Annotated in this window: 94 protein-coding genes and 5 pseudogenes (1 of these 99 only partly in view); 62 read left to right on the top strand and 37 right to left on the bottom strand. The window is 59.3% G+C overall.

The features are described from left to right. The first annotated feature begins 350 nt into the window (after positions 1-350). On the top strand, positions 351-620 hold the full coding sequence (locus ACYQ14_RS01555; RefSeq protein ID WP_459883525.1) for a hypothetical protein: 270 nt from the start codon (positions 351-353) through the stop codon (positions 618-620). A gap of 156 nt (positions 621-776) precedes the next feature. On the opposite strand, the gene ACYQ14_RS01550 is transcribed toward ACYQ14_RS01555, so the two are convergent. From ACYQ14_RS01550 to ACYQ14_RS01520, 7 genes and pseudogenes are all read right to left on the bottom strand, one after another. Further along, positions 777-968: a 30S ribosomal protein S17e gene (locus tag ACYQ14_RS01550; RefSeq protein WP_283838739.1), complete on the bottom strand. Its 192-nt coding sequence runs from the start codon at positions 966-968 to the stop codon at positions 777-779. 24 nt (positions 969-992) lie between these two features. After that, positions 993-1,400 carry a hypothetical protein gene (locus tag ACYQ14_RS01545; RefSeq protein WP_459884164.1) on the bottom strand — a complete coding sequence of 136 codons (408 nt, stop codon included), beginning with the start codon at positions 1,398-1,400 and terminating at the stop codon, positions 993-995. Between the two features lie 746 nt (positions 1,401-2,146). Next, positions 2,147-2,822: pseudogene (locus tag ACYQ14_RS01540) on the bottom strand (DUF447 domain-containing protein). Further along, positions 2,819-3,671, bottom strand: a pseudogene (locus ACYQ14_RS01535) (triphosphoribosyl-dephospho-CoA synthase). Before ACYQ14_RS01535 ends, ACYQ14_RS01540 begins: the two co-directional pseudogenes overlap by 4 nt. Positions 3,672-3,971: 300 nt before the next feature. Then, a complete protein-coding gene (locus ACYQ14_RS01530) occupies positions 3,972-4,727 on the bottom strand; it encodes a tRNA-dihydrouridine synthase (RefSeq protein WP_459884162.1) in 756 nt (251 codons plus the stop codon). Positions 4,728-4,735: 8 nt separating this feature from the next. Beyond that, on the bottom strand, positions 4,736-5,728 hold the full coding sequence (gene cofD / locus ACYQ14_RS01525; RefSeq protein WP_459884159.1) for a 2-phospho-L-lactate transferase: 993 nt from the start codon (positions 5,726-5,728) through the stop codon (positions 4,736-4,738). 161 nt (positions 5,729-5,889) lie between these two features. Beyond that, entirely contained in the window at positions 5,890-7,473 is a 1,584-nt protein-coding gene (locus ACYQ14_RS01520; RefSeq protein ID WP_459884156.1) for a glutamate-cysteine ligase family protein, read from the bottom strand. Between the two features lie 187 nt (positions 7,474-7,660). On the opposite strand from ACYQ14_RS01520, the gene ligA reads away from it, so the two are divergent. The 10 genes from ligA to ACYQ14_RS01470 all read left to right on the top strand — a co-directional run bounded on the left by ligA (position 7,661) and on the right by ACYQ14_RS01470 (position 15,918). After that, a complete protein-coding gene (gene ligA / locus ACYQ14_RS01515) occupies positions 7,661-9,424 on the top strand; it encodes an ATP-dependent DNA ligase LigA (RefSeq protein WP_459884154.1) in 1,764 nt (587 codons plus the stop codon). Between the two features lie 50 nt (positions 9,425-9,474). After that, complete coding sequence (hisC, locus tag ACYQ14_RS01510) at positions 9,475-10,635, top strand: histidinol-phosphate transaminase (protein WP_459884152.1); 1,161 nt, start codon at positions 9,475-9,477, stop codon at positions 10,633-10,635. Next, on the top strand, positions 10,632-11,198 hold the full coding sequence (locus ACYQ14_RS01505) for an adenylate kinase family protein (RefSeq protein ID WP_283838730.1): 567 nt from the start codon (positions 10,632-10,634) through the stop codon (positions 11,196-11,198). The genes hisC and ACYQ14_RS01505 overlap by 4 nt, the downstream gene beginning before the upstream one ends. After that, on the top strand, positions 11,195-11,809 hold the full coding sequence (locus tag ACYQ14_RS01500; protein ID WP_459884148.1) for a CDP-alcohol phosphatidyltransferase family protein: 615 nt from the start codon (positions 11,195-11,197) through the stop codon (positions 11,807-11,809). Before ACYQ14_RS01505 ends, ACYQ14_RS01500 begins: the two co-directional genes overlap by 4 nt. Before the next feature lie 85 nt (positions 11,810-11,894). Continuing rightward, entirely contained in the window at positions 11,895-12,452 is a 558-nt protein-coding gene (locus ACYQ14_RS01495; protein ID WP_345782556.1) for a multiprotein bridging factor aMBF1, read from the top strand. 120 nt (positions 12,453-12,572) lie between these two features. After that, a complete protein-coding gene (gene tpiA / locus ACYQ14_RS01490) occupies positions 12,573-13,217 on the top strand; it encodes a triose-phosphate isomerase (RefSeq protein ID WP_459884146.1) in 645 nt (214 codons plus the stop codon). Positions 13,218-13,307: 90 nt separating this feature from the next. Next, positions 13,308-13,670 carry a DUF8159 domain-containing protein gene (locus ACYQ14_RS01485; protein ID WP_283838727.1) on the top strand — a complete coding sequence of 121 codons (363 nt, stop codon included), beginning with the start codon at positions 13,308-13,310 and terminating at the stop codon, positions 13,668-13,670. Positions 13,671-13,853: 183 nt separating this feature from the next. Continuing rightward, entirely contained in the window at positions 13,854-14,270 is a 417-nt protein-coding gene (locus ACYQ14_RS01480) for a DUF3054 domain-containing protein (RefSeq protein WP_459884144.1), read from the top strand. 370 nt (positions 14,271-14,640) lie between these two features. Continuing rightward, the gene (locus tag ACYQ14_RS01475; protein ID WP_459884142.1) at positions 14,641-14,856 is read left to right on the top strand and encodes a DUF8015 family protein; all 216 of its coding nucleotides are present in this window, start codon (positions 14,641-14,643) and stop codon (positions 14,854-14,856) included. Positions 14,857-14,907: 51 nt separating this feature from the next. Further along, a complete protein-coding gene (locus tag ACYQ14_RS01470; protein ID WP_459884140.1) occupies positions 14,908-15,918 on the top strand; it encodes an ornithine cyclodeaminase family protein in 1,011 nt (336 codons plus the stop codon). 192 nt (positions 15,919-16,110) lie between these two features. On the opposite strand, the gene ACYQ14_RS01465 is transcribed toward ACYQ14_RS01470, so the two are convergent. Then, entirely contained in the window at positions 16,111-17,535 is a 1,425-nt protein-coding gene (locus ACYQ14_RS01465; protein ID WP_459884137.1) for an ACP synthase, read from the bottom strand. Then, the gene (locus tag ACYQ14_RS01460) at positions 17,532-18,728 is read right to left on the bottom strand and encodes a thiolase domain-containing protein (protein WP_459884135.1); all 1,197 of its coding nucleotides are present in this window, start codon (positions 18,726-18,728) and stop codon (positions 17,532-17,534) included. Before ACYQ14_RS01460 ends, ACYQ14_RS01465 begins: the two co-directional genes overlap by 4 nt. A 271-nt stretch (positions 18,729-18,999) precedes the next feature. On the opposite strand from ACYQ14_RS01460, the gene ACYQ14_RS01455 reads away from it, so the two are divergent. Further along, on the top strand, positions 19,000-20,007 hold the full coding sequence (locus ACYQ14_RS01455; RefSeq protein WP_459884133.1) for a DHH family phosphoesterase: 1,008 nt from the start codon (positions 19,000-19,002) through the stop codon (positions 20,005-20,007). Between the two features lie 101 nt (positions 20,008-20,108). Here the strand turns inward: ACYQ14_RS01455 and ACYQ14_RS01450 are convergent, their stop codons facing one another. Next, positions 20,109-20,561: an Hsp20/alpha crystallin family protein gene (locus ACYQ14_RS01450; protein ID WP_459884130.1), complete on the bottom strand. Its 453-nt coding sequence runs from the start codon at positions 20,559-20,561 to the stop codon at positions 20,109-20,111. 143 nt (positions 20,562-20,704) lie between these two features. On the opposite strand from ACYQ14_RS01450, the gene ACYQ14_RS01445 reads away from it, so the two are divergent. From ACYQ14_RS01445 to ACYQ14_RS01435, 3 genes are all read left to right on the top strand, one after another. Next, complete coding sequence (locus ACYQ14_RS01445; RefSeq protein ID WP_459884127.1) at positions 20,705-21,388, top strand: type 1 glutamine amidotransferase domain-containing protein; 684 nt, start codon at positions 20,705-20,707, stop codon at positions 21,386-21,388. 87 nt (positions 21,389-21,475) lie between these two features. Beyond that, positions 21,476-21,715, top strand: coding sequence for a DUF1918 domain-containing protein (locus ACYQ14_RS01440; protein ID WP_459884124.1), 240 nt, complete (start codon positions 21,476-21,478; stop codon positions 21,713-21,715). Positions 21,716-21,752: 37 nt separating this feature from the next. Next, on the top strand, positions 21,753-22,196 hold the full coding sequence (locus ACYQ14_RS01435) for an RNA-binding protein (RefSeq protein ID WP_459884186.1): 444 nt from the start codon (positions 21,753-21,755) through the stop codon (positions 22,194-22,196). Between the two features lie 22 nt (positions 22,197-22,218). Here ACYQ14_RS01435 and ACYQ14_RS01430 read toward each other — a convergent pair. The 3 genes and pseudogenes from ACYQ14_RS01430 to ACYQ14_RS01420 all read right to left on the bottom strand — a co-directional run. Continuing rightward, positions 22,219-22,452: pseudogene (locus ACYQ14_RS01430) on the bottom strand (aminotransferase class I/II-fold pyridoxal phosphate-dependent enzyme); the annotation flags it as partial. Between the two features lie 819 nt (positions 22,453-23,271). Next, positions 23,272-23,745 carry a helix-turn-helix transcriptional regulator gene (locus ACYQ14_RS01425; protein ID WP_459884121.1) on the bottom strand — a complete coding sequence of 158 codons (474 nt, stop codon included), beginning with the start codon at positions 23,743-23,745 and terminating at the stop codon, positions 23,272-23,274. Between the two features lie 436 nt (positions 23,746-24,181). Beyond that, complete coding sequence (locus ACYQ14_RS01420; protein ID WP_283838885.1) at positions 24,182-24,535, bottom strand: hypothetical protein; 354 nt, start codon at positions 24,533-24,535, stop codon at positions 24,182-24,184. 297 nt (positions 24,536-24,832) lie between these two features. Between ACYQ14_RS01420 and ACYQ14_RS01415 the strand changes: the two genes are divergently transcribed. Beyond that, complete coding sequence (locus tag ACYQ14_RS01415) at positions 24,833-25,627, top strand: enoyl-CoA hydratase/isomerase family protein (protein ID WP_459884117.1); 795 nt, start codon at positions 24,833-24,835, stop codon at positions 25,625-25,627. A 48-nt stretch (positions 25,628-25,675) separates the two neighbouring features. On the opposite strand, the gene ACYQ14_RS01410 is transcribed toward ACYQ14_RS01415, so the two are convergent. Further along, entirely contained in the window at positions 25,676-26,653 is a 978-nt protein-coding gene (locus ACYQ14_RS01410; protein WP_459884114.1) for an NAD-dependent epimerase/dehydratase family protein, read from the bottom strand. Between the two features lie 187 nt (positions 26,654-26,840). Between ACYQ14_RS01410 and allB the strand changes: the two genes are divergently transcribed. The 6 genes from allB to ACYQ14_RS01380 all read left to right on the top strand — a co-directional run bounded on the left by allB (position 26,841) and on the right by ACYQ14_RS01380 (position 33,617). Then, positions 26,841-28,211, top strand: coding sequence for an allantoinase AllB (gene allB / locus ACYQ14_RS01405; protein WP_459884112.1), 1,371 nt, complete (start codon positions 26,841-26,843; stop codon positions 28,209-28,211). A 1,017-nt stretch (positions 28,212-29,228) separates the two neighbouring features. Next, on the top strand, positions 29,229-29,966 hold the full coding sequence (locus ACYQ14_RS01400) for a sugar phosphate isomerase/epimerase family protein (RefSeq protein ID WP_459884109.1): 738 nt from the start codon (positions 29,229-29,231) through the stop codon (positions 29,964-29,966). Between the two features lie 68 nt (positions 29,967-30,034). Next, on the top strand, positions 30,035-31,138 hold the full coding sequence (locus tag ACYQ14_RS01395) for a Gfo/Idh/MocA family protein (protein ID WP_459884106.1): 1,104 nt from the start codon (positions 30,035-30,037) through the stop codon (positions 31,136-31,138). 89 nt (positions 31,139-31,227) lie between these two features. Further along, positions 31,228-32,310, top strand: a complete 1,083-nt coding sequence (locus tag ACYQ14_RS01390; protein ID WP_459884103.1) for a Gfo/Idh/MocA family protein — start codon at positions 31,228-31,230, stop codon at positions 32,308-32,310. Between the two features lie 71 nt (positions 32,311-32,381). After that, the gene (locus ACYQ14_RS01385) at positions 32,382-33,173 is read left to right on the top strand and encodes an IclR family transcriptional regulator (RefSeq protein ID WP_459884100.1); all 792 of its coding nucleotides are present in this window, start codon (positions 32,382-32,384) and stop codon (positions 33,171-33,173) included. A gap of 309 nt (positions 33,174-33,482) precedes the next feature. Beyond that, entirely contained in the window at positions 33,483-33,617 is a 135-nt protein-coding gene (locus ACYQ14_RS01380; protein ID WP_459884098.1) for a glycoside hydrolase family 2 protein, read from the top strand. Between the two features lie 75 nt (positions 33,618-33,692). On the opposite strand, the gene ACYQ14_RS01375 is transcribed toward ACYQ14_RS01380, so the two are convergent. Further along, positions 33,693-34,658: a mannonate dehydratase gene (locus ACYQ14_RS01375; RefSeq protein ID WP_459884095.1), complete on the bottom strand. Its 966-nt coding sequence runs from the start codon at positions 34,656-34,658 to the stop codon at positions 33,693-33,695. Between the two features lie 258 nt (positions 34,659-34,916). Here ACYQ14_RS01375 and ACYQ14_RS01370 point away from each other — a divergent pair, with 258 nt between their 5' ends. The 10 genes from ACYQ14_RS01370 to ACYQ14_RS01325 all read left to right on the top strand — a co-directional run bounded on the left by ACYQ14_RS01370 (position 34,917) and on the right by ACYQ14_RS01325 (position 47,236). Beyond that, positions 34,917-35,798 carry an NAD-dependent epimerase/dehydratase family protein gene (locus ACYQ14_RS01370; RefSeq protein WP_459884092.1) on the top strand — a complete coding sequence of 294 codons (882 nt, stop codon included), beginning with the start codon at positions 34,917-34,919 and terminating at the stop codon, positions 35,796-35,798. Between the two features lie 390 nt (positions 35,799-36,188). Continuing rightward, complete coding sequence (locus tag ACYQ14_RS01365; protein WP_459884089.1) at positions 36,189-36,485, top strand: hypothetical protein; 297 nt, start codon at positions 36,189-36,191, stop codon at positions 36,483-36,485. Positions 36,486-36,582: 97 nt separating this feature from the next. Further along, positions 36,583-37,518 carry a HEAT repeat domain-containing protein gene (locus ACYQ14_RS01360; RefSeq protein ID WP_459884086.1) on the top strand — a complete coding sequence of 312 codons (936 nt, stop codon included), beginning with the start codon at positions 36,583-36,585 and terminating at the stop codon, positions 37,516-37,518. Between the two features lie 93 nt (positions 37,519-37,611). Beyond that, positions 37,612-39,336, top strand: coding sequence for an ABC transporter substrate-binding protein (locus ACYQ14_RS01355; protein WP_459884083.1), 1,725 nt, complete (start codon positions 37,612-37,614; stop codon positions 39,334-39,336). 28 nt (positions 39,337-39,364) lie between these two features. Then, positions 39,365-40,375, top strand: a complete 1,011-nt coding sequence (locus tag ACYQ14_RS01350; protein WP_459884080.1) for an ABC transporter permease — start codon at positions 39,365-39,367, stop codon at positions 40,373-40,375. Next, a complete protein-coding gene (locus ACYQ14_RS01345) occupies positions 40,356-41,426 on the top strand; it encodes an ABC transporter permease (protein WP_459884077.1) in 1,071 nt (356 codons plus the stop codon). The genes ACYQ14_RS01350 and ACYQ14_RS01345 overlap by 20 nt, the downstream gene beginning before the upstream one ends. Continuing rightward, positions 41,423-42,604 (top strand): ABC transporter ATP-binding protein, encoded by a 1,182-nt coding sequence (locus ACYQ14_RS01340; protein WP_459884074.1) that lies wholly within the window; start codon positions 41,423-41,425, stop codon positions 42,602-42,604. The genes ACYQ14_RS01345 and ACYQ14_RS01340 overlap by 4 nt, the downstream gene beginning before the upstream one ends. Continuing rightward, the gene (locus tag ACYQ14_RS01335; protein ID WP_459884071.1) at positions 42,601-43,692 is read left to right on the top strand and encodes an ABC transporter ATP-binding protein; all 1,092 of its coding nucleotides are present in this window, start codon (positions 42,601-42,603) and stop codon (positions 43,690-43,692) included. Before ACYQ14_RS01340 ends, ACYQ14_RS01335 begins: the two co-directional genes overlap by 4 nt. Positions 43,693-43,797: 105 nt before the next feature. Then, complete coding sequence (locus ACYQ14_RS01330) at positions 43,798-45,999, top strand: glycoside hydrolase family 3 N-terminal domain-containing protein (protein WP_459884068.1); 2,202 nt, start codon at positions 43,798-43,800, stop codon at positions 45,997-45,999. 172 nt (positions 46,000-46,171) lie between these two features. Continuing rightward, complete coding sequence (locus ACYQ14_RS01325) at positions 46,172-47,236, top strand: TrmB family transcriptional regulator (RefSeq protein ID WP_459884066.1); 1,065 nt, start codon at positions 46,172-46,174, stop codon at positions 47,234-47,236. Positions 47,237-47,312: 76 nt separating this feature from the next. Here ACYQ14_RS01325 and ACYQ14_RS01320 read toward each other — a convergent pair whose 3' ends face one another. From ACYQ14_RS01320 to ACYQ14_RS01310, 3 genes are all read right to left on the bottom strand, one after another. After that, entirely contained in the window at positions 47,313-48,191 is an 879-nt protein-coding gene (locus ACYQ14_RS01320) for an SMP-30/gluconolactonase/LRE family protein (protein ID WP_459884063.1), read from the bottom strand. A 76-nt stretch (positions 48,192-48,267) separates the two neighbouring features. After that, positions 48,268-48,618, bottom strand: coding sequence for a DUF8109 family protein (locus ACYQ14_RS01315; RefSeq protein WP_283838903.1), 351 nt, complete (start codon positions 48,616-48,618; stop codon positions 48,268-48,270). Between the two features lie 142 nt (positions 48,619-48,760). Further along, the gene (locus ACYQ14_RS01310; protein WP_459884060.1) at positions 48,761-49,120 is read right to left on the bottom strand and encodes a hypothetical protein; all 360 of its coding nucleotides are present in this window, start codon (positions 49,118-49,120) and stop codon (positions 48,761-48,763) included. Between the two features lie 195 nt (positions 49,121-49,315). Between ACYQ14_RS01310 and ACYQ14_RS01305 the strand changes: the two genes are divergently transcribed. The 4 genes from ACYQ14_RS01305 (at position 49,316) to ACYQ14_RS01290 (ending at position 53,710) form a co-directional block, all read left to right on the top strand. Continuing rightward, positions 49,316-50,587, top strand: coding sequence for a Single-stranded DNA binding protein (locus ACYQ14_RS01305; protein WP_283838905.1), 1,272 nt, complete (start codon positions 49,316-49,318; stop codon positions 50,585-50,587). Continuing rightward, complete coding sequence (locus ACYQ14_RS01300; protein ID WP_459884058.1) at positions 50,584-52,362, top strand: RPA family protein; 1,779 nt, start codon at positions 50,584-50,586, stop codon at positions 52,360-52,362. Before ACYQ14_RS01305 ends, ACYQ14_RS01300 begins: the two co-directional genes overlap by 4 nt. Positions 52,363-52,389: 27 nt before the next feature. Beyond that, entirely contained in the window at positions 52,390-53,256 is an 867-nt protein-coding gene (locus ACYQ14_RS01295; protein ID WP_459884056.1) for a metallophosphoesterase, read from the top strand. Positions 53,257-53,365: 109 nt separating this feature from the next. Then, positions 53,366-53,710 carry a winged helix-turn-helix transcriptional regulator gene (locus tag ACYQ14_RS01290; protein ID WP_459884054.1) on the top strand — a complete coding sequence of 115 codons (345 nt, stop codon included), beginning with the start codon at positions 53,366-53,368 and terminating at the stop codon, positions 53,708-53,710. 30 nt (positions 53,711-53,740) lie between these two features. Here ACYQ14_RS01290 and ACYQ14_RS01285 read toward each other — a convergent pair whose 3' ends face one another. After that, complete coding sequence (locus tag ACYQ14_RS01285) at positions 53,741-55,438, bottom strand: IucA/IucC family protein (protein ID WP_459884051.1); 1,698 nt, start codon at positions 55,436-55,438, stop codon at positions 53,741-53,743. A 645-nt stretch (positions 55,439-56,083) separates the two neighbouring features. Between ACYQ14_RS01285 and ACYQ14_RS01280 the strand changes: the two are divergent. From ACYQ14_RS01280 to ACYQ14_RS01260, 5 genes and pseudogenes are all read left to right on the top strand, one after another. Further along, a pseudogene (locus tag ACYQ14_RS01280) lies at positions 56,084-56,636 on the top strand (ABC transporter ATP-binding protein). Next, complete coding sequence (locus tag ACYQ14_RS01275; RefSeq protein WP_459884048.1) at positions 56,633-56,839, top strand: hypothetical protein; 207 nt, start codon at positions 56,633-56,635, stop codon at positions 56,837-56,839. The pseudogene ACYQ14_RS01280 and the gene ACYQ14_RS01275 overlap by 4 nt, the downstream one beginning before the upstream one ends. Positions 56,840-57,242: 403 nt before the next feature. Beyond that, positions 57,243-57,674, top strand: coding sequence for a DUF2178 domain-containing protein (locus ACYQ14_RS01270; RefSeq protein WP_459884046.1), 432 nt, complete (start codon positions 57,243-57,245; stop codon positions 57,672-57,674). Between the two features lie 6 nt (positions 57,675-57,680). Further along, positions 57,681-57,893 carry a helix-turn-helix transcriptional regulator gene (locus ACYQ14_RS01265; protein WP_459884044.1) on the top strand — a complete coding sequence of 71 codons (213 nt, stop codon included), beginning with the start codon at positions 57,681-57,683 and terminating at the stop codon, positions 57,891-57,893. 93 nt (positions 57,894-57,986) lie between these two features. Continuing rightward, complete coding sequence (locus ACYQ14_RS01260; protein WP_459884041.1) at positions 57,987-60,815, top strand: DEAD/DEAH box helicase; 2,829 nt, start codon at positions 57,987-57,989, stop codon at positions 60,813-60,815. A 96-nt stretch (positions 60,816-60,911) separates the two neighbouring features. Here the strand turns inward: ACYQ14_RS01260 and ACYQ14_RS01255 are convergent, their stop codons facing one another. Both ACYQ14_RS01255 and ACYQ14_RS01250 read right to left on the bottom strand, forming a co-directional pair. Further along, the gene (locus tag ACYQ14_RS01255) at positions 60,912-61,298 is read right to left on the bottom strand and encodes an outer membrane protein assembly factor BamB family protein (RefSeq protein WP_459884039.1); all 387 of its coding nucleotides are present in this window, start codon (positions 61,296-61,298) and stop codon (positions 60,912-60,914) included. A gap of 59 nt (positions 61,299-61,357) precedes the next feature. After that, a pseudogene (locus ACYQ14_RS01250) lies at positions 61,358-62,128 on the bottom strand (outer membrane protein assembly factor BamB family protein); the annotation flags it as partial. Positions 62,129-62,239: 111 nt separating this feature from the next. On the opposite strand from ACYQ14_RS01250, the gene ACYQ14_RS01245 reads away from it, so the two are divergent. Then, complete coding sequence (locus ACYQ14_RS01245) at positions 62,240-63,778, top strand: stage II sporulation protein M (RefSeq protein WP_459884036.1); 1,539 nt, start codon at positions 62,240-62,242, stop codon at positions 63,776-63,778. Positions 63,779-64,156: 378 nt separating this feature from the next. On the opposite strand, the gene ACYQ14_RS01240 is transcribed toward ACYQ14_RS01245, so the two are convergent. Next, on the bottom strand, positions 64,157-64,288 hold the full coding sequence (locus ACYQ14_RS01240; protein ID WP_459884034.1) for a DUF7503 family protein: 132 nt from the start codon (positions 64,286-64,288) through the stop codon (positions 64,157-64,159). A gap of 385 nt (positions 64,289-64,673) precedes the next feature. On the opposite strand from ACYQ14_RS01240, the gene ACYQ14_RS01235 reads away from it, so the two are divergent. Together ACYQ14_RS01235 and hflX are read left to right on the top strand one after the other, a co-directional pair. Further along, the gene (locus ACYQ14_RS01235; protein ID WP_283838916.1) at positions 64,674-64,820 is read left to right on the top strand and encodes a hypothetical protein; all 147 of its coding nucleotides are present in this window, start codon (positions 64,674-64,676) and stop codon (positions 64,818-64,820) included. Between the two features lie 499 nt (positions 64,821-65,319). Then, positions 65,320-66,648, top strand: coding sequence for a GTPase HflX (gene hflX / locus ACYQ14_RS01230; RefSeq protein WP_459884030.1), 1,329 nt, complete (start codon positions 65,320-65,322; stop codon positions 66,646-66,648). A gap of 38 nt (positions 66,649-66,686) precedes the next feature. On the opposite strand, the gene ACYQ14_RS01225 is transcribed toward hflX, so the two are convergent. Continuing rightward, the gene (locus ACYQ14_RS01225) at positions 66,687-67,286 is read right to left on the bottom strand and encodes a metal-dependent hydrolase (RefSeq protein ID WP_459884028.1); all 600 of its coding nucleotides are present in this window, start codon (positions 67,284-67,286) and stop codon (positions 66,687-66,689) included. Positions 67,287-67,541: 255 nt separating this feature from the next. Between ACYQ14_RS01225 and ACYQ14_RS01220 the strand changes: the two genes are divergently transcribed. Further along, the gene (locus tag ACYQ14_RS01220) at positions 67,542-68,312 is read left to right on the top strand and encodes a protein sorting system archaetidylserine decarboxylase (RefSeq protein ID WP_459884025.1); all 771 of its coding nucleotides are present in this window, start codon (positions 67,542-67,544) and stop codon (positions 68,310-68,312) included. Positions 68,313-68,372: 60 nt separating this feature from the next. On the opposite strand, the gene ACYQ14_RS01215 is transcribed toward ACYQ14_RS01220, so the two are convergent. Next, the gene (locus tag ACYQ14_RS01215; RefSeq protein WP_459884022.1) at positions 68,373-70,550 is read right to left on the bottom strand and encodes a CDC48 family AAA ATPase; all 2,178 of its coding nucleotides are present in this window, start codon (positions 70,548-70,550) and stop codon (positions 68,373-68,375) included. Positions 70,551-70,689: 139 nt separating this feature from the next. Here ACYQ14_RS01215 and ACYQ14_RS01210 point away from each other — a divergent pair, with 139 nt between their 5' ends. Beyond that, on the top strand, positions 70,690-70,824 hold the full coding sequence (locus tag ACYQ14_RS01210; RefSeq protein WP_459884019.1) for a DUF7128 family protein: 135 nt from the start codon (positions 70,690-70,692) through the stop codon (positions 70,822-70,824). A gap of 18 nt (positions 70,825-70,842) precedes the next feature. On the opposite strand, the gene ACYQ14_RS01205 is transcribed toward ACYQ14_RS01210, so the two are convergent. Together ACYQ14_RS01205 and ACYQ14_RS01200 are read right to left on the bottom strand one after the other, a co-directional pair. Next, positions 70,843-71,094 carry a DUF7508 domain-containing protein gene (locus tag ACYQ14_RS01205; RefSeq protein WP_459884016.1) on the bottom strand — a complete coding sequence of 84 codons (252 nt, stop codon included), beginning with the start codon at positions 71,092-71,094 and terminating at the stop codon, positions 70,843-70,845. Continuing rightward, the gene (locus ACYQ14_RS01200; protein WP_459884013.1) at positions 71,094-71,525 is read right to left on the bottom strand and encodes a DUF5796 family protein; all 432 of its coding nucleotides are present in this window, start codon (positions 71,523-71,525) and stop codon (positions 71,094-71,096) included. The genes ACYQ14_RS01205 and ACYQ14_RS01200 overlap by 1 nt, the downstream gene beginning before the upstream one ends. 115 nt (positions 71,526-71,640) lie before the next feature. On the opposite strand from ACYQ14_RS01200, the gene ACYQ14_RS01195 reads away from it, so the two are divergent. Together ACYQ14_RS01195 and ACYQ14_RS01190 are read left to right on the top strand one after the other, a co-directional pair. After that, positions 71,641-72,513 carry a shikimate kinase gene (locus ACYQ14_RS01195; RefSeq protein ID WP_459884010.1) on the top strand — a complete coding sequence of 291 codons (873 nt, stop codon included), beginning with the start codon at positions 71,641-71,643 and terminating at the stop codon, positions 72,511-72,513. Next, on the top strand, positions 72,510-72,824 hold the full coding sequence (locus ACYQ14_RS01190) for a chorismate mutase (RefSeq protein WP_283838925.1): 315 nt from the start codon (positions 72,510-72,512) through the stop codon (positions 72,822-72,824). Before ACYQ14_RS01195 ends, ACYQ14_RS01190 begins: the two co-directional genes overlap by 4 nt. A gap of 20 nt (positions 72,825-72,844) precedes the next feature. Here the strand turns inward: ACYQ14_RS01190 and ACYQ14_RS01185 are convergent, their stop codons facing one another. From ACYQ14_RS01185 to ACYQ14_RS01175, 3 genes are all read right to left on the bottom strand, one after another. Then, positions 72,845-73,237: a type II toxin-antitoxin system VapC family toxin gene (locus ACYQ14_RS01185; RefSeq protein WP_459884006.1), complete on the bottom strand. Its 393-nt coding sequence runs from the start codon at positions 73,235-73,237 to the stop codon at positions 72,845-72,847. Next, positions 73,234-73,494: an antitoxin VapB family protein gene (locus ACYQ14_RS01180; protein WP_459884003.1), complete on the bottom strand. Its 261-nt coding sequence runs from the start codon at positions 73,492-73,494 to the stop codon at positions 73,234-73,236. Before ACYQ14_RS01180 ends, ACYQ14_RS01185 begins: the two co-directional genes overlap by 4 nt. A 120-nt stretch (positions 73,495-73,614) precedes the next feature. Beyond that, a complete protein-coding gene (locus tag ACYQ14_RS01175) occupies positions 73,615-74,118 on the bottom strand; it encodes a DUF8009 family protein (RefSeq protein ID WP_459884000.1) in 504 nt (167 codons plus the stop codon). Between the two features lie 145 nt (positions 74,119-74,263). Here ACYQ14_RS01175 and ACYQ14_RS01170 point away from each other — a divergent pair, with 145 nt between their 5' ends. Together ACYQ14_RS01170 and ACYQ14_RS01165 are read left to right on the top strand one after the other, a co-directional pair. Next, positions 74,264-75,067, top strand: a complete 804-nt coding sequence (locus ACYQ14_RS01170) for a ZIP family metal transporter (RefSeq protein WP_459883998.1) — start codon at positions 74,264-74,266, stop codon at positions 75,065-75,067. A gap of 1,167 nt (positions 75,068-76,234) precedes the next feature. Next, on the top strand, positions 76,235-76,711 hold the full coding sequence (locus tag ACYQ14_RS01165) for a universal stress protein (RefSeq protein WP_459883995.1): 477 nt from the start codon (positions 76,235-76,237) through the stop codon (positions 76,709-76,711). Positions 76,712-76,909: 198 nt separating this feature from the next. Here ACYQ14_RS01165 and ACYQ14_RS01160 read toward each other — a convergent pair whose 3' ends face one another. After that, complete coding sequence (locus ACYQ14_RS01160; protein ID WP_459883993.1) at positions 76,910-77,902, bottom strand: sugar phosphate isomerase/epimerase family protein; 993 nt, start codon at positions 77,900-77,902, stop codon at positions 76,910-76,912. Between the two features lie 389 nt (positions 77,903-78,291). Then, positions 78,292-78,501 (bottom strand): hydrogenase expression protein HypA/HybF, encoded by a 210-nt coding sequence (locus ACYQ14_RS01155; RefSeq protein ID WP_459883991.1) that lies wholly within the window; start codon positions 78,499-78,501, stop codon positions 78,292-78,294. Between the two features lie 182 nt (positions 78,502-78,683). Here ACYQ14_RS01155 and ACYQ14_RS01150 point away from each other — a divergent pair, with 182 nt between their 5' ends. The 3 genes from ACYQ14_RS01150 to ACYQ14_RS01140 are packed head-to-tail and all read left to right on the top strand — an operon-like array spanning position 78,684 to position 81,292. Further along, positions 78,684-79,463: a TatD family hydrolase gene (locus tag ACYQ14_RS01150; RefSeq protein WP_459884184.1), complete on the top strand. Its 780-nt coding sequence runs from the start codon at positions 78,684-78,686 to the stop codon at positions 79,461-79,463. 3 nt (positions 79,464-79,466) lie between these two features. Further along, complete coding sequence (locus tag ACYQ14_RS01145; RefSeq protein ID WP_459883989.1) at positions 79,467-80,342, top strand: sugar phosphate isomerase/epimerase family protein; 876 nt, start codon at positions 79,467-79,469, stop codon at positions 80,340-80,342. A 32-nt stretch (positions 80,343-80,374) separates the two neighbouring features. Continuing rightward, positions 80,375-81,292: a UbiA family prenyltransferase gene (locus tag ACYQ14_RS01140; RefSeq protein WP_459883987.1), complete on the top strand. Its 918-nt coding sequence runs from the start codon at positions 80,375-80,377 to the stop codon at positions 81,290-81,292. Positions 81,293-81,425: 133 nt separating this feature from the next. Here ACYQ14_RS01140 and ACYQ14_RS01135 read toward each other — a convergent pair whose 3' ends face one another. Further along, on the bottom strand, positions 81,426-82,397 hold the full coding sequence (locus ACYQ14_RS01135) for a DUF8054 domain-containing protein (protein WP_459883985.1): 972 nt from the start codon (positions 82,395-82,397) through the stop codon (positions 81,426-81,428). 286 nt (positions 82,398-82,683) lie between these two features. Between ACYQ14_RS01135 and ACYQ14_RS01130 the strand changes: the two genes are divergently transcribed. The 4 genes from ACYQ14_RS01130 to ACYQ14_RS01115 all read left to right on the top strand — a co-directional run bounded on the left by ACYQ14_RS01130 (position 82,684) and on the right by ACYQ14_RS01115 (position 88,764). Next, complete coding sequence (locus tag ACYQ14_RS01130; protein ID WP_283838276.1) at positions 82,684-83,535, top strand: sugar phosphate isomerase/epimerase family protein; 852 nt, start codon at positions 82,684-82,686, stop codon at positions 83,533-83,535. Between the two features lie 669 nt (positions 83,536-84,204). Further along, positions 84,205-85,401, top strand: coding sequence for an inositol-3-phosphate synthase (locus ACYQ14_RS01125; protein WP_459883982.1), 1,197 nt, complete (start codon positions 84,205-84,207; stop codon positions 85,399-85,401). A gap of 12 nt (positions 85,402-85,413) precedes the next feature. Continuing rightward, on the top strand, positions 85,414-86,856 hold the full coding sequence (locus ACYQ14_RS01120) for an alkaline phosphatase family protein (protein ID WP_459883980.1): 1,443 nt from the start codon (positions 85,414-85,416) through the stop codon (positions 86,854-86,856). A 267-nt stretch (positions 86,857-87,123) separates the two neighbouring features. Further along, positions 87,124-88,764 (top strand): PQQ-dependent sugar dehydrogenase, encoded by a 1,641-nt coding sequence (locus tag ACYQ14_RS01115; protein ID WP_459883977.1) that lies wholly within the window; start codon positions 87,124-87,126, stop codon positions 88,762-88,764. Between the two features lie 190 nt (positions 88,765-88,954). Here ACYQ14_RS01115 and ACYQ14_RS01110 read toward each other — a convergent pair whose 3' ends face one another. Together ACYQ14_RS01110 and ACYQ14_RS01105 are read right to left on the bottom strand one after the other, a co-directional pair. After that, complete coding sequence (locus tag ACYQ14_RS01110) at positions 88,955-90,073, bottom strand: Gfo/Idh/MocA family protein (RefSeq protein ID WP_459883975.1); 1,119 nt, start codon at positions 90,071-90,073, stop codon at positions 88,955-88,957. A gap of 7 nt (positions 90,074-90,080) precedes the next feature. Continuing rightward, positions 90,081-91,049, bottom strand: a complete 969-nt coding sequence (locus ACYQ14_RS01105) for a sugar phosphate isomerase/epimerase family protein (protein ID WP_459883973.1) — start codon at positions 91,047-91,049, stop codon at positions 90,081-90,083. 236 nt (positions 91,050-91,285) lie between these two features. Between ACYQ14_RS01105 and ACYQ14_RS01100 the strand changes: the two genes are divergently transcribed. Genes ACYQ14_RS01100 through ACYQ14_RS01085 form a run of 4 tightly spaced genes read left to right on the top strand, consistent with a single transcriptional unit; the run spans position 91,286 to position 96,185 of the window. Further along, a complete protein-coding gene (locus tag ACYQ14_RS01100) occupies positions 91,286-92,389 on the top strand; it encodes a BMP family lipoprotein (RefSeq protein WP_459883970.1) in 1,104 nt (367 codons plus the stop codon). A 51-nt stretch (positions 92,390-92,440) separates the two neighbouring features. Next, entirely contained in the window at positions 92,441-94,021 is a 1,581-nt protein-coding gene (locus ACYQ14_RS01095) for an ABC transporter ATP-binding protein (RefSeq protein WP_459883968.1), read from the top strand. A gap of 53 nt (positions 94,022-94,074) precedes the next feature. Next, a complete protein-coding gene (locus ACYQ14_RS01090; RefSeq protein ID WP_459884182.1) occupies positions 94,075-95,151 on the top strand; it encodes an ABC transporter permease in 1,077 nt (358 codons plus the stop codon). Continuing rightward, positions 95,148-96,185 (top strand): ABC transporter permease, encoded by a 1,038-nt coding sequence (locus tag ACYQ14_RS01085; RefSeq protein ID WP_459883965.1) that lies wholly within the window; start codon positions 95,148-95,150, stop codon positions 96,183-96,185. The genes ACYQ14_RS01090 and ACYQ14_RS01085 overlap by 4 nt, the downstream gene beginning before the upstream one ends. A gap of 120 nt (positions 96,186-96,305) precedes the next feature. On the opposite strand, the gene ACYQ14_RS01080 is transcribed toward ACYQ14_RS01085, so the two are convergent. The 3 genes from ACYQ14_RS01080 to ACYQ14_RS01070 form a co-directional block, all read right to left on the bottom strand. Beyond that, a complete protein-coding gene (locus tag ACYQ14_RS01080; RefSeq protein ID WP_459883962.1) occupies positions 96,306-96,842 on the bottom strand; it encodes a cupredoxin domain-containing protein in 537 nt (178 codons plus the stop codon). A gap of 463 nt (positions 96,843-97,305) precedes the next feature. After that, entirely contained in the window at positions 97,306-101,337 is a 4,032-nt protein-coding gene (locus ACYQ14_RS01075; protein WP_459883959.1) for a 3-keto-alpha-glucoside-1,2-lyase-like domain-containing protein, read from the bottom strand. A 414-nt stretch (positions 101,338-101,751) separates the two neighbouring features. Continuing rightward, positions 101,752-102,768 carry a sugar phosphate isomerase/epimerase family protein gene (locus tag ACYQ14_RS01070; RefSeq protein ID WP_459883957.1) on the bottom strand — a complete coding sequence of 339 codons (1,017 nt, stop codon included), beginning with the start codon at positions 102,766-102,768 and terminating at the stop codon, positions 101,752-101,754. A 258-nt stretch (positions 102,769-103,026) separates the two neighbouring features. Between ACYQ14_RS01070 and ACYQ14_RS01065 the strand changes: the two genes are divergently transcribed. Beyond that, positions 103,027-103,203: the 5' portion of a Sec-independent protein translocase subunit TatA/TatB gene (locus ACYQ14_RS01065; RefSeq protein WP_459883954.1), read on the top strand. 33 nt of this gene lie beyond the right edge of the window; only the first 177 of its 210 coding nucleotides appear in the window; it begins with the start codon at positions 103,027-103,029; its stop codon lies beyond the right edge, outside the window.

Genomic DNA, 103,203 nt, shown 5'->3' with positions numbered 1-103,203 from the left:
AAGGATGGGTGTGGGTCAAGGAGCTGAATCAACCGCTGTCCGACGGCGCCGGTTGCACCGAGAATTCCTACACGTACAGTCATTTTCCGCACCTCGGGTTTGTGCGCGCAAAACCGTTTGGATTTCCCTCGCACGCTACTGTCAGCGAAAATTGATTTGGTCGACTTTTGGGGAGTTCGACCCGGGACCACGAGACGAGCATAGAAGATATTAAGAAAACGTAGCCAAACAGTACGACCAATGGAACACAATCTGCGCCCGAATCGTTCAGTTATGACGATGTCGCCCGCCGATGACACGGATTCGATCGACACTCGAGTTGCCACCCATCGCTCGACCGGGTGGTCCAAATGAGCGGTTCGACCTCTGACTCGGCCGGTGTCGGACCGTTTAGCGGCGGATTCGGTATCGGAGCGGCTGCCGTCGGTGTCGTGAGTATCTTGATCGGTCTCCTGGCCGCTGTCGACGGCTACACGGAGATGGGAATGCTCGTCACCGGTGATGACCCGATACTCGAGGGGGTCATCATCCTGACGTTCGGTGTCGGGATCGGCGTCGTCGCGCTGTTTGCTGGCGCGTATATGGAGCCCGGATTCGGCGGCGACGATCACGAGCACTGATCGGCCGGCTCCGTGATCGAACGGGGCCCTCGAGTCGGTTCGGGTGAATAACAGACGACCGCTGTGACGTTTCTCACCGGGTAGGACGACATTCGGATGGATAGTGAAACCACTCTCCGGTACTAGAGTAGTCGTCGCGATAACACCTCGAAAAATTCAGGCAGCGACCTTTCCGCTCTTCTTTCGCGTGACGTAGCCCGCAATCCGGTTCCGAACGCCCTTCGATTCGATGTTCGTGAGCTTATCGACGCTATCTTTGTTCTGTTCGAAGTCAGTCGTGAACGCGTCCGGGTACTGCTCTAACAGGAGCGCTCCCGTCTTTTTGACGTAGGCCGGTTTGATTGCCATAGAGGGGTTTCCGTCTAGAGGGCCTTAATTGACTCCCTTTTCGTTCGACCGAAGGACGCGACTATCGGACCCGTCTCCGCTGGCGATACTCTCGCTCGGTGGCTGAGAACCCTCCTCAGCCGATCGCCCGTCCGCCTTTCCGGCGAGTTCCTGAAACTTTTCCGATCGTTCCGCAACTCTGTCCATCATTTCGCTGTCGGGCTGCGTTTCTCGGGACTCGAGGAGGAAGGTGGTGATGACGACGGTCTTGACCCACGGTTTGAGAAATCCGGTGTAGATAGTCACAATCGTCCCGACGACGACCGCCCATCCTAGTAGCTGGTACTGGCCGGAAACACTTCCGAGAGTGGTTGCAACCGGTATCAGCGCCAAAGCCAGTACGAAAGCCACGGCGTACATTCCAACGACGATCAACAGCGTCGACCCGAGCACCGGCCCTCCAGTTCTTGCCGTAGAGGACCACCCCGTCTCTGGCCGAGCGCCACCGATTTTGGTCGCTATTCGTGAACATGTATGCGATGATTGCTTCGTCGATATACGACGCCGCGATCGCAATCGCCTTTCCGAGAAGCTGAACGAGTTTCTGCAGATTTGGAACGACAGAAACCAGACTCGAGAACGAGACGACCGCCCCGTTGAACTGGGTAATGACCGCTTTGATCAGCTGGTCGACGGCAAAAAGTGCGCTCGCTTCGGTAAAGTGCTCGCTCACCTGCGACTTTCCATACTGGATCTGATTCGAGGGAACCTCGCCGGTTTCGATAACGTGAGCGATGACTGCGATATGAGCTACTTTGACGAGATACAGTACATACCTGCTGACCAGTCGCCACCCCGCTACGAACAGTCCGATAGAGAGGACCAGGCCGACGACCGCGACGAATTCGGAAATCGACCCCGACTCGAGCAGTCTGCGCCCGAACCAGGCGATGGCCCCGAAGTAGACGACGGCGAGAAGCCCACAAAGCAGTCCGATACCAAGCCGAAGCATCACGAACGGGAGCGTTTTCCGAAACACACTCGTCGCGGTTCTGAAATGAAACCTCATCTACGGGAGGGGTCCCGCCTAATCGCATTTAAATTCGAGTGTGCGGGGGCGACGAGAATTCGCTGGAACCGCTGGTCGAACGGTTGGGGATCGGGCCGCTGGTGTCCTGTTACTCTCGGGCAGGACGGTCCTACCACTCCGCGAGTTCGCGTACCCGAGACAGCGCTTCCCGTTCCCGGTCGCTTCCGGCTCGTTCGACGACGATGCGTAGTGATCGAGTCGGTCGTGAAGGACGGACTCGTCGTACCCGTCGACGTCGAGTCTGGACGCGGCGACGGTCGCTTCGATGACGGCACCGAATCTCGATTTATCGTCGGTACCGTCTCGGTTTCGACCGTCGACTCGAGGGGCCGAACCTGCCATTCTTCCCAGCGGGTGCCGTCCTCGCTTCCGGTATCGGTTTGCTCGACCGAAACTCGACCCACGCGTCGGTCGACTCGAGGACGGGCTCTTCGAGTTCGGAAATCGAGAGAGCGGCATCGACGAAGTCGACGGGATCGCGCGTAACTGCACGTATCCCGTCCCTGCCTGTGGAAGTTCCGCCGGGTCCGCGTGTTCCCCCACGTGCGCGCAGACACGGTAATCGCATTTTCGGGGCACTCGATGTCATCCGACCTGTCGTCCTCTCCTGCGCTCTCGTCCGCTTCGGCGAACAGTCCGAGCGCAGCCGCGTTCCAGCGGCCGTTCGGCCCGAGCGTGGTGACGACCGTCTCCGTGACTCCCTCGAGCGTGACCGGCCAGTCCGCTCTCTCTTCTGACCCGCTCGTCCGGTCGACCTGGTCGCCGTCTCCGTCAGCACCGCTCATAGTTCGATCAGTTCGTTCTCGAGCGCGATGAACAGTCCGGCGGCGGTCAAATCCGCCGTCGTCCCCGGATTCACACCCCGGGAGACGAGTTCGTCGGAGAACGATTCGACCGCGTCCCGATTCGCCTCGATTGGGCCTGATTCGACCAGTACGGCGGCTCGTTCCGTCACTTCGGCCGCGACGGAATCGCCGTGGCGACCCGCAACGAGCGTGTCTGGACGATCCGCGAGGACGGAAAGAAACACCGTCGCAGCCCGATCCGCAACCGGCCCGGTTGCTTCGGCGAGTCGGTTGGCCGCGTCGAACGATCGCTCGAATCCGGTAACCCACTCGCGAGCCACGTCGTCGCCGGGAACGCTTCGATCCATCACGTCGAGCAGCGTCAGTCCGCGCGCCTCGAGCGCCGGAATCGCGTCGTCGCCCCGACGAACGTCGAGGGCCTCGAGTTCGGCGGGCGGTTCGGAAACGAAGACATCGACGTGTTCAAACGCCCGGTAAAACCCTTTTGCATCCGCGACGGTGGTGTCCTCGACGACCGATTCGACCGCGGATCGCGAGACGCCGTCGTCCGAAGCTTTGACGAGCGCGACGAGCAACAACAGCGCGCCGAACTGGGTATTCCCGCCGCCCTGTTCGGCCATCCCCCTCGACGCTCCGCTCGAACGACCGGCCGATCGGCTCTCCCGATTCGGCCATCCGAAGTCCGCGCTGAGAGCCGACGGCACCCGCCAAAAAGTGTTCGAAGAGCAGGTCATCGAGGTCCCGCGACCGGTCGACGTTCCCCGGTTTCGGCGTTCCACAGACCTCGAGCAACAGCGCGAGTTCCGCGTTCTGGGAAGCACTTCGCATATGCACTACGTTCGAATCTGTCGGCTGTCGGCTTAGGACTTGCTGGACGATCGGAACGGGTTCGAGACGCGGTTCGTTCGATCGTCATCGGTTCTCGCAAGCGTCTCCGTTTTTTCGTCGGTGTCGAGCGTTCGGTATGAGCGATAGCCGCGGAGAAACGAGCGCGTTCCAGCGGGGGCGGTCGTTCCGCCGAAACGGTGGTCAGGGGAATCAGCCAGGAAAACGTGACGTTCATGGCTGGAAGTATCGCCTATCAGGCGTTTATCTCCCAGATTCCGCTTCTGGTGCTGGTGTTCGTTCTCAGGACTCGATCGAATTCGACTCGAGACCGAGGTGGGTATCGACGGCGCTTCGGACCCGCTCGAGTACGACGGGATTGTCGCTGGGACGGCCGACGCTGACCGCGTCCGCGCCGTATTCGACGTACTCGCGGACCGTTTCGTCGTCTCGGACGCCGTTGTTCGCGATGACGAACAGGTCCGTCCGTTCGGCCACGTCGGCGATCACGTGCTCCGAGTCCATCGCATCGACGTGAACGAACGTCGCGCCGGCGGTCTCGAATTCGTTCGCGAGCGCCGGCAGATCGACGCCCGGTACTTCCGTCCGGACCTTGACGCCGACCGCGGCTCCCGTCTCGACCGCGGTCTCGACGTACGATCGAAGGCGTTCGGTATCCGCCAGTAGCCGTTCGCCACAGCCGACGGCGCACATCTCGTCCTGTCTGCAGTGGGCGTTGATTTCGAGCAGTGCGTCCCGGTCTCGACAGACGCGGGCGACACGCGCTATCGGTTCTCTCGTTGCGGACCTGACGTTTACTGCGGGCCGTATCGGGACCGTCTCGAGAGCCTCGAGTTGACTATCGATAAACGCGAACGGGTCTTCGGGGAGGAACTCTTCGCGGTCTCGATCGACCAGCTTGCCGGCCCCCGTCCGCGAGCGTTCGTCGATGGCGATGCCGCCGAGGAACGCACACCCGGCGAATTCTGAGCCGGCTCGAGCCCAGTCGGCGTCCGCCTCCCCGCTGAGACTTGCCAATGCGAGTGGTGGGTCGAACATAATCGCGCTCACTCGACCGTCTCGATGGCCTCGGCGATCGTTCGGATGATGCGCTCGGCGTCCTCGCTCGAGCCGATCTCGATGTCGGTCCGGATCGTCGGGCGATCGAATTCGGTCCCGTCGTTCTCGTCGACGACGAACGCATCGGCGAACGGATAGGTCGTCGCGAGTCCCGCCGTCGAGGGCTCCGCGCCGACGGCTTCCATCAGCTCTTCGGCGGGTCCGGAGAACGCCTCGTCATCGAGGAACGGCGAGACGATGACGACGGTCGTCTGGCTGAGCGCGTCGACGAAACCGGGGATAGCGAGCATCGGCCCGATGCTCGTCACCGGATTCGACGGGCCGACGACGACTGGTTCCTCGAGCGCCTCGAGGACGCCGGGAGCTGGTTTTGCCTCCTCGGAGCCGCGGAATTCGACGTCTTCGACGGTCGGGTCGGCGCGCTGATCGACCCAGTATTCCTGAAAGTGCATCGTCCCGTCTTCGGTGTGGACGAGGCTGGCGACCGGGTCGTCGCTCATCGGAAGGAGATCGAACGGGAGGTCGAACGCAGAAGAGAGTCGGGCCAGGGCCTCGCTCAACGAGTGGCCCTGATCGAGGAGACTCGTTCGCGTGATGTGGACGGCGCGATCACGGTCACCGATCGTCATGAACTCGGCGACCCCCGAGAAGCGCCGCCAGTTTGCGATTTCCCGACCCGCAGTCTGGCGATCCGCCGAGAGGTACTGCGGTCCGTCCGGGAGGTCAGCCGCATCGGCGATCTCCATGAGTTCGGCGTTCGTTCGGTGCGTGTCGCCCTCGATCCCCCACCAGGTCTCGCGGTCGAGCACGTCGCCGCCCTGAAAGAGAAGCGTATCGACGTCCGGGCAGACCAGCAAGCCGCCGAGTTCGATATCGTCGCCCGTGTTGGCGACGATCGTTATCTCGTCGGGCGAATATACAGCTTCCACTCCGTCGACCAGCTTCGGTGTCCCGGTGCCACCGGAGAGGAACGTAACCATACGCACACACGCGTCCGGTAGTACTTAGACCCTTTCAGCCTGAGCCCTGGAATGCGATATCGGGGCACCTTCGGTCGGCCGAGGATTAAAAATTCACGCGCTCAACGGTACTCGACGCCTTATTCGCGGGAGAACGAAATATATCGGACAACCGAGTCGCCTCACTCGCTGACCCAGTCGGCAAAGCTCCCCTCGAGGAGCGTCTCCGATTGGCGCTCGACGTATCGCCGTTGCATCGATTCGATCGCCGTCTCGAGATCCTCGCCGGACTCGAGGTGGCGGCTCACTTCGTCGTGTTTCCACTGGGCCGGCGTGAGCCCCTGCCGAACGCGTCGCCTGAGTGGGTAGAGGTACTTCGCGGCTTCCTCCTCCGAAAGGTCACGGTTCGTCAGGCCGTCCTCCGCGTGCGCCAGCAGGTCGTCGTAGAGGTCGACCAAATCGGACGTCTCCTTGCCGTCGTTCGTGATCCACGTCATGTCCGCGTCGAGGCCGTCGCGCATCGCGGCGTAGAAGTTTTCGTGGGCGTGCTCCCAGTCGAGTTCGTAGACGGGGTGCTCGAGACGAACCAGACTCTCCATCAGCCCGGCGAAGGCGGCCTGGAAGGCGATGGAGTCCCGAACCGTCGGCTGGGCGGAGATTGGCCGAAACTCGATTCGCGCGTTGGCGGCCGACCGCGTCGCGCCGTCGAAGACGGGCCGAACCCAGCGCCAGTAGGTGCCGTGTTTGCGCCGGAAGTGAGGGAACTGATCGTCGAATCGGTCGCCGGTTTCGACGGGCATCGGAACGAGGGTGTCGTCGTCGACGATCCGCTCGATCGCTTCTTCGACCTTTCCGAGGTCGCGCGGGAAACGAACCTTCCCTTCGGAGGTGTGGCGTTCGTTGAGCACCGATTCGAAGATGGCGATTCGGTGCTCCATCCACGCGTCCTCGAGGATCTCGTCGGGGCTTGCGTTCTCGTCGTAACAATCCGGGGGGAAAAACGGGGAGTTGACGCCGAGTGCCAGGAGGGGGCCGGCGATGCGAAGCGCGTAGTTGAAGTACAGCGGAAGGTCGATCGCGTGGGGAACTTGGTAATGCGGTTGGATCGACGTGATCAGGCTTTCGGGCATGACCGTGTCGGCCTCGAGCGTCACGTTCGGGGCGTCGATTTCCATCGCCGCGGATTGGGCGCGGTCAGTGTTGGCCATCGCGTGATACCGCCCCGAATCGCTCATGTTCGTCGCGATTCGGATCTGCTGATCGTCACCCTCGGCGGATCCGGACGCCTCGTCGTTCTCGCCAGCACCGGTAACCGTCCGCTCGACGCTGTCCGTGAGATAGGTCGTCGCATCCTCGCCTTCGGGCGGAATCGTCCACATCGCGTCGCTAACGAGGCGCATCCCTTCCGAGTGCGTCACGTCGAGTGCCGTCCGGAGGCGGGCCTTGACCTCCGACTCCTGTGCGCGAAGCCCGTGAGCGTTCAGCGGTTGGGGACTCGTCGTCATCTCCGCGTTGTGGAGGCCGAGTTCCTTCTCGAACCCGATCAACTCGAGGAGGCGGCGCGGGACCCGACGGAGCGAACACGCGTCGGATTCGACCGCGTAGAACTCGTACTCGAGGCCGACGATGGCCTGCGGGTTATCGAAGACGCCCTCGTCGATCGCCTGAATGATCGTTTCGGCGTCGGCCTCCGCCTGGGAGCGAAACTCCTCGGCATCGACCGTCAGTACGTCTGCGACCCGCTCAGCGAGTTCCTCCTCTGGCATACATCCGAGTGTGAGCCCGATTGCCTTGAAGGCACGCCCATCGAACCACGGGTGGGATCTGTTCACACGACCGCGCTCGTTGACCCGATTATCGCTCGCCGACGGGCGACGTTGCGAAGAATTCGTTCGTCGGTCGACCGACGGCCAGTCAATCCGTTTAACACCGTCAGTTACGTAGCCATCGTCGATGGAGTTCGCCACGTTCGCGGATCGCGCCGCCGAGATCGAAGCCGAGCCAGCGGACCTCGAGACCGTCGATCACGTCAGGGCGCTTTTCGAGGAGAGCACGGGGGAAATCTCCGAGGAAGACGGGGCGGATCTCGAGTGCGGGGACGACGAACTCGAGATCGTCGCTCGGTACGTCCAGGGTCGGGTCTTTCCTGCGTGGGAGTCGACGACGCTCGATATCGGTCCCAGTTCGTGTTACGAGGCGATCGCTCGCGCGGCGGGAACGAACGTGGGTCCGGCTGATGTCGAGGATCGATTGGCAGAACTGGGCGAGATCGGCGACGTCGCGGCGAGTTACGAGTACGGCGGTCAGCGGGGTCTTGGGGCGTTCACCGGGGACGCCGGTGGGAACGCGCTCACCGTCCGCGAGGTCGACGAGACGCTCCGCGATCTCGCAGCGGCGGACGGCTCCGGGAGCGCCGACAGGAAGATCGACCTGCTCTTTGGATTGTTCAACCAGTGCTCGAGCGAGGAAGCCAGATACCTCGCCAGGTTGGTCCTCTCGGAGATGCGAATCGGCGTCGGCGAGGGAACCGTTCGGGATGCGATCGCGGCGGCGTTCGACGTCCCGACGGAGCGCGTCGAACGAGCGCTACAGGTCTCGAACGATTACGGACGAGTCGCTCGCGTCGCACGAGACGAGGGGCTCGAGGGACTAGACGCGATGGACCTCGAGGTCGGGCGACCCGTCCAGGCGATGCTCGCCCAGACGGGAACGGTAACCGGCGTGCTTGAGGAGTGGGAGGAAGCCGCCGTCGAGTGGAAGTACGACGGCGCGCGCGTACAACTGCACTACGATCCCGACGGAATCGAGGCGTCGAACGCCGAAACCCGCGTCTTTTCACGAAATATGGAGGACGTGACGACCGCGCTTCCCGAGGTCGTCGAGTTCGCCGAGGAGGAACTCGAGGTACCGGTTATTCTCGACGGAGAGGTCGTCGCCGTGGATGGAGACGGTTCGCCGCTTCCGTTCCAGGAGGTGCTTAAACGCTTCCGGCGGAAACACGACATTGCGAAAGCGCGCGAAGACGTGACGGTCAGGCCCGTCTTCTTCGACTGTTTGCACGCGGAGGGGACGGACTATCTCGAGTCTCCGCTGACGGAGAGACACGGTCGGCTCGTCGAACTGCTCGGGGAAGCGGACGAGCCAGACAGCGACTCGCTCGATGAAATTCAGGGGCTCTCTCTCCTGTGGCGGACCGACGACCCGGACGAAATCGAATCGATCGATGCCGAGGCCCTCGAGTCCGGTCACGAGGGAATCATGCTCAAGGATCCGAACTCGGCGTACTCGCCGGGGCGACGCGGGAAACACTGGCGAAAGCGCAAACCTGACGTCGAGACACTCGATTGCGTTGTGACGGGGGCGGAGTGGGGCGAAGGGCGACGAGCGACGTTTCTGGGAACGTTCGAGCTCTCCGTTCGCAACGGCGATAGCGGGGACTCCCTCGAGACCGTCGGGAAGGTTGCGACGGGGATCACCGACGAAAAGCTGGCCGACCTCACGGAACTCCTCGAGCCCCACGTTCAGACCGAAGAGGGCCAGCGCGTCGAACTCGAGTCCGCGGTCGTTTTCGAGGTCGGGTACGAAGAGATCCAGTCGTCGCCGACGTATTCGTCGGGATACGCGCTTCGCTTCCCGAGATTCCGGAGCGTTCGCCACGATAAGGACCCGGCCGACGCCGATTCGCTCGAGCGCATCGAACGGATCCGGGACGAATAGGATCGAGGCCAGGTAAGCACCCTTAAGAGCCGCCGCGAGAAGGCTGTCGTATGCAACCGCGCGATCTATCCGACCACGTCGCGTATCAGGCCGGTCGGGGGATCGAGGAGGTCGCCCGCGAACTCGGGCGTGATCCCGCCGAATTCATCAAACTGGCCTCCAACGAGAACCCCCACGGGCCCTCGCCCGCAGCCGTCGAGGCGATCCGCGAGACCGCCTCGAGCGTCAATAGCTACCCGAAAGCCGCACACGCGGATCTGACGGAAGTTATCGCCGAGGACTGGGGAGTCGACGACTCGCAGGTGTGGCTCGCCAACGGCGGCGACGGGGCGATCGATTATCTCCACCGAGCGACCCTCAAGCCTGACGACGAGATTCTGGTTCCGGAGCCGGGATTTGCCTACTACGGGATGAGCGCCCGATTCCACCACGGCGACATCAGTACGTACGCGCTCGAGCGAACAGACGACTTTGAACAGACTGCTGAGCCGGTTCTCGAGGCCTACGACGGCGAGCGGGTCGTCTACCTGACCAGCCCGCACAATCCGACGGGTTCGACGATTGATCTCGAGGAAATCGAGCGGGTAGCCGAGGAAACGGGTGACGACACGCTCGTCGTCGTAGACGAGGCCTACGGCGAGTTCGCCGACGTGGAGAGCGCACTCGCGCTGATCGAGGGGAACGACGGATACGACGCTCGAGACGACGTCGCGACCCTGCGGACGTTCTCGAAAGCCTACGGCCTCGCCGGCGTCAGACTCGGGTATGCCATCGTTCCCGAAGAGTGGGGCGACGCGTACGCACGCGTAAACACCCCGTTTGCGGCGAGCGAACTGGCCTGTCGCGCGGGTCTGGCGGCTTTTGACGACGGCGAGCACGTCGATCGAACCGTCGAAACGACGCTCGAGTCGCGCGAGTCCATGCGTGAGAACGTCGAGGCGCACGTCTGGCCGAGCGAGGGTAATTTCGTCCTCATCGCCGTCGGCGACGCCTCGGCGGTGGCCGAAGAAATGCAAGAGCGGGGCGTGATCGTTCGGGACTGCACGAGCTTCGGATTACCGGGCTGTATTCGCATCACCTGCGGTACCGAATCCGAGACCGAACGCGCGGTCGAGACGCTCAATCGGGTGATCGAGGAGTTCGGCCTCCCCGATGGAGCACAAACAGGTGACACCTCCGACACGAACGCCTCGGAGGTGTCGGACACGTGAGGGTCGCCATCACCGGAACGCCCGGAACCGGAAAGACCACCGCGACTGCCGCACTCGAGTCCCGATTCGCCGAATCCGATTCGGACTCGAAGACGGGCGCGGTCTCCGTCGACGGCTCGACGCTCGAGGTCGTCCATCTCAACGAGTTACTCGAGGACGAGGAGTTGTACACGGAGGTTGACGAAGACCGCCAGAGCAAGGTCGCGGATATGGACGCCCTCGAGGCTCGGCTCGAAGGACAGGACGACGTGCTAATCGAATCTCACCTCGCACACCACTTCGAGGCCGATCGTGTCGCCGTGTTGCGCTGTGAACCCGATCTCCTCGAGAAACGTCTCGAAGAGCGCGGCGAGTCACCGGAGAAAGCGAGCGAAAACGCCGAGAGCGAAGCGCTCGATGTCATCCTCGGCGAAGCCGTCGACCGGCACGGTCTCGAGTCGGTGTACGAAATTGATACGACAGACAGCCGGCCTGACGATGTCGCAGACGCGCTCGAGGCGGTCGTTTCTGGTGAGCGAGAACCGGGTGCAGGCGAGGTCGACTTTATGGGGTATCTCACATGACGCTCGATCAATTCAGACCGTACATTTCGCGCTTTCTCGACCCGTTCGTTAAGGGCTTCGATCGAATCGGCATGACGCCGAACAGCGTCAGCGTGCTCGCGTTCGGGATGGCGGCCGCCGCGGCCGCCGCGTTCATGCTCGGCGGACGGGCGGACCCGATCTGGTTCGTCGTTGCGGCGGTACTCGTGTTCGTCAACGGCTGGTTGGATATCGTCGACGGCGCGCTCGCGCGTGAGCAGGGCGTCGCCTCTGCCGGCGGGGACCTGCTCGATCACGTCCTCGATCGGTACGCGGATATCGTCATCATCGCCGGACTGGCAGCCGGCATCGAGCGTTACTTCCTCGGTTTCCTCGCGGTGACGGGCGTCGTGATGACGTCGTATCTCGGAACGCAGGCCCAGGCCGTCGGTCTGGATCGGGTCTACGGCGGACTCGTCGGTCGGGCGGACCGGCTCGCGATCATCGGCATCGTTGGCTTTCTGGCCTACCCGCTGTGGGATATCGCTCCGGCCGACCTCACTGTGATCGGCTGGCTGTTGGTCTTCCTCGCCGTCGTCGGGCACTTCACCGCCCTCCAGCGGTTTTTCTACTCCTGGTCGGCGCTCGATTGAACGTCGATCGACGCCAGGTACCTGTTTCTCTACCAACTCGAGGCTCGCCGCATGGTTTATCACGCACCGGAATATAGAGTCTGCCATGGTTCAGTGCGAAATGTGTGGCGCCGAGACGTCGTCCCCGAAAACGATCAAAGTTGAGGGTGCCAAACTGGACGTGTGTTCGGATTGCACAGATTTCGGCACCGAAGTGAAAACCGGGTCCTCGAGTTCGAGTACGTCGACGAAGTATTCGACGGGGTCGAACGCCGGTAGTTCTTCGAGTTCGAGCGGGCAGTCTTCCGGGTCGGCCTCGAGTTCGAGCACCGCCAGCAGTTCGGGCGGCTCGACCCGAAGGTCGGACATGTTCGACGACATGGACGAAATCGCGACCGACTACGACGACCGGATTCGTCTGGCCCGCGAAAAGGAGGGACTCAGCCAGTCGGAGCTCGCAAACGAACTCAACGAAAAGGCGAGTCTTATCACGAAACTCGAGCGCGGCGACACGCTTCCGACCGACAGCGTCCAGTCGAAACTCGAGAAGTTCCTCAACATTAGCCTCACCGGAGAGGGCGGCTCGAGCGAGGATGCCGACTGGGACGGAGGCTCCTCGAGCGGGAGCTACACGCTCGGTGACGTGGTCAAGCGAAAGGACTGATCGCGCGGGTATCGACGTGGACCCGTCCGATTCCTCGGCAGGTAGCGGTTGACGGCCCACTCGGACCGCCCTCGCACAGTTGTCGAAACCTCTTTCTGTTCTGGCATGCCTGTCTCCGGTATGTTGATCCTCGTCAATCTGAAGACGTATCCGTGTGATCCAGTCGCCGTCGCCGAAGCGGTTCGCGACGTCGACGAGGAAACCGACGCTCGACTCGCTGTCGCTCCCCAGGACGCTCACATAGAGCGGGTTGCGGCAACCGGCGTCGAGACGTGGGCCCAACACGTTGACTCGATCGACTACGGAAGTAATACGGGTCACACGCTGGCGGAATCGGTCGCCGAAGCGGGAGCCGAGGGAGCGCTGATCAATCACTCCGAGAACCGACTGAAGCTCGCGGATATCGACGGCTCGGTTCGGGCCGCCGAACGTGCGGGCCTCGAGACGATCGTTTGTGCGAACAATCCGGCACAGATCGGTGCGAGCGCGGCGCTCGGCCCGGACGCCGTCGCGGTCGAGCCGCCGGAACTCATCGGAACCGGGACGCCGGTCAGTCAAGCGGATCCCGATATCGTCGAGGATGCCGTCGAGGCCGCCAGCGGCGTCGATGACGACGTTTCGGTCCTCTGCGGTGCGGGAATCAGCACCGGCGACGACGTCGTTTCTGCGGGCGAACTCGGCGCGGAAGGCGTCTTGCTCGCCAGCGGCGTCGCGAAGGCGGACGACCCCGAGGCGGCGCTCGAGGACCTCGTCGATCCGCTGTAACGCCGAACCGGGTGAGGACTTGGTCCCCACCCGTCTCGCACCCGCAGTTTCGTGCTTACCCTTTTCGTGCTCGCTCGCAAACGCCCGGTAATGAGCGAGGACCGTCCCGTTTCCGTGAGTCTCGAGAACCGATTGATGAGCAACGGCTACTACGTCACGGCGTACGAAGAGACTGCAGATCGAATCACGCTGACATACGAGGCGGTTAGCGAATCGGAGACGGTAACTAGTCACGAAGTCGGCGTGGTCGTCCGGACGCTACTCGCTATCGAAGACGAACGCGACGACTGGGAGCCGGGACGGCTCGAGGTGACCTCGACGACGACCGACGGTGCCGTTCGCGGCCACTGGCACGTCGAAGAGGCGTGGTTTCGGGGGCTCTCGGAGGGGTTGTCGGCACCCGAATTTTCCGAGCGCGTGCTCGAAACGATACGGGCTCCGTCTCAGGAGTAGGTCACGGCTCGAGAGAGGGTGGCGTCACTGCTGAGATGTTTGTTGTCTCGCGTAGTCCGTCCGTTAGCACGGAATACGCAAGGCGAAGTGTGCGATAGCCTCGGATCGGATTCGCCGCCGCAAGCTGTTTGTGTAGTGGTGGAAATCGGGTAACACAATAAGGGCGGGAATTGTAGCATATTCATGAGCACGAGAACTCGATTTGGAGACGTTGCCGGCGGTTTCACGCGCGAAGGGGTCGGTCTCGGCGTCGTCGATATCGCGCTCCTGTCCGGGCTCGTCACGTACGGACACCTTCACCACGGCGGCAACCCGCTGGCGAACCCGCTCGGAGCGGTCGAGGCTATCGTTCCGTTTCTTATCGGGTGGGTCCTCGTCTCGATGTTGGCGGGACTATACACAAGAGGTGTGTACGCCGATCCGGCTCGAGTTGCCCGGTACGCGACCCTCTGTTGGATCGCTGCGGCAAACCTCGGGTTGATTATCCGGTCTTCGCCCCTGTTCGACGGCGGCGCAGCGTACCCGTTCAACCTGGTGATCACCGGTACGGGCCTCGTGGTCTTCGTACTCTGGCGGACCGCGTTCGCCGTGAGCAGGTGAATGCCGCGACCGGGGGACGAGTCGGGGCCGATCCTTCTCATATTTGAATAAAGACACATCAAATTATAATTAATTGGATGGCTCGAGAGACGAGCGGAGCGTCTGGTTCGACAGCTATTGAGGATCCCTTTCGCTACTAGTACCGAAGCCGGCTTCGTACGGCGATTAGATGCAAATTAAACAGCGATATAATGTGTGGGTAGTTGTCTAATAGCATACTTATATCGAGAATGTACTATCTTGTGTCGGAGTATGTTATCTCCATAAGTTATGAGAACGTGCTGAAACAGATCCGTGTCTGAAACAAGTCCAGTATCAAGCGATTATGAGAAACACTTATATTACTATTCCACATACGTTAGAATACATTATGACTGGATACTACGACATTGTTCTCGGCCTCATCCCAGTCGCACTGCTCGGGATCACCGCAGCCCTCACCGTCGTTGGGATCTCCCCGAGCGCAGCGATACCGATCGGTTCGCTCGTCGCGATGGCGCTTATCGGTCACGCGATGTTCGTCAACGCCCCGGTCGACTCCACGGACGAAACCGGAACGACGCGACCGCCGATCAACGCTGACTGAACGCGACGCTGTCTCCCTGTCTTTTTCTCTCCTGGTCGCTATGGGTCATGTATGACCGATACACTGTTTCTCTCGAGCGATGATGTCTCCGGGCTCGCAACACCGGAAGCGTACGTCCAAGCCGTCAGAGAAGGGTACCGTCAGGTCGGGAACGGCGCGTCCGCCGATCCCCGTTCGGCGTACTTCCGCACCGATCCCGACGGTATGTTCACCGAGTATGGCGCCCTGCTGCCCGAAACTGGAGCGATGGGCGGGTATATGTACAGTGCGGGTTTCTCGACTGAAGACGCGTGGTTTATGACGCCGCTGTTCGACGCCGAATCGGGCGAACCGCTTGCAGTGCTCGACGGGGCGAGCATGAACCCGTTCAAAACCGGTGCCGCCGGAGCCGTCGCGGTCGATTATCTCGCACGAGAGGACGCCACGACGCTTGCAGTCATCGGAACCGGCTCGCAGGCCCGCGGACAGCTCCACGCCACGGCGACCGTTCGCGAGTTCACCGACGTTCGCGTCTACTCGCCGACTCGAGAAAACCGGGAGTCGTTCGCCGAGGAGTTCGACGATTCCCTCGAGGCGTCGGTCACGGCCGTCTCCTCGAGCGAGGACGCCGTCTCCGGTGCGGACGTCGTGATCACGGCGACGACGGCGACGGATCCGGTGTTCGACGGCGAGCACCTCGATCCCGGGACGCATGTGACCGCGATGGGCCAGTACGATCCGAACAAACGGGAACTGGACGCGACGACCATCGAACGCGCGACCTACGTTCCCGACCTTCGCGAGCGAGTAACCCAGGATGCGGGATCGTTCATCGCCGCGCTCGAGGCGGACCGCGTTTCGGCGGATCACGTTCACGCCGAACTCGGCGACGTGGTCGCGGGCGCCGAACCCGGGCGGACGTCCGACGACGAGATAACCGTCTTCGACAGCGGGGGAACGGGGATCGAAACGGTCGCTGCGGCGTCGTTGCTGTACGAACGAGCGCTCGAAAACGACCTCGGCACGAAAATTTCGTTCGCACCGGCGAGCGAAGCGCTGACGGGTCGACTCGACTCCCAGTAGCTCGACATCCTCCGCAGACGACTACAAAAAGGCCAATACGGCCTACGTTGGGTGCCCCCGCTGGTGACAGCGGCGTGGCAGTCGTCCTGGAACGCCCAGTGGTGACGACATCCACCCCGCAGAGGGTACTCTGGTGCAATCCCATTTCAACCTTATCGCCAGTTCGGAACGCTAATGAGGGGCGGAAATCACTCAAGCGGTCTCGAGCGGCCGAATCTTGAATCCATATCGAGTCACGCCCTCCTGCGTGTAGATTCGGCGAATCGTCGTCTCGACTCGGTCTCCGACCTCGAGCGTTGATGGATCGGCGTCGGTTCCCATCGCGGGGAGACATACCCTTTCGCCGCCAACCTCGAAGGCGACGATCGCCGCGGCGTAATCGCCCGACTGGGCCTGCTGTTCAGCGAACTCGGGCGGCGCTCCGCCCTGTGAAATCGTCGTTACTGCCTCGATCGTCCCCTCTCTCGGGAGCTGTACCGGGTCGTACTCGCCGAGGAAATTACAGGATCGACAGGCACCTTCGGGTGGGAACTCGAGCGACCCACACTCCGGACACCGTCCCGCTTCGCGTCGATACCGCTGTGGGATCGACCGCTGCCAGGCAGGGACGCTGACGTAGGCACCGCCGCCTGAGGGCGGCCCCGAGGTGACGACACCGCGTTGGCGCAGATATGCCGCGTAGGAAAGCGGCGTTTCGCCGCCGAGATCGAGCGTCGTCGGAACCTCGCTCGGGTTCTCGATCACGAACGCGTCGGCCCCTGCGCCGCTTCCGTGGGAAACGGCGAGGATCGTTTCGTAGCCGTTATCGAGGGCTTTAGCGACCGAAATTGGGACGCTCGCCGCCCCGAGATCGCCGAGGTCGTGAACCGTCGCGGCGGCTCGAATGTCGTCCGTCTCCACGCCCGCTGGCCCACTCGAGCGGTAGGGGAGTTTCCCGTCGGGTGCCTGAATCGCGGCGGCCGACGGCGACCACGTTTCTTCGAGTCCGTCGACAGCGCCGCCGATCGTCTCGGTAAACGCGTGTCGGTCGTATTGGGTCACGCCGAGCTCGTCGATAGTCTCCGAGCCGGATTCGCGAAAGCGGGTCCCGGGAAACGCACGGGCGTACTCTGCCCGGTCGACGATCCGTGCGGGACCGTCGTGCTCGAGGACGAACGCCGCTGCGCCGGCACCAGCAGCGTGGTCGATAGCGTCGTCCGGTTCGCCGCGGGGCGCGTCGGCGGCGACGATCAGCGCGCGCTCCGCGCCGGCTTGCACGGCGTCCATGCCCGCCCACAGCGCGCGTGTTCCCGCTCGCGTGCTCGACGTGAACACGTGTCTCGTCGTCCCGGACTCGAGCGCGATCATCGCGCCGAGGCGTGCAGTTAGATCCTCCTCGGCGACCGGCGGCCGGGAGGTCCCGAAGCCGAGCCAGTCGATCGACTCGGGGTCGACGTCGCCGACCTCGAGCGCCCTCGTCGCGGCTTCGTAGGCCATGGTCAGTGCGTCCTCGTCCGCTGCAGCGACCGCCTTCTGGTTCACGCCCGAGGCCTGGAACTGGCCCCACGCGTCGGAAAACTCCTCGGCGGTGATTCGAAACCGCGGGGTGTAGGTACCAATCGCGGAAATGCCGGTCATGCTTGCACCCCCGATTCGCCTCCCGATTCGCCTTCCTTCTCGAAGATGTGAACCACCGCAGCACCACCGCTCCCGCCCACGTTGTGGGTGAGTCCGCGAGTCGCGCCCTCGACCTGTCGCTCGCCGGCGGTTCCGGTCAGTTGTTTGTACGCCTCGACGACCTGCCCGGCACCCGTCGCGCCGATGGGGTGGCCCTTGGATTTGAGGCCTCCCGAGGTGTTCACCGGAAGCTCGCCGCCGAGTTCGGTCGTTCCGGACTCAACCAGGGAGCCGGCTTCACCGCGTTCGCAAAAGCCGAGGTCTTCGTAGGCCAGCAGTTCCGCGATGGCAAAGCAGTCGTGAACCTCCGCGAAGTCGAGGTCGTCGGGACCGACGCCCGCCGTCTGGTAGGCGGCGTCGGCGGCTCGTTCGCTAGCCGGAACGCGGGTATATTCTTCGCGCTCGAAGAGTCCGACCGAATCGCTTCCGGCTCCGACGCCGGCAACCCGAATCGGCTCGTCGGTGTACTCGGAAACGACGTCTTCGCTGACGATCAGCGCGCAGGCGGCCCCGTCGGAGGTCGGACAGCAGTGATAGAGGTTCAACGGATCGGCGACGACCGGGGCTTCCATCGCATCCTCGAGCGAACACTCGAACCCGAGCTGGGCGTGGGGGTTTCTGGCTCCGTTCGCGTGATTCTTGACGGCGACTCGAGAGAGCTGTTCGCGCGTCGTTCCGTAGCGGTCCATGTGGACGCTGGCCATCTGCGCGTAGACGCCGGAGAACGTCGTGCCCGAGAGGCGCTCCCATTCGGTCTCACCCGAGACGCCGAGCCAGTACTTCGTCGCGTCGGAGCTCATGTCGGACATCACCTCGAAGCCGCTCGCGAGGACGACGTCCGCCATCCCGGACTTGACAGCCTGGACGGCGCTGCGAACGGAAAAGCCGCTCGCGGCGCAGGCGTTTTCGACGCGCGTACAGGGAACGCCCTCGAGCCCGACGTGTTCGGTCACGGCGGGCCCCGAGAGCCCGAGTTGGCGCCCGCCGACGCCGAGGGTCCCGACGAACGCCTCGTCGATGGCCGACTTCTCGAGTCCTTTCGGAACGCTCTCGAGGGCCGACTCGAACGCCGTTCGGAACAGCGACCTGTAACTCTCTTCGGGGAACGCCCCGTAGTCCGATTGTCCGGCACCGACGAGGTACGCGTCTGACATAGAAGTGGCTGGGAGACCCGACGTAAAATAATTATATAATCTCAGTAGACAATGATAGGGGGACGCTGAATCAGTCCTTCGGGTGAATTGTTCCCGTCGTGGGAGAGAAATATATTCTGTCTGGTATGTTCCCGTAGTCGAGAGATACGCGTCGGGTGGAAAGGACAGGACAATCATACCATCTTATTCCAGCTTTCAATCGCGGATTTCTCGAGAATACGCGTTCCCTCCCGACACGACTTACAAGCCCCTCGTGTCCGTAGGATTAGGTATGTCTCGAGCGGAGGAGTTAGGGAACACTCTCGAGGAGATGGATTCGCTCACCATCGTCTGTCACGACAATCCGGATCCGGACTGTCTCGCGAGCGCCCTCGCACTGAAACGGATCGCACGGGCGCAGGAACTTTCCGAGATCGATATCGTATACGGTGGCGAGATCTCCCACCAGCAGAATCGAGCGTTCGTAAACATGCTCAACGTCGGGATCGAACCGTTGAGAGAGGTGTCGATGGCCGAGGACGATTGCCTGGCGTTCGTCGACCACTCGGTACCGGGCAGGAACACGCAGCTCCCGAAGGCGATCGAACCGGACATCGTCGTCGATCACCACCCGGACGGCGACGTCGACGCGAGGTTCGTGGATATTCGGACGAATTACGGAGCGACGGCGACGATATTCGTCGAGTACTGTTTCGACCTCGAACTGTCGATTTCGACCCGGCTGGCCTCGGCCCTGTTGTTCGCACTGCATCGAGAGCGCCTCGACTTCGTACGTGAGCCGACCGAACGAGAGTACGAGGCGGCACTGGCCGTGTATCCGGAGGCCGATCTCGAGATGTTAGAACAACTGTATGGAAGCGCCTTCTCTCCAGCGACGATCGACGCAATTGGGCACGCGATTTCGACGCGCACGCGGCGCGGATCGTCGCTGGCCGCGGGCGTCGGGCGAACCTCTGAGACCGATGCCCTCCCCCAGGCGGCCGACTACCTGCTCAACCTCGAGGGTGTCGATACCGTGCTGGTTTACGGAATCGTCGACGGCACGATACGAATGAGTGCGAGATCTATCGATCCGCGCATACAGGCCGGTAAAACGTTGATGAAGGCGTTCGGAGAGCTCGGAACGGTCGGGGGCCACCACGACATGGCCGGCGGTCACATCGACCTCGGTCTGTTCGCCGATGTCGCGGGAGACGAAAACGAACTGCTCGAGTTCGCCAGCACTCGCCTCGAGAAGCGGTTTTTCGATGCGCTCAACCTCAACGGGAGCGGTGAGTAACGCTATTCGAGCGAACGAAGCGGTTCACATATCCGAACGTTTCAGCGGATGTCGACCCAGAATACTGACCCGGACCTCCGTCGAATGCCGGCTTGTCTACTTCACTCGATGTCGATCGAGTGAGCCGCTTCGTCCGGCTCGAGCTTCGGCAGGTGGATCGTCAGAACGCCGTTGTTAAGCTGTGCGTCGACAGCCTCGGCGTCGACGGGATCAGGAAGGGTGAGCTGTCGACTGAACGATCGAGTCTGGCGCTCGCGCCGAAGGTAGGTCTCCTCCGACTCGTCGATTTCGTGTTCGCGTTCGCCGTCAATAGACAGCTTCCGCTTGGTCAATCGGACGTCGATATCGTCCTGTTCGAATCCGGGAACGTCGACGACAACGACGAATTCGTCGCCGCTATCGGTCATATCGATTCCCGTCTCCGGCGACCCGACGCTCATACCGAAGCGTTCCGGATTCATCTCGGTCGCGCGCTCGCTGGAGCGCTTTGCCGACTGTAACTGACGGGTCAATCGCTCGAGCAGTTCTTCGAACGGATTCGTTCGCTTTGACATATGACACTCTAGGACGCCGACGGCGAAAAAGCCCACTCTCGGCAGTCGTGACCGTTCGCTATCGAAATAGGTCGGAAAGGGCGATTGCGGCAGAACCGAGGGGTTGGACGGCCGTTAATGTGCTGGGGCCCGTACTCAAGCGTATGACTCGAGCACTGTTTGTCGTCAGCGAGGAAGGCTACTGGGGAGAAGAATGCATCGAGCCGCTCGAGACGCTCTCCGAGGCCGGGGTCGAGATCACGGTCGCGACCCCGACGGGCGGACCGCCACGGATCGACGAGCGCTCGGCGGACCCAGAACAGGTCGGCGAGGAGACCGCCGAGCACGTGATGGAGGTCCACGAGAGCGACGAGCGACTGAACGATCCCATTCCGCTCGCGAAGGCGCGAGCGGGCGAGTACGACGCCGTTGTCTTCCCCGGCGGCCACGGAGCCGAGTGGGATATCAACCAGGATAAACACGCTCGCGCGCTCTTGCGGGAGACGATCGAGGGCGACGGAAAGGCGCTTGTCGTCTGTCACGCCGTCGCGATCCTCGCGTTCGCTCGAGACAGCCACGGGGCGTTTATCGTTCACGATCGCGACGTGACCGGGTTCCCGAACGAGTGGGAGGAAGGAATCGTCGACGACGCAGATCTACTGGCCGACGGTCGAAAGCTTCCCTACTGGGTCGAAGACGAGGTGGTCGCCGCGGGCGGTAACTGGGACGCCGAACTCGAGTCGGACACGAGCGTCACCGTCGACGGCGACCTGATCACCGCTCGAGGTCCCGGCTCCTCGAGTGCGGCCGGAGATACGCTGGTCGAAGAACTCGGGATCGAAGCCTAACCGACGCCACGAGGGGTTTCGAAGTTCCACGTCAACCACCCGAATCGAATCAGTCCCTTTTTACGCAATGGCGGGGAAGAGCGAGCTATGAGCTTCGAGGAAGACGACCACGTCGTGCTACACGACAAACACAGCGAATTCGACGGCGAAGTTGGCACGATCACTCAGACGATGGAATCCATGTTCGGCGACGTTACCTACACGATCAGCTTCGAAGACGGCCAGGAGTCCGGCGTTCCCGAAGACGCCCTCGAGGCCGCTCCCGAGGACGCCGACGCGGACGATGACGCCGACGCAGACGACGACGCCGACGCGGACGACGAGTAATCGAACCACTAACTACGCCCGTTCTCTCACCGGACTGATGCCAAAAATCCCGCTTCACTACGTTGATCTGCGAACGTTCTGTTACGCCACCGAAGACGAAAAACGCGTCGAGGAGGCCTTGCGAACGTTCCTCCCCGAAGAGTTCGAACTCGAGCGCGTCGAGAGCGAAGGCCACTACGGCGATCGCATCCTCGTCCTTTCGGCGCGGGCCGAAAACGCCGACGACGTTCGGCACGTCCTCTCGAGACTCACCGATCTCGAGGATTTCGACGGACTGATCGACGAACTCGACCAGCGGGTCACTGAAAACACCGAACTCTATCTCACGCTCGACAAGCAGGCCGCGTTCAGCGGCGAGAGCCGACTCGGCGACGGAATAACGTTCCGCGCGAAAGTCGAAGCATATCCCGCGAAAAAGGAGGCCGCCGTCGAGAACGCCCAGGAGGTCCTCGAACGACTCGAGGACGAAGACGTTCAGTAACAACTCCGGATACGGGACCCGATTATTGGACCGCTCGAGTCGCTGCGTCGATACTCTCCAGCGCTTCTTTCAGTTCCTCCATGCCGGTCGCGTAGGAGAGCCGCGCGTAGCCGTCGCCGTTCGCGCCGAAGGCGTCGCCGGGGACGACGATCACGTCCCGGTCGAGCACCTCCTCGCACCAGCCTTCGGGGACCTTTGGCATGACGTAGAACGCGCCCGAGGGTTTCGGAACCTCGAGTCCGGCGTCCTCGAGGTCGGTATCGTCAACGTCCCCGTTATCGTCGACCGGGGCATCGTCGTTGTCGTAGTCGTCGGCGTCGTCGTTATCGTAGTCGTCAGCGTTGTCGTTATCGTAGTCGTCAACGTCCCCGTTATCGTCGACCGGGGCATCGTCGTTGTCGTAGTCGTCGGCGTCGTCGTTATCGTAGTCGTTATCGTCGACACCGTTGAAATCGTCGTCCATCTCGTCGGCGTGGTCACCGACTGAGTGGATCGAACTCTCTTCGATCGTTATCGTGAGGTCCTCGACGGTGTGCGTTACATCGACGTCGTCGTACTCGGCATCATCGTCAGCCATTCCGACACCGTCGTCGTCAACGGGTGCGTCCATCATGTCGTCGTCATCGAAGACGACGTAGACGGTCGCCTCTTCGATCGTGACCGTCATCGAGTCATCCGTTACCGGATCGTCCTCGATCGGATCGTCTTCAGGTCCGTCATCGACGGGATCATCCTCCGTGTCGTCTGCTACGCCGTTGTCTGTCGGCTCATCAGCTGTTTCGTCTTCCGGTTGGTCCGCCTCGATTTCATCGTCGGGTGCGTCCTCTTGCGTGACGGTCTCGGATGGTGACGCTCCTGCCACCATCGCCCCGCTCGAGACCACGAGCATCAGCGCTGTTACCACGACGAGTAGTTGATTGCGTACGTTCATGTCTGTGCCTGGAAGGCATTGAGAAATCGGTAGTTCGAGGCATAAACCGAAGCAACCTTTCCGGTGAGAAATTCGTCAATACGGGCAAACAAACCACTCAGCGGTCGACTCGGAACGAGAAAACGGGTAATTATTGTTGAAACATCACGAATTGTTCGAGCTGTCGGTCGACTTCGACGCCGTTGGCTCGTGACCGGGGAGACAAACTAGATTCTCTCTACCGAGTCGGAGTTTGGTAATCTCTTCGTCATCCTCGAGTTCAGCCAGAAGCCGGCTTACTTTTGCTTTCGACCATTCGACCGAGTTGACGATTTCCGACTGTTTCATGCGGCCACCGTTTTCGTCGACAAGCTCGCAGACCTTCTCTCGGTCCGTTTTGAACTCCTGTCGTTCAGTGGGCGGCTTTCCCGATCCCGTACTGTCGTTGTGCAACCGGTTTTTAATGAGGAGGGTTCCCCCGAGAGCGACGAGTACCACCATTGCGGCGGCCGCGACGAGTTGCGTACTCCACTCGAGTTGGAGGATCTGGACCGTGCCGCTGTCGACCTCGAGTTCGGGAATTTGCCATCCCAGCGCGATGAGAGAGGCTGCTGTGGAAACTGGGGCATCAGTGGTCATTGCTGTGGCCAGGGTCGATAATCGTTCACCGTCGATACCTCCCACGTCATGGTGCTACAAAGTAATTTTTATAAATCATATTCTGTTATTGGGTTAGTTATATGTGATTGTGTAATTCTACGCGACTTCGGTAACCGACTTCTCGAGATAGGCTGTTGTGTAGTCGAGATGCACTGTTGTGTAGCTGTCTACGCTCGAGTAGTCGCGCCATCCGGTTCGAGTGACGATATCGGTCCGAATAAACTGGGCTGGACGTTTGAGACTATTAGCGCAGGTTCACTTCGAATTTGAGTCGGTAATATCACACTCTGTTGGGTAGTCCAACTGCGTTACTGGTAGCGGCTGATCGATACTGCTTCTCCGGATTTACGCGGTCGAAATCGATTGTTGAATCGGCGTAGGGAGTGCGAACGGCCCCAGCCAGTGCCCGGTCCGGTTAGACGCCGGGGACACCGACGGCATCGAATCCGGTCACGCCCAGAATGGCGAGGACGTACAGGACGATTAGGACGGACGCCCACGCGATTATCGTGATCGCTGCTGCCTGAACCCATCCGCCGGGGTATCGTGCGTTGACCACGGCAAGGTATGCAACGAGCACGAGCAACGGGCCGAGCAGGGGAATCCACCCAAAGAAGAACCCGACGACTCCCCAGACGATTGCTCCGAGCAACGCGGTGACGATCGCGTAGGTGTAGTCTTCCGTATCGACGATGACCCGTGCGCCGACGTATATTCCGACCGCCCCGATCAGGAGACTCACGATGAACACGATCAAGCTGTCGATCATAGGAGACTGGAAGGCATCCGACACCGTTAGTTATCACTCACTTACAACGACTGGTATCGGGTTTAACACCGGAGTGGAGTTTTCTCCGTCGACTGTGGCGATCTTCCTTGAATCGAAATATCATTGTTCTTGCGGAACGAACGTCGTTCTTTATTGGGGGTACACCCGGAAGGTATTCCCCTGCTAGCAATCCGTATTCTGTCACTATTTGACTCCGTGCACTAACGCGTTCGTTGTCATGCTCTTCTCACTGTCTCGAACAGTAACGATATACGTATACACGGCGATGCGAACGATATGCAACCGGATTTCGAGACGACCGAAGTGACGTTCGAGACGGACACAGGGATCGGTCACGTTCTGCTGGATCGGCCGGACTCGCTCAATGCACTGAGCGATCAATTACGCGAAGATCTCATCGGCGGACTGGAATATCTCGAGTCGTTCAACGACGGTGCCGACGAAATCGTCCTTCGCGCCGTCGTCCTCGAAGGGGCGGGCGAAAATTTCTGCGCCGGTGCCGATATCAACGAGTTCAGCGAATCGACTCCCGGCCGAAGTTCCGAGCGAACACACTACGATGTCATCACGGATTTTCCGGTTCCGGTGATCGCGAAGATTCAGGGGTACTGTCTCGGGGGCGGACTCGAGACCGCCCTGGCCTGTGACGTTCGCATCGCTCACGAGGAGAGTCGATTCGCGTTCCCGGAAGTTGACCTCGGAATTATCCCCGGTGCGGGTGGTGTTCAGTACACGAGTCGGCTCGCAAATCCGGCGGCGGCGATGGAGCTGGCGATGACCGGTGAGCACGTTTCGGCCTCGAAAGCGGCCGACCTCGGTATCGTCAATCGGACGTACGGCGACGACTTCGAGGACGAAACGCGAGCGTTTGCCGAAACCATCGCGTCGAAACCGCCGCTTGCGGTCCAGGCGATCAAAGAGTCGGCGACGCTAGCTACCCAGACCGGTCTGCAGGAGGGCCGACGGTACGATCGCCAGCGGTTCGACTCACTCCTCGAGACCGAGGATCACGAAAAGGGAGCACGCGCCTTTGCGGACGACGAGTACGAACCGGAATTTACCGGCCGCTGAGGCGGGAATCAACCGCACTAGTTGAGAGGGAGTTCGAGTTAGCGGGCTTTATCCCCTCGAGTCGATCGACGGGAGCTTGACTTCGTCGTCCACCGCGGATTCGATCGGTTCGGCAGTGCCGAGTGACTGAATCCCCGCCTCGAGAGAGATGCGCGGTTCGAACCCGAGTTGTTTGGACGCTTTCGAGATATCGGCCTGACTGTGGCGGACGTCTCCCGCGCGCGGCGGTTCGTGGACGATCGTCGAGTTGCTGTCGGTGACTTCGCGAATAATCTCTGCGAGTTCGAGGATCGTCGCCGATTTCCCGGTACCGATATTGTACGCCTCCCCGGTTCGATCCGTCGTCGCGGCGAGGAGATTAGCGTGGACTACGTCGCTGACGTGGACGAAGTCTCGAGTCTGCTCACCGTCACCGTCGATCGTCAGCGGGTCGCCTTCTTGTGCTTGCTCGAGGAACGTCGAGATGACGCCGCTATAGGGTCCCTGTTGACGCGGTCCGTAAACGTTGAAGTACCGTAGCGCGACCGCGGGAAGGTCGTAGAGTTCGTCGTACAACCGCGCGTACTGGTCGATTGCGAGTTTCTGGATGCCGTAGGGAGATGTCGGATCCGGTGGCGTTCGTTCCGAAACGGGGAGTTCGTTCGGATGGCCGTATATCGCCGCGCTCGAGGCCAGAACCACCCGCGCGTCTTCCTGTCGGGCTTGCTCTAGAATAAGGACGGTCGAATCGAGGTTCGTCTGGTTGCTCGTTCTGGGGTCGTCGACGCTCTGAGTAACGCTCACAAGGGCGGCCTGGTGAAAGATGATGTCGACGCCGCGAGCGGCCTCCTGTAGCGCGATCGGATCACCGATATCGCCCTCGATAGTCTGCACCTCGTCCGGGAGATTCCGTCGGTGCCCGGTCGAGAAGTCGTCGAGCACGCGAACGTCGTTGTGGGGGACCAGTGCGTCGGCGATGTGACTACCGATGAAACCCGCGCCACCGGTGACGAGGATCGTCTGATCGCGAATCGTTGGCGAGTTCATTGGCCCAACGGTGTATGTACTGTCCGTTTAGTATGCCAAACATACCGCGCGGTAACCCCGTCCTACCCGCAATCTCTGGAATATGTGCCCATTTTCGACCGACCTTCGCGGCGGATTTGGACGCGGTTCATCGAATTTTCGCCCCTCAACAGAAGCTATATCCGCACCTGACCGAAACATGTACGCAATGACCGTCGATCTCGTGGTGGAAAACAGCACCGTCGTGACATCGACAGGCCGTGTCGCGGACGCCGGCGTCGCCGTGGATAACGGCACGATCGTCGCCGTCGGTCACAGTCGGTCGCTCCCCGAAGGCGATAACGTCCTCGACGCAGATGGCAACGTGTTAGTTCCGGGAATCGTCGATTGTCACATTCACAACCGCGAACCGGGACTCGAGTACAAAGAAGACTGGGAGTCTGCGACCCGTTCCGCGGCGGCGGGCGGGGTGACGACGGTCGTCGGGATGCCCAATACGGATCCGATTATCGATCGACCGGAGCGACTCGAGCTAAAGTACGACCGCGGAGAGGCATCCGCCTACGTTGATTTCCAAAGCTACGCCGTGATCACATCCGAAAACCTCGACCGCATCCCCGAACTCGACGACGCTGGGGTACTCGGATACAAGATTTTCCTCGGATCGACAGTCGGCGACGTTCCGCCGCCGTCGGACGGTGAAGTACTCGAGGCGATGAAACGGATCGCGGAGACGGGCAAACGACTCGGTTTCCACGAGGAAAACGACGAGATCATCGAGTACTACGAGCGGGAGTTCAAAGCGGCCGGAAAGAACGACCCGATCCATCACTCTCACTCCCGGCCGGTCGTCGCCGAACGCGAGGCGATCGAGCGAACGATTACTTTCGCCGAGGAGACCGGTGCGAAGATTCACATGTATCACGTTTCGTCTGGCACCGGTGTGCAAGCCGTGGCACGAGGGAAGGCCCGCGGCGTGGACGTAACCGCGGAGACGACGCCGCACTATCTCTGGTTTACCGAGGACGTCATGCACGAGAAGGGCAACGTCGCCAGAATCCAGCCGCCGATCCGAGAAGAGGGCGAACGACAGAAACTCTGGGATATCGGTATGGACGGCGGAGCGATCGATTTCGTCGCGACCGACCACGCCCCCCACACCGACGAAGAGAAGATGGTCGACGATCCGTTCGGAAACACGTGGGACTCGATTTCCGGATTCGTCGGTCTCGAGACCGAAGTGCCGGCGATGCTCACCTTCGTCGACGAGGGGCGGCTGACCCTCGAGGAGTGGGTTCACCGCCATTCGACGCGCCCGGCTCAGGTCTGGGGGATGTACCCACAGAAAGGGTCGCTTCAGGTCGGTACCGACGCCGACTTTACGGTCGTCGATCCGGGACACGAGTGGACACTCGATGACCGGAACGCGCTACACTCGAAATCACGCGTAACACCGTTTGAGGGCGAAACGTTCACCGGAAAGCCGGTGTCGACGGTTGTCCGCGGAGCGGTGGTCTACGATGACGGCATCGTCGGAGAACCTGGGTACGGAACTCGAGTCGACGTTGACGGGACATAGCTTCCCAGTCGGTGATTCTTGGACCAACCACGTTCGGACTGCACAGAGAGTGATTATTGGGTCGCTCGACTGTTTCTGGCTGCCTCAACAGAGATATCTTTGACACAATGCTCCTATTGGCTCTTATTTGATGTTTACTTCTCTCTTGAACCAGTACGTTATTTGGCAATTGAGCGACTCGTATACAGTGTCCTAATCTCCTTGTGTCACACGCTCCATCCCTTGCCGAAGTAATAGATGTAATTCACCTCGAGCATAACACGAGTCACCATCAGACTGTTCTATATCTGTGTGAGTTGATAGATAGAACGTAATTTATTTGTCTGTAAAGTATTTCGAACCCATATAGATCAAATAGATTATATCAAACCGGTGATTGGTTCACGAGGTGGTACAACTGGACTCACCTTTTACAATTACCTGTCAACAGGGTATTGTTATCTATTACGACCATATGAGTGTAATAATTCCCGTTCGGCTCATCACGATTTTGTGCGGGAAGATAAATCGAATTCGCCTCTTCGATCAGCGCTCGCAGAATCTGGACTGACGAGTCTAGTTGCTCGGTTCATGTGGCCATCCCAGTTGCCGTCGCCTGGTGCTCAACCGATCGGGACCGTCTGCAATCGTTTACTATTAGGAAACATCTGAAATCGTACTCGGATCCGTTGGTACGCGAATTCTTTTCGCTGGTTTACGGGCGAGTGCGCGATTATCTCTCGAAAGCCCCGCGGTTTTGATTACAGGCATAGGCTTGTAATCGTAACGTTTCGACCTCACTTTCCTCCCGCACAGCGAGACACCACTCACAAAAAATCGTATGTTTCCCAATAGTAAACGACTGACGAACGTCGTCCCATCCGTGCAGTGATGAATCGAGAACAGAGGCTGGTGAAGCCGAATCACCTGAATTGGGTGGCTTCTCTCGAGACGGTATCCCCGTTTCCGTCCTTCCGGTACCATCGTCCTATCACTCTCATCACAAGAACTATCACTGACGTTGCCGATGCGTGTCACATGGCACAGACTGCGATTCAACTGTATTCGCTTCGCGAACTCGAGGAACCGCTTCCCGACGTACTGAACGAAATCGACGAGACGTCGTTCGACGGCGTCGAATTTGCACATCGGATCCGTGACGCGGACGGAACGGAAGTTGCTCGAGCCCTCGAACGGACAGGACTCACTCCGGCTTCGGCCCACGTCGACCTCGAGTCCCTGGAGGACGATGTCTCGTCGACGGTCAAGTTCTACGACCGCCTCGGATGTGACACGTTCGTCGTCCCGTATCTCGACGAGTCCCACTTCGAGTCGCTCGAGGCAGTCGAATCGACGGCGAACCGGCTGTCCGCCGTCGCGAGCGACCTCTCGGAGCGCGGAGTCGACCTCCACTATCATAACCACGAACACGAGTTCGTCACCTGTGGCGAACGGACTGCGATGGCCGAACTGCTCAAGCAAACAGGCGATGTCGTCGGGTTCGAACTCGATCTGGGCTGGGCGAACGTGGGCGGCGTCGATCCGGTTGCGTTCCTCGAGCGATACGAGGAACGGATCTCGCTCGTTCACCTCGCGGACGCCGAGACGGATTCGGGTTCGCCGACGGAACTCGGCGAAGGCGACCTCGATCTCGAGGGGTGTCTCGAGGCCGTTGAGCGCGCGAACGTTGAGTGGGGCATTTACGAACACGATCGGCCGACTGATCCGCGTCGATCGCTCTCCCACGGCGCTGAGACGCTCGATCGGCTTCGGTGACCGAACGGAACACCGTATGGGAAAACACTAAGCGGCTGTATTGTGATTGTTCGAGCCGTGATCGTCCTATGAGAGAGTATACTGTCGCAATCGTCGGGACGGGACCCGATCCGGCGACGCCAACGGTCGACGGATTCGCAATGGGGTATCGTCACGCGGAAGCGTATCAAAACAGCGATCGGTGCGAGATCGTCGCCTGTGCGGACATCGTTCCGGAAAACGCCGATGCGTTCGCGACGGAGTTCGACGTTCCGACCGCTCGAGTCTACGAGGACTATCGAGAGCTACTCCGAGAGGTCGAACCCGATATCGTGAGCGTAACGGTTCCTCCGCAGATTCACGAGGACATCGTCGTGGACTGTGCGCGGAGCGACGTCGTCGAAGCGATTCACTGCGAGAAACCGATGGCCCACACGTGGGCGAGCGCCTGCCGAATGGTACGGGAGTGTTCGCGTCGCGAGGTGCAACTGACGTTCAATAGACAGCGGCGATTCGGTCGCGTCTTCACGGAAGCAGACCGACTCGTCGAGGAGGGAACGATCGGAGAACTCCGACGAATCGAAATCGGGTGGGGTGACTTTTACGATACGGGGGCACACACGATCGATCTGGCCGGGATGTTCACCGACGATTGCTCTCCGGAATGGGTCATCGCTCAACTGGATTACCGCGACGAAGACGTCCGCTTTGGAGCGCATCAGGAGAATCAGATGTGGGCCCAGTGGCGCTATTCAAACGGCGTCCACGGCAGTCTCTCGACCGGGGCCGGCAATGGGATGCTCGAGTCGGCGTTCGTCCTCCGCGGAACCGACGGAGCCGTCCGTATCGACGTCGAGGACGGGCCGATGGTCGCACTCGACCGAAACGGAACGAGGGAATCGATCGACGTCGGCGAGGAAACCATACACGCCTCCGGTCTCGAGGAGGATCGGTTCGGCTCACTCTTTCACGACCGAGCCGTCGATCACCTGCTCGAGTGTCTCGACACCGGCGAGGAACCCGCGATTAGCGGACGAGTCGGTCTCAACACGGCGGAGATTCTGTTCGCCGGATACGAATCGGTTCGCAAGCGCGGGCGCGTCGACCTTCCGCTGTTGATCGACGACAACCCGCTCGAGTCCATGGTTTCATCGGGCGAACTGACGCCCGAACCGCAGTCCGAGGACGACTGAGGAGGGTCAAAGGTTCCACCGAAGAGCCGATTAGTGACCGCCGACGGCCGAGACGCAACTTTATTTCCCTCGATGCGAACAGGGTAGTTATGACCGCAAACCGGGACCAACTGACGATCGGGATCGTGGGGGTGGGAACCCACGGGATGAATCACGCGCGGGTCCTTCGTGATCTCGGCCACGAGGTGATCGCCGCCGACGCGGATCCGATGACTCGAGCGACGTTCGAATCCGAGTTTGAGACGGATCCGTACGAGAACCCCTCGGAGTTGTTTGAGAGCGATGTCGAGGCGGTGATCATTTCGACGCCGACGAAGTTTCACGAACCGGTCGCCACCTCGGCGTTCGAGGCCGGACTCGACGTACTCGTCGAAAAGCCGCTGGCGCACACCCTCACCAGTGCAGAGCGCATCGCGGATGCAGCAAAGCGGACGGACCAAATCTGTATGGTCGGATTTCACCACCGGTTTCGAAACGCTTGCACCGTTCTCGAGGAGTACATCGAGGAAGGGTATCTCGGGGACGTCACCCACATCGACGCCAAGTTCATTCGACGGCGAGGCGTTCCCGGTCGCGGGACGTGGTACACCTCTGATGAAATCGCCGGCGGCGGTGCGCTCATGGATGTCGGGAGTCACGCACTCGATCTGCTCTTTAGCTTCTACGACTGGCCGACGATCGAAAACGTCCTCGCCACGGCGAACGCGGAGTTCGGCGGGCAGGAATCGTACGCCTACCTGCACATGTGGGGCGAGGATAGCGAGGCTCGGATGTACGACGTCGAGGACTCGGTGAACGCCTTCCTCGAGTTCGATGACGGGCGAACGGCCGACATTGAGATCGCCTGGGCGGCGAACACGCAATCGGTTCACAGCTACGACGTCCGCGGAACGGAGGCCGGCGCATCGCTCGATATTACGAATACACTCGAGGAAATCGATCCGACCGGCAGCCGTCAGAACACCCTTGAGCTCTACGAAGTTCGGAACGGTGTCGTCGATCACTTCGTCGATTCCGAGGTCGTCTGCCCGAGGAACGATCCCTACCGCGATGAGCTCTCGACGTTCCTCGACGCCGTCGTTTCCGGGTCGCGTCCTGAACGGAACAACGTCCACCAGGCGCTTTCCGTTCAACGGGCGATCGATCGTCTCTACGACGAAGTCGACTACTAATTCGAACGGCAGTCCGAGACGGTATCGAATTCCCGCCACGCTTATTCGCTCCCCTTCCGTCGGCTATCGACATGAACGAACGCCAGGCGGATACCGGGAAGACGATCCAGTCGATCGAAACCATGATTCGTCTGCTCGATGTTATTCGTCGCCGCGAATCGGTCGGCGTCACCGAGCTTGCGAACGAAGTCGGCCGCTCGAAGAGTACCGTCCATCACTACCTCAGAACCCTCGAGTTGTACGATTGCCTCGAAAAATCGGACGGAACCTATCAGCTCGGGCTGCGTTTCCTGACCTACGGGGGCCAGGCTCGCTTTCGACAGCGAATCTACCAGTTGGCTAAGAGCGATGTGGATCAGCTCGCCGCCGAAACGGGTGAGCAGGTTCGGCTTGTGGTCGAGCGCGGCGGTCACGGGATCACGATCTATCAGGCCGAAGGCGAGCACCTCGACTACCCGCGTTCGTACGTCGGCTCCGTCGACGAACTCCACTGTACCGCCGCCGGAAAGGCGTTTCTCGCCGCGCTTTCGCCGGATAGAGTCGCCGAGCTGTTGGCCGAAACCGAACTGGTCGGATACACCGAGAATACGATCACCGATAAAGACGTTCTCCTCGAGGAACTGGAACAGATTCGATCACGCGAAGTCGCGTACGACGACGAGGAGCGAACCGAGGGGATTCGGTGTGTCGCGGTGGCGATTACGAGCCGATCCGGCGAACTGCTCGGCGCGATTAGCGTCTCCGGACCAACGGACCGGCTGACGGACGAACGGTTCCGGTCTAAAATTCCGAGTCAGCTTCAGAATATCGTCGGCGTGGTCGAAATAAATACCACCTATTCTGACTGGGCGGACGGTGTTTGATAGGAGGGCGGACGCCGTTTGATGGGGGTGGACAGCGTTTGATGAGCACTCGATGGCTAATAGTAACCTCGCTCCCGTTCGGGCTATTTTGGCCAAATCCCATTTCTGGAGACCGCGACCGGTTCCCTTCAGAGCGATACTGCCTTTTCGAGACCGTCAGAACGTTGGAATCGGTCGTTGTTCGGACCTAATTTGATGCAACGAGTATCGACACGGTCTCGTTCTCGAAGAATTCAAACACTTGTCACTAACCCGTATTGAGTTGACACGATCGTTCAATGGCCGGGCGATATCAATCGAACCGAAGAGTTGGCACTGTTCGTAACTCTCGAGACACCGACTCTCCCCGGCCAGTTTTCGGATATCCGCTTCTATCTGGTACCCGGTAAGGGGTCAGTAGTGAGTTCGAAATCGCGTCAAGACCGCCGGAACCCGGAGCGATAGTCGGAGAGGGCTCTTACTCGATTCGCTGTAATACATAATACCAAGAGCGGAACGACCGGTTGCCGTTCTCGATTGCTACCGGTTGTCGTCCCCGACCTGCTCGAGCAACCCCTTCATGTACCCAATCGCGAACAATCGTCCCATCGTTTCGTAGCCGGGGTTCTCGTTCGTCTCGCCGGTCATCGTGGGAACGTGATCCGGCCGTGCGGGGCCGTCAAATCCGATGTCTTCGTACGCCTCCATTGCGGCGAGCATGTCCGTCGGGCCGTCGTCGTGCCACGTTTCGACGAAGCCGTCGGCATCGCCCTCGACGTCCCTGAAGTGGACGAAATTGATTCGGTCGCCCAGCCGCCGAATCGCCGACGGCACATCGACGCCCATCGCGGCAAAGTTACCCTGACAGAACGTGACGCCGTTGTGTTCACTGTCGACGATATCGAGCGCGCGTTCGTACGCCTCGACGCTGTTGATGATCCGCGGAACGCCCCGAACCTCCTCTCGCGGCGGGTCGTCGGGGTGGAGTCCCAGTTTCACGCCCGCTTTCTCTGCGACGGGGACGACTCGCTCGAGGAAGTACTCGAGGTTCGCCCAGAGTTCTTCGGCGGTAATCGGCGGGATATCCGGCTTCGGTCCGCGACTCATCTGTTCGTTATCGTAGGCGGTCGTGAGCGATCCCCCTCGAGACGGAACCGAGGTCGCGGTCCGAGCCCAGCGGATGCCGGCCATCCAGTCGTAGCAGACGACGGGAACGTCGAGTCGGCCCAGATTTCGAAGGAATCTACAGAAGTCGTCGATCTCCTCGTCTCGACCGGGTTTTCCGAGCCGGGTGGTGTCGGTCAGCGGAACGCTCCCCTCGATCACGCTGAGGTCTATTTCGGCGTGTTCGAAGCGGTTCTTCCACCGCAAGAGCGTATCGTAGTCGGTCGGTCGACGTCCGTCACCGATCTCGAGGGTGTGAACGACAGCGTTCGTGACGCCCATCTGTGCGGCGATCTCCCAGCGATCGTCTGTCGTCGGCGGAAGTGTGAGAGCGAGATCCATGTGGCATTCACGCGATGTAGCCGGGCATTTTATTCGATTCGCCTTATATCTTCCTTTGCTGGAGATCGAATTTAGACCGGTCATCGGCTCCCGCCTTCGCAACTATGGCGCCCACACACCTCGATATCTGCACATCCCACCGTTCGCACATCCCGATGGCCGCACACCACGTTTCCCGTGAACCGTCCAACGTTGGATCCCCCCGCGACGAGGTGGAGAGACGATACCTATAATTGCGTGTCTCGAAAAAGGAAGGGTATGACTATCGAGCAAGTTGCAGTTACCGGCGGCAACGGAAAGATCGGCGAGGCGATTCTCGCCGAGTTCGCGGACAACGGGTACGGTACCATCAACATTTCCCGAGGGAAACGCCGTGAAGAGAGCTCGGACACCTTCCAGTCGGTAGATCTGTTAGATGCTGGTGCGGTGTACGGCTCGCTCGCGCGGACGGACGCCGACGCCGTCGTCCACATGGGAACGATTCCGGGTCCGACGGATCATCCGGGGTTCGAGACCTACGAGAGCAACGTCCAGTCGGCCTACCACGTCCTCGAGGCCGCGACGAACCTCGGCCTCGAGTCGGTCGTGCTCCCCTCGAGTATCAACGCGATGGGTGCCGCCTATCAGGACGCGCCGACCGACGTTCGATACCTTCCGGTCGACGAGGAACATCCCCTGACGCCCCGAGATCCGTACGCCGTCAGCAAGCACGCGATGGAGGTCACCGCGGACGGGTTCGCTCGAAACTCCGACGCGCCGACGATTTCGTCGCTTCGGTATCCGTGGGTCGGAACCGACGAGGAGCTCCGAGAGACGTTCGTCGACGCGGATCGGTCGCTCGAGGGGCTCGAGGACGCGTGGCACCACACGACGCGGGACGTTCTGTTCTCGTATCTTCACATCGAGGACGCCGCGTCGATCGCGCGGCTGGCCGCCGAGGCGTCGTTCGACGGGCACGAGCGGTTCTGGGCGGTTGCGGGGGACACGTCGGCGGCGGTAGATTCGGCAGAGTTGGTGGACCTGTACTATCCGGATGCGACGGTGCGAGCGGGGCTCGAAGGGCACCAATCGCTGATTTCGACCGAGAAAGCTCGCCGGATCCTCGGCTGGGAGCCGGAGCGAAGTTGGCGTACCGTCTAGTCGCACATTCGTGTTTGATCGTCTCCGATAGCAGACCTCTCTGATTTCAATCAACTATGGTGGAAATAACGGGGGATCAGCATCGGTTCGTTGTTCAGTTCGTTCTGAATCCTGAAAACGGTATTAAGGGGGCTTCAACGCCCATCTCTCAAAAAATTACGACAACGCTACAATTTGTGAGTACTGTTTCGAGATTACACGAATACACGTACAAACAATCGTCTTCGGAAGAGAACCGTAAGCGGGTGGGGGGTACCTAACGGTGATCCCATATTTGAGTTCATGGCACTCCATCAACAATAACGACAGCATTCGGGATATTGATATGTTTTCCCACGGTATCCGATCGCGCCTCGAGCACCGGCGGGCGCACAACATTTATGAAACGAAGTGATAACAGAGTACTATGAACCGGACAACCGCACACTCGGAACGGATCCCGTTTCGATGAGTTCCCAACAGTCCACTCGTGAGTTGTTCTGGGATATCGTCAGCGACTACCACCGGCTGTTCATGGCGCTTTTGTACATCAATATCACGCTTCTCGTTCTGATGGCCGTCGCCATCATCCTCGGTGCATTGGGAACCGAGGCGTACGTTATCTCCGTGATCAACGTCGTGCTCCTCAGCGGAACATCGATATTGATCGGATTCGTTACGTGGCGTTCGAAAAATCGCGGAGATTGAGTCCGCGTGAGACCTCGAGCGGCCATCGCCCGAAAATCACGACTAAACCGCACAATTGTTCGGGAATTATTTACGATTGTAGCTGGTTGCTATTCCTATGGAAGAAGAGCACGCCGTAGGGTCAGCCGAAGGGAAACCCGTCTCCTGCGACCCGGACCGTACGGATATCGAGACCCTCGAGTCCATGCTCAGGGACGAACGCGGACAGACGCGAAAGAACGCCCTCGATGCTGTACTCCGAATCGGTAAATCGGAGCCGGATCGAGTAACGCCGCTGGCGGATACCATCGTCGATCGACTCGACGATTCGTTTCTCGTCGCCCAAATGACCGCGGCGGACGCGGTTTCGACGCTTGCAACACGCCGACCGGATGCCGTCTCTCACGGGCGGGTACAACTTCTCAGTTTGCTCGATGAGGATCCGCCACTCCTGCGCTCTCGAGCGGCGCGTGCGGTTTCACACCTCGTTGATGCGGACCCGGCACAGTTTGTCGAGCACAGCGAGCGTTTTTTCGACATCCTTCGAAACGGACCGACGGTCGAGACGGGAACGGAATCGTTGCTGACTGGCGACGAGCCGTCTCTCGAGGAGCAAAAGGCGGCTCGCCAGCTACGCCGAAATCGTGGGCAGGCGCTGTCGAACGACAAACAGCGCTCGGTATACGTACGCCGTGTCGCTGCGGAAAGTCTCGGTTCGGTTGCTCAGGTTGATCCGGAATCGTGTTCGCGGCAGGTTTCTGACTGCGTGAATCTTTTCGAGGACGAACAGGCGCGGGTTCGCGGCGAAGCGGTTGATGTTGTCCGCCACGTCGCAGAATGGAATCCGGGTGCTGTTGGGGAAGCTATCGATCCGCTCACGAATCGGCTCGACGACGAGGCCGAGTTCGTACGGGCTCGAGCGATTCGGGCGCTCGGGTTCGCCGAAGCGACGCAAACGGTCCCGCAACTCGAGGCCGCCGCAGCGGCCGAGTCGTCGGATTCCGTTGCGGAACTGGCCGCGACGACCGCGGAATGGCTCGAAAACCGGGCGTGAGCGTCCCCTTTCGAACGCGCGTTCTCAGAATTTACTATAATTATATAGATCATTAGAAACATTTATGTGCGTTGCCATACCATGACAATCAGTATGGGTGAAGACCATATCGACAGGGATTACTGTGAGCTAGTATCACGCCGTACATTCATAGCAGCGACAGGTGTTGCCGGTTCCGCCGCGCTCGCGGGCTGTTATGGAAGCGGGGATGACGGTAACTGGTTCAATACTGCACAGGTCGAACACGAGGTCGGCCAGTACCAGTACAATCCACATGAGTGGGGCGGCTTTACGCACGCTTCGTTCGGCCTCTTCGACGAATACGCGCAGTATCTCGTCGGGGAAGACGAGTTCTACCCGCACTTCGTCGAGGAGTGGGAGACCGACGAAGGAGAAATGACGTTACACTTGCGCGACGATTACACGTGGGGCAATGGTGATGATATTACGGCGGATGACATCGTTATGCAACTCGAGATCGGCGAAGCGCTGGACTCGAACCTCTGGGAGTTCGCGGACGACGTCGAGGCGACGGACGACCACACCGTCGTCATCTCCTACTCGGAGGGGACGAACACAGATATCATCGAACACACTGTGCTCAACGAAAGCCTCGACCATCCCCCAGCCGATTGGGTGGAGATCCACGAGGCGATTCAAGACGGTGATGACGTCGATATCTTCGGGCACGAGATCGAAGAACCCACGCCCTCGGGCCCGATCGAGTTATCGAACACGACCGATTCCTACCACGAGTACACGATTCGAGACGACCATCCGCTCGCGGACAACTACGATTGGGAGGGGTACCGGATGGAATACCGATCCGAAAACCAGGCGGCACACCAGTCCTTCCAACAGCAGGATCTCGACGGGATCCACAGTCTCTTCGCGGATCCCGAAATTATGGACACGTTCCCCGATAGTCTGGAGGAGATTCAGATCCCGGGCGGGTTCGGATTCGGCGTCGCTTTCAACTACGACGACGAGCACTACGGCGATCGGGAGGTGCGGCAGGCGTTCATGCACGCGCTCGACCGCGATCTCGTCATCGAAAACATCGGGGAGTCGACCAGCATCAAACACGACGCGCCGACCGGGTTGACGGCGGTCGCAAACGACGAGTGGTTCGGCGATCCGACGGATCAGTACGAGCCGTACGAACACGACCTCGATCGGGTCGAAGAGCTCCTCGAGAGCGCGGGCTACGAACGGAACGGCGACGATATTTGGGAGCGCGATGGCGAGGTTCTCGAGGCCAATATCATCGTCGCCTCGAGCTGGAGCGACTGGGTGACGATGGCGAGTACCTGCGCCGATCAGCTGTCTCAGGCCGGTTTCGACTCCTCGGCGGACACCCGCGGCGAAGGTGCCTGGTACGAACTGATGGCCGACGGCGATTTTCAGGTTACGGCCTACGGCCATACGCAGGGCGGGGATCCGGCGATGAACCATCCGTTCTTTGCGCTCCGGTGGAAGCTCCTCAACCGGGAACACGACAGCGACTCCTCGTTTTACAACTACCCCGAGGAGGTAACCGTGCCCGAGATGGACGGCGACGGAGAAATGACCGTCGACTTCAACGAGGAGTTCGAAGCGCTTGCGGCGACCAACGACGAAGTGGAGATGCAGGAGATCGTCGAACGACTCGCGTGGGTCGTCAATCAGGATGTCCCGTTGGCGATTATTCAGGAAAAGTACGAGCAGACGTTCATCGACAGAGAGATGTGGGATATTCCGGACGAATCGGAGCACTTCCAGAGCTACTGGCCGCTCTGGTGGCTCCCGAAAGTGGACGATATGAGTGCTGCACAATGAAAACGGATCGTACGACCGCGTTCACGCTATGAATTGGGTGCTCAAACGGACTGGACAGTCGGTGTTTACCGTCTGGGCCGTCGCGACGGTCTCGTTCGGCCTGATTCGACTGATGCCCGGCGGAGCGGAGGATATCATCGTCGCGCGAATCCACGAAAGCCAGGGCTCGGACGTTCCGGCGGAAGTGATCAGAGAACAGGTACAGCACCGGATCAACATCGATCCGAACGCGCCGATTCACGAGGCCTACCTGCAGTACATGGGCGGGCTCGTTCGTGGGGATTTCGGCCATTCGGTGTATCTAAACAGGGACGTCGCCACGATTCTGGCGGAGGCGCTCCCGTGGACGATATTCCTCATGGCGATCAGCACGCTACTCACCTTCGGGCTGGCGCTCTCGCTCGGGGCGATGATGGCCTACAAAGAAGGAACCAGGTTCGACATCTCTCAGACCGGGGTCGCGATACTGACGACGTCGATCCCGTACTACGTCGCCGCCGTGTTGTTCATCGCGTACCTCGGAAACAGGACGTCGATCTTCCCCGCACGGGGTCGGTACCCTGCGGTCGTCGAACCCGGGTTTACCATCCAGTTCATCGTCGGCTCCTTTCACCACGCGATTCTCCCTGCGGCATCCTTCGTACTGACAGTGTACGGCCTGACCGCCCTCGCGATGCGCGGCAACAGCATCCAGGTACTCGGGGAGGACTACGTGCGCGTCGCTCGCCTCCGTGGCCTCTCCGACAGGCGAATCGCCCTGCGGTACGTCGGTCGCAACGCCGTGCTTCCGATGTACACGAGTCTCCTCATTTCGATCGGGTTCATGTTCGGCGGTTCGATCATTCTCGAGGAACTCTTCCAGTATCCCGGTATCGGCTACTACATGTATCAGGCCATCGAGTACCAGGATATGCCCCTGATGATGGGGACGTTCCTGGTTATCACGGTGGCCGTCGTCATCGCCTTGTTCGTCGGCGATGCGACCTACAGCAAACTGGATCCGCGGATCAAATCGGGTGATGACAGTGAGTCCTACTGAGAGGGATCGAGAGCCCCAGACGGACGGTGGCGAGATGTTCGCCACCGCCGAGCTCACCCAGATCAGTCGACGACAACGGTACGGTGAGTGGTTTCAGGAGGCGGTTCGAGAACCGTTCTCGATCGCTTGGGAAGACTGGCGGATGAAAGTCGGGCTGACGATCATTCTCGGGTTCATCGCCATGGCTGCTCTCGCCTGGGTTTCGTCCTCGACGTTCTGGGTTCTCGAGAACGTGACGATCCTCGAGGAACCGATCTCGAATCAGGGGCCACAGTCCCTGCAACCGTTCGAGAGCTCGGACCACCTGCTCGGCACGGACAATCAGGGTCGCGACATCCTCGCCGGAGTCGTCCACGCGACGCCGATGATGTTACAGATGATCCTCGCGGGTGCCGTGTTCGCGACCGTGATGGCGACTGCAGTCGGGACGGTCGCCGGCTACAAAGGCGGGACGACCGAACGAATCCTCATGACGATCAGCGACGTGGCCATGACGATTCCCGGACTGCCGCTGGTGATCGTCCTGGTCGTGCTGATCAATCCGCAGAACCCCTGGTTCATCGGAATCATCATCACGATCAACGTCTGGGCCGGAATCGCGCGAACGATTCACTCGCAGGTGTTGACGCTCCGCGAGCACTCCTACGTCGAAGCCTCCCGAACGATGGGGATCAGTACGCCGAGGGTGATACAGAAAGACATCCTGCCGAATCTGATGCCGTACATCACCGTCAACTTCGTCTACTCGGCTCGTCGGGTCATCTACGACAGCGTCGCGCTGTACTTTCTGGGCATCCTCTCGTTCCAGACCGTCGAAAACTGGGGCGTGATGATGAACCTCGCCTACCAAACGGCGGGAGCGCTGTACAACCCGGCGACGACGTACATGCTGATCATCCCGATGATTCCGATCATCGTGCTTTCGTTCGGCCTGATTCTGTTCGCACAGGGGACGGACCGCCTGTTCAATCCGCGCGTTCGGACGCGCCAGAGCGGACGAACCGAACCGACAGAAGACGCCGATGACGACACGCCACGAGTTCCACAATGAGTACGTACGAACGATCACAACACGATCGAGCACTGTACGAGACGGCCGACCCGGTCATCGAGCTCCGGGACGCGGAGGTCGTCTTCGAGATGGATCGCGGAGTCTCCCGCGTTCTCGACAACGTCACCCTCGACATCCAGCGAAACGAGGTGCTCGGGATCGTCGGCGAGAGCGGGAGCGGCAAATCCATGCTCGCGTCCGCGATGTTAGACGCCGTCGTCGACCCCGGCGTTCTGTCGGGTCAGGTAACGTACCACCCGGCGGACGGCCACCCCGTCGACGTGCTCGAGCTCAGCGAACGGGAACTACTCAAACACCGCTGGGAGGACATTTCGATGGTGTTCCAGGGAGCGATGAGTTCGTTCAACCCGACGATGGAGGTCGGCGCGCACTTCGAGGAAACGATCGAGGCTCACGACTACGATATCGGAGCCGGAATGGACCGCGCTCGAGAACTGCTCGAGGATCTGTACCTCGATCCGGATCGCGTCCTCCCATCGTATCCCCACGAACTCAGCGGCGGGATGAAACAGCGGGCGCTCATCGCGCTCTCGCTGGTGTTGGAACCGGACGTCCTCGTCATGGACGAGCCGACCGCCGCGCTCGACTTACTGATGCAACGGTCGATCCTCTCGTTGCTCGAGTCGCTCAAAGAAAAGTACGACCTGACGCTGATCTTCATCACGCACGACCTCCCGCTGGTCGCGGAACTGGCGGATCGACTCGCCGTGATGTACGCGTTCGAACTCGTCGAAATCGGGGCTACGGAGGAAATCCTCCGGCGGGGTTCCCACCCCTACACGCGGTCGCTGTTGAACGCGACGCCGAACCTCGACGCCCCGCTCGAGGAGATGCGCCCGATCGAGGGGGCGGCACCCGACCCGGTCGACGTGCCGTCGGGCTGTTCGTACAACCCCCGGTGTCCGCTCGCGGACGACGAGTGCGTCGCCTCGGACCCTGCGTTTCAGGCCGTTTCCGACGAACACAGTGTTGCCTGCTATCACTGGCAGGACGCTCCGGACGCGATTCCGTTTAACGTGGAGGTGGAGGCGGCGGAAGATTGCCCACAAACCGATAAGGAGGGTGAGCGTCTACCAGACGAGAGAACGGCGGACTCGAGCGAACCCGAACCCCAGCAAGCAGAGAATCGTGCGGAAACGGACGGTGGTGACCAATGAGCGGGAGCGATCAACACCTCGTCTCGCTCGAGGGCGTCGAAGTCCACTTCGAGGAGAGCACTGGCTTACTCGATTTCGGCGATCCGGATGTCGTCCGGGCCGTCGACGGCGTCAGCCTCGATATCGAGCAAAACGACGTGGTGGCACTCGTCGGCGAGTCCGGGTGTGGGAAAACGACCCTCGGCAAAACCGCAATCGGTCTCCAGCGGCCGACCGGTGGGAGCGTCCGTTATCGCGGCCAGGACATCTGGGACGCGAAAGACGGGCGCGGCGACGTCGAGATTTCCTACGCCGATATACGGCGCTCGCTCCAGATCATCCATCAGGATCCGGGGAGTTCGCTCAATCCCAATCGGCGCGTGCTGAAGATCCTCGAGGCACCGTTAAAGCGGTGGCAGTCGGGGATGAGCGCGGGAGATCGACGGCGGGAAGTCCTGTCGATGCTCGAGCGCGTCGGCATGACGCCGGCCAAAGACTACGCCGGACGATATCCACACCAGCTTTCCGGCGGGGAAAAACAGCGCGTTGCACTCGTCAGGGCGCTGTTGATGGATCCGGACCTCATCCTCGCGGACGAGGCGATCAGCGCGCTCGACGTCTCGTTGCGCGTCGAGATGATGGACCTCATGCTCGAGTTGCAGGATCAGTTCGACACCTCTTTTGTCGCCGTCTCCCACGACCTCTCGAACGCGCGGTACTTCGCCGCCCACGGCGAGGGTCGAATTGGCGTTATGTACCTCGGCCAGCTCGTCGAAATCGGACCGGCCGAAGAGATAATATCCAATCCGAAACACCCCTACACGAAGGTCCTTAGATGGGCCACGCCCGACCTCCGTGCGGGAACCGACTCGAGCGAGCCGCCGGTTCGACGGATCGATATTCCGGATCCGAAGAACCCGCCGTCGGGCTGTCGGTTTCATACGCGCTGTCCAGAGGCTCGCGAGTGGTGTCCGCGCGAACAACCGGAGCCGATCGACGTCGACACAGACCACGAGGTCGCCTGCTTCCGCGAAGACGAGGACCACGAGTACTGGTCGAGTCCAGCACTCGAGGACGAACAAGCCGCCGGGTCAGCGCGGTCGGACTGATCGATAGCGATCGGAATTGATCGGCGTCGCTCGAAGCGATTCCGGCGAAGGTCGGCGGTTGTTCGTCCGTCGAATTTATGTGCCGTGCAATCAATTACCAGTCGTATGACTCAGCAGGTTAGCCCCGCGTCGAGAGACATCAGTATTCAGGAATTGATTGACGAGTTGTCCCTTCCGCAAAAAGTCGGACAGCTCGTCGGAACGTACGTCGGATCGATGGACCGAGATATCAGCCTCGAGGACGCACGGGAGATGGTTATCGACTCCCACGTCGGAACGGTCGCCGCGTTCGGAATCGGCGTTTCGAACCATCACGACCCAGTCCGCGTGGCCAAGATGGCGAACGAACTCCAGCGGACCGCACTTGAGGAGACTGAACACGGCATTCCGCTCTTGCTCCCCGTCGACGCCGTTCACGGCCACGCGTACGTAAACGGTGCGACGATATTCCCCCACGGACTCGGCGTCGCTGCGACGCGAAACACCGACCACGCATTCGGCGCAGGGGCGATTACGGCGACCGAGATGCGAGCCACCGGCGCGAACGTCAACTACGGACCCACCTGCGACGTTGCCAGGGACCCGCGCTGGGGCCGAACGTTCGAAACGTACGGAGAGAGCCCGCTCCTGTGTGGCGCGTTCGCCGGGGCGACCGTTCGGGGCCTCGAGTCCGCCGAAAACGGGCCTCGAGTTGCCGCGACGGTAAAACACTTCCCAGCCTACGGCGACCCGGAAGCCGGCGAGGATGCCGCCGTCGTTGATCGGTCGCCAACCACCGTCCACCAGCAGTTGCTCCCTCCGTTTCGGGAAGCGATCGACGCCGGCGGCTCGCTCGTAATGCCGTGTTACAACTCGATTGACGGCGAACCGGCCCACGGCTCGCGGCGGTACCTGACCGAACTTCTCCGGGAACGACTCGGCTTCGACGGAGCCGTGGTCTCCGACTGGGGCGGCGTGGACATGCTCCATGAGGATCACCGCGTTACCGCGTCACAACGCGATTCGGCGAGAACGGCTCTCGAGGCCGGCCTGGATCAGATTTCAATCGGACGACGGGCGTATGCCGACCACCTCGTGTCTCTCGTCGACGACGGCGAACTTTCGGAGGGACGGATCAACGAGGCGGTTCGACGGATCCTCGAACTGAAACAGAATCTCGATCTGTTCGAAAACCCCTACGTCGACATTGACCGAGAGACGTCGGTTCTGGGGGCGGACAACCATCGAGAACGGGCGTATCAGGCCGCACTCGAGTCACAAACGCTGTTGAAAAACGAGGAGGATCTCCTCCCGTTGTCGCCGGACCTCGACTCGATTCTGGTCGCGGGGCCGAACGCGGATTCGCTTCGAAACCAGTACGGCGGCTGGAGCGTCCAACAGCCCGAACCCGATTCCGGCGTGACCGTTCGAGAGGGAATCGAACGGGCCGTCGGACCCGACGCGACGGTTCGATACGAACAGGGCGCGACGACGACCAAAGTAGTCGACCTCGAGGCCGCGTCCAGTAGTGCGGAAGGGTCGGACGTGGCCGTGCTCGCTCTCGGGGAGAACTGGTACTTCCACGAATTCGGTCCGCAGGAACTCGTCGGAACCACCGGCGAGAATCCGACCCGTTCGCAACTCGAGTTACCGTCCGCACAACGGGAGTTGCTCGAAGCGGTTTGGAAAACCGGGACGCCGACCGTTCTGGTGTTGATTACTGGGCGTCCGCTTTCGATCCCCTGGGCGGACGAACACGTTCCCGCGATCGTCCAATCCTACTATCCGGGAAGCGAAGGCGGGCGCGCCGTTTCCGACGTGCTATTCGGGAAACGCAACCCGTCCGGTCGGTTGCCGATCAGCGTGCCTCGCTCGACGGGTCACCTACCGACGCGGTTCAACCACCTCGCGCATCCGACCCCGATCGGGAGCGACGAACACCCCGAAACCTACGACCCGCTTTACGAGTTCGGTCACGGAGAAAGTTACACGGAGTTCGCCTGTGAGAATCTCGAGGTCGGGAACGATGAAATCGGCTCCGCGGAGTCGGTAACCGCCCGAATCACCGTCGAGAACGTCGGCGACCGGGCGGGAACACGAGCGCTCGATTTTTTCCTTCGGGACCGCGTGAGTTCACGGGTGAGGCCCGTCAGGGAACACGTCGGCTTTACGACGGTCGATCTCGAGCCCGGCGCGGCGGCGACGGCTGGAATCACCGTTCCAAACGAGTCGCTCGCCGTAACCGACTCGAGGGGTCGAATGACCGTCGAATCGGGCACGTTCGAGGTTTCGTGTGCCGGAGAAACGACGTCGTTCGACGTTCGATGAGTCGGCGTTCGCCGGGTTGGAGTTCCCGACGTGACTCAGCGGCGACCGGGAACCGCTGACGAATTTCAGAACGAACGTTCGAAATAGCGCTCGTAAACTGCCGGTCTGGAGCGATCGAGGTCGTCGTATCACGCACGCAATATTTTTGGTCGGGGGCGAACGGGTACTGTGCATGGAAACGGATACCCTCAAAACGGCGCTCGAGGAAGCTGGACTCACCGGCCAGCAAGCCGATGCGTATCTAACCTTGCTCGAGTTGGGACCGTCGCCCGTCGTCAGGATCGCCGAGCATTCCTCGGTCTCCTCGTCGCGAATTTACGACGTCGTTCGGGCGCTCGAGGAACAGGGGTTCGTCGAAACTATCGAACGTGATCGGCTTCACACTCGGCCGCGGGAACCGATGGACGTTCTCGATCGATTGCGGAACAAAAGCGAGATTCTCGCCGACGCCGCTGACGAAATCGAAGATCGGTGGGAACAACCGGATCCGATGGAGTCACGCGTGAGCGTCCTCAAACGAAAGGAGACGATTCTTCGACGCACCGCAGAAGCGATTTCCAGGGCGGAGATTGCCATCGAACTGGCGGTCACGCCGTCGCAACTTCGAGAACTTCGGTCGACGATCGAGACAGCGATCGAAGAACGCGACGTTCTGGTCCAGATCAGCGTGTACGACGCCGGAGATGCGGACGTTCCGGTTCCCGATGACGTTCTCGAAGTACGTCGCTGTCCGATCCCGGGCCCGTTTCTCGCGATAATCGACCGGCTGTACGTCTTCTTCTCGCCGAACGTTCACGCCGATGAGCCCTACGGCGTGACGATTGGCGACGAAATCCTCTCTTTTATCCTCCACTGGTACTTCCTTACGTGTCTCTGGGCGCAGAACGAATCGATACACGTCTCAAGCAACCATCCCCCAACGTACGTCAGCGTCGAGGGATTCGTCCACGACGTTTCGCCCCTGTTCTTCGACAGCGCCGAGATAACGGTCCAGATTATCGGCCACGATACGACCACTGGCGAGTTGCTCGAGGTGACGGGATCGCTCGCCCATATCACCAGCAATGGACAGTTCGCTCCGAATCACCGCCCTACTTACACGGAACTCGCCGGCCAGGTAACGCTGTTTCTCGACACCGAAGACGGGCTCTACACGATCGGCGGGTGGGGTGCGCTCGTTGAAGACGTCGAGGCGGAGGTCCTCCGGATCGAAGGGATCGAATTTCCGCCGCTATAAGGTGTCGGGTTCGCGCTGCGGCGAGTTCCATACGCACCAGAACACGCTCGTTCGCCGCAGGCACAAGCGCGTTCGCTTACTCGAGGCCGATCCGCGACCGAAACTCCGGAACGCCTGTGGCATCGACCTCGGTCGAAGGGACGCGAAACAGGGCCCCTGCCCCGTCACCTTCGGACTCGCGCGTTCCGCCGTCGAGTGCGGTCGTCAGGTAGCAGTCTTCGTACTCCGGGCCGCCGAACGTGACCGAGGAAACCTTCCGTGCCGGAACGTCGATTTCCGTCACCGCAGTTCCGTCGGGGTCGTACCGAACGACGCGGTCGCCGTTCCAGCGAGCCGACCAGACATCACCCGATTTGTCGACGGTCATTCCGTCGGGAACGCCGTCGTTCGCAGGCGTTTCGACGAACATTCGTTGGTCAGAAAGTTCACCGGTGTCCCGATCGTACGCGAACGCGTAAATCCGGCGGGCCTCCGATTCCGTAAAGAAGAACGTCTCGAGATCTCTCGAGAAACCCATCCCGTTTGGGATGTCGACATCCTCGATAACGATCCGAGTCGAGCCGTCGGGGTCGATGCGATACAGATCGCCAAGGGCCTCAGAACCGGGCATCGTTCCGCAAAAGACCCGGCCTTCGGGGTCGGCGATGACGTCGTTGAACCGCGTCTCCGCATCGATCCGGAGAACGATTTCGTGATCGCCCGATTGTGGATCCCAGCGGCGGACCTGCCCGTGCTCGAACAGGAGTAGGGAGCCGTCCGCCTCGATCGTGAACCCGCCGAGGGGCGAGCTATCGTTGGTCTCGTAGACGACGGAATTCTCTCCCGTTTCGGGTTCGTATCGATATAGTAATCCTGCGGGGATATCCACCCAGTAAAGACAGCGTTCCTCTGGGTGCCACAGCGGCCCTTCGCCGGTCTCCGCATACGTATCCGCGATTCGCTCGAGCGTAGTCACGAACGTGTAACTCGCGTCGTCCCCCTTGAATCTACCTCTGTGCGCCGGATTGGTCGGTACGACTTTCGCCCGTCGTCTACGACGATCTGGCCTCGAGGATCTCGACGAGTCGGCTTCTCCCGAGTTCCTCGATCAGCACCGCCAGTTCGAGGACTCGGTCTTCGCCGAGTTCGTCGACGAGCGAAACGATTTCGTCCGGCGTGAACGTCCGTGCGAGACTCGACATGGTCTCGACGACCTCGACCGTTCGCTCTGCGGTCTCCGCCGTCGGATCGACGGTGAGCGGTCGATTGACGAACTCCCCGTCCTTGTAGTAGCAAAAACGGAGTTCGGTATCGTCGCTCGATTCGGGGGTAACGATCTGGACAACGCCGTGGCCGTCCTCCCAGTCATCGATCCGTTGCTCGAGCAGGGTTTGATAGCGCATACACAAGCTAATTCGCTTATGTACATAAGCGTTAATGATTGTGTATAGCCTGATATAACAACTATTCAAAGGCAATATTCAGAAAGTGGACTCCCGCGTTCGTCTAGAATCTCGTAAAATGTAGATCCGCTCGCGCCCGTTCTCAGATAATAATCATATCCAGCAAGGGTTCACGGAAGACTAACAGAACGATGTTGTTGCTCGCGAAGAACGCGTACGCAGAGACGATGATGGTGACGAATCCGACATCGAACGGACTCGAGAGAACGTAGCCGACCGCGATGATGACTACTGCGTAAGTAACGGCTGCGAGAACGACGCCGGGCAATCCGATGAATTCGTAGAACATGACGGTAATCGGGTTGAGTTCGTGAGCGTACGGAACGAGGAAGAGATGGACGGATGCAACCAAATCCGCGAACCACGTGATGAAAAAGGCGAGCCGTAACCGGGAACCTCCGGGTCGATTCGAGCGCAATGAAGGGACAGTCTCTACGGACATGATATCAACCGAGTTACGGAAGGAGGTAATAAAGGGCTTGACCCTGACCCTGCCGCCCGACCAGTTAAAAAAGAGAGTCATCACCAAACGTGGTAATAGCTTACTAACATCACGGTCTCGAGCCGTTTGACTCCGCGTTTCACTTTCACCCTGACGCGGGAACGCTTTTGAGGCCCCCACTCGAAATACCCAATGATGGAACTCGACAACCATGCCGAGGATCTTGCCTCCGATCTCGGTATTGACAAAGAGGAGGTCAAAGCGGACTTACAGAATCTCGTGGAGTACAGCGTGCCGATCGACGAAGCCAAACAGAGCCTTCGCCGGAAATACGGCGACGATACGGGCGGCGGGTCCGCGCCATCGTCGAAGGATATCGAGGAAATCACGACCGACGACGGCAACGTCACGATCACCGCCGTCGTCCTGACCGCGGGCGAACGATCGATCCGCTACCAGGGCGACGATCACGTCATCGTCGAAGGTCGCCTCGCCGACGAGACGGGCGCCATCGACTACACCGCCTGGGAGGATTTCGGACTCTCCGCAGGCGATACGGTCACCGCCGGCAACGCCGGCGTGCGAGAGTGGGACGGCGAACCCGAACTCAACCTCGGTGAGAGCACGTCGCTTTCGTTCCTCGAGGAATCGCTCGAGGTCCCCTACGAAATCGGCGGCGACGCCCAGATAGCCGACCTGCAGACGGGCGATCGAGCCGTTTCCGTGGACGTCCAGATCGTCGAATCCGAACGTCGAACGATCGACGGCCGTGACGGGGAGACGGAGATCCAGAGCGGAGTACTCGGCGACGAATCCGGCCGACTTCCGTTTACCTGCTGGGCCCCCGACCCCGAAATCGAACCGGGAGCCTCCGTTCGAATCGAGAACGCCTACGTTCGGGAGTTCCGCGGCGTTCCGGAGGTGAACGTCTCCGAATTTTCGGTCGTCTCGAGTCTCGAGACGGAGATTGAAGTCGGGAGCGACGCGACGACGATGGGAATCGGCGAGGCGGTCGCGACGGGCGGCGTCTACGACGTCGAACTCGTCGGCAACGTTATCGCCGTTCGCGACGGCTCCGGACTGATTCAGCGCTGTCCAGAGTGCAATCGTGTCGTCCAGAAGGGCCAGTGTCGAACACACGGCTCCGTCGACGGCGAGGACGATCTGCGCGTGAAGGCGATTCTCGACGACGGAACGGGAACGGTCACCGTCGTCCTCGACGACGAGCTGACCGAACAGGTCTACGGCGGCGATCTCGAGGATGCCCTCGAGCAGGCTCGCGAAGCCATGGACCAGGAAGTCGTGGCCGACACGATACGCGAGAAAATCGTCGGCCGCGAGTATTCCGTTCGGGGTCACCTCTCGGTCGACGAGTACGGTGCTAACCTCGACGCGGAAACGTTCGAGGAGAGCGCTGCGGATCCGACAGTGCGTGCGAGTAGCTTCCTCGAGGAGGTGCGAGCATGAGCGCCGAATCGCCGACGCCGAACCGGGAAATCGCCTACCGTCTGTTCGCCGCCGAATTCGACGATTCGACGCTTTCACACGCCGAGAGCGACGAGGAGCGCGCCCCGAACTACGTGATTTCGCCGACCGGCGCGCGGCTCAACCGCTTGTTCGTCGTCGGCACACTCACGGAAATCACGTCGGTTAACGACGAGATGCTCCGAGCCCGCGTCGTCGACCCGACGGGTGCGTTCGTCGTCTACGCCGGCCAGTATCAGCCCGACGAACTCGCCGCCTTGGAACAGCTCGAGCCCCCCGAGTTCGTCGCGATAACGGGGAAAGCACGGACCTTCCAGCCCGACGACTCGGATCAGGTCTACACCTCGATCCGACCAGAGAGCATCGCGGCCGTCGACGCGGAGACGCGCGACCGCTGGGTCGTCAGTGCGGCCGAACAGACGATCGACCGGATCGGCACGTACGCGAGAGCCGCCGAAGTCGATGCCTATGACACTACCCTCCGCGATGCCCTCGTCGAGGCGGGCGTCGACAAGCCCCTCGCACAGGGAATCTCGCTCGCACAAGACCACTACGGAACGACACCGACCTATCTCGAGAGCTTGCGCGAACGCGCCCTGGAAACGGCGGAAGTCATCGCCGGTGACCGAGACGCAGTCGAAGAGTTCGGCGTTCGCTCGAACGAGACGAACCCGGAAAGCCGGTCGTTCGAGGAAATCGCGGCCGATTGCGCCGTTGAACTCGATATCTCAGCAATGCAGGCGGCGGTACCGGATACGGCTACTGAGGAAATTGAGGAACCACTCGAGAGTGAGACGGCAGTAGCATCGACCGCCGCGTCCACTTCGTCCGGCGATGTCGGGTCCAACGAACTACTGGGATCCGCGGACGGTTCCGAGCCGGAGGAAACCGACGTGTCCGCGGAGCTATCCTCGTCCGCTGACGACGAATCAGTCGAGGAAACCGACACGGTTCGTGCGGACGACGACTCGGATGGCGACGTCGAAACTGATGCCGATACACAACCGGCCGCAGAGGTAGATTCGGATTCAACCGGGTCGGCTGCGACCGAGCCAGACGGAGATCAGGATGCCGACGTCGCCGGCACCGATTCGGACGATGTCGTCGCCACTGAGCAGTCAGAAACGAGCTTCGCGGCGGGCGACAACCCCTCCCTCGAGACAGACGATGAACCGACTCTCGAATCGGACGACGAGTCGGACCTCGAGGACGATGACGAAATGGCGTCTGAAGAAACGACTGCTGTCAATTCGGGAATCGAGACATCCGAAGCGATCGAGTCGGACACCGGCTCCGAGGACGAGGACCTCGGCAACTTCGATAGCGAGGGGTTCGACGACGGGATGTACGAGATGGACGACGAAGAACGCGAAGAGCTCGAGGCTGAGTACGGTGCGGAGTTCTCGACCGGAGCCGAAGTCGACGACCCGGGATCGGCGGATATCGACGTTCCCGACGAAGAAGAGCCTGCAGAATCCGCGGCGGAGGAAGCCGCTCAGTCGTCCACTGAGGAGACGGATACCGAGCAAGCCTCCGAATCCGAGGACGAACCGGACGAGGATGTCGACGTCCAGGCGCAGGTTATCAAGACGATGAATCAACTCGACGACGGCGACGGTGCAGACCGGTCGACGGTCGTCTCGGAAGTCGTCGACGAAACGGGTGCGGCCCCCGACGAGGTCGAAGACGCTATTCAGGACGCGTTGATGGGCGGACAGTGTTACGAACCCGACGACGAGACGCTGAAGGCGATCTAAGCCCACCGGAGAACACGAACAGACCGAATGGCCTCACCTTCTCGATCCGAGAACGACAGCGGCGCAGTCCTCGAACCGATCCCAGGCCACCCCGCGGCGATCGCGACGCTCGAGGGAGAACGAGCGCTGGTAATATCTGATTACCACGCGGGATACGAAGCCGGCCTGCGCTACGAACGGGGTGTCGACGTTCCGAGTCAGGCATCCGACCGCCGGGAGCGATTGCTCGGGTTACTCGATCAAACCGCGGTCGACCGCCTCGTGGTCTGTGGCGATCTGATGCACGCCATCGGCGATCCCGGTGGAGCCGAACGCGGCGAACTCGAGGTGCTGTTGGAGTCGTTCCCCGAATCCGTTTCGACGACGCTCGTGAAAGGAAACCACGACGGGGCGATCGAAACGTGGCTCGGCCCCGATGGGGACGATCAGCACGAATCTACCGGGACCGATATCGACCCGAACGAGCGGGTCGAACGGGCACTCGAGATCGTCCCGGGAAATGGGATTCGACTTGGTCCGCTCGGCGTCTGTCACGGGCACACGTGGCCGGCACCCGAGGTGCTCGAGGCCGACGTGGTCTGTTTCGGCCACGAACACCCCTGTATACGGCTCGAGGACGAGGTCGGCGGAAGTCGCGTGGAGCCGATCTGGCTCCGTGGACGACTCGACCCGGAGCCGTTCACGGGGCGAGACGAGTACGACGGGCTATCGTGGCTGAACGGCGGGAATCCGCCACGGATGGTCGGCCTTCCCGCGTTCAACGACCTCGTCGGCGGGACGTGGGTGAACGTCCCCGGTCAATCGTTTCTCGCACCGTTTTTACCCGACGGGATCACCGACGGAGAGGCGTATCTGCTCGACGGAACGCGCCTGGGCCCGTTTCGCGAGGTCTGATAGGGTCGTTCGTACCTATTTCAGCCAGCCTGAGTAGATTGTGAACTCGCTCAGATACCCGTTGTCTGTTGGACAAAAGAGTAAGACATCTCACGGTCTAAGCGAATACATGGCAACAGAATCGTGCAGTTGCGGCGATTCGGAACCTGAGGTCGAATACTACCAACCCCTTGCTGATGCGATGTCTGTCTTGAGCAAGAAATACGCGCTGGAAACGATCAGCATCATCGAGAAACACGAACCGATGCGATTCAAAACACTCGAAGAACACCTGAGGGATGCGAGCAGTAAAACACTGTCCGATCGACTTGACCAACTCGTAGACAAAGGCCTCATAACACGCACACAGTACGAAGAGATCCCTCCTCGGGTCGAGTACGAACTCACCGAGGATGGCCGCGAACTCCGTCAACATCTCGAACCGCTTCTGGACTGGGCAAAAACACAGAAGTGACCATTGTACACCCACCAGAGCCTACCACTGTTATTCCGCTGGATTAACGAGTGGGTTCGAGACGTGACTGGTGACGTACTCGTGTCGCTTCCCTTGTAGACGCATTGCAGTCAGTGCTTTGTGTGTCGCGGGATCTTTGAATAACGCATTTTCGTCTCGATTGACCCGCTTCTCGGGAATATTCGATTCTGTGCGAAGCATCTCGAAGGTCTCTAAACACCGCGTTCGAACGTAGTCCCAACAGGCGGTTTCGTCCAGCGGTGTGTGTTCAACAAGCGTGATGATCAGCTCCGTGAAATGATTCTGGAAGAGTGCATAGTACAGCTTGTTGTAGAGATCCCGTTCCCCGTCGGCATCGACATCAGAGTCAGGATAGGCATCAAAGGTGAAACCGTGGCGGGTAAGTCGATCGTTTAATACGCGAATGCCTCCGAGATCTCGCACTACTGTAGCGACCGGCTCTCCATTACTGAAGACCACGTACGAGTTTTGTGGATGGGTTTCGAGCGCGATACCGTATTTACTCAGGAGATGCAGTTGTTCAGGAACGACCGTATCGACGTAGGCTTCGAAAAACGCCTTCGCGGTCGCCGTAGTGACCGGTTTGTTACGAGTGGCCGCAAACTGATCCAGAACGTCACAGACGATCGGTTGATTGGTGACGGGAGATGGCGTCAGCAAACTCCCGACAGCGATTGGTACCCCTTCCTCTGGTACCAGTGAATGAGCGTACGGATTCTGTCGAGCGAGTCCCGAGAGATTGCGGGCATTATGGTACTCATCGCCGTCTGGATGGGGACCACCAGGTGCGTGATAACACGTTGCCGCAGCTTCAGAAAGGATACCGAGGTGATCGAACGAGTCACACTCCAGAATCGTGTGCAACAATTCCGTTACCTGTGGGCCATTGGAGACGGCCTGTGGCGACACCGTTCTGACGACGTTGGTCAGCTGTACGTCAACAGCGAGTTTGAGGTGTGGCTGTGGGTGGGTTTGTGGGTTGTCCGTCTTCGGAACCACGGTTCGGAGATTGAGCAATGGCGTTGCCGGCACCGTGTATTCCGGAACTGGAACCACTCGATCAACGTCAATCTGTGCAGCATACCGATCGGGAATGACGTGATAATACTGCCAGGGGTGGACTGGGACTACCACGTAGTCCTCACTGGATCGGTTCGTCGGAACCCCTCGCTCAACTGCCGCTTTCAGTCTGGGGAAGCAGTCGTACAGTAATTCAGTAAGCGTCGGTCCAGTGTGAGCCTGGAGTGCGTGCTCCGTCTCAACGGCGACAAATCGAACGTCGATCTCATCGGTGAACTCAGGGGCGTATAGCAGCGACTCTGCTGGATTCATCCCCCGCCTGATTTTTGCACTCGGATGGAACGGATGCCCCTCAGTTGCGAGCCGCTCAAGCGCACTCGCTGGATCGGCACCAGGAAGCGTTTCGAGTATGTCGAGAACGGTTGAGTGATCCGCGGATGCCTCGAACGTGGTGCCAGGATTTGTGGGATCTGCGAGGCGAGCGAACGCGAGATTTGCGGTGCTTTCAGCGATCTCCTCGGTAATTCGTTCGGCTTGCTCTTGCGACGTCACTCCTTCCTGTTCGAGTAGCGAAATAATAGTAACCGGATGTGGGTTCTGTATTGCTTCTGTAGAGGAAAGGAGGGTAACTGCTTCTGCGAGTCGAAATCGATCGTAGCCGTGAATCGCTTCGATCGGTGCCGCCACGATCGTTTCAGCAGTTGGGAACGGGAGGAACGCAACGGACTGGCAGCGGTCGGGAAGCGGTTGGATTTGTCGGAAGAGTTCGTCAGCCCCTATCCTTCGCAATGCTTGATGTGCGTCATCCGGAAGTTCTACCCGTTTGACCGGGAGAATGGTATGTGATGGTAACCCATCCGGCTGTCCACGAAGGAGGCCTCGTACGAGCCGAGAGCAAATATTTCGGCGGGCAGCGGGAAGTCGATCGAGGAACTCCTTCGGTTGTGAATTGGGTGTCCGCTGTTTCAGATACACGATTGCTGCACCGAAGACGTCTCGTTCAGCATTCGTCTGGAGTGTCCGAGTACTGGCGTTTCTATGGTGTGACATTAGATATCCATAGGTGCTGAAGCAGTTTATAGAGGGAAGTCGAACTCGGTAAAGAAATTGTACGCAAGCGTAGTTACTGTACTCAGCTACAGAAATCCCCAGACAGCGATCGAACCAATCTCGAAATACGGTGGCTTTTGCGTACTCACCGAGATAATAGTATACCACGATGGAACCAAAGCTCGAAACGGATTCTCTTACGCGAGTTATCGATGGCGAGCAAATCGTTGACTCGGTATCTATGCAGGTCCAGACATCTGATGTCGTCGCTATTATCGGTCCATCGGGGCTGTCAAGTCTTCGTTCCTCCGGTTACTCAACCGATTAGACGAACCGACCGAGGGAACGGTATACCTCGATGGGACTGACTACCGGGAGGTCGATCCACAGGAACTGCGCAGACGAATTGGTTTGATTCTACAGGACCCTGCTCTCAGCGGGGGAACTATTTCTGAAAACGTTGCACTCGGTGCCCGAATACGAGACGAACCAGTAAACAGAGAGCGTGTTACCGCCCTTCTCGAACGAATGGGATTCGGTGGATACGAAAATCGTCCTGTCGATGATCTCTGGAGGTGAACAACAGCGTGTTTCCATCGCCCGGACGGTTTATATCGGTCCTGAAGTACTGCTACTCGACGAACCGACGTCGCATCTCGATTCGGCAACCGAAGAACGAATTGAGGAGTTCCTCGCTGAACTGATTCGTGATGATCTGACCTGTGTTCTCGTTACGCACGACACCGCCCAGACACACCGTCTGGGAGATCGCATCGTCAAGATGGTGGATGGACATATCGTTGCAGAGGGCACGCCATGGGAGGTGATTGGATGAGCGAAACAGTACTTGAGACGTTCGTTGAGCAGGCGAGCGATCCTGTTATGATCACGGGATTCAGCCAGATTCTTACCGCAATCGCCCTCGCAGCCCTCGTAATCGCCCTCACATCCCTCGTATTGGGAGTCGTATACGCTCGTGAACTCGACTTCGAACGCGAGGTCGTTCGGCGGAGAGCGACGCCATTGTCGAGGAGGTAACCGCAGATGTCACGACGCTCGACATCCAGACGGAACGCGACGACGCGGGATTCTCGTTTAGATTGCTGAGTGATCGCGACGAACTCACGGCTGTGAGAGTGAACGACGAGGAGTGGAGACTCGAGTAGAACGCGGTCACAGGCGGTCGGCGTCTCGAGGAGGGTGGATTAACGGGTGGCCTCTCCTTTTTCGAGCGATGCATTTCGACGATTCGGGCCAAATCAGCATGCGGCCGAAATGCTGTTCGCACGGCAGTTGATCCGATCCTTCGTTCGTTTTGAGAGACGCTCTGTCCGCACTACCAATAGCGCATCTCGAGAGGCGCTTCCGTGACTGTGGACGCTGATCGGCATCACCAACGATAGATTTAATAGTAGGTGTAAAGTACGCTTTACTGTAAAGCATGTCCGACACCACACTTCCGACCGTTGGCACGCCCGAACGAACGCGAAAAGTGTACGAACGGGCCGTATATGCGATCTTTGCGATAGCGATCGTTGGACTACTTGCAGGGCTCGTGTTTAACCAAGAGTACGCGGGAACCGTTATCTATCTCGTCGGAGCTTGGCTCGGCACGGGTCTGGCTTACTTGCTTCCCAAGTGGAGCGATGTGCGGTTCTACGACGAACGCGACGAGGAGATCTCTCGCCAGGCGAGCGGGCTGGCGATGTCCGTCGCGTTCGTCGTCGGGATCGGCGTCGTCCCCGCGCTGTACGCGTTGGACGCGGCGGGACACCTGACGATTACGTCGACAATGTGGGGAGCGATCTACGCCGCCTCCGCGATGTACCTGCTCTGGGGAGCCTGTTACACGATCGTCTCCTATCGGCTTTGATCACCGATGAATAACGACCTACCCGAGCGACGTGAGGGACACGATCTGAGTCAGGGGGAACTCGCCGAAGCAGTAGACGTCACTCGACAGACGATCAACGCTATCGAACGCGATCGATACGACCCGTCGTTGGAGTTGGCGTTCAAACTCGCTTCGCACTTCGATTGCGAGATCGAAGCGATATTCGATCCGAGTCAGAACGGCGACGATCCGTCGTAACGACCTGCTTTTGAGTCCGTCAACACCGACTGAGCGGAGCGGTCGGTTCCCAAAGCGTGGCGCTTATCCGCCGTTCTCCCCTATCTGTGTTCGATGATCAACGGGGATGTCGCGGCGTTTACCAATCTCGGCGAGACGGTTCGTGGCGCGCTCTCCGAACGCGGTTTTTCGACGCCGACGGCACCACAGCGACTCGCGATTCCGCCGCTTTCGGACGGTGACGATACGCTCGTTATCGCTCCGACCGGGAGTGGCAAGACCGAGACTGCGATGCTCCCCGTCTTCGACGACCTCGTTTCGGGCGGTCCACCAGACGGATTCGGCGCGCTGTACGTCACTCCGCTTCGTGCGCTGAACCGAGATATGCGCGACCGCCTCGAGTGGTGGGGCGAGTACCTCGGCCTCGAGGTCGACGTTCGCCACGGCGATACGACCCAGTATCAGCGGGGAAAGCAAGCGGAAGACCCGCCGGACATCCTCGTGACGACTCCCGAGACCCTTCAGGCGATGCTGACGGGTGAGCGGCTTCGCGATGCGCTTACGGACATCTCTCACGTCGTGATCGACGAGGTTCACGAACTCGCCGCCTCCAAGCGAGGTGCACAGCTCGCGATAGGCATGGAACGGCTCAGGGATCTTTCGGGCGAATTTCAGCGGATCGGACTCTCCGCGACGGTCGGTGACCCGGAAGAGGTCGGCCAGTTCCTGACCGGGGGACGTTCCTGTACGATCCGAGAAATCGACGTCGGGAGCAACGTCGACGTTACCGTCCGAGAACCCGAGGTGACGGACGAAGACGAACGACTGTCCGGGAAACTGATGACCAGCGCCGAGACGGCGAGTCACGTTCGGCTCGTGAGAGACATCGTCGACACCCACGAGTCGACGCTCATCTTCGTCAACACCCGTCAGACGGCCGAAGCGCTCGGCTCGAGATTTGCCGAGCTGAACCTCCCCATCGGCGTCCACCACGGCTCGCTTTCCAAGGAAGCCAGGATCGACGTCGAGGACCGCTTCAAGCGCGGCGAACTCGACGCACTGTTGTGTACCTCCTCGATGGAACTGGGAATCGACGTCGGGCGGGTCGACCACGTCGTCCAGTACCAGAGCCCGAGACAGGTCGCTCGGCTCCTCCAGCGGGTCGGGCGGGCGGGCCACCGGAGGGATGAAGTCTCGAGCGGAACCGTCGTCACGACCAGACCCGACGACACCTTCGAAGCGCTCGCGATCGCTCGGCGGGCCCGCGACGGCGAGGTCGAGCCCGCGGCGATTCACGAGGGAAGCCTCGACGTCGTCGCGAACCAGATTCCCGGCTTCGTTCAGAGCCGAGGCTCGACGTTCGTTGACGACGTGTATTCGACTATCTCCGCGGCGTACCCGTTCCGAGATCTCACCGAGGAAACGTTCCGAGAAGTCCTCTCGGAGCTCCACCGAAATCGAATCGTCTGGTTCGACGAGAGCGAGGACCGGATCGAGACGACGGGCGGAACCTGGCAATACGTCTACGCGAACCTCTCGATGATCCCTGACGAGGCGACATACGAAGTCCACGATATCGCCTCTGGAAAGCAGATCGGGACACTCGACGAGCGGTTCGTTGTCAACTTCGCCGCCCCGGGAGAGATCTTCGTCCAGCGCGGCGAGATGTGGCGGATCGCCGAAATCGACGACGACGAAGACGAGGTCAAGGTGAGTCCGATCGAGGATCCGGCGGGTGAGATTCCCTCCTGGGTCGGCCAGGAAATTCCCGTTCCCTACGACGTCGCACAGGAAGTCGGCGAGCTACGTGGCGTCGCGGCACCGCAACTCGAGTCCGGCGCTGACGCCGATGCCGTCGCCGACGAGCTTCGCCATCGGTATCCTGCCGACCACCGCACGCTGTCGGAGGCCGTTTCCCAGCTCGAGGATCACGTCGACAGTGGGGCGATCATACCGACGCGGGATCGAATCCTGCTCGAGCGACAGGGGCGAACGGTCGTTCTGAACGCGCCCTTCGGGCACACGACGAACGAAACGCTCGGGCGGATGCTCTCCTCGCTGCTCGGCCAGCAGAGCGGCTCGAGCGTCGGCCTCGAAACCGACCCGTATCGGATCGAACTCGAGCTTCCGGGCTCGGTTGCGACGAGCGACGTGATGGCGGTGCTCGAGGAAACCGATCCGGACCACGTCGAGTCGATACTCGAGTTGGGGCTCAAGCGCTCGGACGCGCTCGCGTTTCGACTCTCGCAGGTCTCCGCGAAGTTCGGCGCGCTCAAGCGGTGGCAGGGTTCGGGTCGGATGTCGAACGACCGCCTGCTGTCCGCGCTCGAGGAGACGCCGATGTACGAGGAGGCGATCCGGGAGGTGTTTCACGAGGATCTTGACGTGAACCGGGCGAGCCGGGTACTCGAGGAAATACAGTCGGGATCGCTCGAGGTCGTGACGGCCCGCGGTCGAACGCCCGTCGGCCTCGGCGGTCGCTCCTCGGGAAAAGAGTTGCTTGCGCCCGAAAACGCCGACGCGAGCGTCATCAAGACGGTTCGAGAACGCATTCAGAACGACCGCATCATCCTGTTGTGTACCCACTGTACGGACTGGAAGGTCAAAACGAAGGTCGGACGGGTGCGAGAGCAACCCGAGTGTCCCGAGTGTGGCTCGACGCGCATCGCGGCGCTGAACCCGTGGGCCGAGGAGGTCGTCGACGCCGTCCGAGCACAGGAAAAAGACGAGGAACAGCGCTCGATGACCGAACGAGCGTATCGGAGCGCGAGCCTCGTCCAGAGTCACGGTAACAAGGCCGTGATCGCGATGGCGGCTCGAGGCGTCGGCCCGCACAACGCCGCCCAGATTATCAACAAGCTCCGAGAAAACGAGGACGAGTTCTACCGAGACATTCTCTCGAAGGAGCGCCAATACGCGCGGACACAAGCGTTCTGGGACTGATTCGTTCTCTCTAACGCAACCACTGCTCGAGGGAGTGTGCGATAGCGTCGTCCAGAAGAGAACTTTCGCTCGAGAGTTCGAATTATCGAGAGTGAATCACTCGAGTGCGAGCAATGCGTACTCCGCTTCGCTTTCGACTTCGGCGACAACGTACAGCACGCCATCGTCGATGACGGGACCGGAGCCGACGCGGCCGGCAAACTCCCGATCGAAGCGGAGTGCGGGCCCGTTCGACGGATCGTCGCGGGGTGCCGGGTCGAACGCACGCAAGCGGTCGCCGCCGACGAAGACGGTCTCGCGACCGTAAGCCGGTGCGGTGTGGCGCCATTCGCCGATTTTGGTGTTCCAGTGGTTCTCGCCAGTACCAGCATCGTAGGCCGACATGTCCAGGCCGTTGGCGACGAACACGAGCCCGTCCGCAACGGCGATTCCCCGATCGATGAGACCGGTTTCTGCGGACCAGAGAGTTTCCGAAGACGACATGATTCAGCATCTAGTGCGTAGGTCGCTCCGTCGTGACAGGAGACATAAATCGCGTTCGTATCGACCGTGGGCGGACACGTCGGCAGAGCGGGCAGATCCCACTGCCACGAACCCGCCCCGGAATCTCCGAGCAGAGACACGTTGCCGGCCTCGGTTGTGACGACGGTATGATATCCCATGAAGTGTGGTGAGTGGTCGATCACCCGTCCGACGAGTTCCCGTTCCCACTCGAGACCGCCGTCGTCGGGGTCGAGTGCGACGATCCGTTCCCCGATTCCACAGATCAGTTCCTCATCACCGTACATCGACGGTGCCGTTGCACTCCTCGAGCGTTCGAACTCGCGCTCCCACAACTGGTCGCCCGTGTCGGCTTCGAGTGCATAAACCGTATTCCAGACCGAAACGTAGGCGACACCGTCACGGACTAACGGCACCGCGTTGGCGTCCTCGAACGTCCACAGCTCCGACCCGTCCGTCGCATCGAGGACTCGAAGCGTCCGCTGTGACTCGAGGTGGAACACGCGTCCGTTCGCGACAACAGGAGCCTGATGCGATGTCTGGGTGGTCTCGACTCGCCACCGTTCGGAGACGCCGTCGACGGGTGCCTTCCCGTCACTAACTTCGCGAGTATTGGCCCCATTGCAACCAAAACTCGACCAGCTTCCATTTGCACCGTAGACGTGACCGTCCGGATCCGGAAGCTCCTCGACTCCAGCCGCGGGCGGTTCATCGGGTGGTGGAGAGCCGAGCAATCTCGAGCAGCCGCCGAGCGTAGCGCTCCCAGCGACAGCGCCAGCGCCAGCTAAAAACGTTCGTCGATCGGAGGGCATAGTTTCGAATAGTCATCCAAACAACAAGTGATTTTCGTTCACAGTAGTCGGCAGGATGCGTGTTGATGAACAAGAATATATGATCGTGCTTACAACACTGTAGTCACGTCGATGAAACTTTCAACAGCTGTCTCGGCGGTCGGAAGGTCGCTTCGCAAGCCGGGAGATCTGCTTCCGTTTTACATTCTCGGCGGCGCGATTCCGGCAATCGCTCGCGTGTTCCCCTTCCTCGGAATCCTGGCTGTCTGGATTCTTCTCTGGGCGACAGGAACTATCGCGACCATTCGAACCGAAATCGAGAACATCGAGGGCACCGCACCGAATCCGGAACAGAATCCAGAGGCGTTCACGGAGTGGATGAACGAGGTGTGGATAGCGATCGAGTCAGGATTCACCCCACTCGTCGGGGTAGTGTCGGGTTTGACACTCCTCGCGACGGTTCTTCTCATGATCGTGTTCTCGATTGGTCTCTACGCAGTCGCGTCCGCAGGCCAACTTGCGACGTGTTATGCCCGACTCCGTACGGAACGGGGCATGGTCGCAGGAATCGCGGGCACTCGTCGGTTCTGGCCCTCGATGCTGGTACTGTACGTTCTCGAAGTCGTCCTGTGGATACTGGTGACTCTCTTTCTCGCGGTGGGAGTCGGACTCGTTGCGATGATGTCGATCGTTGTTCTGGATTCTGCACTCCTAGCGATTCCCGTCGCGTTCATCGGTGCGCTCGTGTGGTTCGGCGCTATTATTGTGATTCGAGCCGTGTTCACGTTCGCTCCGGTCGCCGTCGTCGTCGACGATACCACCGCCTTCGGGTCGCTCTCGAACGCCGCCGGATTCATTCGATCGGCACCCGTCGAGGCGATCTTTTACTTTATCATCGCACTCATCGCATCGATCGGCTTCGCCTCGGTGATTTCGGTTCTATCGGTCGTCGGTTCCGGAAGCGTCGTCACGCTCGTTACGCTCTTGCTCGTCACTCCGGCACTCGACTTATTGAAGACGGCGCTATACGGCGGTTATCGCGGTCAAATCGCACCTCCTGCTCCAATCGAATCGTCATTCCGATCGCAGTTCACGGGTGGGATTCGTCGCGGTCTCGCCAGCCTGGGTGGGTTCGTTCGCGCGACACCCGGAACGCACGCGTTTATTCTGATACTCGGCGTCGGAACCTTCGTCGCTGGCTGGATGGCCGCCGCCCCGTTCGAAGGAATACTCGATGCGGCAATCTCCGAACGAATCGAAGGGATCATGCCGCCAACGGCGGCCCTCGAGTTCTTCGGGAACAACTGGATGGTCGCGCTGACGACCGCCTTCTCCGGGCTCGCGTTCGCAATTCCGGCCATCTTCGGAATCGCGTTCAACGGCGTCTTCCTCGGCGCAACGGCCCGCCTCGAGGTCGAACCCCTCGAGTTACTCGCGTTCGTCATCCCCCACGGAATCTTCGAGATTCCGGCGATCATCTTCGCGGGTGCGCTGGGCGTTCACCTCGGAGTCACGTTCTGGAAAGCGTCAGTCGGTTCGATAACCCGCGAGGCGTTTGCCGACGAACTCGAGCGAGCGTTCTGGGTTCTCATCGGTATCGGCGTTCTTCTCGCAATCGCCGGCTTCGTCGAGGGATTCATTAGCCCGTTCTACTATCGGCCGTTCTTCTAGCGGTACTCACAATCGATTTTCGACTCGCCGTTTGAGGCCGGGTCCTCAAGGGTACTCAATCACTCGAGTGCACAAAAGATATGCAGACCACTCACGATCCTGTCGGTCGGAATCAATTCACACATTGTACACGGTCTATACAGTTCACACATTTTACACCGTCTATATAGTCCGTACATTGTACACACTGCTCCCTGGGATACCGCCGAAAACAGGAACGGTTCGAAGACGACAGTCACCCCCAGTTTAAAAGGCACAAGGTCGTGAGATGACGCTCTCACTGCCCGAAGTGATCAACCTGCTCGCTCTCGAGCGCGTTCCAACGGTCGTCGACGGAAAATTTTGGTGGTCAGTTGATGTGTCTCCCGGCGATCTCCCTTAGGCGACGGTCCCGCCCTTAGCGGCGGCAGCGGTGCCAGCCTGGGAGAGGAGGAGACAGATCGTAAACAGTACGCCTAGTAATCGCGGGTTATCGGTTACGAACTTAGGGATCGATTTTGTCTCGGACATCACCACCACCATGGTAACAAGATGTTATGGACTTTTTAGGAATGTCATTGAATATGGAATTGATAGTAAATATATACTTTATCTCGGAAAAGAAGTGACGAAAAAGCGGCGCAACACTCCGAGGGTGCCACATCGTCCGGATCACCATCGCCCCTACAGGAGCGCGGTAAACATATACTACCCTCGTGTAGTCACGTAATTATCGTTCTCAAACGACATTGAGAGATGAGGGCCGTACGATCACGGTTCCGGGCCGAAGTTAGTCTTCAGAGTTGGTTTTAGGACGATATTACTTCACCCATCCAAATTTTTCGGAGTAAGAATGGTTTATACAAGGTGCACAAGCAAGCCCAACAGCTACCCTGAAAAAGCGAATAGGAACGGTATGGTCAGACTGTCGACGGTCGTTATCATTCTCGCTATCGTCCTCGCAATCGGCCTCATCCCGATTCCCGTTATCCCCGGCGTCGGCCTGTTCATTGGTATCTCGGGAATCATACTCGGCATCATCCTCCGGGTGCTCGGGCACTGACGGACGAAATCGACCGTCCGATCCGAAACGACCCCGTACGCAAACTACTACCGTACGCGAGTTACTGAACGGGCGCGAGCCAGAGACCGAGCGAAAGTAGAATTGCAACAAGACGCACAGAGATGGTTTCGCCAACTCTAAACAGGGACGATCCGCTCGAGGCGGGTTCCTTCGTCGTAGAGCGTTCGCCCCGTTTTCTTGCTCATCGGACTACGTACGGCCACCGAACGCCGCTCCACAAGCTATTTGTGCATCAGTGTCATTTATCAGCCTGAGACCGATGGAAACCTCTTCTCTCCACTGAGCCGAATGCCGTCGGTGAATCGCCCTGGAGGCAAGCCCCAGGGAATTCTCCTAGTCCGCTTGTAAACTGGTGTATTGAGACCAGTACGACGGACACGAGCGGCTCGTTTTTCGGCAACTAGCGCTGGTGTGGGCCAGTTGAGTCAGGGCACAGTATCGATTCCGATAGCCAGACGATCACGAAGCAACCATTCAAATGTCACGAACACCCAGCGACAGTCGACGCACAGTCATCGCAAAACGCTCCGCGACCGGCCCGATCGAAACCGACGAGATTCGAGCGCTCGTTTCCGGGGCCGGGCACGAAATCGTCGCAGAACTAACGCAGGTCGGCCAGGCGGACCCAGGAACGTATTTCGGACGGGGGAAAGTCGAGGAACTCGCCGAATCAGTCCTCGATCACGGCGCACAGCGCGTAGTCGTCGACGGCGAGCTCTCACCGAGTCAACACCACACCCTCGAGTCGATGCTACCAGACGAAACGGCTGTGACCGACCGCTACCGGCTCGTTCTCGAGATATTCGAGAACGGTGCCGGCACACGACGAGCACAGTTACAGGTCGAACTGGCACAGCTCCGACACGATCTTCCGCGGTTGATCGAATCCGCGGACGAGGGCGCGCTAAACAAGGTGACCGAAAAGGGATCACCCGTCTACGACGTTCGCGATCGTATCGACCACCTCGAGCAGAAACTCGCGGAGCTTCCGGATCCGGCCGACCAATTTCGCGAACGTCGCCGCGACGAGGGGTTCGACCTGGTGACGATCGCCGGATATACGAACGCCGGGAAATCGACGCTACTCCACCGACTCGCCGACGACCTCTCTATCGATCAGTCCGACTTGGAGGCGAATGAGTCAGCGTCACACTCGAACAAAGACGCCACGGCGGCCATCGAGGATAGACTCTTCAAGACCCTCGAGACGACAACCAGACGCGCAACTATCGCCGACCGGCCGGTTCTCGTGACGGATACGGTCGGGTTCGTTGACGACCTTCCCCACGACCTCGTCGAATCGTTCAGTTCGACACTGTCGGAGGCGACGGCGGCCGACGCGGTCGTACTCGTCGTCGACGCGAGCGATCCACCGGACCAGTTCCGTGAGCGACTCGATGTTTCCCTCGAGGTGCTCGCCGCACAAGGAGTCGACCGCGATCACATTATCCTCGTCCTGAACAAGATCGATTTGCTCTCAAGCGAAGCCCAAACACGGCGAGAAACGATCGCCGCAGAGCGCGTTCCAGCGGGAGTCGCGGGACCGATTTCGGTCAGCATCCGTAACGGAACAACCCTTGAACCGTTGCGGACAGCACTTCGAGCGCAGTTGCCGTCGGAACGGGCGAGTATCGAAATGCCGAACTGCGACGAGGCGATGTCCATCCTCTCGAACGCCTACGATCGAACGTCGGTAGAGCGCGCCGACTTCGATGGAGATCAGCTACTTCTCGAGTGTCGGGGTCGCCCGTCCGTTCTTCGTCAGTTGCGAAATCGGGCGTCGTCGCTCGAGGATTCGGAACAGTAATTCACAGATCGCGTCTCAAATTTTCCCCAGTTGCCCGGTTACCGGAACGTAGCGACGGTATCGACGACGAGTCGGTGAACGCCGAGTGCGAGTTCACGGAGGACCGGAGCGCCGTCGTAGAGCCACAACAGCGCGGCGAACAACCCGATCCCGAACTGAGCAAGGATGTACAGCGACGGATCTCCAGAGAACAGTTCGTGATAGTACGTTCCCAGGAGCGAGAAGAAATGCTCCGAAAAGGAGACGCTGTGGTCGTGGCCCCGGGTCGAACCGAACGGCCAGAGCACAATGCCGAACTCGAGGTAGCCGTCTCTGACAACCCCGTCGATGATGTCTGCTGGAAGGTGCACGAGGTAGCCGAATCCGAATGCGATTCCGGCGTGTGTCCGACCGTAGGATCTTGCGAGGAGTCCCACGGCGAGAGAGAGCGGGATCGCAAAGAAAATCGAGTGGCCCAGCGCGTACCCCGACTCGAAAATCCCGTACTGCCAGGCGAGTGGTTTGTCGATCAGATCAGGTAATACCGACGCGAAGACGACGGCGAATGCCTCGAGACCACCCGGCGGGGCTCGATAGTAGACGTGACAGAACAGGGAGTAGACGACGTATCCCATGATCGCGTGCTCCCACGGCCACATATTACGTTCTCACCGTCACAGTTGCCGGGAGACGTGTTACGGACCGCTTCCGTCCCAACGTAACGATTCCCGACGCTAAAGAGGGACCCATTACTCGAGACGTGGGGCCAACCGGCTAAAAGATTTCCGAGAGCGAGATTGTGTGTAGCTCACGAAATTGTCGATCTCCTGGCCCGAATACGTCCGCGGATAGTACCAGGTAATCAATGATTGCGTGCCGAAACGGCCAAACGGCTCGACCTCGTCGGATCGTCTATGAAGTTCGCGCCAGGGGCCTGGAAGTACGCGATCGTGCCGCTGATCGTCGCGCCGTTTGCATTTCTGGTCAGCGTCGGCGCGAGCGCGATTTCGCTCGTCCTCGGACTCGCGACGCTCGCGTTCTTCCGTGATCCGGACAGAGCGGCGCCGGTATCGGGGACGATCGCGCCCGCCGACGGCAACGTCTCCGTGCTGCGATCTGAAGGCGACAGAACCCGGTTAGGGACGTTCATGAACGTCTGGCACGTCCACGTCGTTCGCTCTCCTTTCGACGCCACGGTGACCGACGTCGAACACATCGACGGTGCAAACAAACCGGCGTTCTCGAAGGACTCGGACCGGAACGAGCGGGTTCACGTGACCCTCGAGTTGGAGGATCCCGACGCCGTTGTCCCCGGCTGGGAGTCGGCTTCGGAAGCGGATCCAAACGAAGGGCCAGACGAGGCGAGAGAAAACACTCCGGAAACGGTACCGGATACGACAGCAACGACAACCACAGCACCGACAGCCACTGTCACCTTCGTCGCCGGCGCGTTCGCCCGACGAATTCATCCCTACATTGAACCGGGAGAGACGCTCGAGCGGGGCCAGCGACTCGGCCACATCGCCTTCGGCAGTCGCGTCGACGTCCTGTTCCCGCCCGGCGTCACAATGGGGGATATCACAGTCGACCCCGGCGATTCAATGAGGGCGGGCGAAACCGTCGTCCTTGGATCGCCGAACGTAACGGTCGATGACGGTTTCGCAGAACCTGCAGGCAGCGACTAGACGAATCGAGAGGTCGGAATCGAATCTGTGTTTTTATGGCTCGTGTCGCCGGTCGTCCGCTTAGCTCTCGGTGTCGATCGCAGCTCGAGCCGCCTCGAGGTGGGACTGTTCGATAACCACATCGCCCGCTCTCTCGTTTGCCTCCTCGGGGCCGTACTCCATCGCAATCTCTCGAATGGCCTTCATCGAGGCGTCGCGGACGAGCGCCTCGAGATCTGCGCCAGTGTACCCCTCCAGTCCGTCCGCGAAGGCGTCGATATCCACGTCATCTGCAAAGGGCTTGCCGCGGGTGTGGACCTCGAGAATCTTCCGTCTCGCTTCGGTATCGGGTTCGGGGACGAGAACGTGTGTATCGAGCCGACCGGGCCGAAGAAGCGCCGGGTCAATGAAGTCTCGGCGATTGGTCGCGGCGAGCACGACGAGGTTCGGATTCTCGCTCATCCCGTCGAGTTCCGTCAGCAGCTGCGAGACGACGCGTTCGGTGACTTCGTGGCTCTCGCCTCGAGTTCCCGCGATGGCGTCGATTTCGTCGAAGAAGACGATCGAGGGTGCGGCCTGTCGAGCGCGCTCGAACACCTTGCGAATCGCTTTCTCTGACTCGCCGACGTAACGGTCGATGATTTCAGGGCCGTCGACCCGAACGAAGTTCACGTCGGTTTCGCCGGCGAGCGCCCGCGCGAGCAGGGTTTTTCCCGTCCCGGGTGGACCGTGGAGCAAGACGCCGGAGGGTGGCTCCGTGTTCGTCTCCTCGAACAGCCTGTCGTAGGTCAGGGGCCACTCGACGGATTCGCGGAGGGTTCGTTTGGCGTCCTCGAGGCCGCCGACGTCCGAGAAGTCCGTGGTCGGCGATTCGGCGACGTACTCGCGCATCGCGGATGGTTCGACGGAGGCCAGCGCGGCGTCGAAGTGCGATTTCGTCACCTTCGGGTCCTGATTCCAGGCCGTTCGACCGTCGGCGTCGGTCGGCCTGCTTCGGATGGCGGCCATCGCGGCCTCGCTGGCCACGGCGTCGAGATCGGCACCCACGAAGCCGTGCGTTCGACTCGCGATCTTGTCGATTCGAACGTCGTCCGAGAGCGGCATTCCGCGGGTGTGGACCTGCAAAATCTCCTTGCGACCTTCCGCGTCGGGAACGCCGATCTGAATCTCGCGATCGAATCGGCCCCCGCGTCTGAGCGCGGGATCGATCGAATCCACGCGGTTGGTCGCGCCGATGACGATCACTTCGCCGCGAGCGTCGAGCCCGTCCATCAGCGTCAGCAGCTGGCCGACGATCCTGTTCTCGGCGTCCCCGTCGTCGTCTCGAGTGCCAGCGATCGAGTCGATTTCGTCGAAAAAGATGATCGTCGGCGAGTTCTCTCGAGCTTTCTCGAACGTCTCCCGAAGCTGCTCCTCGGATTCGCCCTTGTACTTCGACATGATCTCCGGGCCGGAGACGGTCTCGAAGTTCGCGTTGACCTCGTTCGCAACGGCTCTGGCGATCAGCGTCTTCCCCGTTCCGGGCGGGCCGTAGAGCAACACGCCGGACGGCGGTTCGACACCCAATCGCTGGAAGAGATCGGGTTCCGACAGCGGGAGTTCGATCATCTCACGAACTAACTCGAGTTCCTCGTCGAGACCGCCGATATCCTCGTAGGTAACTCCGGAGGGCGATTCCGGCTCGGGTTCGGCGGCGGGTTCTGACGGAGAAGCGACGGACCCGGACTCGTCGTCCGCGGATGGATGCGCCCGGGTGACCTGGATGGAGGTCGAACTCGTGATTCGAACGTCGCCGTCGGGATCGGTATCGAGCACGGTAAACGGTTCGGGCGCGACACCCTCGACTCTGATCTGTTCGCCGGCCCGAATCGGTCGATTGCGAAGTTTCTTCGTCGCGACTCGCTCGGCCAACCGCGATTCGGCGTCGGCGAGCTCCGCCGGGGCCCCGAGCGTAACCCGCTTGGCCTGGCTGATTGCCGACGTGTCCTTCGTTCGAACGACGACGGTGTCGCCCACGTGGACGCCCGCGTTGGCTCGAGTGTCGCCGTCAATCTGGATAACTGACTCGGGAATTGACGGATCGGCCGGCCACATCTTGGCGATCGTCGTCTCCTCGCCGTCGATGACGACCGTATCTCCGCTTAGCACGCCGAGTTTTCGCCGGGCAAGCTCCGGGATTCGAGCCACACCCCGCCCCGCGTCGCGTTTCTCGGCGGCCCGAACGGTTAGCGAAACCTGAACGGAATCCGACTCACTCATAGGTCACCGTTTCGGCCGTACCGTCTTGAGAATTGCCCCATCGAACTGGGACGGGATGGACGAGAGCGAGGACAAACGGCAGCGAACGGCGGATCGTTTCGGAGAAACGCCTTTGAGTTCAGGTACCCCTAGACCGGCTATGGTCGTCGAGACAGAGCGCGACAACGCGACGTGGTACGAGTGTGAAACCTGCGGATTACTCTTCAACGACGAGACTGAAGCGACCGATCACGAAAAACAGTGCGACGATACGGATCCCTCCTACATCCAGTAACGGCTGTCTCGCCGCTCGCTAATTCGACTCGAGGCGATCGCGATGCTCCGTGGCCAGTTCCGTCGCCTGCTCGCGGGTCTGGGTCGCCGTCCACCGAACGCGGTCCCCGTCGTCGTAGGCCAGCGCCGTTTTGAGTTCGTCCCGAAGGATGCCGGAGCCGATACTCCGCACCGTTCCGTCCTCGTCACCGAGTTCGTAGACGCCGGGGCGATCCGGAACGCGCCCGATCGTTTTTCGATTCAACTCGTGCCACTGTTTCTGGAGCGGCATCACTCGGCCCCCTCGACGAGTTCGTAGGCGTGCTCGCTCATCTCGTCTTCGGCGAAGACGAACACGCGCCCATCGACGAGCGAGGGCTCTGCGTCGACGCGAATCGAGTACGCCTCCGTCGAGACATGGACGCCGGGGAACAGTTCCTCGTCGTCGTCCCCCTTGAGCATCACACGGCCGACGCCCGTGGTCTCGAGGATTTCATCGTGGGTGTTCCGGTCGTTGACGTAGGTCATCACGCCCTCGATGCCGTCCGGATCGGTGACGAGCACGTGGACCTCCTTTCCTGGCGGCGTTTTGATCGAGCCCTCGACGGCCTCCGGCGGGCCGTGATAGAACGCTTCGCGGCCGTCGAGATAGTGGACGACGATACCGCCATCGACGAGATCGACCTCGAGCGTACTTGGGGCGACGTTACTTCGCATGCTCATACCCGAACCGACGTGACGGACTCGCAAAAACGAACCGCTCTCCACGTCACCGACCGCTCCGGCCAAAACGGCGTAGACCGCCAGCCGTAAATAGTCGCTCTGAATGGTGATAGATATGGACGGCCGTGCTGTTGCACCCGCCGCGGGAACGGTGCTGAACGCGCTCGCAACCGGAACCGGTTCAGCCTTCGCTATCGACCTCGAGACGACGGCAACGGTCGATCTGACGAACGACGGCGAAACCGAGGCCACGATCGCCGATCAGCCCGATTCCGATACGGGGCTCATCGAACACTGCGTCGAAATGACCGTCAATCGATACGCCGAGGACGCGGGGCTCAGTCCGGAGGCGGTCGGGGCGCGCGTTCACACCGAGAGCGAGATTCCGATGGCCGCCGGGCTGAAAAGCTCAAGTGCGGCGGCCAACGCGACGGTGCTTGCGACCCTCGACGCGCTCGAGATCGCAGACGCCGTCGAACGCGTTGACGCATGTCGGCTCGGCGTGCAGGCGGCCCGAGAAGCTGGCGTCACCGCAACTGGTGCGTTCGACGACGCGAGCGCGAGCATGCTCGGCGGCGTGACGATAACCGACAACGCCACCGACGAAGTGTTGTCCCGCGAAGCGGCCGACTGGCACGCGCTGGTGTACACGCCGCCCGAACAGGCGTTCAGCGCGGACGCGGATATTTCAGACTGCAAGCGCGTCGCACCGATGGCGAATCTGGTCGCCGAACTCGCGCACGAGGGCCGCTACGGCGAGGCAATGACCGTCAACGGATTCGCGTTCTGTGGTGCACTCGGGTTTTCCACCGACCCGATGCTCGACGTGCTTCCGGCGGTCGAAGGCGTCTCGCTGTCAGGAACCGGCTCGAGCTTCGTCGCGATCGGCGACCGCGAGCAACTCGAGGCCGTTCGAGACAGCTGGGAGAATCGAGACGGATCGACGCGTTTGCTACGGACACGAAACGACGGAACACAAACCACATGACTCGAGAAACACCACCAAACGGGGAGAACCGGAAGCCGGAGGAAATGGACCTCGAAGAACTTCGCGAAGAGATCCAGACGATCGACCAGGAACTGGTCGAACTGATCGCACAGCGAACGTACGTCGCGGACACCATCGCCGCGGTCAAGGAAGACCGGGACCTTCCGACGACCGACGAGAAACAAGAGGAACAGGTCATGGAACGAGCGGGAGAGAACGCAGAGCAGTTCGATCTCGACCGAAATCTCGTCAAGGCGACGTTCCGAATGTTGATCGAACTGAACAAGGTTCACCAGCGTGAGAATCGGTAGCAATCAACACAAGAAGCGTACTAGTAAGACCGTACTTCGAGGCCATCGACACGTCTGAAGTGCTTGGTGTTTCTCGTGATAATCGATTCATCGTTTAGGAGAGCGGTCGCAGCGATAATACAGTCCTCACGCTCGATTCGCTCACCGCTATTGAGTAACTCACCGGAGAGTTTCCCGGCTCTTCGCATCACGGCGTGGTCGGCGCTCACGACATGCTTCGTTTCCAGTATATCGAGTATGCGCTCTCGTTTCGTTTCTGGCGTCTGTGAACGAGCAACACCCTCATAGAGTTCGAGAACCGTCACGGAGGACACTTTTTGCGGCTGTGCTTCTTTCTCGATAATGTCGAGAAGTCGTTTCGCGTTTTCGTCTCCGCGCAACAGGTCATTGATGAACGGCGTGTCCTGAATCATTCCGGCTTCTCGTTACCAACAGCTTCGTCTAACTCCGCTGTGAGACGGTTGCTCCGTTTTCGCGACCGATTTCGTCCCTCCTCGATAGCGGCTTCAAGGTCCGTGGCTTCGTCCTCAGAGAGGATACCCACGACTTCGTTCCATGACCGTTCTCCTGCGAGACGTTTGACGGTTTCACTGAAGCTTTCTCCTTCTTCCTTCCGGGCTTTCAGCCGCTCGTAGGCTTCCTCGTCAAGTGAAATCGTTTTCGTCGCCATTATAGTACACAGAACGGTGTAACGTGAGTTACAGACTCCTCGTGGGGTTCGGTCGCTCGAACTCGCTTCGGTAATTCCAATCATCTAAGTCGGCAATTACCGTCGGTAGCGTCTTCGGTTTCAAACGTTGCCTTCGTACCGAACGGGAGTCCACCCAGTCTCCTCGGGTTCCAGATCCGGGTCAGGTGGTAGGAGGACTTCATCGACAAGGCTCGTACGAACGCATTCTTTCCACGCCGCTACCGCGGTCGCGTGATACTCCTCGATAGTTTCCTCGTCGACGTTCTCATCGTGGTCGTTGCGAGCTATCGATCGTGACTCCTCCCTCGAGGGGGCCGGAATGCGAGTTCGTTTCGGGTCGTATTCTCCGTGGACGTTGACGAAGGCTTCGGGGCCAAGATCAATCGGCGTCGGCCCATCGTCCGAGTCGGCGGAGGAAGGTTCGTCCAAAACACGCGGCGTAGCCCGTCTATTACCCTCGAAAGGGTGGGAAACGCGGAGGACGTGACGGCGTCGTTCGGTTTCATCGCGGCCGTTTCGCTCGAACGCTGCGATGATGTCCTCGAAATCGACGACGACGGTTTCGATCCGCTTTGCCGTCGTTCGGGGTTCGGTCTGGGTCATCTCGATAGTGTATGTGTGCTATGGCAGTTTATATTCACGGTCGAGTCCCCACGCCTCGAGTGGAGTTCGAAAAAGCCAGTCAAGGTGAGATTCACCTCGTCGTATGTGACGGGGTATATACCGGTGGGGCCACGAGTGGCCATCGATGCCCGTCACGGACGAACTGCTCCTCGTGTTTATCGCGGGGCTCGTTACCGGCCTCGCCACGGGGCTGGGTGCCCTCCCTTTCTTTCTGGTCCGCGAGGTCACGGATCGATGGCTGGTCGTGCTCTGGGGGGTTGCAACCGGCGTTTTGTTCTCCGCGTCGACGGTCGGCCTCCTGGCCGAGGGGGTGGCGGACGGGAGCTTCGGTCACGTCCTCGTCGGCTGTCTTGCGGGGGTTGGGTTCGTCTTCGTTGCAGACCGAATAATTGCCAACTGGAATGTCCCCGCTCAACAGGACCCGACAGCCGATTATCGGATGGTCGTGTTGGCCGTCGGCGTACTGACCCTCCACAGCATTCCCGAGGGGATCGCCGTCGGAGTCGCGTTCGCCGATATCGGCCACGAGACGGAGGTCGTTCTCGGAGACGTTGCAGTGTCGACGTTGGCCGTCTACATGACCCTCGCGGTTTCGATCATCAACATCCCTGAGGGGCTGGCGATTGCGATTCCGCTTATCGCATACGGAATGAACCGGTGGAAGGTGGTCGGCTGGGCGGTGGTCTCAGGGCTACCACAGCCTCTCGGTGCCGTACTCGCGTACCAGTTGGCCACCAGTATCGAGGCGCTCCTCCCGATGAGCTTCGGGTTTGCGGCCGGAGCACTGCTGTATCTCGTCTTCTCGGAGTACCTTCCCGCAGGGATAGCCAACGGAACCGACCTCCCTCGCAAGGGTCGGCCCGAACTCGTCTGTGGCGTCGCCGTCGGCCTCGTTGCAATGCTCGCTCTCCTCGTGATGATCGAATAACGTCAGTCTCGAAGTCAGCGGCGGAGATCGACCCGGTCGCGAGGAAGTACGGTTCGTGCCTACTACCGCTGGCACCGACCCATTACCGATCCACATACTAGGTCAGGTTCGATGGTCGTCGTCCCCTCACGTCTCGAGACCCGGTTTCGGCGGACTGTTCGTTTATGTCGAGATTCGACGTACATCGACGCAGTTTGCTTTGCGGTCTCAAGATCGATAGAGTTCGACTGTGGCCTCTTTAACGCACGCTCGGCGAGCACCTAGACGGCACAAAACGGATCGATCACGTCGAAGGTCGCACCGAGATCAGCTTCATCGGTTTGGCCCGTCAGTAACATCGCAGGCGACGATCACGGGATCTATTCGGTGCTGATCAGCGTATTATGGCAAATTTATTATGGTGCACATATCTATTTTAGTATATAATCCGCCGCTTGTTCGGTTGAAGACGGATTCCAAAGTTGTGTGGTGTAGTAGTGATAGGTTTGAGCAATTTAGATAGCGGTACTGGGTGACCGTCCATCGCAAATTGTGAAAGCGGCCGACTTGAATTTCGAAGCGCGAACAGTGTCCAGTTTCGCCCGTTGCAGTCCTATTGAACCCTCTATTTTGACGAACTCTCCGGATAGATACCGTACACTCCGGTGAGAAACACGAGACGGCATACTGCCCTACCGATAGAAACGGATTTACAGGTTCGAAGTCAGATTCCCGTTAGCTGGAGACTCTATCATCGAGAATCAACGTTGGCGAGATATGTTGTAATAAGAACACGATTTCTTCGAACCACTCTCGAATCTCGATGGCGGCGCATAACAGCTTTGTTACCTCCGGATTAGAGAGATCCTGATGTATCACACAGGAGGAGTGCTCTCGTAAGCGTCAGCTAGTCCGTATATTTATCCCTATTTAAATAACAAATGAATCATAAATACTACCAAAATATTGAGCTATGGAACGTTCGGTCACATTCTGACGATATTCGAACGGTTCACTCACGTCCTCTTCCCCAGCGAAACCGTGGTTCGATAGAAGTCGATTTATCACCCATTGAACAACGTTTTGGGAAACACTGTTAGTCGGAGTGTGAATTCATTTTCTCCTAACGTACCGGAAGAGCCGATGGACGCAGTATATTTAAGACAATCGCTATTCAAAGACTGTACAATGATTGAGACAGTCATGCTCGCGATCGGACCTGACGACGGCGATCGAATCGATGAACTTGCTGCGCAAGCAATTGATTTGGCTCAACCTGCAGACGCAACGGTTATTCTGGGACATGTCCTCTCCCAGAACACGCTCGAAGAGGAGCGACAACAGTACAACGAGGCGATTGATCAGGTCGGCCAGGATGTCAGGAAAGAGGATATAACTCCAGAACGGCTGGCAAAAGATACGGATCCAGTCAGGAAAGCAATCGATCAGTTAGAAGCAACGGCAGTCGAATTCGAGATTCGCGCTGGGACCGGTGACAAAGCGGAAGAACTCAGTCGAATAGCCGAGGCCAATAACGTCGATAACCTGATTATCGGCGGTCAAAAACGTTCGCCAGCAGGGAAAGCGATGTTTGGGAGTACTACACAACGACTGCTACTCAACGCGCCATGTCCGGTAACGTACGTCCGCGACCGAGACGAATAACGACCCGAATCACGACCTCGATTTCGCGGAGGACGGCTGCATCGACTTGTGACTGGCGAGAATATTGGACGCAAATCGTGTGATACGTGAACTTACCCGTATAGTCGATGGTAAAAGCAAGTACGTTGTGGATGGATCGGTGGAACGGATTTTTACCATCCACCCCGCCTGAAGGCGGGCGTATTCGCCTTGGCGTCTCTATAACTTCGCAGGGTGCTCTTCAGCGCCCTCGATACCACAAACCCCGCCGGGCGAGTACGGGTGATTCAGTTTAGACATCCACTCTGCGCCGATTTTGATCGACTCAAGTGGGTTGGGTGCCTGATCGTACTCGTAGACCAGGTAATCGACATCCGCAGCGTTTCGAGCAGCGGTCGCGACGGCTCGCATATTGACGTGGCCCTCGTCAACTTCCACGAAGTCACCGCTCGCAGTCATGTTCTTCATGTGTATCGACTGAACGTTATCGCTGTATTCGATTACGTAGTCGATCGGATCTTCGCCGCCGACGAGAACCCAGCCAGCGTCGAGCTGGAGGTGAACGTTGTCGTTGATGTTCTCGGCAAAAATATCGTACGCGGTGGTATCTCCGATTTGCTGAAACTCGTGATCGTGGTTGTGATAACCGAACTCGAGCCCTTCGTCGGCGACGCGGTCCGCCATCTCGTTGCACCGTTCGGCGAATTCGATAACGGAGTCTTCGTCGCTCCATGTCCCGTCGGCTACCATCGGTTCAACGAGTGCGGGACTACCGAACTGCGAGTAGGTCTCTATCGTCCCGTCGAAGTCCTCTTCGAGCTCCTCGAGGCCGACGTGAGCGCTCCCCATGTGGACGTCCGTCTCGTCGAGCGCATCGGCGATTTCGTCCGCATCGTCGATCATGAACGGTTCGATGGCATCGTATCCAGCGTCAGCGCATTCTCGGATCAGCTCTGCGGTCGAAAGGTCCGCTTCGGTAAACGACCAGAATTGAGCCGATGTTTCGATTGCTTCCGATGACTGACCTGCGGGGGTAGATCCATACGCACTGGTTCGGGCTTGCGTCGATTGAGCTGCCTGTGCTGTCCCGATGGCAGCACTGCCGACACCGATCGCACCGATGCCCTGCAGGACGCGTCGGCGGTTCGCATTGTAACCCGATTCAGTAGATGTCCGTTCGTTCTCCCGGTCTGTCTGTGTTGAGTCGCTCATAATGATGTAGTTTGAAAGGCAGTTGCGTTTTGTGGTCTGCTATCTCCTACCACAGTACAAATTGTGGTAGCCTGTCTGTGAGTGTCAGTTAGTACGCCTTAATGATTTTGGTATAGGGAGTGTCAGAAGGACCGGTTTTTCGACACGACGCCGGCGGTTGTAGTAAAACGGTGACAAATCGATCACGGGTCAACCAACGCTGGAACGACGATCGGATCGCGTGGATTTCCTCGTGTGCACAAACGATACTTTGAATCGAGAACGACGCGATCGATGCCGTGCCGACGCGCAAAGACGATGTCTCCAAACCGGATAGGAAAAGTCAACGTGTCTATGAATGAGGCGACGCACGACCCTATCCGAGAAACGACTCGTCCGCCCTTCGACGGTTACCAGTTCAAATCAGTATCGCTCTCTCGGCGAGAGAGCTGCTCTTTGTCTTTGCTGAAATCGAGATTCCGATCGAGGATCGTTTCCTCGGGATGACGCCACTCTTCGTCACAATCCTCACACCGCCATACTTCGTAGGGGCGTCCCTCTTCTGGCTCCTTTCGACTCGAGTCCACAGGGGCGCGACAATGCGGACAGTATTCCGGCATAGTACCATACACTCGCGGAGCCCGCATATATCTATCTCCCATAGTCGTTCTGCCCCACGTTCTATCCGGCCGAGTTCGGAAACTGATCGGGAAGTGTCGGTGTCCCACCCGATCAGAACACACCTTTAATGTACGTTCAATACTACTGGTTGGATATGTCGATTCCGATAATTGACCCGCACATGCACATGGTTTCGCGGTCGATCAACGATTACGAACGCGCCCGACTGGCCGGCATCGAGTGTTGCATCGAACCGGCGTTCTGGAGCGGAACGGACAAACAACACGCCGAATCGTTTTTCGATTACTTCGAGCGGCTCATCGGCTTCGAAACCAACCGCGCCGAACGCGCCGCCGGTATCGACCACTACGCCACCATCGGCCTCGAGCCGAAGGAAGCGAACTACCCGGAGATGGCCCAGCGGGTCCTCGACGAACTTCCGGAGTACCTCGAGCGCGAGGATGTCGTCGGCCTGGGCGAGATCGGCTTCGACCAGGGGACCGACGAGGAAGAATACGCCTTCAGAGAGCAACTCCAGATGGCCGAAGAACGCGAACTCCCGGTTATCGTTCATACGCCACACACGAACAAACCCGAAGGAACCGAACGACTCGTCGAGATCATCCGAGACGAAGGCGTCACGCAGGAACGAATCATCCTCGATCACAACACCGAAAACACCATCGACATCTCGGCTCAAACCGACTGTTGGATCGGCTTTACCCTCTACCCCGGGAAGATCACCGACGAAACCGCGATCGATATCATAGAGGAGTACGGCACCGACAAGATGTTGCTCAACAGCGCAGCCGACTGGGATCCGTCCGATCCCCTCGCCGTGCCCAAAGCCAGAGACAAGATGCTCGATCGAGGCTGGGATCGTGAGGCGGTCAAGAAGGTCGTCTTCGACAACCCCTACGAGTTTTTCGACCAGTCGCCGAACTTCACCTACGAGGCCTAATCCATGGACTTTGGCTTCTCACTCAACGCCTTCCGCCAGTACGAGTTAGACGAATCGATCGAAATCCTCGCCGAAATCGGCTACGACGGAATCGAAATCCTGCTCGACGAACCCCACCTGTTCCCGGCGAACGCCGACGACAGCGACATCGAGCACGTCCGGAACGTCCTCGCGGACAACGACGTCGCCGTCAGTAACTGCAACGCGTTCATGCTCAGCGCACTCGAGCGCTCCGAAAAGAGCAAAGCCGCCGAGTACGACCGCGAGATACAGGGATTCCAGCACCCCTCCTTTATCGAGCCCGATCCGGCTGATCGCCGCGAACGCATCGAACACACGAAAAACGCCCTCGAAACGGCCGACGCCCTGGGGGCCGACCACATCTCGATCACGCCGGGCGGACCGGTCCCGAACGGAACCTCGAGAGAAGACGCCCTGGATATGTTCGTCGAGGGGATTCGAGACGTGACAGACACCGCAGAAGACGTCGGCGTCGATGTGCTGGTCGAGCCCGAACCCGATCTGTTGATCGAATCGTCCGACCAGTTCCTCGAGTTCGTCGAGCGGATCGACTCGCCGCGAGTGGGCTGTAACTTCGATGCGGGACACTTCTACTGCGTCGGCGAAGATCCCGTCGACCTGATCGATAAACTGGCACCGTATTCGAGCCACTACCACCTCGAAGACATCCCCGCCGACGGCACCCACGAACACACCCAACTCGGAGACGGCGGGATGGATATCGACGGCTTCCTGCAAGCCATCGAGGACAGCGAGTACGACGGATTCGTCACGATCGAACTCTACCCCTACGAAGAAACCGCACAGGAAACCGCCAGCGAGGCGATGGACTACCTCCACGAACACGGGTGGACCTGATCGAATGACTGATTCAACGGATTCGTAGGAGAATGAACGAAACCAGTGGAAACAGCAGAACAGTCACTTCCTACGCGACGTTAGTGAGAGTTCCGAACCTCTTTACGGCACCGCCGGACATAATCCTCGGCGCTGCGATAGCCGCCGGCGCGGGATACTCGATTTCGATCGATGGCGTCGTCGGTCTGGCGCTCGCTTCGATCCTGTTGTACGCGGCTGGAACGACGCTCAACGACTACTTCGACGCCGACGAAGACGCTCGAGAGCGTCCGGAACGTCCGATACCGTCCGGCGACGTATCGAAGCGTCAGGCGCTCGTATTTGGAGTTGTACTACTCGGAAGCGGCGTCTTGCTCGCTCTGGTAGCCGCCGGTTTCACTTCCGGGCTCGTCGCTGCCGTGCTCGCTCTCACAATCCTCCTGTACGACGGCGTATTCAAGGGGACGTCCGTCGGGTTCCTGCTCATGGGCGGAAGCCGGGGATTGAACGTCCTCCTCGGTTCGACACTCGCCGTCTCTCCTACTGCGCTTCCGCCGTGGGCCGTCGTCATCGTCGGGACTATCACCCTCTATATCGCGGCCGTCACTTTTCTCGCCGAAAGCGAGACAGGAGACACCGATTCGCGATCGATACCGGTCGCGATAGGAGGAATGGGAGCCGCCGTACTCGGTGTTCTCGCCGTCGCAGTCGTTCGGAGCCCGTCACCGGTGGAGGTCGCGCTCTCGATCGGACTTCTCGGTGGATTCACCGCATGGACCGGACGAGCGCTGTTTAGAGCGTACACGGACCCCTCGCCGGCGACGATTGGACCGGCAATCGGCACGTGCGTAGTAGCGCTGATCGTGCTGAACGCGGCGTTTGCCGCTATCGTCGGAATCCGATGGTCGTTCGCTGCACTCGTGTTCCTCCTCCCTGCGATGGGTCTCTCGCGGGTGTTCGACGTAACCTGATAGCCGCGACCGCTCGACATCACCCGCTAGTCGCGGTCGTTCGATGCCTCTTGCTAGTCACAAGCGTTCGACGTTGTCAGATGCGACGGTAGAAGAGCGGGGTGATATACGAACCCAATTTGGGGAGTCGGTGTTACCGCTCGAAGTCATCGGTGCGGTGTTCGAACAGTCGTTCGCCCGTTTCCTCGCAGGTTACGGCGATGACCTTCTGTGACCGACAGCACGATTCGAACACTTCCTCGCTCATCTCCGTACTGCCGCCCGTAGTCGGGCACGTCTCGAGGAACATCCGGAGCCCATTTAGGAGCCGTCCTTTCTCCCGGGAATCATACGTATTCCAGTCGGAGACCCGCGAACGAAACAACCGGTTCGCCGCGATATCTGCGACGAGTGCGGGACGGGAAGCCCACCTCCCGACTTGGGCCGATTCGGAGCGGAGGCGGTGAGTCTCACCGTGTACAACGAGTTCGAAAGTTTCGGGATTACCCTCGAATCCGAACGCGCTGGCGATTTGTGCCGCGGAAAGTTCCGAGTCAGCAATCGCTTTGCTTTCCTCGAGCCAGTCGGCTTCGAACGCCTCGGGAAGGCAGAGATCGTCGCTCTCCGAACAGGGTTCGAGTACGTCGTGTTCGAGAAAGAACCGCTCGAGGTCGATCGCCTCCGTCGTCGGTTTACTGGCTGTCGGTTCGCCATCACGGGCACCGGCGTTGGTGGTATCGGTGGTGCCGCGGTCAGCGTCGATATCGGTGGTACTGCCGTCGGCGTCGATATCGGTGATCGCAGTGGTGTCGCCGTCGGACGGTGATTCGGTCGCCGGATCGAGTCCACTCGAGACGACAGGCTCGGACCCCTTACCGAACCACTCGAGGACAGTCTGTGGAAGATATCGTTTCGTTAGTGTCGGCGTTCCGGGAACGAGGTATCCCCGTAAATAAATCGCAGCGATGGATACGACGGCGGTGAACAGTCCTGCAATTTTCGATTTGCGAGCGACCAGTACACTGAGTACGGCCCCAATAGCGAGATTCAGTACCGTACACGGTTCGCATCGATTCTCGCCGGTGTATTCCGGTTGACGGAGGGCCTCGAGTATCGATTTCGCCATTCTGTATTCGGGAAGGGAGTGCCACGGTATCTCTCTTTTGTTTACCGTCTAGCTGTCCACGGAACCCGCGAGTGACACGGGACGGTCCGAAGGACCAACGGGGCCACCGAACTATCGGTTACGCTGAACTCGGTGACTCGGTTCGGGAGGGCGGTGTCGGGAGGGCGGGTCGGAAGGGCGGGTCGGAAGGCCGACTCGGAAAACGCGATAGCAGTGTTCCAGTGACGGATACGAATCACGAAGCGGTCATGGGAAGTTATTTCATCGTTTGAACGAATGCGTCCATATGACTCGACTCGCCTTCTCGACGAACGCGTACACCACCGTCGGACTCCCCGAGGCCGTTCGCCGAATTTCGGACCACGGCTACGACGGCGTTGAACTCCTGGCTGACACGCCACACGCGTTCCTCGCCGATTTCGACGAATCCGATCGAAAAGAACTCAAAACCGCGCTCGACGAAACCGGGCTCGAGGTGTCGAACATCAACGCCAATACGGCGACCGGCTACTACGACGACGCTCCCCCCTCTTCGTTTTTCGATCCGACTATTATCACGGCCGACGACGAGGACAGAGCCTGGCGTGTCGAATACACGAAGCGGGCGATCGACCTCGCAGTCGCTGTCGACTCCCCGGCTGTCTGCCTCGCAACCGGCCGTCCGCTGCCCGGAAACCCGCCCGAAGAGGCCAGACGGTACCTTCTCGAGTCGCTCGAAGAAATTACGGCGTACGCCGAATCGGCCGATGTCTCGGTCGGAATCGAATTCGAACCCGAACTGCTCGTCGAGTGTACCGACGAAGTGCTTCGCCTCTGTGAGGAGGTCGAAAGCGATGCACTCGGCGTCAATCTCGACCTCGGTCACGTCGCAGTCTACGGCGAGGAGCCAGCCGAAAGTATTCGACGGTGTGCTGGCCAAATTACTGGCATTCACCTCGAGGATATCGTTGGTGGTCGGCGAGGGAAACACTACCACCGGATCCCCGGCGAAGGGGACCTCGACTTCGAAGCGATGTTTGGGGCGCTCGATGATATCGGATACGATGGGTTCGCAACCATGGAATTGTATACCTATCCCGATTCCCCCGACCAAGCGGCGGCATCGTCTTACGACGCTCTAGAACAGTACGTCTCTTGAGGACAACGGCAACTCTGAACTACTCTATCCTACTCGCCAACTAAGATCGGTAGAATACGCCGACTATGGTTGTTCTCACCGAACGCGCTTTTGGGAACGATCCCGTTTCGGGACGAACTGAGCACGGGCGGTACAAAAATCGCCGATCCTCCGTAGCGCGAGGAGACGCAACTTACCAAAAACAGATTTCGAACGGACCCGTCTTGGTCAGCGGAGCTCCTGTAAAACGAAAGCACATACTTGAGAATTACGTGAATAATTTAAGAACACAGTATTGAACGGTTCGAACGGCACCTGCTTCTACTAGTTGAAAGTTAGACTTCAGTAGACGGAACGCGGCGGTCGGCGACTGAATAGTAGAATTTATAATGTACGAGAATTAACTCACATGTGAGATAGAACAACACATTAGGGCGTTACGATTGTACTATTGTAATATTAGACCCTATTTTCGGTGAAAATGTTGAAAAACTCCAGAAGTATATTTATTGGACTTGTAGTAAATTTGTATGGTGTGGTTTTCCACCAATTTTCCACCATCATAACGGCATTATAACAGTATTAGATGGTTTTGTAATACACAAGTACCGATCTTTACTGGTGGTCGAGTAGAAACTGATCTCCGAAACCATAGGAGGGTTTTTATGTATGTGATTGGAGGTACCAAATATGGCAACCGGTGTTTGGATAGTTGGTGCGAGGGGAAACGTAGCGAGCATGTCGATGGTGGGGGCGCGAGCGATCGCAAGGGGTGAAATAGATACGACAGGCATGGTTACGGAGCGAGATCCGGTCACATCACTCGATCTTCCGGATATCGACCAACTAGTGTTTGGGGGCCACGACGTACGAACCCAGAGTATCGAACAAACTGCACAAGCAGCACACGAAGCAGGGTCCGTCCCGAAACGGGAGACCCTCGAAGCGGTGCGTGAAGACCTCCGCGAGATAGACGAACGGGTTACTATTGGAACTGCACAGCGTTGTGGACGGGTCGTAGAGGAGCTATCCGACGAACAAGCGACGGAGGAAGCAACGATACGCGACGTTATCTCACAAATCCGCTCCGATTACGACGATTTCGTTAGAAAACAGAACGTCGATCGGTTAGTGGTCGTCAACGCCGCCTCGACCGAGCCGATGATCGAATCACCGGAGCAGTACGAAACGCTGGCGGACTTCGAAACTGCGATCGAAAACGACGACCGGAACCTTCCTGCGAGCACGCTTTATGCATACGCCGCACTGGTCGATGGACATCCGTACATAAACTTCACACCCAGTACCGGATCGGCGCTGGGTGGACTTCGGGAATTGGCCGATACGCGGGATGTTCCACACATGGGACGGGATGGGAAGACCGGAGAAACACTGGTCAAGTCGGCGCTTGCACCGATGTTCGCGGGACGAAATCTTCGAGTTCTCTCGTGGGAGGGACACAACATCCTCGGAAACACCGACGGACAGGTTCTCGAGGACGACGCAAACGCCGCTGGAAAGCTCTCGACGAAAGGCGACGTTCTCGAGTCGATCCTTCCGGAAATCGGCCACAACCGGGTTCGGATCGACTACACGCCATCGCTCGGAGATTGGAAGACAGCATGGGACCACATCCATTTCGAAGGGTTCCTCGAGACGGAGATGAAGATGCAGTTCACCTGGGACGGTTCGGATTCGGCGCTCGCCGCACCGCTCGTCCTCGATCTAATCCGTCTCGCCGTTCACGCCGACGAACATGGCGAGGGAGGGCTTCAGCCACACCTTGCATCGTTTTTCAAAGCGCCGATTGGCGTCGACGAACACGATTTCTCCCAACAGCTGAACCGACTATACGACTACGCTGAACGCCACAATCAAGTGGATTAGTCGAACACATCCATGACAGATACCACCCATTCAGATTCCGATCGCACGGAGGGACCGACGAACAGCCACGACGATTCACTCGGAACTCGAGACGGAGAGAACGACGCCGAACGGGTCATCGTTCTCGACATTGTCGGACTGCAACCGCACCATATCGACGACGAGCGGACACCGACGCTTCGTTCGCTCTTTCCGAGCGAAAACGTCGCTGACCTCCGTCCACAGTTCCCCGCCGTTACGATTCCGGCCCAGACGACGCTCGCGAGCGGACAGGGCCCTCGTACGCACGGTGACGTGTCGAATGGAGAGTACGATCGCGAACGGGATGTCGCAGAATTGTGGGAGCGCGACCGCGACGACCGAACTCGGATCTGGGAGGCTGCAAGCGACGATGCCGGGTTGACGACCGGTGTGCTGTGCTTTCAGCACTTGATCGGAACGAGTGCTGATATCGCAGTCACACCGTCGCCGATCGAAGACGAGGACAACAATATCCTCGAGATGAACTGCTGGACGAACCCCGATGACTTCTACGACGAACTGCAAGAAGAGTACAATCACTTCCCACTACACAGTTACTGGGGTCCCGGCGCAAGCGCGGAGAGTACGGAGTGGATCCTCTCGGCCGCCACCGAAGCCATCGAACGAGCGGATCCCGACCTCCTCTGGATATACATTCCCCATCTGGATTACGTCGGACAGAGCGACGGTCCCGGATCCAAGGCGTTCAACGATGAACTGGCAGTCGTCGACGACCTCGTCGACGAGTTCGTGTCCGGACTTACCGGCACGGATCGCTGGGAGCAGACCGTCGTAAACCTCGTGAGCGAGTACGGGTTCCACGACGTGGAGACGCCGATTTTCCCTAACCGGGCGCTTCGTGAGGCCGGCCTCCTCGAGACGGACGCGAACGACGACGTCGATCTGTCACGGTCGGACGCCTTCGCGATGGTCGATCACCAGATCGCACACGTCTACGTAGAAGACGAGGCGATCGACCAAGCGCGTGCTGTCATCGACGACCTATCGGGAGTCGACGTCATACTCGACGAGTCGGGGAAGGTCGAGTACGGCGTTGATCATCCAGATTCCGGCGAATTCGTCTTGATCGCAGAGAAAAACGCCTGGTTCCAGTATTACTGGTGGGACAATCCCGAGGAGGCACCGCCATATGCTGGGGACATGGATATCCACAAAAAACCAGGGTTCGACCCCTGCGAGCTGTTCTTCGGAGACGAGGGCCTGGTGTCGCTGGATCCGACGAAGGTGAGCGGCTCACACGGTCGCGTCGACGAATCGGCGTATGGTTGCTACGGGCTCGGCGGTCCAGCAGCGCCGACACTCGAGTTGGACGAAACCACGGATGCGCTGGACGTGACACCGACGATTACGGATATGCTCGGGATCACCGAGTCGGTTTCCATACCGTTCGAACGGTCGTCGTTACTCGAGTAATCGAAACCGCGCGGGTGCGGCTTTCAACTTCTAAATCAAACCAATTAACGCCGTTACTCGCAATTGGCGTGAGTAACCGATTTAGCTGGGTCGTTTCCTGCCCGTATCGGTACCGAGCGGGCTTTTCGTTCGATCGAAAATGGCCGCTAGGGGAAAGACCGAGACTGATCCGGGCGCTGAGCGACTCCGGAAACTAGATAGAAAATTGAACTGTGATGCGGTGTCTCACCACAAGGTTTTTTTAGGTTGGTTCTACAGTAGAGGTGTATGTCTAATCAGAGGACTGGAGAAGAGAGTGCATCCAACAGCAGTAACAAACGCCGCCTCCTTCAGGGGATTGGAGGACTCGGTGCGATCGGATTAGCTGGTTGTGCGGACGAGACCGATGACGACGAAGAGGAGTCAAACGGGGGAGCCGAGCCCGACCCGGACGCCGCAACGAATTGGGACAACTACTCCGTCACCGAACTGGACGTTCACGACAATATGATGTCCATGGACGTCGCTCCCGACGGGCGCGTCTTCTACATCACCCGTGGCGCCACGTTCGGGCAGGAAGGGGATGGGACAGCTCGAGTCAACTACGTCGATCCGGACTCCGACGAGACGGGGACTGCACTCGAGCTTCCCGTCCGTATTACGGACGAAGACGGTGGGCAGGGGCTCGTCTTCGATCCGGACTTCGAGGAGAACAATTACGTCTACATCTTTTATACGCCGACGGAAGACGCCACGGAAGACATCGGCGAAAGTCCATACGCGGAGTGGTACGATCCCAGCCAGGACGAGGAACACGACGGGATCGACTACTCGTACATGCTGGTGTCCCGGTTCGAGATGGAAGACGACGAAATCGACGCCGACACCGAAGAAGAGATCATCCGCATTCCGTATCAGCGTGACCTCTGTTGTCACCTCGGTGGATACCTCGAGTTCGGGCCAGAAGGGGAGCTTTACATTTCGACCGGCGACGACTCCAACACGTTCGAATCGGACGGATTCGTTCCGATCGACGATCAAGACGCCCGACATCCGGCGTTCGACGCCCAGCGCACCTCCGGAAACACGGCTGACCTTCGCGGGAAGATACTCCGAATCATCCCGGAAGACGATGGTTCGTACTCGATCCCGGACGACAACTTGTTCACCGAGGATCAGGGCTACGGTGACGAAATCGAGGAAGGACTCGTCAAACCGGAAATTTACGTGATGGGACTGCGGAACCCATACACCATTGCTGTCGACGAAGAGACTGGCCTTCTCCACGTCGCTGACTACGGACCGGACGGCGAAGAGTGGGATAGCGATCGTGGACCGATGGGGCTCATCGAATACCGCCAGATCTGCGAAGCGAGCAACGCCGGTTGGCCGTTCTTCCACGCGTATTATCCGTACCGACGATACGATTTCGAGACGGAGGAATCCGGACAGCCGTTCTGGCCCGACAACCTTCGGAACGACTCCAGCAACAACACCGGACTTGAAAAGCTTCCACCGGTTACGCCGGCTGACGTCTGGTTCCCTGAGAGTTCGGACAGTTACGTCGAAGCTCCCGACTGGGTCGATATGCCGAAACCCGGCGAAGTATCGTGGCCCGAGTTCCCGGACGGCGGGTCCGCAAACACGGGACCACGCTACCGACACTCCGACGAGTTCGGAGAGGGTGCACTGGATCCGTACTTCGACGGCAAGCAGTTCATCATGGCACCGTTCAACGACAACTGGATGGGATACCTCACGTACAACGACGACGGAAGCGTCGACGTGAACGAATTCCTTCCGGACGAGGACTTCGAGACCCCAAACGATATGGAGTACGGTCCGGACGGTCGATTGTTCCTTCAGACGTACGGACCAGGATTCAGCGGCGAAGACGGCCGAATATTCATGATCGAATACGAAGCCTAACGAGTCACCTGCAAACGGTGTACTAGAATCGGCGAACGAATAGCACGGATCGCCGCGAAAAAGGGCGACACGTTCTCCATTTCTCTCGGCCGCGTTCCACGTGTTGGCTTCCCGATCAGCCAAAGTCGAATGCGAACGGGACCGACTGCGAGAACCCGAACCGGAACCGGAACGACCGACGGAAAATCGGTCAGGAAGTGTTGACCCACTCGTTCCGTTCGTCGGCCCGTTCGATAGCGTCGAGAAGTTCCTGAACGCGGTACCCCTCTTCGAACGACGGGGTGTGATCGCTACCCTGTGCGACTGCCGAAAGGAACTCGTAGTTCGTGTGAACAAACGTGTGCTCCCAGCCGAGGATGTGCCCTGCGGGCCACCAGTGATCGACGTACGGATCGCTCTCGTCGGTTACGAGAATCGACTGGAAGCCTCGATCGTTCGCTCCCTTGTACTCGAGTTCGTTGAGGTTCTCGAGTGAGAATCGGAGACTCCCGTTCGAACCGTTCACTTCGATACTGAGATCGTTCTTGTGGCCGGTTGCGTACCGGCTCGCTTCGATATTAGCTGTCGCTCCGTTCTCGAGTTCCGCCTGAGCCGTAAACGCGTCATCGACGGTTACGTCTCTGACCTCGGAGCCGTCAGGTGTTGGTCGTTCCGGAACGAACGTCTGTAAGTTGCCGCTGATTCGTTCGATGTCTCCAGCTTGCTCGCCGATGAGAAAGCGGATCAGATCGATCGTGTGCGATCCGAGATCGCCGAGCACGCCGCTGCCTGCCATCTCCTCGTCGAGTCGCCAGCTCCACGGTGCAGACGGATCTGCCAACCAATCCTGAAGGTATACGCCACGAATATGGCGAATATCACCGAGCTCGCCCGACTCGATCAACTCCTTGGCGTATTGGATTGCGGGGATAAATCGGTAATTGAACGTCACTCCGGATGTCCCCGAGGACTGACGTGCCGCATCACGCATCCGAGTTGCGTCTTCGAGGGTATGTGCGAGCGGCTTCTCGCAGAATACCGATGTTCCGGCCTCGAGCGCTTCGATCGAGGGATCGGGATGGATGTGATTCGGCCCGAGGTTGTAAAAGACGTCGACCTCGTCGACGACATCACGCCAATCGGTACTCGCCCGTGCGAATCCGAGGCGATCAACGGCGTCGTCGAGTGCCTCCTGGTCCCGTCCGACCAATACGTCCCGTTCGACTGCCGGTGCATCCGGGAAGAACATCGGCAGTCGATCGAGCGCGTTCGAGTGTGCTTTTCCCATGAACCGATACCCCAGCATTCCGATGGATAATTCCTCAGTCATTGTCGTATTACGTCCAGTAGACTTCGCCCGGTGTCGTTTCGAAGACTGTTCGGTCGAGTAGCTCGATCGCTTTTTCTAATCCTTCTCGAGAGGACGTGAGTGAATCCTCGTGTTCGATCGAAAGCGCACCGTCGTATCCGACCATCCGCAAGGTCGAGACGATATCCTTCCAGAACTCCTCGCCGTGGCCGTACCCGATGGAGCGGAACAACCACGACCGATCGGCTTCGTCAGTGTACGGCGTCGTGTCGAGAATACCTTTTTCGCGGACCTGTGACGCGTACGTCTTGACGTCCTTTGCATGGAAGTGGTGGATCGCATCGGCATCGCCGAGCAGACGAATAGCGTCGGTGATGTCTATTCCCTGCCAAATCAGGTGCGACGGATCGAAGTTCGCGCCGATCCGGTCGTTCGTCGCCTCTCGAAGTCTGAGTAACCCGCGAGGTTCGTGGACGAGCATGTTCGGGTGCATTTCGATTCCCACGTTGACTCCGTGGTCATCCGCAAACGCTGCGAGTTCGGACCAATAGGGGATCGCAACTTCGTTCCACTGGTACTCGTGAGCCTCGTGGTGTTCGTTCGGCCACGGCGCAGTAATCCAGTTCGGCACCTCGTCGTTGGGACCGCCAGCAGGCAAGCCGGAGAACGTGTTTACGGTATCGACGCCCAACTGCGATGCGAGTCGAATCGCTTCGCGGAGTTCGTTGTCGGCATCTTCCGATTTTTCATCGTCCGGATGGATCGGGTTATTGTGTACGGACAACGCCGAGACGTAGAGGTCGTGCTCATCGAGTGCGTTCTGGAGCTCCTCCTGGCTCTCCTCGTTGTCGAGATACTCGGCTCGAGGGAGATGTGCGTCGCCGGGAAACCCGCCACAGCCGAGTTCCACAGCGCCCACACCGTGATCGGATAGGTATGCGAGCGCGTCTGGCAGTGATTCATCGGCAAGCGCTACGGTTAGAACACCTATGTCCATAATTACACTGTTAGGAACAACTACCTAAAATATGACGATATAGTCATTTCCTAGCACGGTAGTCACTGATTTTCGACTTCCAGATGGAGTGTAACGAGACCGGCAGCTGATCGAACTGTCGTTTCGCAGGTTCATCGGCCGCTAACAGAACGGTGTGGGAAGTGGTGAAAGCTATCTCGAACATGAGTAATTTTATAATGTATGAAAACTACCTGGGTAGTGTAATGGTACCAAACATGGATACGCGGAACGGATCCGATGATACGCAACGCCATTCGTCGACGACTGGGGTTAGTCGACGGACGGTTCTCGCATCCGGGGCGGCCGGAATCGGAACTGCAGCGCTGGCCGGATGTATGGATGGCGCCTCTGGGGGAGGAGAAACGAGCATCGCTATCATTTCGAGTCCTGCCGGCTTCGGCGACAACGCGTTCAACGACAATGCGGTAAGCGGTCTCGAGGACGCCGAAGGCGACCTCGATCTCGAATTTACGCAGGTCGAGGAGCGAAGCGAGTCCAATTATCCGTCAGTGCAGGCCAACACCGCCGACGGTGGCTACGATCTCATCATCTGTATCGGTGACAACCACACGGACGCACTCGTAGAGAACGCCGACGAGTATCCGGACCAAAACTGGATGCTGATCAACAACGTTGTTGACGGTGCCGACAACGTTTCCGGATGGATCGAAATGAACAACGAGATGTCGTTCCTCGCTGGCGTCGCAGCCGGAACGCTCACCCAGGAAGACATCCAGCACGAAGATAGTTCCACCGACCCGGACGAAGATATCGTCGGATTCGTCGGTGGCGAAAGTATCGACTTGATCGAAGCGTTCGAAGTCTCGTACATCCAAGGCGTCGAGTGGGTCGACGAAGACATCGAGGTTCTCGACGGGTACGCCGGGAGTTTCGACGACGCCTCAGCAGCGGCGAATCAGGCGGAGTCCCAAATGGACGCCGGAGCCGACATCGTTTGGCACGCCGCTTCGTCCGCCGGGGAGGGCGTTTTCTCGGCCGCACAGGATAACGGTCGCTTCGCGCTGGGCGTCGACACCGATCAGTCCGAGTCGGATGATTATCAAGATGTCATCCTCGGTTCCGCAGTGAAGGCCCTCAACCAGGCGACCTACGACATGGCGGAAGCAGTCGCCGAAGGCAACTTCGACGACTTCGTCGGCGAACAGAACCTCAGCCTCGAAAACGGTGGAATCGATTTCGTCGTCGGTCAAGCCTTCGACGGTGATCTCCCCGATGCACTCGACGAGAACCTCGAAGAAGCGATTCAAGCGTTCGAAGACGACGAGATCGATCTCGAGTGCGGACCGACCGGCTGTTAACGCCGCCGTCTTTTCAGTTCATATTTATGCGTGAATTTCCAATAACAAACAATGACTACAAGTAACGCACCTCCAGCCGTCCAACTCGAGGGAATCACCAAACGTTTCGGGGATGTCGTCGCCAACGACGAGGTCGATCTCACGCTGGAGCAGGGCTCGATTCACGCGCTGCTCGGTGAGAACGGATCGGGGAAAACAACCCTGATGAGCGTTCTCTACGGATTGTACGATCAAAATGAGGGATCAATCACCGTCAACGGCGAAGAACAAACGTTCAATTCTCCCCGAGACGCGATGAGCGTCGGAGTCGGAATGATCCACCAGCACTTCCAGCTCGTCGAGCCGATGACCGTCCTGCAGAACATCATTCTGGGTCACGAACCGGCAGAAAACGGATTGATCGACGAGTCCGCCGCAAGAGACGAAATCGAGGATATTTGTTCGCGATACGGATTCAGTATCGACGAGGAGTTAGATACCCAGATCCGCGATCTCGATCTCGGTGACCGACAGCGCGTCGAAATCGTCAAAACGCTGTACCGAGGAGCGGAAATTCTCATTTTTGACGAACCGACGGCAGTTCTCACTCCACAGGAGGTCGAGGGGTTAATCGACCTGCTGAGCGATCTCGCGGATGCGGGCCACTCGATGATATTCATCTCGCACAAACTGGATGAAGCGTTGACGGCGGCCGACGACATTACCGTTCTTCGGGATGGAAAGTCGGTCGGCACCGTCAAGGCCGCGGATACTACCGAACAAGATCTAGCACGGATGATGGTCGGTCGAGAGGTGATGTTCGATCGACAGTCACGAGAACCAACCTCAGGCGAACCCGTTCTCGAGGCGAACGAGGTCCACGTTCGGGATGACCGCGATATCGAGAAGGTTGCTGGCGTCGACCTCACCGTTCGATCCGGAGAAATCCTGGGCATCGCGGGCGTCCAGGGGAACGGCCAGACCGAACTGGTCGAAGGATGTACCGGACTTCGATCACTCGAGTCGGGATCCGTCCGGTTTGCTGGCGAAGACGTCACAGAAATGAGCCGTCGGCAACGTATCGAGGAAGGAATCGCGTACATTCCCGAGGATCGACAAACGGAAGGGCTCGTTCAGGATTACAGCCTCGTCCGGAACGCACTGCTCGGGAACCAGACCATCGAACCGTACGTCAGCGACGGCGTTATCGATTGGACGGCCGTCCGCGAGCACGCGGAAGATATCATTGAGGAGTTCAACGTTCGCCCGCCGAACGCCGACGCCGAAGCGGCATCACTGTCCGGCGGCAACCAGCAGAAGTTCATCGTCGGCAGAGAGATCGGCCACGATCCGGACCTGATATTCGCGTCGCATCCGACACGCGGTGTCGACATCGGCTCGATCGAGTTTATCCACAACCGGTTACTCGAACTCCGCGAGGACGGATTGGCGATCGTCGTCGTCTCGTCGAAACTCGAGGAAATTCAGAAACTCTCCGATAGAATCGCAGTCATGTATGAAGGCGAATTTATCGATATCGTCGATCCGGACAACGTAACGGAAGAGCAACTCGGCCTCCTGATGGCCGGCCAGCGTCTCGAAAATGAAGGAGAATTATCGGAACAAGAATCGAAGGGAGGAGCACAGGCATGAGCAGCGCTGACTCGAGCGGAGCCAGAACGGTACTCGACCGCGCCGCAGATCGGATGTTAGACGCGGGCGTACTCGAGCGGGTCGGGATCGCGATTGCCTCGACGACCCTGGCGCTTTTGATCGGTCTGGGTATCGTCGCCCTGGCCGGGTACAATCCAGCGTTGTTCGCCAACCAGTTGATTATCGGCGCGATCGGAAGCGAGGCGGCGATGGCACGAACGTTACGGTTATCGACGCTGTTTATTCTGACTGGCGTCGCTGTGGCAGTCGCATTCCGAGCGGGCGTGTTTAACATCGGCGTTCAGGGTCAGTTCATCGTCGGCGGGATCGCGACCGTCATGCCGATCGTTTGGCTCGCACCGCTCCTCCCAAGTGGGCCGATCGCGGGTGTCGCACTGATAGTAATCGGGACCACCTCGGGCATTATCGCTGGTGGGTTGTACGCGGCACTACCCGGCGCGTTGAAAGCCTACGCCGGGGCAAACGAGATTATTACCACCATTATGCTGAACTTCATCGCGATCGGTATCGTCGGCTGGCTCGTTATGGGCTGGTTCCAAGATCCGAACGCGCCATCGACGAGAACGGAACAACTTCCGGAGTACGTCGGATTCCCGCAGATCGTCTTTAGCAGTTCGAGTTTCTCGATCATCGGTCTCGGTATCACGATTGCTGTGGTCATACTCGTCGCGATCGTCATCGAACGCACCGGCTTTGGGTACGACATGGTGACGAGCGGTCATCAGCAGTCGGCGGCGACGTACTCCGGCGTGGACGCCAAACGAACCATCGTCGCGACCATGACCTTCTCCGGGATGGTCGCCGGTCTCGCCGGAGCGATCTTCGTAATCATGATAACTGGAAATTTCACTAATCCTGACGGAATTAGCAGTTACGGGTTCGACGCCATCGCCGTGAGTCTCCTCGCGGCGAACAACCCGATCGGCGTCATCCCGGCAGGGCTTTTGTTCGGCGGGCTCGATTCCGCCGGATCGCACATCCAAATTCACAGCGACGTCCCGGCTCAAATGATCGACGGTATCGTCGGACTCGTCGTTCTGTTTGTCGCCGCGCCGGAACTGTTCCGTATGGCCGCTGCTCGAACGGGTCTCGGAGGTGACGACCGATGAGCGTCGCTAGTTACACCAGTCAACGACGGGTTCAGCTCGGTACCCTCGGTCTCGTTGTTCTCATCCCCCTCATCGCCGTCGGCATCGAGACGTCGCTCTTTACCTACGGGTTCCTCAACAGATCGTTAGCGGTCGCGTCTCCGATCGCAATCGCGGCTATTGGGGGACTGTACGCCGAGAAAAGCGGCGTGTTCAACATCGGTCTCGAGGGGTTCATGATCTTCGGAGCGTTGACCGCAGCGGTAACGATGTTCGGACTCGGCGGCAGTTCGCCGGGACAGGGCTATATTTGGATCGCTCTCGTCGCTTCGGTACTGGTTACGATAATACTGTCCGCCATCTTCGCCGTGTTACTCATTCGGTACAAAGCAGATCAGATCGTCGCCGGGTTAGCGGTCTGGTTTATCGGCCTCGGATTCGCGCCGGTCATTGCAACCCTCATCTGGGGGCGCAGAAGCAGTGGTGGGCTCTCGAGTATTAACAATGTCGTCGTCCCGGGACTGGCTGAAATTCCCGTCATCGGGCCGATCTTCTTCGATCAGTCGCCACTTATTCTCTTGACCTTCGTTTTCGTCGCCGTTTCCTGGCTCTTCCTCTACCGAACTCGGTACGGGTACTGGATTCAGGCCGCAGGCGAGAATCCGGAAGCGCTGGATACCGCCGGTATCGACGTCAATCGCGTCCGATACGCGGCGACGATTTTCTCCGGCGCGATGGCGGGATTAGCAGGTGCAGTGTTGCTCGCTCACCTCGGTAGCTTCAACGCTTCCGGAGACACGACAGTTGACGGGCGCGGCTGGCTCGGTATCGTCGCGTACCTCTTCGGGAATTACAATCCGATCGGGGCAGCCCTCGCAGCGCTCCTGTTCGGTGGACTGGATATGATAAGCGTTCAACTCCAGACACTCGGAATCAACCTCTCGAGCAGAATCGTCAACTTGGTCCCGTACGTCATCGTGGTCGTCGTGCTCACCGTCTGGGGGAAGACGCAGATGCCTTCCTCCGTCGGAGAACCCTACGAAAGCGAAGACTAGCCAGCAAACGATTTTCGCTATTCTGGAGCAGTGTTCCGGGACAGGACCGCGGCATCGGTATATCGATGCTGAAAAATGCGTTGATCGGCTTTTCGGTTGCTAGGCGACTAGGGGTTTTGCTTATTCGATCTGGATTTCGCCGACCATTGCGCTAGAGTGTGGTTCACAGACGTATTCGCTCATCTCGGACGTCGCTTCGATCTCGAGCGTTTGTTCGTCACCGAGGTCTCGGGTGATTTCCGTTCCGTAGTCTCGGACAGTGTCTCCGTTGTCATCCCGAACCACGATATTGTGCGGGCCCGCATCGTCGTTTTCCCACGTAAGATCGTACTCGTCGTCCTCGAAGAGAATCAACGTCGGATTTTGAACGTCGGCAATCATCTCGGGTTCGACGCCGACCCAACCGGATGCGTCACCGAGCAATTTGATCGATTCAACGTCTTCCCACTCAGCCGGGTCGAGATCTTGTTCTACTTCACCGTTATCGTCGCCGTTGTCCTCGCTTTCGTTGCCGTTCTCATCGTCGTCACCGTTTGTTCCGTCACCGTTTTCCTCATCAGTTTCGTCGTCGTCATCAAGACATCCTGCTAGAAACGCTACAGAAGTGATTCCTCCAGCGAGCTTCAATGCTGTACGGCGAGATGTATGCTTAGCCATCAGTAAATTACCAGCATTCGTGGATAATAAACGTTTTGTTGTGGTTGAGCCCGGTTTAGCGGTGAGAATCCGTCACCGTGAACGTATCCGTCAGCGTCCAATTTGGAAAAGGAAGTAACACGAATCACCATTCAAAACCACTATTAGCGATTAATCATGATATTGGTTAATGATATGAAATAACATACAAAAAGAGTGTGTGATAGCCCAATATAACTACCGTATAGAGTATATATCTGCGAGTACTAGAGTAAAATATCTCCTCATTCGGCATATATGTACCAAATAAAATTGAGTAATGAGAATTTATAGAGGGGTAACACCATATACAAAAACTTACTGCGCCTATAGTTACAATATTTGTGATTCTATCAATAGCGCACTCTCATTCGAATGCTTGTGTATCTTATATTGTATTACAGAGAACGTCTCTTATAACGAAGAGATTGCTTCGAGCAATCTCTTATACTACTTCGATTTCACCGATCATCAATCCCGCGTGAGGTGCACAAACGTACTGAGCCATCTCAGCGGTCGCGACGAATTCGAGCCACTGGTCTTCGTCGGGGTCGTTCGTCATCTCGGTAGACAGATCGTCGACGACGGTGCCGTCTCCGTCCCTGATTTCGACGTTGTGAGAGCCACCGTCGCCTGTCGTCCAGCCGAGTTCGTACGTTTCACCTTCGGCGAGGGTCAGCGTCGGATTCTCCTCGCCATCGATTTCCTCGGGCGCAATACCGATCCATCCAGCCGTCTGGCCGTCGAGTTCGATGGCCGTGCCCGGTTCGATCGCTCCGTCCGGAACCGTGCCCTCGTCCTCGTCGCCGTCCTCGAGTTCGTCCGATTCCTGCGGGCGGACCCACGTGTTACGGAACTCCACATCGCTTCCGTCCTCACGAAGCCGAAGCGGCTGTTCGCCGTGGGGCTGATACGACTCGAGAGCGCCCTCGCCGTTCGGTCCGTCGACTTCGAGGCGAGTCTGGACGGCTACGCCGTTCAACAGCGCCGTCACCTGTGCCGGCTTCTCGAGTTGGCCGTCCTCGAACCGAGGAGACTGCCAGAGAATTTCGAGTTGCTGCCACTCGCCGGGTTCTCGAACCGCGTCGTGATGGGGCGAGGTCTGGTGGGTGTAGGCGCCAGCCCATTCGTCGGGCTCGACGGGGTTTTCCCACGTATCCACGATGTTGATTTCGTAGTCGCCCATCATCAGGACGCCGCTCGAGCCGCGCTGAGTTCCTTCACCGTCGACGTCCTCTGGGCTACGGTATTCGACGTGGAACTGTGCGTCACCGTACTCGTCGTCGCTCTCCCAGTCGCCCTCGCCCGACTCGAGCGTGAACGCGTCGTCGATGAGGATATCGGCGTCTTCGGGCGGCTCGCCCGTCGTTCCGAATCCGCCGGGATCGACCTGTTCGGGCTCCTCCCAACCGCCGCCGGACGTATCGTATTCGGGAATCTCGTCCGGGTGCTCGCGGTCCTCGACCGGCCGTTCGGGGAGGTCGCGATACCAGATGTTCCGGAAGTGAACGTGGTCGTCCTCGGCACCGTGGTCCTGCAGGGCGAAGGGCACCTCCTCGAGGAACTCGCCGTCCTCATCCTGCGGGTGTCCGAACTCGTCGTCGTCGAAGTCATAGAGCGTGTCGTACCAGACGGGCCCCGGGATGTCGAGGTGCATCTGGACGGCCACGCCGTTGAAGAACACCGACGTTTGCGGATATCGAACCACTTCACCGTCCTCGAATCGGGGACCGCGCCAGATAATATCGAACTCTTGCCACTCTCCCGGCGGACGGATCGGCAGATCGAGCGGGGCGCTGCCGCCACCCTCCTCGGCCATGTAGTACGATCCGGCGTACCCGCTCGGATAGGTCGGGTTGTCGTAGCTCTGGAGGATCTGGATCTCATACGTCTCCATCATGAAGACGCCGCTGTTTCCTGGCCCCTGGCCCTCGCCCTCGAGACCCTCGGGAACGCGCCACTCGAGGTGGAGGTGAACGTCGCCCATCGCCTCCTGGGGCCGAAGGTCGCCAGTCCCTAGCTCGACTTCGAAGTAGTCGTCGTGTTCGATCCACTCGGCATCCTCTCCGTCGGGGTAATGTTCCCAGTCCTCAAGCGTGGCGTCGTCACCGTTCCAGAGAACCGTCGCATCCGCCGGCGGATCGCCGCTGAGCCCGCTTGCACCGGGTTCGACGCGTTCCGGTACCTCCGCTTCCGGTGAATCGCCCTGATATTCGATCACGTGAATTCCTGAATACATTCCCATCGTGACGAGTCGACCGTCTGGCAGAAGGTCCATGTCGTACGCGCCTTCGATGGGGTTGTCGGGAAGGAATTCGTCGATCTCGAGGCTTCCGTCTTCGTTGTAGGTGAAGTAACGAATAACGTCCTCGTTGCTCGGGTTCATGAAGAACTGTTTCCCCTCGAAGTACGGATCGAGGGCACCATCTCCGTAGTCGTCGGAGTAGCGGTAGGCGATGCCCGCGTCAGCCGAACCGCCAGCGTCCAACTGCGGCCAGGTGGTTTCACCGGGTCGTGGCATATCCGCCCAAGGGGAAACGTCCTCGTACGTTTCGAAATTCTGGGGATGCCAAGCGAGCGCCGGTGTCACGTTCGGAATGTTCTCGATACCGGTGTTGTTCCGCGACCGGTTGCGGAGGTTGTCAAACCAGAACGGCTGTCCCGGCTCGCCGGCCTCGAAGTCGTACTGCCGGTTCGGGTAGTATCCCTTGAAGAACGGATAGCCAGCGTTGCCCGGCTTATCGAACAGGTGGTAGGTCGCCTGACCCACCGTTCCGAGGTCCGGATCCCATTCGGTCGCGTCATTGCCGTAATCGCCGATGAACAGGAATCCAGTGTGGTCGTCGACGGTAATCGTGAAGGGGTTTCGCAACCCCATCACGTAGAGTTCCGGGAGGAACTCCTCGTCGTCGTACGCCTCGCCGGTTTCTCCTTCCCACCATTCTTTGAGGTTTCCATCCGGAATCTCGTAATCACCGTCATCCGTGGGCGTGATCCGCAACACGCTCCCGCGCAGATCAGCCGTATTTCCGGAGGTCCGCTGAGCATCAGAGACGGCGGCAGGCCGGCCACCGACGTGGCCCTCGCGTTCGTCGGTCATCGACCAGTTGACCTCGTCGTCGGGCGCGCCAACGTTGTTGGAGTCGTCACCCGTCGTGATATAGAGGTCGCCCTCTGGACCGAACTCAAGGTAGCCGCCGATGTGACAGCAGGTCTCGAGCTGGAGCGGAATCTCGATAAGTACTTCCTCGGATTCCGGGTCGAGAACGTCCCCATCCATTTCGAAGCGGGAAACCCGCTGGAGCATCGTCGTAATATCCTCGTGATACGGATTGTCGACAAGGTCGAATTCCTCGCTGGAAGGATGGTAGTAGACGTACACGTAGCCGTTTTGCTCGAAATCCGGGTCGATAGCGACGCTTTGACCGCCGAGTTCTCGAGCGTTCCCGCCCGTTATCTCCTCGGAACCGACGATGACGTCGAGTTCGAGCGCGACTTCGTGCTCGCCGGTATCGGGGTCGACGTAACAGACTTCGGCGACGTCGTCTCCGTGGGCAACGAAATCGGCACCACGGCCAATGTACCAGATTTGGCCGTACGGATCGACTTCCATCGCCATCGCTTCACCGCTCGCTTCCTGACCGAGGTCGTGGACGTCATAGTTAGCCCAATCGGTGGCTGCGTCTGCATCGGCTTCCCAGTCGTGCTCGCGGTGCCAGAGTACCTCGTCGTCGACCGCCTCGACGGTCAGCGTTTCGCTACGTTCGTCGTCTTCAGTAGCGACGGTGACGGTGTACTCACCCGGCTCGAGTTCGCTCGTCTCGATACCTTCGAAGGTGACGGTGTCGTACTCGCCGGATTCGAGGCAAAGGTCCTGTGAGTCGACGATCTCATCGCCGATGAGCAGTGAAACTTCCTGAGATACCTCGACGTTCCCGGTATTGGTGATCGTCGCACCGATGTCGAGGAGGTCACCTTGGTCGACCGTCGTCTCCGAGAGCTCGAGGTTGTCCACCTCGAAGACCGCTTCTTCGGGCGCGCCGACATCGATGTCGCCCTCCATATCTTCCGGGTGTGGTTCACAGAGGTACGTCGACATCGCTTTGGTCGCCGTAAACTCGACGGTCTCCGTCTCGCCCGACTCCGAGATCCCGTCGGATGCGATGAGTTCCTCACCGTCGTCATCTACGATTGCGAAGTTGTGAAAGACACCGTCGGTGTTCGTCCACTCGAGCGTGTACGCTTCGTCTGCGACCACCGAGAGATCCGGATTCGTTTCACCTTCTATCGCCTTCGGCGAAACCCCTACCCACGCGTACTCAAGGTCTCCGTCATCTCCCGGTGGTCCGGCGTGATCCGGCGGTCCAGCGTCGTCCGGTGCGTTGGCATGGTCCGGTGGTCCGGCGTGATCCGGTGGCCCCTGTCCGTTCTTATCCTGTATGGCTACTGCTTCGAGTTCGATTGTGTTAGTGCTCATTATCTTGTGTCGTTACTGACTCGAGTCTCCGATTGCGATTTCCAATTCGTTCACAGCAGCGGCCGGCTGTCCGTCGAAAAGCGAAGTTGTTGGGAGCTCGCTCTGGATAACCGGTTGCATCCTGCTACTAGTTGCCATTCCACGACTGGCTGTGTCTCTCATGGTCCCATTCCAATAGTACCATCGAGACCATATCATAAATAATTAACTACTAATATAATTAATAGATCGAGTTAGTTATATCAGAATACAATGTACTGATTTGACCGGTTCAGTACGAAATATTCCGAAGTAGTTGCATGGGTCAGTGATGCCGCCAATTGGTAGGTGCCAATCGGGACCGCCCAATTGCGGCCCACCCGTACTCGACTACTACATCACCGGGAAGTTCATTCGGGCAGTCGATAGCGATAGTCAGTCAGCGAGCTTCGCCGGGTGGGTGTCGGCATCCGGGATACCGGGAATACCGGCGGGATCCCACGGGTGGTTGATTCTGTTGAGCCACTCGCCGGCGTACTCGAACGAGTCGTAGGGCTGCGGCGAGTTGTCGTACTCGTACACGAGGTGATCGACTTGGGATGCCCTGCGCGCGGCGGTCGCAATTGCGCGCTGGTTTAGATCACCCTCGTGGATCTCCGTGAGAGCATCGTCGGCTTCGGACCAGTTTTTCATGTGCAACGATTTGATCTTGTCGCCGTGTTCGATGATGTAGTTGAGCGGATCAGGACGATCGACGCCCGCGTAGACCCACGCCACGTCGAGCTGGATATAGACGTGATCTTCGATGTTCTCGATGAACACGTCGTAGGCTCGTTCGTCCGCATCGTCGAGATACTCGAACTCGAAGTCGTGGTTGTGGTAGCCGAATTCAAAGTCGTGTTCGGCCATCAGGTCCGCGGCCGCGTTGATGCGCTCTGCGAGTTCGATAACGCTTTCTTCGGTATCCCACTCATTTCGGATCGCAGGCTCGATGAGCGAGGGATTGCGACCGTCGACGGCGAATTGCTCGTAGGTTTCGGCCATCCCCTCCGGATCGTCCTCGATATCGTCAATACCCACGTGTGCGCTACTCATGTAAAGACCCGTCTCGTTTTGGGCCTCGAGCATGGCGTCGGCGTCGTCGATCATGAACGGTTCGTACGAATCGAGCCCGGCGTCGGCGCTCAGGTGGATCAGATCGGCGTTCGAGTACCCCTCGAGTTCGTTGAACGAGAAAAACTGGGAGCTGGTCGGGATTTCTCGCTCCTGATCCAGTTCTTCGAGGTCGGCCTGCACTCGTCGGATGTTTCGGGAATTGGTTCCACCATGAACCGAGCCAGTCATGACGGCGCTTGCGACACCTGTCGCGCCGATACCCTGGAGTACCTGCCTTCGTTTGACGCTGAAATCATCGCCGTCTTGACTATCCTGTTTGCGTGTCTTTCGTGCCATGAAGTAACAAATACCAACGATCGGCTTAATTGTTTTGGTGATATTACCGTCACCTTCACACAAACTGGTCCCGAGCGAATACAACCCCCGCGACGACTTTCCGTGTCGCTTCGGGTAGCTAAACGGTATTGAGAGACTTGGGGCCGTGTGGTGCTATTCGCACGATCGAGTTCGACAAATACCGACCTTCCAAAGATTTTTCAAAAGAGTATCTATTCGCGGAAAATAACTATCGGTGGCGGACGTTCCCAACTGTTGATGAATGCGACAGCGATCCCACTAGTCATCCCAGGCGGAACGGAACTCCTGATCGTATTGGTTGTCGTGATCCTGCTATTCGGTGCGAGAAAACTGCCACAGTTAGCGCGCTCCACAGATGGAGCGATGGGTGAGTTCCGGAAAGGAAAAGTAAAGACCGAAACAGAGTTACCGGAG

This window comes from Halostagnicola bangensis (assembly GCF_054653435.1).
The sequence above is the reverse complement of the archived record's forward strand: the minus strand, read 5'-3'. Positions and strand labels throughout refer to the sequence as shown.

Coding starts and splice junctions, on each gene's coding strand:
- ACYQ14_RS01555 (WP_459883525.1), top strand. CDS start 351: ATGAGCGGTTCGACCTCTGACTCGGCCGGTGTCGGACCGTTTAGCGGC.
- ACYQ14_RS01550 (WP_283838739.1), bottom strand. CDS start 968: ATGGCAATCAAACCGGCCTACGTCAAAAAGACGGGAGCGCTCCTGTTA.
- ACYQ14_RS01530 (WP_459884162.1), bottom strand. CDS start 4,727: ATGTTCGACCCACCACTCGCATTGGCAAGTCTCAGCGGGGAGGCGGAC.
- cofD (WP_459884159.1), bottom strand. CDS start 5,728: ATGGTTACGTTCCTCTCCGGTGGCACCGGGACACCGAAGCTGGTCGAC.
- ACYQ14_RS01520 (WP_459884156.1), bottom strand. CDS start 7,473: ATGCCAGAGGAGGAACTCGCTGAGCGGGTCGCAGACGTACTGACGGTC.
- ligA (WP_459884154.1), top strand. CDS start 7,661: ATGGAGTTCGCCACGTTCGCGGATCGCGCCGCCGAGATCGAAGCCGAG.
- hisC (WP_459884152.1), top strand. CDS start 9,475: ATGCAACCGCGCGATCTATCCGACCACGTCGCGTATCAGGCCGGTCGG.
- ACYQ14_RS01500 (WP_459884148.1), top strand. CDS start 11,195: ATGACGCTCGATCAATTCAGACCGTACATTTCGCGCTTTCTCGACCCG.
- ACYQ14_RS01495 (WP_345782556.1), top strand. CDS start 11,895: ATGGTTCAGTGCGAAATGTGTGGCGCCGAGACGTCGTCCCCGAAAACG.
- tpiA (WP_459884146.1), top strand. CDS start 12,573: ATGTTGATCCTCGTCAATCTGAAGACGTATCCGTGTGATCCAGTCGCC.
- ACYQ14_RS01485 (WP_283838727.1), top strand. CDS start 13,308: ATGAGCGAGGACCGTCCCGTTTCCGTGAGTCTCGAGAACCGATTGATG.
- ACYQ14_RS01480 (WP_459884144.1), top strand. CDS start 13,854: ATGAGCACGAGAACTCGATTTGGAGACGTTGCCGGCGGTTTCACGCGC.
- ACYQ14_RS01475 (WP_459884142.1), top strand. CDS start 14,641: ATGACTGGATACTACGACATTGTTCTCGGCCTCATCCCAGTCGCACTG.
- ACYQ14_RS01470 (WP_459884140.1), top strand. CDS start 14,908: ATGACCGATACACTGTTTCTCTCGAGCGATGATGTCTCCGGGCTCGCA.
- ACYQ14_RS01465 (WP_459884137.1), bottom strand. CDS start 17,535: ATGACCGGCATTTCCGCGATTGGTACCTACACCCCGCGGTTTCGAATC.
- ACYQ14_RS01460 (WP_459884135.1), bottom strand. CDS start 18,728: ATGTCAGACGCGTACCTCGTCGGTGCCGGACAATCGGACTACGGGGCG.
- ACYQ14_RS01455 (WP_459884133.1), top strand. CDS start 19,000: ATGTCTCGAGCGGAGGAGTTAGGGAACACTCTCGAGGAGATGGATTCG.
- ACYQ14_RS01450 (WP_459884130.1), bottom strand. CDS start 20,561: ATGTCAAAGCGAACGAATCCGTTCGAAGAACTGCTCGAGCGATTGACC.
- ACYQ14_RS01445 (WP_459884127.1), top strand. CDS start 20,705: ATGACTCGAGCACTGTTTGTCGTCAGCGAGGAAGGCTACTGGGGAGAA.
- ACYQ14_RS01440 (WP_459884124.1), top strand. CDS start 21,476: ATGAGCTTCGAGGAAGACGACCACGTCGTGCTACACGACAAACACAGC.
- ACYQ14_RS01435 (WP_459884186.1), top strand. CDS start 21,753: ATGCCAAAAATCCCGCTTCACTACGTTGATCTGCGAACGTTCTGTTAC.
- ACYQ14_RS01425 (WP_459884121.1), bottom strand. CDS start 23,745: ATGACCACTGATGCCCCAGTTTCCACAGCAGCCTCTCTCATCGCGCTG.
- ACYQ14_RS01420 (WP_283838885.1), bottom strand. CDS start 24,535: ATGATCGACAGCTTGATCGTGTTCATCGTGAGTCTCCTGATCGGGGCG.
- ACYQ14_RS01415 (WP_459884117.1), top strand. CDS start 24,833: ATGCAACCGGATTTCGAGACGACCGAAGTGACGTTCGAGACGGACACA.
- ACYQ14_RS01410 (WP_459884114.1), bottom strand. CDS start 26,653: ATGAACTCGCCAACGATTCGCGATCAGACGATCCTCGTCACCGGTGGC.
- allB (WP_459884112.1), top strand. CDS start 26,841: ATGACCGTCGATCTCGTGGTGGAAAACAGCACCGTCGTGACATCGACA.
- ACYQ14_RS01400 (WP_459884109.1), top strand. CDS start 29,229: ATGGCACAGACTGCGATTCAACTGTATTCGCTTCGCGAACTCGAGGAA.
- ACYQ14_RS01395 (WP_459884106.1), top strand. CDS start 30,035: ATGAGAGAGTATACTGTCGCAATCGTCGGGACGGGACCCGATCCGGCG.
- ACYQ14_RS01390 (WP_459884103.1), top strand. CDS start 31,228: ATGACCGCAAACCGGGACCAACTGACGATCGGGATCGTGGGGGTGGGA.
- ACYQ14_RS01385 (WP_459884100.1), top strand. CDS start 32,382: ATGAACGAACGCCAGGCGGATACCGGGAAGACGATCCAGTCGATCGAA.
- ACYQ14_RS01375 (WP_459884095.1), bottom strand. CDS start 34,658: ATGGATCTCGCTCTCACACTTCCGCCGACGACAGACGATCGCTGGGAG.
- ACYQ14_RS01370 (WP_459884092.1), top strand. CDS start 34,917: ATGACTATCGAGCAAGTTGCAGTTACCGGCGGCAACGGAAAGATCGGC.
- ACYQ14_RS01360 (WP_459884086.1), top strand. CDS start 36,583: ATGGAAGAAGAGCACGCCGTAGGGTCAGCCGAAGGGAAACCCGTCTCC.
- ACYQ14_RS01355 (WP_459884083.1), top strand. CDS start 37,612: ATGGGTGAAGACCATATCGACAGGGATTACTGTGAGCTAGTATCACGC.
- ACYQ14_RS01350 (WP_459884080.1), top strand. CDS start 39,365: ATGAATTGGGTGCTCAAACGGACTGGACAGTCGGTGTTTACCGTCTGG.
- ACYQ14_RS01345 (WP_459884077.1), top strand. CDS start 40,356: ATGACAGTGAGTCCTACTGAGAGGGATCGAGAGCCCCAGACGGACGGT.
- ACYQ14_RS01340 (WP_459884074.1), top strand. CDS start 41,423: ATGAGTACGTACGAACGATCACAACACGATCGAGCACTGTACGAGACG.
- ACYQ14_RS01335 (WP_459884071.1), top strand. CDS start 42,601: ATGAGCGGGAGCGATCAACACCTCGTCTCGCTCGAGGGCGTCGAAGTC.
- ACYQ14_RS01330 (WP_459884068.1), top strand. CDS start 43,798: ATGACTCAGCAGGTTAGCCCCGCGTCGAGAGACATCAGTATTCAGGAA.
- ACYQ14_RS01325 (WP_459884066.1), top strand. CDS start 46,172: ATGGAAACGGATACCCTCAAAACGGCGCTCGAGGAAGCTGGACTCACC.
- ACYQ14_RS01315 (WP_283838903.1), bottom strand. CDS start 48,618: ATGCGCTATCAAACCCTGCTCGAGCAACGGATCGATGACTGGGAGGAC.
- ACYQ14_RS01310 (WP_459884060.1), bottom strand. CDS start 49,120: ATGTCCGTAGAGACTGTCCCTTCATTGCGCTCGAATCGACCCGGAGGT.
- ACYQ14_RS01305 (WP_283838905.1), top strand. CDS start 49,316: ATGGAACTCGACAACCATGCCGAGGATCTTGCCTCCGATCTCGGTATT.
- ACYQ14_RS01300 (WP_459884058.1), top strand. CDS start 50,584: ATGAGCGCCGAATCGCCGACGCCGAACCGGGAAATCGCCTACCGTCTG.
- ACYQ14_RS01295 (WP_459884056.1), top strand. CDS start 52,390: ATGGCCTCACCTTCTCGATCCGAGAACGACAGCGGCGCAGTCCTCGAA.
- ACYQ14_RS01290 (WP_459884054.1), top strand. CDS start 53,366: ATGGCAACAGAATCGTGCAGTTGCGGCGATTCGGAACCTGAGGTCGAA.
- ACYQ14_RS01275 (WP_459884048.1), top strand. CDS start 56,633: ATGAGCGAAACAGTACTTGAGACGTTCGTTGAGCAGGCGAGCGATCCT.
- ACYQ14_RS01270 (WP_459884046.1), top strand. CDS start 57,243: ATGTCCGACACCACACTTCCGACCGTTGGCACGCCCGAACGAACGCGA.
- ACYQ14_RS01265 (WP_459884044.1), top strand. CDS start 57,681: ATGAATAACGACCTACCCGAGCGACGTGAGGGACACGATCTGAGTCAG.
- ACYQ14_RS01260 (WP_459884041.1), top strand. CDS start 57,987: ATGATCAACGGGGATGTCGCGGCGTTTACCAATCTCGGCGAGACGGTT.
- ACYQ14_RS01255 (WP_459884039.1), bottom strand. CDS start 61,298: ATGTCGTCTTCGGAAACTCTCTGGTCCGCAGAAACCGGTCTCATCGAT.
- ACYQ14_RS01245 (WP_459884036.1), top strand. CDS start 62,240: ATGAAACTTTCAACAGCTGTCTCGGCGGTCGGAAGGTCGCTTCGCAAG.
- ACYQ14_RS01240 (WP_459884034.1), bottom strand. CDS start 64,288: ATGTCCGAGACAAAATCGATCCCTAAGTTCGTAACCGATAACCCGCGA.
- ACYQ14_RS01235 (WP_283838916.1), top strand. CDS start 64,674: ATGGTCAGACTGTCGACGGTCGTTATCATTCTCGCTATCGTCCTCGCA.
- hflX (WP_459884030.1), top strand. CDS start 65,320: ATGTCACGAACACCCAGCGACAGTCGACGCACAGTCATCGCAAAACGC.
- ACYQ14_RS01225 (WP_459884028.1), bottom strand. CDS start 67,286: ATGTGGCCGTGGGAGCACGCGATCATGGGATACGTCGTCTACTCCCTG.
- ACYQ14_RS01220 (WP_459884025.1), top strand. CDS start 67,542: ATGAAGTTCGCGCCAGGGGCCTGGAAGTACGCGATCGTGCCGCTGATC.
- ACYQ14_RS01215 (WP_459884022.1), bottom strand. CDS start 70,550: ATGAGTGAGTCGGATTCCGTTCAGGTTTCGCTAACCGTTCGGGCCGCC.
- ACYQ14_RS01210 (WP_459884019.1), top strand. CDS start 70,690: ATGGTCGTCGAGACAGAGCGCGACAACGCGACGTGGTACGAGTGTGAA.
- ACYQ14_RS01205 (WP_459884016.1), bottom strand. CDS start 71,094: ATGCCGCTCCAGAAACAGTGGCACGAGTTGAATCGAAAAACGATCGGG.
- ACYQ14_RS01200 (WP_459884013.1), bottom strand. CDS start 71,525: ATGAGCATGCGAAGTAACGTCGCCCCAAGTACGCTCGAGGTCGATCTC.
- ACYQ14_RS01195 (WP_459884010.1), top strand. CDS start 71,641: ATGGACGGCCGTGCTGTTGCACCCGCCGCGGGAACGGTGCTGAACGCG.
- ACYQ14_RS01190 (WP_283838925.1), top strand. CDS start 72,510: ATGACTCGAGAAACACCACCAAACGGGGAGAACCGGAAGCCGGAGGAA.
- ACYQ14_RS01185 (WP_459884006.1), bottom strand. CDS start 73,237: ATGATTCAGGACACGCCGTTCATCAATGACCTGTTGCGCGGAGACGAA.
- ACYQ14_RS01180 (WP_459884003.1), bottom strand. CDS start 73,494: ATGGCGACGAAAACGATTTCACTTGACGAGGAAGCCTACGAGCGGCTG.
- ACYQ14_RS01175 (WP_459884000.1), bottom strand. CDS start 74,118: ATGACCCAGACCGAACCCCGAACGACGGCAAAGCGGATCGAAACCGTC.
- ACYQ14_RS01170 (WP_459883998.1), top strand. CDS start 74,264: ATGCCCGTCACGGACGAACTGCTCCTCGTGTTTATCGCGGGGCTCGTT.
- ACYQ14_RS01165 (WP_459883995.1), top strand. CDS start 76,235: ATGATTGAGACAGTCATGCTCGCGATCGGACCTGACGACGGCGATCGA.
- ACYQ14_RS01160 (WP_459883993.1), bottom strand. CDS start 77,902: ATGAGCGACTCAACACAGACAGACCGGGAGAACGAACGGACATCTACT.
- ACYQ14_RS01155 (WP_459883991.1), bottom strand. CDS start 78,501: ATGCCGGAATACTGTCCGCATTGTCGCGCCCCTGTGGACTCGAGTCGA.
- ACYQ14_RS01150 (WP_459884184.1), top strand. CDS start 78,684: ATGCACATGGTTTCGCGGTCGATCAACGATTACGAACGCGCCCGACTG.
- ACYQ14_RS01145 (WP_459883989.1), top strand. CDS start 79,467: ATGGACTTTGGCTTCTCACTCAACGCCTTCCGCCAGTACGAGTTAGAC.
- ACYQ14_RS01140 (WP_459883987.1), top strand. CDS start 80,375: ATGAACGAAACCAGTGGAAACAGCAGAACAGTCACTTCCTACGCGACG.
- ACYQ14_RS01135 (WP_459883985.1), bottom strand. CDS start 82,397: ATGGCGAAATCGATACTCGAGGCCCTCCGTCAACCGGAATACACCGGC.
- ACYQ14_RS01130 (WP_283838276.1), top strand. CDS start 82,684: ATGACTCGACTCGCCTTCTCGACGAACGCGTACACCACCGTCGGACTC.
- ACYQ14_RS01125 (WP_459883982.1), top strand. CDS start 84,205: ATGGCAACCGGTGTTTGGATAGTTGGTGCGAGGGGAAACGTAGCGAGC.
- ACYQ14_RS01120 (WP_459883980.1), top strand. CDS start 85,414: ATGACAGATACCACCCATTCAGATTCCGATCGCACGGAGGGACCGACG.
- ACYQ14_RS01115 (WP_459883977.1), top strand. CDS start 87,124: ATGTCTAATCAGAGGACTGGAGAAGAGAGTGCATCCAACAGCAGTAAC.
- ACYQ14_RS01110 (WP_459883975.1), bottom strand. CDS start 90,073: ATGACTGAGGAATTATCCATCGGAATGCTGGGGTATCGGTTCATGGGA.
- ACYQ14_RS01105 (WP_459883973.1), bottom strand. CDS start 91,049: ATGGACATAGGTGTTCTAACCGTAGCGCTTGCCGATGAATCACTGCCA.
- ACYQ14_RS01100 (WP_459883970.1), top strand. CDS start 91,286: ATGGATACGCGGAACGGATCCGATGATACGCAACGCCATTCGTCGACG.
- ACYQ14_RS01095 (WP_459883968.1), top strand. CDS start 92,441: ATGACTACAAGTAACGCACCTCCAGCCGTCCAACTCGAGGGAATCACC.
- ACYQ14_RS01090 (WP_459884182.1), top strand. CDS start 94,075: ATGTTAGACGCGGGCGTACTCGAGCGGGTCGGGATCGCGATTGCCTCG.
- ACYQ14_RS01085 (WP_459883965.1), top strand. CDS start 95,148: ATGAGCGTCGCTAGTTACACCAGTCAACGACGGGTTCAGCTCGGTACC.
- ACYQ14_RS01080 (WP_459883962.1), bottom strand. CDS start 96,842: ATGGCTAAGCATACATCTCGCCGTACAGCATTGAAGCTCGCTGGAGGA.
- ACYQ14_RS01075 (WP_459883959.1), bottom strand. CDS start 101,337: ATGAGCACTAACACAATCGAACTCGAAGCAGTAGCCATACAGGATAAG.
- ACYQ14_RS01070 (WP_459883957.1), bottom strand. CDS start 102,768: ATGGCACGAAAGACACGCAAACAGGATAGTCAAGACGGCGATGATTTC.